Origin of the sequence: Actinomadura opuntiae, from assembly GCF_030283205.1 — a bacterium.
GTDB lineage: Bacteria > Actinomycetota > Actinomycetes > Streptosporangiales > Streptosporangiaceae > Spirillospora.
This window is the reverse complement of the sequence record NZ_JASNWF010000011.1, coordinates 1-112995: the sequence shown is the minus strand read 5'-3', so window position 1 is coordinate 112995 and position 112995 is coordinate 1. Positions and strand designations below refer to the sequence as shown.

Here is a 112995-nt window from a genome sequence, read left to right as displayed (position 1 = left end):
TCATCACCGACCCAGCAAAACTGGGACTCACCGTGCTCTGGCACGGCCCCGTGCCCTCCACCGTGACCGGAGCAGCCGCCACCGATCACCGAGTTAAGGTCACCTTCACTCAGGCCCGTTACACCCGCCGGCAACTACTCGAAGCCAGTGACGCTTTGATGAGCGCGACCCGCAACGGCCTGGCCCCGCACGTATCCGGCGCCGGCCCGGCCGGCGACGGCAACGGCCTGGACGTGGAGGTCCTGGCCAAGAAGACCCTGTCACCACAAGCGATGGCGAAAACGTCAGATGACCTGGCGGCCCTTGACGGCGGAGTGCCAGTAGTCGTCCACACCACCAGCGTGCTGATGTCTCTGGACGACCGCGCCAACGAGAACATGTACGGCGGTGCCCGCTGGGACGGACCTGTGAAGGAGTGCAGCGAGGGATTCTCTGTCGCCGCGACGTGGGGCTGGAACTACGACCTCACCGCAGCGCACTGCGCGAACATGGAGGAAGGTGCCGACAGTCCCACCACGGGCCGCGGTTTCGCTCATGTCGCGCAGCAAAGGCAGGATCGCGACACCGAACTGCTGATGCCGGCCGACACCGATCCGCGATTCTTCCAGCCGCGCATCTGGTGGGGCAACTCCACCGGTGAATGGAGAGCGCCGGTCAAGGGCTTCGCGGCGGTCTACCGCAACAACTCCCTGTGTTCCTCAGGCTCCTTCTCCGGCAGCATCTGCGACATCCTGGTCCAGAACACAGACTCATGGCGGTACTCCGATTCCGGTGTCTACATTACGCGGCTGGTCGAGGTCGTAGCGTTCTACGGCTACAACCCCATCTGGGGGCACGGTGACAGCGGCGGGCCAGTGGTGGCCGTCGACTGGAGCGACGGCGACATGTACGCCGCAGGAATCATCTCCGGAGGACAATCGATCGGCACAGATCCACCGTGCCAGGGAATTCAGGGCCGGACCTGCGTCAATCATGGCTGGTTCGCGCCGATCTCGGTGTTCCTCGAAGAAACCCCAGGATTCAGCCTAATGACAGCGAGCTAACCCGACGTTCAGGGGTGTTGCTCAAACTCATCGACAAACGTTGCCGCTAGACGCGGACGAACTCGGGACGCGGTTCCGCCTGGGGTGCGGCCCATCCCGCCTATGCCGTGCTCACCGCCGCCCCTGGTCACCGGCGTCGAGCCCCACAGGGCTCCGAGCACCTGCCTGCGGCTGTGGACGCCCGAGGACGAATGGCAGGTCGCCGCATGGCTGCAGGGCGGCACCACCCCCGCCGGCGCTTTGGCCGCCGAGTTGTGCGTGGGCGTGCCTGGTGGCCGCTGGCCGTGGGGCATCTGCGGAGGCTGCAGGCTGGAAGCCGCATGACCCGGCCAGCATCCGGCTTGCCACCTACCCCGACTACAGCGCTGCGGAGAACGCCGAGCGCTATCACGGCGACACCGAACAGCGCACCTACGCACAGCTCTACCACCCCGACCACGCTGCTGAGCGAGCCCACACCGCCGCTGGGGCCGCAGCCGAGCGTGCGCGGCCCGGTGGGCCGACCCAGGGCCCGGCCAGTGCGGCCAGGTCCGGCTGCTGGTGTGGTCATGGGGTTTGTGCGCTGAGTGCTATGGCCGCTCGCAGTTCGACCCGCCCGTACGCGAGTTCCTCGACTTGGACGACCTCGAGCACGAGACCGACCCGCCCGCGCTGGCCGAGTTGGAAGCCGCGGCACAACAGGACGCGAGATACGGCGAGTAACCAGCCATCCAGCCCCGTCCTGCTTCCTCTCGGTCAGGGCAGCAGGAGAAGTACGGCGCCGATATAGAGCGACGTGCCGAAGGTGGTGGCCAGGGCCTCCCATCGCCGCAGGCTTGTATGCCAGCCGCTTGGAGAATGAAATGTGCGGTTCGCACCCAGTGCGGTCATCGCAGCGGCGAGGCCGAGGCCAGCTCCAGTCAGCCAGTTCACCCGGTCAGATGTCAGCGCGATGTTCGCGAAAAATCGCAGCGTTAATGCCCCCGCGATGAGAAGAACATTGAGGGTTGCGATCCGCCATGTGGCGAGGAGGGCTGCCCGCTCGCTTTGCAGCCACTGCTTCTCTCGCCAGAGAGAGCGGATGGTCCGGTCCTCCGGCTCGACCGCCCAACTGTCGCCTATTGCGAGTGCGATGAAGTACACACCGAAGATCCCCCCGATGGCGGCGATGACGACGAATAGGTTCTTGGCATCAGGAAAGTACAGACTCGCGAGTACCTGAAAAGCGGCAAGGGTGTTGACCAAGGCCACAACGACCCCTACACCGACCAGCATGGTTGCCGGAACCAGATTTGGTGTCTCATTGCTCTCCGCACCTATTCCCGCCAACGCGAATGCAGCGGCCAAGCTCGCAAGCATGGCAACGACCAGCAGTGCCACCGCCATAAGGATCCGGAGCTTGGTGTGGTCCAGGGTCCCGAGCGTGGCGTTCTGCTCGGCAGTCGAGAACAGCACGATGATCGCTGGGACGGTGAGGGCACCGAACGCTGCGACGACCGGGGCGTATCCCGTAGCTCCACGCCGTACGTCATAGTGCCCGGTGAAAGGCTTGATTTCGGGCTTGGGTTGTGGTTCGGGTTGCAGTGTCGCCGCAGGTTCCGTAGTCGCTGTTGGAGTCTGCGCCTTTCGCCGAGCGATCACGGCGGCCACAGTGGTCATGGCGGCAAAGGCGACCGCAGCTAGCGCACCGATCCCACCGAGCTTCTTGCTTCGCCTGACCATGGCAACCCTCTCGGAGCGCTATGAGCCCTTCCTCCCCGGGCGTGAGGAACGCGGCCTCACCAGTCTGGCCATGTAGGTGATCCCTGGCAGCCTTTGTCGGTCAGCGTTGGGAGCGGTGGCTGGCCAGGTGAGGCCATGTTGCTGTCCTCCGGGAGATCTCCGACGTCGCCGAGGAGTTGTGGCACGCCTGTTCAAGGACACTGCCGTCTCCGGAGAGCGCTCAAACCACTTCGAGTTCCCATGGAGTGGCGCACTCCTCGCAGCAGCCAAGGCCGGTGCGCAGGACGTACCCACGGTCTTGACCACATCGAGGACAGAGGCGGCGTGCCTTGAGGGCCTTGGCGAGGGCCTCGAGCTGAGCCGGCGAAGGCCTGCGTTTGGGCAGCGCGCGGGCGACGTCGTACAAGTAGGCGACCCGGACGCCGCCGGTGCGGCGCGCCCAGGAGGACTTCCACATCACCTGAGCTTGGACGCCCTGGCCGCCGGGACGCAGCCCGGCTTCCGCGAGCTGGCGGTAGGTCCGCAGGTGCGACGGCGCCATCTGCCAGGGATAGGTGGGGATGCCGTACCGCTTGCCGTAGGGGTCGAAGAACTTCGCTCGGATCCGGCTCATCGAGGAGAACCAGACGTTGGCCGGGAGGCCGCCTGGCCGGTTCTGGCGGAGGGCCGCGGTGTGACACCGCACGGGGGCAGCAGCGCGAGGCACCTCCTTGCCGTTTGATCTGGCGTTCGTGGCTGCGGCCGCCGGGCCATGTGCGGGCCAGGGTCCAGGTGATGCCCGCCGCGTGGACGACCTACAGGAGGCGAGCGCCGCGGCCGGCAGCGTGCTCGGCGAGGCGTGCGTCCAAGTCCGATGTCCAGCCGGTGTAGTGCTTGGCGTGTTTGTAGGGCCGTGTGAAATGCAGGAGGTAGACGATGCCGTCCAGCACCGTGCTGGCGTCGTCAGGCGGCTGGGTCATCCTCACCGTCCAGAAGGTGAGCGGAATATGGGAGGGGCCACCCTGGGATCCGGGGTGGCGGGATGCAGCAATGCGTGGGCGTCTTGTGTCAGCGACGGTCAGAAGGGCGGGTCGCCGCCTGTAGCCCTGGTGTCGCCGGTCGGCGCGCTCTGCTGGCCCGCGCCAAAGCCGCCGCCCTGGCCGCCGCCGAAGCTGCCGCCGCTCTGCCGCTGGGTCTTGTTGACCTTGGCGGTGGCGTTGCGCAGCGACGGGCCGACCTCGTCGACCTCGATCTCGAAGACGGTGCGCTTCTCACCCTCGCGGGTCTCGTACGAGCGCTGCTTGAGCCGGCCCTGCACGATCACCCGCATGCCGCGCTGCAGGGTCTCGGCGCAGTTCTCGGCGGCCTGCCGCCAGATGTTGCAGGTCAGGAAGAGTACCTCGCCGTCCTTCCAGTCGTTCGACTGGCGGTCGAAGAACCGCGGCGTCGAGGCGATGCGGAAGTTCGAGACTGCTTGTCCGGTTGTCCCAACTCCCGCGGGTTGCCGTTCTTGAGATCGCTGCTGGCCAGGTTGATGGCCAGGCCAGCTTGGGTTTGCGGGGTCTCCAGCGGATTTCGTCGTTTCGTCGAGATTCCCGACAGACTGCTGATATTTATCTGTGGTGGTCGGGATTGGTGAGCCTGTGGGGGCTCTTGATGGAATGAGGCGTTCGTGGCGCTGGCGGTGGTGCGGTCGTTGGGGACTGCGCAGCGGCTTCGGTCGGCCCAGGAGTTGGAGGACTTCGAGCAGGAGTTGGTCGATCAGTTCGCGCTGGCTTCGGCAGGGGCTGGGATCACCGATCGGCATATCGCGGAGGAACGGTCGGTGATCTTCCAGTTCCTGCGGTTCTCTGGCCGATCGGTCTGGGAGGCGACCCCGGATGTCGCGGACCGGTTCCTGACGCATCAGCGTAAGGAGCTGGGGCTGGCCCGCACGACGTTGGTGCGTAAGGCGCAGACCCTCGCGCAGTTCTACGACTTCCTGATCTTCCGCTATCAGGGTGATGTCCACGCGCTTACCGGGCACGTGCTGGTGCAGCCGATCGATGAGTACAACCGGCCGGCTGATCCCAGCGCACAGGTCATCCGTGTGCCGCCGCGCGAGGACGAGATCGATCTGCTGTTCGCCCACTGGCGCGAGGCGCTGCCGCAGGCACGCAAGTTTCTGCCCGCGGCACGCGACTACATGGCCGCGTCGCTGTGGCGGCGGGTCGGGCTGCGGATCAGCGAGACGGTGCACCTGGACATCCGTAACTGGCGCCCGGACCTGGGCGAGTACGGCAAGCTGCACGTCCGCTTCGGCAAGGGCAGCCGCGGCAAGGGCCCCAAGACCCGGCTGGTCCCGGCGATCGAGTCCATCGATGCTCTGATGGAATGGTGGCTGACCGACATCCGGCACCAGTTCGGCGAACGACTGGGACGACCCCGACGCGCCGCTGCTGCCCAGCGAACGCCGCGATCGTATGACCAGCCGCTGCTCGCGGGCCGGCGATGACGCGCTCCGTTCGGAGCTGAAGACCGTGGTCGGCGAGTACCTCCCCGCCTGGCGCGGGCGTCTCACCCCACACGTGCTCCGGCATTTCTGTGCCTCCTCTCTCTACTCACGCGGAATGGACTTGAAGGCGATTCAGGAATTGCTTGGCCATTCCTGGCTTTCGACCACGACCCGTTACATCCACGTCCACGACGACCACATCGAGAACGCGTGGGCGCAGGCCAACGACCGCATGGCCGCCCGGCTGGCCACCGAGGGAAGGTGGACTGATGCGCTGGAACCTGCGGATGAAAGCGGCCGACGAGGTATCTGGAAATCGACCGAGATGCGTCGGCGGCTTGCCGATGCCGGGCTGGAGATCAGCGCCGGGAAGATGTCGGCCCTGTGGACCGGGACGCCGACCACGATTCGGCTGGACGACCTGGACGTGATCTGCTTCGTGCTGGAGTGCGCGCCCACCGACCTGCTCATCTGCGAGCCGGAGCAGGTTAAGGCCCGCAAGCCACGCAAGGCCGAGGACTCATCGACCGGCACGACCGGTGCTTCGATCACCCCGCGGCTGGGCCGCAATCGGACGCTGCCGCCAGCGTGACCGCTCCCCGCCCCTGCTCGCCGTGTTGCGCCAAACCGGTCGCCACCCCCCGGCATGCCCACTGCTACGACTGCCTTCCCGGAGGCCCCCGTGTCCCTCCGCCGTGCCGCAGATGCGGTTCGGATCGCGACTACTACTCCGCCGGTCTGTGCCGCCGCTGCCACCGCTTCGCCCCGCAGGTCGTGGACTCCTGCACCGACTGCCTGGGCTGGGGCGCCACCCCTCACACCCGATGGCTGTGTGAGGCCTGCCGTGCCTGGCGCCGCAAAGTCTCCCGCGGCGACGGCTGTCGGTGAGGAACCGCAGCGTTAGGTCGATGCCTTCGACCTCCCCGATCCACCCCTCGGCGCTCGCTCGCTTCTTGCGTTCGTGAAGGTCGGCCTCCAGCTCGTCCAGGCGGGACAGCATCTTGCGATTGATGTGCAGCATCGGGCAGTGGATGCAGGCGTGTTCGTGCTGGCAGGGCGTGCCATAGGGGCTTCCGCAGGATCCAAGTTCGACCTTGCGCTTGTCGAAGTGCTCCTCGAACTCGGTCATCTCCTCTTCGGTGGCCGGCCGGTATTCTTCGGTCGGTCGCAGGTCTCGGCGGCGGGCCAGGAACTCCTGGTAGTGGCGGGTGACGTCCTCTTCGAAGACCGCGACGTAGCCGCGGGTGGTCTGCAGGTTGAGGTGGCCGAGCAGCGCGGCCCCGATGTGGATCGGCAACCCGTTGTTCATCAACTCGGTGGCGAACAGCCGGCGGAAGCCGTGCGGGGTGAAGTGCAGTCCGCGGAACCGGGGGTCGGTCTCGGCGATGAGTTCGCAGCGGCGGCGCAGGATGTTCAGGGCGGTGCCGGTGCTCATCACGCGGCGAACCGACCCGATCTGCCGCTGGAACAGGTAGGGCATCGGGGCGGTCCAGGTCCGTTCGTGTCCGTCATAGCGGGGCAGCAGCGGGATCGGCCCGTGGACGGTGTGGCGCCGGATGATCGTGGCGATCACGTGGAACAGCTCGGCCGACATCGGGATGACGCGTTCGCGGTTGCTCTTGGAGGGCGCGATCACCAGCAGCGCGATCACCTCACCGCTCGGCCGCTGATACTGCCGAACACTGAGATGGGTGAGCTCCACCAGTTCCTCGACGCGGATGCCGGTGTGCCGCAGAACCGACATCGGCGCACGATGGGGCTTGCGGGATCCCGTCGTCTTCAATCGAGCGTTCAAAGCAGCGTACGGGGTTCCTCCGGGCGAGCATCGTCGGCGGTGCTCGCCGACACGACCAGGGCCATGACTCCCGGAGGTGCGGCTCTCTCCAGCCCGGCGCCCGCTCCCGAACGCGACGTCCCACCGCGGCGTTGTTGCCGCTATCGGTTTCTTCGTCGCGTGGCGATCCCATGGCTGATGACCAGGACGATGCCGAGGCTGCCGAGCACCACCCCGGTGTAGCCGATGACTACCTCGCGGGCTTCTCTCTTCTTTTCCTCCTCGTAGGTGCGGTCTTCGCCGCCGCCAAAGCTCCCGCACAGCTGACCGGGTCTCATCTGGCTTCGGCCGCATTTGACGGCGTCGCCGTTCACGACCGCCTCTCTGGTGTTGATGAACAGGACCAGACCGATGATGACCAGAGCACAGGCCAGGATCCTGATCCATGGATTTGCCATTGCACCACCTCAGGCAGGCGCATACCGTTTGCCGCCAACCGTAGCGTTCTTGGTTGTTTGGCGGCGGGCGGCGGGCGGCGGGCGGCGGTTTCCTCTCCGAATTTGACCTACTCCAGGCTGAGCCAGGGGTGGTGTGGCCACCACCTGACGGCCCAGTTCCGGCGGTGGCAGACGCCACCTGGGCCGAGATCGCCGCCCTCTCTGCCGGACTCCTGCGAGACATGGGACGAACGAGTCCTTTTAATGCCAAGCAGGGCGTGACAGGGCGATCGAGACAGTGACGATGACCCTCGCCGACCAGGCCGCCATGACCGAGCGGAAAGATGGTCGGGTGACCGATGAGCAGCCGGGCGGAGCGGCCGGCCAGGCCCAAACGCCGGGTGTTCAGCGCGGCCTACAAGACCCGGATCCTGGCCGCCTACGACGCCCTGCCCGAAGGCAGCGCCGAACGTGGCGCGCTGATGCGCAAGGAACGGCTCCTGGACGCCAGCGCCGAATCACCGCCCGCCACTACCGTTCCTGAGCGTTCTCGACCGGTCATCCCGAGCGCAAGATCAGCGGTTGTTCAAAGCCCACTAATGGACCGCGCGGAGCTGGAGGATGATCTCGGCTCCGGTCGGGCTCCGCTGACTAGCGGGACGTCTCCACGAAGGACCGAATGGCTGGTGAGACCTTGCGGTGGTCGATGCCCTGGGGCAGGGTCTTCGGCACGACCGCATTGACGGTGAGAGCGTTCGGGCAACCGCCCGTCCCCGCAACCTCGAACCGCGTCAGTAGCCGGGCGGTCCTGGCCTCGTAGAGCTGGTACGAGTAGGTGGACTTGGTCAGCGTCGCCGTGCCCGTGATTCCTTGATCGCTTCGGTAGGAGCACTTGCCCACCGGTGTCCCTTCGGCCAGCCGTCGGCACAGGACCAACTGGGCGTCGCGGGACTGGTCATCGGCCTGCCAGTCACCTGGCAGGTCCGGCGCCGACTGAATCGCATTGGCCTCCCGTGCGCCGGTGGCGTCGGGGAGGCTGACCGCAATCAGTTGGATTGGGTGCGGGGGCGGCCCGGTGTAGACCGGCGCCTTCGTGTACTCCGACGGGCTGCGGACCTGTTGCCCGGACGGGTCGATGGGGCAGGGGTTGTCGGCGACCTGTTGCGGCGCCGATGGCCCGTCGCTCATCGCGGCCAGCACCCCGCCTAGCAGGGCGAGACTCACGGCGGCGGCGATGATGGCGATCGATATCCGTGCCCGCATGAGTTCTCTTCCCCCATCGTTCTTATGCAGCTAGACCTTGTCCGTGGGGCACCAAAGGTCTTAACGACGGCTATGTTCGCATCGGATGCAATACGGCAGCACCCTCGATCAGCACAGAGCAAGATGAAAAACAGGCACTCAATCAATGGCGACGACGACGAGTTGTTCCTCACCCTCATCGGTGACATAAGCGCGGCGACCGTCGGGTGAAACGGCCATTCCGGTCGTCTCCCTGCCCACCGTAGTGCTCGCGATCGCCTTGCCGGAGGTGGTGTCGACGACCTGGAGAATGCCCGATTCATTGAGCACATAGATACGGCGTCCATCAGGCGCCAAGGCCAGGCCGGTACTCCGGCCCTGGACGGAAACCGTACCGGTCACGGAACCGGCGGCCGGGTCGATCACCGACACGATGTTCGGAACGCCCTGCTCCTGCGGGAAATGGCTCGCGTAAATGCGGCGCCCGTCGGGTGCCATCTCAAGACCGGATATACCGCCGTGGTCCACCGGAATCTTCGCGGTGACGCGCTTGCGGGCCAGGTCGACCGCGAGGATGTCGACTTTGGCCGGATCAACGTCGGCTCTCAGGGAGGAGCTCGTGACGTAGGCGGTACGTTCGTTCCGGGACAGGGCAAGCGCATTGTGATTGCCCGTCGGGAGCTGCACTCGGCCCGCCAACCTTCCCCGCTGAGCGTCGATGCGTGCCAGACCGCCTCCCGTGTTCACCGTGTAGAGGCTCCGGCCATCAGCCGATACGACCAGGTCACTGAGAGGCCCCCCTTCGACACCGATGTTGGCGGACACGGTTCGCGCGGCGGTGTCCACGACCGTCACCAGACCGCCTTCCAGGTCGGTGTTCCCCGCGACATGAGCCTGGCGCCCGTCCGGACTGAACCTGACGAGCGCGGGATTGCCGGAGAACGAAACGGTGTCGGTCACCTTGTTGTGAGTCAGGTCAACCACGGACACGTCCTGCTGACCGGCCGTGTAGGCATACCGGCCGTCCGGTGTGATCGCCGCGGATACCGGGCCCTTGCCGACGTCGACCTTGGCGATCACCTTAAGCTGCGGTGCCGTGTGGCCCTTGCCATGCTCACTACCACCCGACCCGCAACCCGTCGAAGCAAGGGAAAGCGCTCCGGCTAAGGCGCAGGAAAAGAGAAGCCGCTTCCGTCCGGCACGGCTATCGACTCCGCTCCCATGACATCCTTTGCTCCGCCTGGACACCATCATGATCGGGGATCTCCCTCACGTCGGCTGCCGGGGCCCATCATGCCTGACTCCCCGGGGGTCGGGTCCCGACGACACCCAGCCCCCCGTGCCGGCGGCCGGCGCGGACCCGTTCGAGTGAAGCGGTCCCCCCACCCAGGCCCAGGACAGACCGGGGCCGGCTACCTGGACCGGATCCGGCCCGACGCCGAACTCGCCATCGAGGTGTCGTCTGCGGCGGTGCGGACCAGCAGCGGCACGACCACGCTGGCCACTGCCCCACCCATCACCAGCTCATAGATCGTGTTCGGGGTGACGTTCGCCGCGGTGTAGGCATCCAGCAGCCGCGTCCCCAGCCCGAGCACGCGACCAGAACCATCGTGCGAACGAACCCCCGGTGACCCTCGGACACCATGGTGGTGATCGCCATCGCCCGCCCGGTCCGCATCAAGGGCGCCTCTGCCGTCACGAGGACGCTCCTGACAGGGTGGCGCCGGCGGCGCGCTCCAGCACGCGGTACACCGTTGCTCGGCCGACGGAGAAGACCTCCATCAGCTCGGTGCCAGCAGCAGGTTCGGCATCCGCTGTTTGGCCGGCCAGGCCAGTAGCTTCTCCAGCCAGCGAGCAGCGCCAGCAGATGCTCGAGCTGTTCGCCGGCGGGGCCGAGCTGAGCGTCGGGACCGTCGCCGAATGCCTGGGCATCGGCCAGTCGGGCGCCTCGGAGCAGCTGGCGCTACTGCGCCGCGGCGGCCTGCTCACCTCCCGCAAGGACGGCAAACAGGTCCGCTACCGCGTCGACACCCTGGCGGTCGAGCGGTCCCTCACCGAGCTGCGCAACTACCTGCGGACCTGCTGCCCGCCCGGCGACACCGGCGGCGGCTGACCTCGACCTCCATCAGCCGGCCCAGGTTCAAAACAGGGTGTCGCGGATGCGCAGGGGCCGGTACCCGGTGGGGCCGAGCTGGGCGAGCTCGCCCTCGATGTCGACGTCGATCGCGCCGAAGAAGTTGATGTTCTTGCTGTGCGCCGGGGAGATGTGGGCCAGGACCTGGTCGTCGATCCGGCGGCCGGCCGCGCGCATCGAGGCGACCCCCAGCCCGTAATACTCGGTTGTCCAGGTCACCACGGCGTTGGTGACCAGCGTCAGGCACCAGGCCTGCTCGGTCTGCTGCTCCAGGGGCCGGGCGCGCACCGCGCCCTCGTGGGGGTACAGCAGGTCCCGCTTGAGCGCGTGCAGCGACTCGCCCTTGTTGGGGTGCCGGTAAGAACCGTGTCATGAGACCCAAACGGCGTTGATCTTGTTGTGATTTGGCTGCGCTTCTACCGGCTCGACACGCACCTCTACTCTGCCGTTCAACTCAAGCTCTACCGCGCCGCCATGCACGCGCGGACCGATCCGGGCGAGGCCGGAAGGGAAGCCGTGAGCGTGATCGATGCGGTTGCGGTGGAGCGGCGCATCAAGCGGGTCACGCTCACCGCCCGCCGGGTCCTTGGGGCGATGCGGGGGCGGGCGCGCTCGCTTCTGGCTGCACGGGAACTCCAGGCGCTGACGGTTGGGGTGTGACCTCGGCGTCCAGGGCCACTGGATCTTGTTCGCAGTCGTCGGGATCGCGGGTGGCGTCAAGGGTCATCGACGGGAGCCGAAAAATTTCGGGTGGGGATGTCGAGATCCTGAGGGCGGCTTCGTCCCTGGTGTGAACGCGGCCAGAATGGGTCGCACCAGCACTGAGGAGAATCACAATGGCCAAGTATTTGCTGCTCAAGCATTACCGCGGTGCTCCGGCGGCGGTCAACGACGTGCCCATGGACCAGTGGACGCCCGAGGAGATCTCGGCGCATCTGCGGTACATGAACGATTTTGCGGCCCGGTTGGAGGAGACCGGTGAGTTCGTCGAGGGTCAGGCGCTCGCCCCTGAGGGGAGGTGGGTCCGGTACGACGGTGCGGGGCGCCCGCCGGTGACCGATGGCCCGTTCGCCGAGACCAAGGACCTCATCGCGGGCTGGATGGTGATCGACGTCGACGGCTACGAGCGTGCCGTCGAGTTGGCCGGGGAGCTGTCGGCCGCGCCCGGGGCGGGCGGGAGGCCGATCCACGAGTGGCTGGAGCTGCGCCCGTTCCTGACCGAGTCGCCCACCGTCACCGAGTGACCTCTGCGATCGAGGAGGCGCTGCTCCGGAGCCTCACGCCGAGCGTGCTGGGGATCCTCGTCCGCCGCGGAGCCGACTTCGCGGCGGGCGAGGACGCCGTGCAGGACGCGCTGGTCGAGGCCGTCCGGGTCTGGCCGGAGGACCCGCCGCGCGATCCCAAGGGGTGGCTGGTCACCGTGGCCTGGCGCAAGTTCCTCGACGCGACCCGGGCCGACGCCGCCCGCCGTCGGCGTGAGGACCTTCTGGAGGAGGAGCCGCCGCCCGGGCCCGCGCCCGAGGTGGACGACACCCTCCAGCTCTACTTCCTGTGCGCCCACCCGTCGCTGACGCCGGCGTCGGCGGTCGCGCTCACGCTGCGCGCCGTCGGCGGCCTGAGCACCCGCCAGATCGCCCAGGCCTACCTGGTGCCCGAGGCGACCATGGCGCAGCGCATCAGCCGGGCCAAGCGCACCGTCTCCGGCGTGCGGTTCGACCAGCCCGGCGACGTCGCCACCGTGCTGCGCGTGCTGTATCTGGTCTTCAACGAGGGCTACTGCGGGGACGTCGACCTGGCCGCCGAGGCGATCCGGCTCACCCGGCGGCTCGCGGCCGCGATCGACCACCCCGAGGTGGCGGGGCTGCTGGCGCTCATGCTGCTGCACCACGCCCGCCGCGCCACCCGGACCGGGCCCGACGGCAGCCTCATCCCGCTGGCCGAGCAGGACCGCACCCGGTGGGACACCGCCTCGATAGCCGAGGGTGTGCAGATCCTGCAGGCGGCCCTCGCCCGCGACCGGCTCGGCGAGTTCCAGGCCCAGGCCGCCATCGCGGCGCTCCACGCCGACGCGCCCACCGCCGAGGAGACCGACTGGGTGCAGATCGTCGAGTGGTACGACGAGCTCGCGCGCCTGACCGACAGCCCGCTGGTCCGGCTCAACCGCGCGGTGGCCGTCGGCGAGGCCGACGGACCGCGCGCCGGGCTGGCGGCGCTCGCGGCGCTGGACGACTCACTGCCCCGGTACGCCGCGGTGGCGGCCTACCTGCACGAGCGCGATGGCGACCTGGCCACGGCCGCACGGCTGTACGCCGAAGCGGCCCAGAAGGCGCCCAACCTCGCCGAGGTCGTCCACCTGACGCGCCAGGCCGCCCGCCTCAACGCCCGCCGGGGCCCCTGATTCCGGTCAGGCCGTGGTCGCCTCAGGTGAAGGGGCGGCCGGTGATGCGTTCGTAAGCTTCGACGTACTTGGCTCGGGTGCGTTCGCGCATCTGCCGGATGTGCGGGTAGGGGTGCCGGCAAGACTGGTGACACCAGGTACACGCGATTGAGTTCGCCCAGCTCAGCGAAGCCAAATCACAACAAGATCAACGCCGTTTGGGTCTCATGACACGGTTCTTACCGGCACCCCTTGTCGAGGCCCCGGCGGAACACCCTCGCTCAAACGGGCGATTCGAGGCGACCCAGCGTAGGTCCGTCGCAGCGGGCAGCGCTGTTGATCGCACCGTCATGACGGCACCCTGGCGGGCGAGAGGTTTGGAAGTCCTACGTTGGGCCAGTTTCCGGGGTCCACACGGGCAACGAGCCGCCACCGTCGGTCGTGACGTCTTCGGCATGCGGCCACTGCCCGCCTGGAAGCAGCAGGCCGACTTCGTGTTCGCCCAGGTCAGCTACAGCCTCGACGGCCCGCGAGGAGGCTGGGTGCAGGATTTAGCGGTAGGAAGCTGATCTTCGTTTCGGTTCGGTGACGGGCCGGGTCTGCCCTGGTGAGGGCCCGTACGTTCCGGGGCCATGCCCTTCGAATTTCTCTCTGATGAGCAGGTCGCCCGCTATGGCCGGTTCCCGCAGGAGCCGTCGGTGGCCGAGCTGGAGCAGTTCTTCCGGTTGGACCGGGTCGCGCTGGAGCAGGTGGACAAGCGGCGGCGGCCGTCGACGAGGCTGGGCTGGGCGGTGCAGTGGGGCACGGTGCGGATGCTCGGGGTGTTCCTGATCGAGAAGCCCACGGCGGTTCCTGCCGGGGCGGTGGGGTTCGTCGCTGAGCAGGTCGGCGTCGATCCGGCCGAGTTCGCCGAGTACGGGCGGCGTGCGCAGACGGTGTACGAGCACGCGTGGGAGATCCGCGAGCTGCTGGGTTACCGAGACTTCGCCGACGGGGAGGCCGAGCTGCGTCGCTTTGTGGCGGCGCGGGTGTGGTCGACGACCGAGGGCCCGCGGGCGCTGTTCGACCGGGCGGTGGTGCACCTGGTGAGGGAGCGGGTGTTGCTGCCGGGCATCACGGTGCTGACGCGGCTGGTAGGGGAGGTGCGGCGGGCCGAGAATGCTCGGCTGTACGGGCTGCTGGCCGAGCGGACGCCGGCCGAGACCGCCGCGGTGCTGCGGGGTCTGCTGGTGGTGCAGGAGGATCGGCGGGTGTCGGAGCTGGAGCGGTTGCGGACCTCGCCGGTGAAGGCGTCGGGGCGGGTGCTGGTGCGGGAGCTGGACCGGGTCTCAGAGATCGCCGGGTTCGGGGCGGGGCGGGTGCAGGTCGAGTCGGTGCCGGCGGTGAAGCTGGCGTCGCTGGCCCGGTACGGGATGGCGTCCAAGGCCCCGACGCTGCGGGATCTGGAGGAGCGGCGGCAGACCGCGACGCTGCTGGCCACGGTCCGGCACCTGGAGACCGCGTCGATCGACGACGCGCTGGACGTGCTGGACCTGCTGATCACCTCGAACCTGCTGGCCAAGGCGGAACGGGCGGGCAAGGCCGAGCAGTTGCGGACCCTGCCCAAGCTGCGCAGCGCCGCCCGGCATGTCGCCTCAGCGATGGAGATCTTGATGAGCGCTCCGCAGGCGACCGAGGACCGGCTGGTGTCGCTGGCGGAGGTGTGGAACGAGATCGAGCGGGTGGTGCCGCGCGAGAAGCTGTCGGCGGCGGTCGAGGTGATCGCGGCGTTCGTGCCCGCCACCGATGATGACGCGGCGGCGGCGTGGCGGGCCGAGCTGGTCAAGCGGTACCGGACAGTGCAGCAGTTCATCGAGCTGCTGCTGGAGACGATCGAGTTCCGGGCGGTGGAGGCCGGGCAGCCGGTGCTGGCGATGGTGGCCGCGGCCGCCGCGATGGCCAAGGCCCGCCGCCGCTACGACCGCGCGGACGTCGCCGCGCACGAGGACCTGGTGACGGGGTCGTGGCGGCCGCTGGTGTTCGCCAACCCCGAGCTGCCCGCGGGTCAGGTCGACAAGGCCGCGTTCACGCTGTGCGCGCTGATGCACCTGCACGCCGCGTTGCGGCGCCGGGACGTGTTCGCCGTCGGCGCCGACCGGTGGAGCGCCCCGCGCGCCCGGCTGCTGGAAGGTGCTGGCTGGGAGGCGGCGCGGCCGCGGGTGCTGGCGGCGTTGGAGCTGGAGGACGAGCCGGCGGGGCATCTGGCCGAGCTCGCCGGCTCCTTCGCCATCATGGGCCCCCGCATGCCGGGCGGTGCTTCCTCCGGCTCTGCGCGGGTCGGCGCGACGGGGGTGTGGGCCTCAGTCCTTGAAGGGGTTGAGGGCTCTGCCCAGGGTGTAGGCGAGGCGGGTGGGGAGGGGTTTCATCGCGGCGGCGGAGATCTTGTTGACGGTGCCGGGGACGCAGACCGGTTTGCCTCTGGTGACGGCGGTCCAGCCTTCGGTGACGACGTGCTCGGGCCGCTGCCAAAGGATCTTGGGGAGGCGGTCGGCCTGGCCGCGGGTGCCCATGACGTCGTGGAACTCGCTGTGGGTGAAGCCGGGGCACAGTGCGGTGACGTGGATGCCGTGGGGTTTGAGTTCCATGTCGAGGGCTTGTGAGGTGTTGAGGAGGTAGCTCTTGATGCCGGTGTAGAGGAGGCTGGCGGCGGGGGGCGCGAAGGCGGCCAGGGATGACAGGTTGACGATGCGTCCCCAGCCGGTGTCCTTCATGCCGGGCACGACGCGGTGGATCAGCTCGGTGGGCGTGCTCACCATCAGCTGGATCTGTGCGGCGAGGTCCTGCCAGGCGGTGTCGGCGAAGGCGCCGTGGCCCGACAGGCCGGCGTTGTTGATGAGCACGTCGATGCTCAGGCCCCGGGTGGTGGCGTGGTCGATGACGGCGGCCGGTGCCGTCGGGTCGGTGAGGTCGGCGGCGAACACCTCGCAGCGCACCCCGTGGCGGCCGGTGAGATCGGCGGCCAGCTTCTCCAGCCTCTCGGCTCGGCGCGCCACCAGCAGCAGCCCATAGCCGCGCTTGGCCAGCAGGCGGGCGAACGACGCACCGATTCCCGCCGACGCTCCGGTGACCAGCGCGGTGCGCGGCCCGGACCGGGCCGGGGAGGACTCTCTCATCGAGGATCCGTTTCTGTTCGAAGGAGGTCAGGCGTGGTGGCGGGGTAGTTCTCGCAGGCCCGGGACGAAGCCGGCGCGCGGCCTGCCGACGTCCTGGCGGTAGGGGGCGGTGGGACCGGTCAGCAGGAAGGGCCGGGGCACGCGGCGCTGCCGGTCGGTGAACCCCCAAGTACCCATGCCCAGGTAGACGCCAGGTGCCGCGCGCCGCACCTCGTCCACCATGTGGAGCGTCCCGCACGCGGAGTGGAACGCGCGGTAGATCAGGGTGTAGGCGGGGCGGCCGTCGTAGCGGGACGGGGCGACGAGCGTGCGCATCGGATAGCGGCCGCGCAGCCGGCCCAGACCGGAGAAGGCGTTGTAGCCGCGCCCACTGTCCCCGTCCACCGGCCGGAATCCCTTGCACGCCCAGCGCATCAGCGGATTCGACACGCATCCGTGCCCGGTCAGCACCGCGAACGCGTTCGGCTGCGCCAGGAGCCTGGCGGCGTACTCACCGTCCATCTCCTGCACCGCCGGGGCGTCCATGCCGGTGAACGCCTCCAGCAGTCCCGCGGTAGTGAGCCGGCCGAGCGCCTGCTCGGTGAAGTCCTCGGCCATGTCGGCCCCCTCCATCTTGAATGGCCCTCAAGAAGGTAGCCGGTTCTTGAGGGGCGTTCAAGATAGGGTGGGTGGATGCCGCGGAACCGACGCCCCCAGGACCGGGAGGCCAAGCGCGAACAGATCGTCGCCGCCGCCGCACAGCGGTTCACCGACGACGGCTATGAGGCCACGTCCATGGGGCAGATCGCCAGGGACGCCGACATCACCGTCAACACCGTCTACTGGTACTTCGCCGACAAGGACGCGCTGCTCGTCGCCGTCCTCGACCAGCTCCTCGCCGGGGCGCTGCAGGAGTACGCCGCCATCGCCGAACGGCCCGCGGCCGAACGCCTGCTGTGGGCCGTGGAACGCCTGCGGCGCCTGCACCGCCTCGTCAACACCGTGCACACCCGCGCCGCCGCCTCCCCGGCGATCGACACCTGGCACACCGGCTTCCACCGCCTCGCCGACAGCCTGTTCGCCGACGAACTCGCCGCGACCGGAACCGGCGGAGCCGACCTCACCGCCATGACCGCCATCGCGACCTTCGTCATCGAAGGACTCCTCACCCACCCCACCACCGACGCCGACACCCGCTCCATCATCGACACTCTGGCCCGCAGCCTCACCGCCCCCCCGGCCCCCGTACCGGAAGCGACCGCCTGACCGGGCGCAGCCGAATACGCGCTCAGCTGAGGTCCTGGCCGTGGACGATGCGGTGGATGGTGGAGCGGCCGACGCTGTATTCGGTGGCGAGGTCGGCGAGGGAGACCTCGCCCTCGGCGTAGCGGCGGCGGATCGAGCGCCGGGCGGGCGCAGGGAGTTTGGGCTGCTTGCCCTTGAGCTTGCCGTTCTTCTTCGCCAGCGCCATCCCCTCGCGGGTCCGCTGGTGCCCGATGTTCGCCTCGAACTCCGCGACCATGGCGAGGGTCTGGAGGAACAGCCGGCCGAACGGGTCGTTCCAGTCATAGACGGACGCGCCGAGGCCGAACAGGACGCCGCGGCCGGACAGGCCGGTGAGGATGTCGTTGGCTTCGGCCATGTTGCGGGCGAACCGGTCGAACTTGGTGACGGTGAACACCGACCCGTCCCAGACGGCGGCGAGGGCCTGGTCGAGTCCGTTCCGGTTGCGGCGGGTGTTGCCGGAGAAGCCGCGGTCGATGTAAATGCGTTCTTCGGGCACGCCGAGGGCGAGGAGCTGCTCGGTCTGGATGATCACGTCTTGTTCGTCGGTGGAGCAGCGCGCGTAGCCGACCCGGGTTCCGTTCACGCCCCCAAGTGTTCCGGATAGGGGGCCTTCACCGGAACAGCTCATGGAACACCTATACGGAACACCCCGACCTGGCGGGTGTTCCGGTGGAGGATCCCCTAACGGAACACCCACACCAAGATCAATCTCGGCGCTCGGCGCCGTCCGCAGAGCGACCGGCCCCTCAACCCGCCGATCAGTCCAAGAACCTCGACTCAACGCCTACCGCTAATTCCTGCACTCAGCCTCCTCGCGGGCCCGACGACCTGCTGCGCTAGCGCGAGACCATCACCATCAACGCACCCGTCTACGCCGGAGTGATGGTCCTGGCCAGCGCGACCATGGCCCGCAACCTCGCCGCCACCATCCCCGACATCACCATCCCCGACGCACTCGTCCAAGCCGTGGAAGCCGACCCCGACGCCGGCATCGCCGCCGCCTGCGACCACGTCCTGGCGATCCGCGACAGCGGCGCCTTCGACGGCGTCCACCTCGTCCCCGTCAGCCGATACCGCCAGACCGCCGCCCGCCTCGAACCCCTCCTCCACAAGCCTCCCAGGAATCCCCGATGACCTTCCAGGCCCGGATGGGCTTCACGACGGGGTGTCGGGATTGGAAGGTTTCCCGACACCCCGCCGAGCCGCCGCCCAACCCCCTGAAAAAACGGACACCGAGTGATGGAACACCGCTCAAGGTGACCGATTCTGAGTGCTGATTGACGACAGGATTTCCCGCCAGATAGAAGGGTCCTCCACCCCTCTTTCCGCGGGAGCCGCCGGTGCGGATCGTCTACTCGCGCGTGTCCACCGCGACCCAGTCGCTGCTGCGCCAGCGCCACATCCTCACCGAGGCCGGCCTCCTCGTGCGCACCGAGGGTGTCGCCGAAGGGTTCCGCCCCGCCGCCGGGGTGCTGCTGTTCGAGGACCCCGCGACGACCTCCAAGATTCCCGCGCTGGAGCGGCCCGCGTTCGCCAAAATCGCCGCCGCAGCGCACCCGGGCGACGTGCTGACGGTCTCCGAGCTGTTCCGGCTCTGCCGCGACCTGATCGACATCCACAGCGTCCGCGACTGGTGCACCGCGCGCGGCGTCGCCCTGCGCGTCCTGTCCGGGCCGCTGTCGAACTTCCACGACCTCGCCGTGAACGACCCCACCACAGCCCTGCTCATCAACGTCATCACCGCAGTCGGACAGTTCCAGCGCGACCTGCAGAACGAACTCACCGGCGAGGGCATCGCCGCGGCCGAGGCCCAAGGCCGCTACCGAGGCCGGCCACCCGCACTCAACGGCGCCCGCCGCGACGAAGTACGGACCGCGTTCCGCGATAACGGAAGCGCCATCGCGGCCCTCGCCCGCATCCACGGGGTAAGCCGAGCCGCCGTCCGGACCGCGCTGACCGACCTGCTGCCCGACCAACCCACCTGACCAGGCCCGTCACCGAACCGGCACCACGATCCTCAGCTCGTCGCTACCGACCCGCTCCGATCCTTCGCGGGCCTGCTCCGTGCTGGCTCCGCTCAGCTATATCCGCCCGAACTTTCCCGAGTACTACTGCGACCCCTGACTCAGGAGCGCTGTCCTAGGTCCAAGGGCTGAGGCGGCGACCGATCCGCTCCGGCCAGCTCGCATGCCACGCTTCGTTCATGAACGAGAGAATCGACGTGGGAGCCTGGGTCGACCGCTACCGCCGAGCCTGGGCGACCAAGGACGACGAGGGCATCGTCGACCTGTTCACACCCGATGCCGTCTACCGGTCGAACCCGCTCGCCGAGCCCCATGTCGGCCGCGCGGCCATTGCCGCGTACTGGCGGAAGGCGACCCGGACGCAGCAGGACCTCGACCTTCGGTTCGGCGCACCCGTCGTAGAGGGCGATCGCGCGACGGTGGAGTGGTGGGCGACCATGCGCGACGACGACTGGTACCCGGCCAAGGACCCGTCAGAAGGCGTGACCCTGCCGGGCTGCCTGGTCCTGACCTTCGCGCCCGACGGCCGGTGCGCCGAACTGCGCGAGTACTACAACGCGGCCTTCGGCCCGCTCAAGACCGCACCGGACGGCTGGGGCCTCTGAGTCGCTGGATCGGATCGCGGTGGAATTACCGCCGCCGCGCAGCCTCCAAAACCACCACCCGCCCCCTTCGAACCGGCGGACTCGGCCGCCCCCCCCGCGCGTCTGCGCCTCGGCCGCGGTCGGATCCATGAAACAGCCGTACGTCACCGGCTTGGTTGGGGGCGCACTCGCGAGGGCGTGGCGGTGGTCGGGTTCAGACGTTATGTCGCCCCGGACGCTGACGGCGGCAAGCACTCCGGACTGGTCAGCGGTGATTCTGGGAGGCGCGGCGACGCCTCAGCCACAAACGCAGTTCGGTGAGGGGCACGATCGCGATCATCCCGCCGACAGCGGCGCCCAGGTTGTCGGTCCACCCCCGGTCCCGGACTACCAGCATGTCCAGCCCCCACATGGTCACGAACATCAACGCATACACCCCGGCCCGGCCCCACCAGCGAAGACCAGTGAGCATCTCGCCTCCCGTCATCACCACTCGGCAGGGTGCCGCTGACATCTGCCCCGCCGACAGCGCTGACAATTCCTTTGTCAGCGGTTCGCGCGGACTTTCTGTCAGTGGTTTCCGTGTCCATCGGACTGCTTGGTCATCGGCGTGTCGAGCGTGTGGTGGTCGCAAACCTGAACACCGGCTCACTCACGAAGGTCGCGGCCGTGCTGCCCACCCAATGGGCAACCAACCATCGGAGGGAGGGGCCCCGGCAGGCTCTGGTAGGAAGCAGGCATGAAACTGCGCCGTCCGTTTCGGCAGCGTCAGCCTCCGGCACCGCCGCAACGCCCGGATCCGCGCTGCACGACCCGTCCGAGCGGCGAGCGCGAGCTGCACGGACACAGCTCGACCGCGTACCGTCTGACCACCGTGCCGACCGCCGACGGCGTGCTGCTGGCCAGCGGCGACACCAACGGTGGTGTGCTGCTGTGGGACGGCGAGACCGGCGAACCCGTTGCCGGCCCGATCACCGTCGCGCGCACCGTGGCGGACCTGGCCGCGGTGAAGCTGCGCGCAGACGACTGGGCGTTGGCGTGCTGCAGTGCCAGCTCAGTCACACTGTGGGAACCCGGACGCATCGGCCAGCAGGATTATGGGCCGCGGCGGCTCCTCGAGACCGGGGGGTCGGCGATGGCGGTCGTTCCGAGCGAGCCGCAGCTGATCGTGCTCGCGGACGCCAAGGCCGTCCGGGTGATCGACCCGGCGAGCGGGCGACAGGTGTTCGGCTTCGACCAGCCGCCGCATCGCAAGGGCCACATCGGTGACCAGGTCTTCCGGCTGGTCGGCGTCCGCTTCGACGACGAGAAGGCCGGCTTCGCCGCCGTCCGGTACGGCGGCACGCTCGAGCTGTGGGAACCTGTCGCCGACGCCTGGCGCCGACGGCATCCCCCGCTCGGCATGCTCGGCAGCGGCGTGCTGACGGCGTTCGGCACCCAGCTCGCCATCACGGCCCGCCGCGGCATCGAGGTATGGGACCTACAAACCGGTGAGCGCACCGCTCGCGGCCAGCTGGACACGCCGTTCGCGGAGCTGGCACCGGTGTCGCTCGGGCAGCAGACGGTCATCGCCGCGACGTTCCGCCAGTGGCACGAGTGCGGCGTGCAACTCTGGGACCCGCAGCGGCCGACCGCGCTCAGTGCACCGTTCAACCAGCACGGGCCGGCCTTCGGCGATCCGAGGTTCGGCAGCGCGACGATCAACGCCGTCACCGGCATAACCCACCCCGACCGACCGCCCCGAGTGGCCAGCGCGGCCAACGACGGCTACGTGCTCATCTCGGCGCCGCTCTCCGAACAGGACCTGGTCGCCGGGCAGCGTCCCGGACCGGCCCCGTCACAGCGCAGCGACGGCAACTTCGCCATGGTGCGCACGCCCCATGGCGAGATCGTCGGGCTCTGGTTCGCCAGCACTCGGGAGGTCCGCGACCACAAGTTGATTCAAACCGTCCTGTTCGCCCAGGACCTCAAGCACCTTCTCGGCGTCGAACACCGGATAGTGCCGAACACCTATGACGACCGCGGCGGTGCGTTCGTCATGTTCGGCCACCACCGTGCTCCCGGGGAGCGGGATCACACATAGCGTCGCATGAGGTGCAGTACCTCAACGACAGCGAGCTCAACCCGGACGGCACCGTCACAGGCAGCGCCGAATACTGACATCAATTGTTGAGCGCGGAGAGAATGTCAGATGTTCCGGCGGATCATTTGTCTGTACTGAACGACCCCGTAGGGGCTCCCCCGGGAGGGAGAGGCCCCCGAGAGTGTCCGGCTGTCCGGGGGCCTTGAGAGGCGAACAAGGGCTACTGCTCTTTTGGGGCAGCGTCGGCGCGCAGCGTCTCCTCCACGATCTGCCGCGCGATGGCTTCGCTGTGCTCATCGCCGACCGCGGCGAAGATCTCCACAGCCTCTCGCCCTGCAGCGAGTGCCTCCTCGAACCGCCGCACCTGCTGCAGCGCGCTCCCCAGGTTGTTCAGCGCGGTGCCTTCGCGGTGTCGGTCGCCGGTCTCGCGGTAGATTGCGGCGGCGTCTTGGTGGGCGGTGATGGCGTCATCGAACCGCCGCACCTGCTGCAGCGCGCTCCCCAGGTTGTTCAGCGCGGTGCCTTCGCGGTGTCGGTCGCCGGCCGCGCGGAAGATCGCGGCGGCGTCCTGGTGGGCGGTGATGGCCTCGTCGAACCGCCGCACCTCCTGCAGGGTGATCCCCCATGACAACACCACCCGCCATCCCGCGCGGCCGCGTACGCGGCGTCGCCCAACAGGGGGTGCGTGGTGAAGGGGTTGACCGCGGCGGAGATCCGTTCGCTGCCCGCCACCATCGACCTGGTCACCGCGGGACGGATCGTCGGAGTCGGACGCACCAAGGCCTACCAGCTCGCCCGCTCAGGACGATTTCCCTGCCGGGTGCTGCGGATCGGGCGCAACTACAGGGTGTGCGCCGCCGACCTGATCGCCGTCCTCGGCCTCGCCTGCGACAACAGCGACGACCAGCACTCATGCGGGCAGCAGGCCCCACGAGAAGAGGCTGAATGACCGCCAAAGGAAGCACCTTCAAGACCTGCGGCTGCCGTGATGAGCACGGCAAGAAGTACGGCAAGGACTGCCCGAAACTACGGCGCAGCAACGGGCGCTGGAGCAGCACCCACGGCTCCTGGAAGTACCAGCTCGAGCTCCCGCCCACAGCCGCGGGGACGCGGCGCGCTCCGCTGCGCCGCGCGGGCTTCGCCAGCCAGGACGCCGCCCAGGACCAGATGGACAAGGCCAAGGAACTGCTGGCCATCGCCGGGGACGATCTGCTGGTCCAGATCCAGATCGCCGACCTGATCGTCGCCACGCTCCAAAAGACCCGAGTGCTCCCTGAGCCCGAACAGGTCCGCAAGAAGATCCGCACCGGTCAGGACCTGGGCCGCTCCATCACCGTAGGGGAGTACCTGGAGGAATGGCTGGCCGGACGCAAGGGCCTGCGCGAGGGAACCCGACGCAGCTACGCCAGCCACATCCGCCTCTACCTGGCGCCCATCCTGGGACCGATCATGCTGGACCGGCTCCGCGTCGGCCACGTCGACGCGGCGTTCGAGGCGATCGACGAACTGAACGAACGCATCGCCCAGGCGCGCGAGTCCGGCGACCTGAAGTTGCGCGCCATGGTCAAGGGGCGGCGGGTGGTCGGCCCGGCGACCAAGCAACGCATCCGCGCGACGCTGCGGTCCGCACTCAACAAGGCGATCCAGCAGCGCCTCATCGAGGTCAACGTCGCCGCCTTGGTCGAACTCCCGTCCGGCAAACCGCCCAAGGCGCTGGTGTGGACCGACGAACGCATCACCGCCTGGGAGAACGACTTCGCCACCCACATCGAGAAGATGAACGCCCGCCGCAAACACATGTCCAAGCTCGAGCCGCACAAGCGGATCGGGGAGAAGATCAACCGGCTGGACGCCTACGTCGGCGCCCCGCGCCCGTCCCCGGTCATGGTGTGGACCCCGGCACTCACCAAGAGACTCCTCGCTCGGGCACGCGGGCACCGGCTCTACGCCCAGTACCACCTGATCGCCTTCCGCGGTCTGCGCCGGGGCGAGTCCTGCGGCCTGCGGTGGGTCGACCTCGACCTGAACAACGCAACCGCCGCGATCCGGTGGCAGATCACCCAGATCGGAGCCGAGACCTTCGAGGGCAAACCCAAGACCGATGCCGGAGAGGCCACCATCAGCCTCGACACCGCCACCATCAAGGAACTACGCGCCCACCGTGCCCGGCAGAACGCCGAACGCCTCGCAGCCGGCGACGCCTGGACCGAAACCGGCTTCGTGTTCACCACACCGACCGGGGAACCGGTCAACCCGGCCGACGTCACCGAGCAGTTCGAGCAACTGGCCATGGAAGCCGGACTACCGCCGATCCGGCTGCACGACCTGCGGCACGGCGCCGCGACCTTCCTGCTCGCCGCTGGATACGACATGAAGGTCGTCCAAGAGACACTGCGCCTGTCGTCGATCACCATCGCCGCCGACACCTACACCAGCCTGCTCCCGCAACTGGCCCGGCAATCAGCAGAGGACGCCGCCGCCGTCATCCTGAGCGCCGACCACCCCAAACGAGGCCGCAAGACGGTCACCGCCATGCCCGGCCACACACGCCCAGCCGCCGAGCCCAGTAGAAAGGGCGCCAGCGCACTCGGAGACCGCCATCGGAACACCGTCACCAGTGGTGGAAGCTAGGGTCGGTCACCAGGGAGCCTCGGTCATCCGAAGTAGCACTTCAACACCGTGGCGCAAGCCGCCTGGCGAGTGCCGTCGCGCGGGAACCGGCGACGGCACTCGCCATTGATCCACATCGGCGGCAAGCGCGCCCTCCGACGCTTCCGGGACCTACAAGCAGGCCTGGGAGCGCCCGAGTCCTCGCGACGCCCCCTAGTCCCCGGTCGTGGTGTTCACCCGAGTGCGGTTGCCACGCCGGGATCTTCCGCGTCCGATGGCCATCTCCGGACCCGGCTCAGCAGATCATGGCAGCCTCTGCAAGCCGCTGACCTCGTGCACGCCCCACTGGCTTCTGGAAGAGGCGCTCATTCAGCGTCGTTGGGAACTCGGCCGGCCATTGCTGACTGAGCGCAATTCGTCACCCACTGTAACTGTCGATGATTGTGTCGACGCCTCGATCGGACGCGCTGTCTCTCTCAGTTGGCACGCTGCCCGAGGCTCCGATTCTAGCCCCGCGGCAGATTGCAGGTGGCGGTCGCGCTTCCCAAATCCTCGTGGATCTAAGAAACAGGCACCTCGCCTCCGAAATGTCACCGTCCGGCAGTTCTTCGGTGAGTGAACGAAGGCGATGTCCGCTAACGTCCCTCCGATACCCTTGACGGCAGGGTTATTGGAGAAAAGAAAAGAACATGACTATCTTGTCAAGTGTCATGTCCGATTTCGGTCAGTGGCGTCCAATGGCGGTCGTATCAGTCAAGGATGAGAGGTTAGTCTCGGAGACTGCGGATCTCCGCTTCCGTTGGATGGGGAACATGGACCCGGTACTTCTGATGGGGACGCCGTTCTTGACGGCTGCCTTTGAATTTCTGTTTCGGCGTGGCGAGAAGCTCATTGATCGACGGGGTCCACAGGATGATGAGCTCACGCTTGACCCTGGCGATCTGACTGCAATTAAGGGCCAGCTTCGGCCGTTGAGAGTTGATGAGGCCGAACTGATAGCGGTGCGGCCTGATCTGGAAAGGATCGTTGGAGCTCTGTCATCATTCCAACGCAATCCCTCACGCATCGACAGTGAAGGGGAGCAGCTTCAGTATCTGCTCGGAGAATTACGCGAAAGCCTTGAGTGGATTTACGGGCAGCGCATCACGTTCGAAGGCGAGCAACGCGAGGCCTCGGGCGCTCTTGTGCGGGGGCGCTTCGGCACGGTGGCCGGAGAAGTGACAGGAATTTCCGCCAAGCGAGTTCGGGGAAATCCACGTGTCGACTACGACGTCGAAGAAGTCACTAGAGACGGGAAGGTCACCGGGATTCGGACAGAGGACCTGCGCTAATGCAGCACAATCCATCGCCAGGGCACCAACAGACACCTCAGCCTACCGGGGCGCCTCGTCTTGGAAGCGGTCCCATCGGAGATGAGGGATCGTCTGCCGGTGTTCCTGCCTTCAGTGAGGCACTTCCGGCTGCAGATCCGCCGACCGGAGCGTCGGCTGACTGGGTGCATGACCCCAGCCCCACCGAGACTGAGGAGGTCGGGACTCAGCGTGTTGAGTCTTATTACTCCCCTCCAAATAATCAGGTGCCGGCTTCTGCGGAGTCGTTGAGCCCAACGCGCTCAGCAATGTCGCCTCCGGCGATGTCCGCAGACAATGGTCGGCCAGCGCCTCCGCCGGGTGAGCCGGTCACGGCGCCCGCGTCGGCTCTGGCGGCCGATGTCGTTGGTAGTGACAACTCCATCGGCGACGCGGCTTCTCAGGGAATCGACGATGATTATCTCGCTCCTGCCGGAAGCGACGTCTCCGAGTCGGACCGGCCCGAGGACGCTGAGCCTGCCCGGTCGGCGCGGCCCGAGGTGATGCTGCGCGTCGGGACCAACCATGGGATAGCGGTCGGCTTTCAGCTCGCGATCTATAAGGAAGTAATCGCCCCGCATCTGCTGCATCCTGACCAAGTGCGGAATGATGCGCGAGCATATGTGGCATCGCCCGAGATCGAAGAGATGGCGGCGGCGTTGCAGCAGGGACGAAAAAATCTCGCCGTGATCGTGGCGGACGAGGATCACGGCCGGCATCTGGCCGCGATGTACCTGCTGAACCATCTGCCCAGGCGCAAACTACATGAATACAACGGGCCGCTGGACGACAGCTTCCTCGTCCAAGAGCTGGCATCGTCCGAGCCGACCGCCTGGCTGCTGGACTGTACCGGCGACGATGCCAGCCTGCCGCCGAGTTTTGGCCGCGCGCTGGTCGGGCTGTCGGAACAACTCGCAGCAAGCCAGTCTGCGGTCATCGTGATCTTGGGTGTGGCAACTGCCGGCCGCGTGCTGGGCACCATCGAAGGGGTCAAGGTTCAGCTTCCCTCGCCGGATCCGCAGGAGATACTGGCCCGTCGGCTGAGTATCCATGCTCAACGGGACTGGTGCCTTCGAGCCGCCACCTGGACGACCCGAGTAAGCGAGGAAAACCTGCTCGCCGGTTCCAAGCCATCCGATGCCGTGGACCTGGCAGGCAAGATCGCCGACACAGAGGAACTGTGGAGCAGGGCTGATGATAACGCCCGTTTGCAACAGATCAACACTTACCGACAACAGCATGTGATGCCATCGAATGGCGCGTCGAACACGCGCGCGCTTTCTGCCGGGTCGCCGACCCACCAGAAAGCTCCTGCCGCGGTAGGCTCCCTCGTCGAGGTGTCCTCGGAACTGGTCGAGGAACTTCTGGTCTGGACAGTCTCCGGAGCACACAAGAACTGGGAGTTCTTTCTACAGCAGTGGCAGGTCGCTCACCCTGATGTTGATGAGCGAGTGTTCCAGCTCGTCACCGCGGCACTGAACGGAGGTCCTCCGGACCGAATTTTTGAGGCTTGCGCCAAGTTGGCTGATATGCTTGGCAACAAGAATTCCATCGCCAAAGGCGTGGGTGGTAAGGGCGTCTTTGAGCTCATCAAGGCCGTGGAAGCTGAATACGACAAAGACGGCACCATTTACTTCGTTCGGCCGGGGTTTGCCGACGCAGTGCTCGACTTTTTCTGGCACGATCGGCCGCATCTGCAGGGCCAACTCCTCGACTGGCTGAATGATCTGGTGCGATCCTCTGATTCCGCCGATCCACTGACCCCCGTGGTGATCAACCGTATCGCCCGGTACGTTATGCGCTGGACAAGAAGAAAGGGCAATTTCACAGTAGCGGCGCACGTCTTGCGTGGTTGGGCCAAGGAAAAAGGCTTGGAGCCCTTTGCTGATCAGCTTCTCACGACCATGGCCTTGGACCCGGGACTGGCCAAATCCACGCACAGGCTCATGCGTGAGTGGTCAAAGGGCGGGACTCGCAAGGGTGTTAACGAAGCGCCCGCTGAACTGCAGCACGTTGTCGCACGCGTCTGCGGAGGGCAGTTCGGGCACTATCATCCCGGTCTGGCCGTGAGGCGTCTTATGTATCTCGTGGATTCAGGCACCGTTAATTACCAGGTGATCGTCCAGGCGATTGAGCAACTCTGGAACAGTTCCAAGACCAGGGCCGAGCTGCTGCATATCTTTTCTTCCTGGGCAAAAGACAGCCGGGCGGATCGAAGGCGCCTCAGTGCCGGGACCTTCATCGCCGTCGCCGCGTTGCGCACCGGCTCCACCAATTTGGCCGCGGTCCTCGAGGACGCGCGTGACGACCGCCAACATGACATCGTCGACCAGCTGATCACGTGCTGGTCCGTGGTGCTCGACTGCGCTCCCGACGACGGTTCGGTCGATGCTCGCACCATCGAGGCCATAGACGCTTGGGTCGTCTCCGCCGCTCACGATGCCGACATTCGCCGGATCGTGGTTCATGTGCTGGTCAGTGCCGTCGCCACGATGACGACCGACGCCGGCTCGGGCTCGAGTAGGGCGGCAATGTCGCTCAACCGGCCGCGGCTTGTACGCATGAGCCTTTTGCTGGGGGCCTGGGCGGCGCAGGCTCCTGCTGGCCCCTGGTCATCCGATATGCGGTCAGTCCACAAGGAGTTGCTTGACAGCCTTAGATCATCCGATCCCTGGGATGACACACATGCTGGCCTCGGCGGACACCACTTGAGTCCCGTAGAACCGGCTGGTGCAGAAGGTTCCCATGAGCCGTGGAGTGATCGCTGACTGAACGCAGCAGTCGAGATGGTGAGTTGTGATCGCTGACAGACTCCGGCGACGGGTGCCACATCATGGCGAGTACTCTTGGCAGTTGGCCAGCAAGTTGCCTGGGCTCTTTTTTGCTACAAAAGTGACGCTTGCGTGGCGCGCGCGAGTGCATGTTTCCCCGGAGGCCAGTGGCCTGCTGGCTCTGGCGCGCGCTCACGATGCGGCCGAGACGATATCGCGGCGCTTCTCTCTCTCGCAATTCCAGGATGCGCAGAACTGTATCAATGCCGATCTGCTCACCCTCACCGGGACAACCGCCAACGGCGTGCGTATCGATGAGGCCTCCGTCCGGATTGAACTGGACGAACGTATCCAGCGCACCGCTCGGATCCGTGAAACACAGGTCCACGCGCCTGGTGTCGCGGACCAGCAGTCGAGCATGACAGTCGAGGCGATCATAGAGTTTCGCGACGAGGTCCTCGCCGACCCGGCCACTGCATTGACGTTCTGGTTCCTGCATCACCATGACAAACTCGCGCCGAAGACGACGGACCTGGCTGACTTCGTGGAACATCTTGCCGAGTTTGACAGCAGGTCCGCATGGATCACCGTCGCTCGGCTAATCCAAACCTTCGTCGAGGATCTCCCTCACGATCTGAGAGTCGACCTCCTGAAGAACATTCACAAGATCATGACATCCTATGATCGCACTGACCTAGCGCGTCAGGTCGTTTTCCCTGACAGCCAGAATTCGGCCCATACGCCCGGCCGAACGCAGGCGAACGGTGCCAGCGAGGTCCCCTAGAGGGCCGATTCAGCCACCCGGCGGACCTCACGCACGCGGCTGGTATGCCGGCGGGACCTGTACGGTTGCGGCTGGGTTATCCGAGAGCCCGGCAAGGTCATCGCGCAGGTCGTCATGGGCGAGGATCGTGACCTACCCACGCGCGCACCTGGTCGTGCTGGTCGACGGCGCCCAGCTCCAACTCGACCTCATCCTCGCCGAAGCGCCATCGAAGGCGAGCATCCACATCGTCATGAGCCTCATCCACGTCCTGGCAAGGTCTAGGCTGAGGGGCGGGAGTTGTGTCAGCCCGGCGACCCCGCCGCAGAGGGTTGGGTCGCCGCTTGTGCCCTGACCCTACTGGCAGGACATACCGACCAGGTCATCGCCACCCTCAGTGCCGAGGCCGCGGGCTTCCCGCACGTCCACCGTGGACAGTTGGACACGACCGTCCGCTACCTCAGTGGCCGCGCCACGTTCATACATGACGACCGGGTCCTGCAGGTCAGGCTGTCGATCGCCTTCGGCGTCATCGAAGGCGCCGTCCACCACCGTGGCCGACGGGCTCGACATCAGTGGCCTGCTGGGCTTGGCGGGAACCTGGGCTGCTATGACGGTCAGGGGGCGGGTAGATGTTCGCCCCCCGAACCTGCGGGAGCGCGGGCCCGGATCGAGCCGCCGAGCAGCCATCGAGCAGCCACGGGGACGAAGTGGGGCAGGCCGGGCGGGGGACATACAGGGGCGTTCTCGCGTTTTCCCTGGTCAGGGGTGGTGGGTCGCGTGGGACTCGAACCCACAACCTACGGATCAAAAGTCCGGAGCTCCGCCCGTCCTGGTCACGTCAGCGGCGTTCGCCGGCTTCAGGACGGTGCGGGGACAGGTGGGACGAGGCCTGGACTCCACGAGCTAATTATCAACGGCCCCCGCGCCCACATGCGGAGGCTGGCACTGCCCCAGCTGAACTTCTGCCCGTGTGACCTGGGAGCCAGTTTCGGGAGCCAACGCCGTCAAGGTTCTTCCGACTCACCGCGACTTAGCCAGGTCGTTTCTGCAGGTCAGAGGCTCCCAGTTCGGCTTCGTCGGCATCTCCGGTTAGTCCCTCGACCAGTCCGCACGCCTCGTCGAGGGCACCGGCGTGGTCGGGTCCTCTTCCTGTCAGCGTCGGGTGGGGATCCAGTTGCCGTGGAATCCGTAGGGGACGCGGTAGGGGAGATGGACGGATGCGACGGTTTCGAGGGTGGCCGCGTCCAGCAGGGTCAGGTCGCTGGTGTCGCGGTCCTCGTCGTGGGTGAAGCCGATGAGGACACCGTCGTCCTCGGCGGAGTCGTCGCTGTTGGGCACGAAGCTGAACTCGCCGCAGCGGACCCGCGGTCCGAGGATCCGCTCGCTGGTGGTGCCGGTACGGAAGTCGCGGCGGATGACGGCGTCGTGGTCGCGGGCGGGGTCGAGGAGGTTGTTGACGGTATACGCGTAGCGGTAGTGGCGGCCGAGCCGTCGGTCGTCGGTCCTGGGGAGCTCCTGGGACAGGTCGTCGAGGTCGGTTTCGGTGACACCGCCGGTCATGAGGTCGAAGGTCCAGCGGCACACGGTGTGCGGGGGCCGGGTGCCGGAGACGTCGGGATTGCCCGCATAGCCGGTGGTGGCGTGCCGGACGACGTCGCAGACCACGGTGTTGACGTCGTCGTAGGCGTTGATGGTGTGGAACACGTAGCAGGGGTCGACCTCGAACCAGCGCACCGTGCCGTTGTCGCCGTCGCGGGGCATGATGCCGACGCGGGCCGGGTGATCGGCGTCCCATCGATAAGCCGCGGGGAAGTACTCCCGCGGGTTGCGGGGCGCCATCAGGGCGGTCAGCGGATGGGGCAGGCGGACGCGGCCGAGCGCCACGGAGAGCGCCAGCCGGGCGGGCCAGGGCACCCAGCCCGGTACGACGTGGTCGACCACGGCCCTGGTGTCGACCACCGCCGGCAGGTCGTAGATCAGTACGTGCCGGGCGGTGAGCCCCATGTCGTGGATCAGCGGATGGCCGTTGACCCTGACGGGTACGATCCGTCGCGCCCGGCCGTCGGTGCCGATCACCGAGTAGAGCACCGTGCTGCCTCCGGTGAGGTGCCAGGACACCGCGTGCATCTCTCCGGTGACCGGGTCGATCTTGGGATGTCCGGTGTAGCCGCCGCCGAGCGTGCCGCCGAAGTCGCAGGGGCCGACGGCGTCGAGTTCGTCGGTGACTTCGTAGGCCGCGAATCCGCCTTCCATCAGCGCCAGCGTGCGGTCGGCGTGCCCGAACACGTGGGTGTTGGCCGCCACCATCGTGAACCCGGCGTTGTAGCGGGGCGGGTGCGGCCGCTCCCCGAGCGCGCCGGCAATGGCGGGCGTGCGGATCCACCGGTTGCGGTACCACTCCGCGCGGCCGTCGCGCAGCCGGACGCCGTGCACCATGCCGTCCCCGTTGATCCACGAATAGGTCGCGGGGTCGATCTCGGCGACCGGGTTGGTGCCGTTGCGGACGTAGCGCCCGTCGAGGTGGGCAGGGATCCGGCCGGTCACCGGCAGGGTGGTCAGCGTCCGCTCATCGCGCACCGGCCGGTAGTTCCCCAGCGCGAACGGCGTCTGTGGCGTGGTCGTCATGACGTCCTCTACCTCGTTTCCGATCGGCCGCGCGCCAGGAGTACGACCGGGATGGGCCGTCTGGTCAGCTGCTGATAGCGCGAGTAGCGTCCCTTGTTGATGGCGTCGCAGCGGGCGAGCAACGCGCTGTAGGCGCCCGTTCCCGGCCGCACGACCTGCGCGGTGGCACTGAGACGGCACCGCCCGATCCGGACGCCGACCTGCGGGTCGGCGGTGAGGTTGAGCAGCCAGGCAGGCGCCGCGTCCCGTCCGCCGTTGGAGCCGACGACGGCGAGTTCGTCGCCCACCCGCGCGTAGATCAGCGCGCGGGTGCGCCGCCGTCCGGTACGCCGCCCCGTGGTCGTCAGCAGCAGCGTCGGCACCCCGAGCAGGCGATGGCCGACCCACCCTCGGCTGAGTCGGTAGAGCGACTGGTGGACGCGCAGCACCAGTTGGTAAAGCGTCATCCCGCACCCTTCGTTCGTGAGCCGACGTCCGGATCCTCAATGTAGACAACGTCTACAAAGTAGTCAATGTCTACATTGCCGTCCGTCGGCTAGGCTAGGCCCGCCATGAGCCAGCCCCGTCAGCGCTACCATCACGGCGACCTGCGCGCGGCCGTGCTCTGCCGGGCGGAGGAGATCCTGCGGGAGCACGGCGCCGACCAGCTGTCGCTGCGCCAGATCGCACGCGACGTCGGCGTCAGCCACGGCGCGCCCAGCCGCCACTTCCGCGACAAGCAGGCGCTTCTGGACGCGCTGGCCGTCACCGGATTCGACCGGCTCGCGGCGGAGTTCCAGCACGCCGTCACCGCCGAAACGGCATTTGATGCCCGGCTGCACGCACTCGCGCACGCGTACCTGCGGTTCGCCATGGAGAACCCGGCGCTGCTCGCGCTGATGTTCACCCGCAAGCACGGTTCGGCCTCGGGCGCGGAGATCACCGAGGCCGTGCTCCGAGCGTTCGAAGTCCCGCACGCCGTGATCGTCCAGGCTCAGCAGCGCGGGGAGCTCGTCGCCGGCGACCCCCAGCGCATCGGAATGGCCGTTATCGCGTCACTCCAGGGACTGGCCGGCCTCGTCGGCGCCGGCTTCGCGGCCTCCGAGACTGCCGACGGCCTCCTCGACGAAACGATCCACCACCTGCTCCACGGCCTCCGCCCGCGCCCCTAACTCGAAGCGCGCACACCCGGCGGCCACCACCCGGCTGACCAAGCCCCGATCGCCACCACGACGGGCAAATAGAGCGCTTCCATAACACGCGTCGCCGTGAGCTCTTGGACGGGCACGGCCCGTTCGCCTCGCTCGCCGCGCAGTCGAGGTCCCGACGGATTCATCGTGGTTTGGCGGGCTGGAGCGCGGGTCTGACCGTGACGGGAAGGGAGCGGAGTCCGCGTAGTACGGGGCTGCCGGTGCGGTCCGGGGCACCGGCGGGGGCCAGGTGGGGCAGGCGCCGGGCGAGGGTTTCCAAGGCGATACGGGTTTCCAGGGCGGGCGAGTGCATGACCGATGCAGAAGTGGATGCCCGAGCCGAAGGCGACGTGGTCGCCCGCGGTGCGGTCCAGCCGGAAGGCGTCGGGGTCGCCCCAGTGGCGCGGGTCTCGGTTGGCCGAGCCGACCAGCGGTAGGACACGTGAGCCTTCGGGGACCGCGGTCTCGCCGATGACGACGTCGGTGGTGGCGACGCGCAGCAGCCCCTGGGCCGGCCCGTCATAGCGCAGGGCCTCCTCCACCGCGGCCCGGGCCAACTGCGGGTCGTCGCCGATCTGCCGCCACAGGTCGGGGCGGTCGAACAGGGCGAGCATCGCGTTGGAGATCAGGTTGGTGGTGGTCTCGTTCCCCGCGACCAGCAGCAGAACGCAAAAGTTGATCAATTCGGCGAGGGTGAGGGCGTCGCCGTCCTCGTCCCGGGTGATCAGGAGACTGATCAGGTCGTCGCCCGGCCGGTGCCGCCTGGCTCGCACGGTCCGCAGGAAGAACCAGGAGATCTCGATCGCGCTCCTGGCCATCCTGATCCTGCTGCCGCCGGTGAGCAGCCCGTTGACCAGATCGTCCGACCAGCGCTTGAAGTCGTCGTGCCGGTCGGCGGGGATGGCCATCATCTCGGCGATGACGATGGTCGGCAGCGGCGAGGCCAGATCGCGTACGAGGTCGCCGTCGAGGTCGTCCACGAGCCGTTCGGTGATCTGCCTGACACGCGGTTCCAATGCGGCGATCCGGCGCGGGGTGAATGCCTTGGCCACCTTGCGGCGCAGCTGCGTGTGCTGCGGGCGGGTCGCTGGTCAGCACCGTCCGTACCGGCGGAAGCGACTCCAGCAGCCGCGCCAGCGGACCCGACGGCTTCATCGCCGGGTTGAACGGGTTGTCCTCGAAGCTCGCGGAGTTGCCGAGGTCGGAGGAGAAGCGTTTCGTGTCGCGCAGCACGGCCACGACGTTGTCGTGCCGGCTGACCAACCACAGATCGGGAGCGGACAGGTGGTGGACCGGCGCCACGTCGCGAAGCCAGGCGTAGGCGGGGTAGGGGTTGGCGATGAAGTCGGGGCCGTTCAGGTCCAGGGGCGTCATGGCGATGCTCCGATCGCGGTCATCAGCGTGGAAACCCATTGCCTTACGTAGCGGTCGTCGTCCATCCCGAAGGGCCGGTGGCCGTGGAGGTTGGTGACGACCCAGTAGTTCTCGATCGCGCCGAGCCAGATCGTGGTGATGGCCTCGAAGTCAGGGCCCTCCTGGGGCGCCTTGCCCGCCAGCCATTCGGCGAGGAACTCGTGCGAGCGGGCGAACAGGCGCTTGCGGGCCTCCACCATCACCGCGGGGAACTGCTCGCTCTCTTTCCCCATCACCCGGATGAGGTCCCGCCAGCTGTTCATCAGCAGCAGCGAGCCGCGGGCGACCAGCGTCAGCTCGGCCTCCAGGTTGCCCAGGGGCAGCATCGGCGCGAGCGCGAAACCCCTCTCGGCGGCCTCGATCGCGCGCTCGACCGCGGCGGCCATCACCTGCTCTTTGGAACCGAAATGCGTGTACAGGGAACCCGAGTGCGGTGACAGCCCGGCCGCCTCCTCGATCGCGGCTATGGACGTCCCGGCATACCCCCGCTCCGCGAACAGCCGCAGCGCCTCGTCCAGGATCCGGGTCCGCGTCCCATCGGCCACCGGCTTCTCCAATCAATCACTTGGATAAGCCGAACCTACGCTTGCCATCGAAAAGACACAAGTGTCTCCTTGTGCCATGAACCCTCGTCACTGTCTGGACTGAAAGCACCCCGGGGTCATCACCGTCCGCGACCGGCTCGTCGGCCTGGACGGCCGCCCTGGACGGCGACGTCACGCTGACTCGCTGAGCGCGGTTCTGGCACTCGACCGACCGCCGATCAACGTCAGGCATTGCTCGTCCAGGCCCGGCAAGCCGTCCGCCGTCCGGACGGTGAGCATCCGGCCGACCGGCATCTCGACAACGGTCGGCGCTGGGTCAGACGGTGAGAACCAGCTTTCCGGTGACCCGGCCGCTCTCTCCGCGTTGATGTGCTTTGGCCGCGTCCGCCAGCGGAAACACCGATTCGATCACGGCGTGCAGCCGGTCCGAGCCGGCCAGCTCCGCGACGTGTTCCATCGACGCGTGATCGGCCTCGACGAGCATCTCCTCGGCCCGGACCCCGTACCGTTCGACGTCCAGATCCCGGACATGATTGACGATCGAGACCAGCACGCCGCCCCTGCGCAGGCAGGGTAGCGACCGTGGTCCGTACTCGCCGCCGACGCCGTCCAGGACGACGTCCACGTTCCGCACCGTTGTAGCGAAGTCAACGGTCGTGTAATCGATCATCTCGTCGGCTCCCAGCTCGTGGAGGAGGGCGTGCTTGGGAGCGCTGGCGGTACCGATGACGTACGCGCCACGTGCCTTGGCGATCTGCACGGCCAGATGACCGACCCCGCCTGCGGCCGCATGGATGAGCACCCGCTGCCCTGGCAGCAGGCCCGCGGTGTCCACGAGCGCCTGCCAGGCGGTGAGCGCACCCAGGGGAAGGGCCGCGGCCTGAACGTGGTCGATGTTGGGGGGCTTGGGCACCAGGTGGCGGGCCGCCGACACCACGTACTCGGCATGCGCGCCGTTCCCGTACGGGTACTTCAGCATGCCGAACACCTCGTCCCCCCGGCGGTGGATCGTGACCCCGAGCCCGACTGCCTCCACCACGCCCGACAGTTCCCAGCCCAGGACGAACGGCGGCCGGCCCAGGATCAGACCGGTGGCGCGGTGGATCCAGTCGGTCGGATTGACACCTGCCGCGTGCACCTTGACCAGTACCTCGCTCGGGCCGGGCGCCGGCCGTTCCATCTCGACCTCCTTCAGCACCGCGGGGCCGCCCAGGGTGTCCTGGCTGATGGCTCGCATGTCACTCCTTCCCGGCGACGCCGACCTCGCGGCGCCCTTCGGTTGCCCGACCAGTGATCGGCCGGTGGTCGAGTTCGATCCGGATGTGGGGTGACAGCGCCCGCAGGAAGTTCCGCGCATCGAAAATCTTTCCTGCCGAAGCGACCCCGACAGCCCGGGTCCTTCCGGTGAGCATCCGGTGGACGGCTTCGACGGCGAGCGGTGCGCTGACGGCGTAGATGTCCTGGCCGTAGGCCACAGCACACCGTTCCGCGGCCCCCGCACGGACGACGACGTCGACGATGAACAACTGTGCGGACCGCCCCCGCACGTCGACCGGGGCCGGTGTGTCCGCGGAGGACAGGTCGGTGGCCGCCTCGACGGTCATGTACGTGCGCACCTCGGGGATGTTCAAGTGGCTGGGGACGGTCACGACATCGGCCATCGTGAACTCCGCGACGACGTCGCGAGCGCCCAGCGGTTCGGGGAAGAACCACTTCTGGGTAGGCGGCTCGTCGTCCCGGTACTCCAGCCGGCCACCGGCATAGCGGACGCGCCGGCCGTTTCGCCGCTGCCGGGAGATCCCGCCCGCGGCGCGGGTCCCGGGGGTGGGGTGCCAGCTGTCCAGCCCGTAGGCGACGCGCACCTCGTCCGCCTCGGTCCAGTCGCTCATCGCGGCCGTGACCAGCAGGTCGCCGAGCCCGCCGTAGAAGGCCATCGCGGGCACGACCAGGGCCCCGGCGGCACGAGCGCCCTCGGCGAACAGCCGGAACGTGTCGACGTTCGCCTCGATCTCGGCCGCGACGTCGGCGTAGGGGATTCCGGCGCGCAATGCGGCCCTGATCACCGGGGCGGCGGTGGCGGCGAAGGGTCCGGCGCAGTTGATCACCGCGTCGGCGCCGTCCAGAGCGCCGTCCAGCGCCGTCGGGTCGTCGACCGGCGCGTGCCGGACGTCCAGGCCCGGGGTCGATGCCGCCAGGACACGCAGCTTGCCGAGGTCTCGACCTGCCAGCACGGGGACGAATCCGCGATCCAGCAGTTCCGCCACGACGAAGCGGCCCGTGTGGCCGTACGCGCCATAGACCGTCACGATAGGGCCCGTCACCATCCGCTCTCTCCTTGCCGAAAGATCCACCCCGCGGCCACGCTTCGTCGGCACTTCAACCGCACCGTCGGCGTGCCCCCCGACGCCTACCGCCGTAGCTTCCGCAGTCAGCGCGCCGGTGCGCGCCGTGGGTGATCCGGGCTGGGGGTGGGTCGTAGCCGCGGTCGGCCGGCAGCCGCCGTGTTCTTCGGCGGGGGCGTGCGACCCGGCTTCGGGCGGTTCCGGGCCGTCCTGATCAGGTGACTAGCTGCCGGCGTTGAGCCGGATGAGCGGCTGCAGGTGAGCCTGCAGCAGCTTCAGCAATGTTGCCAGCGCCATTGCGGCGCCGTCCGCCTCGACGTGTCCAGCTTGCAGAGCCTCGGTGAGGTCGAGGCGACCTGCGGCGATGGCGGCGAGAGTCGATGAGCCCGAACGGATGGTGACGTCGGCCCGCCCGTCCGCCGCTCCCGGGACGATGTGCACCCGGCCGTCCTGGATGCGCAGGTGGGCCGTGCTGTCGTCGATGTGGAACTCGTAGACGGCTTCAATGTCGCGTATCGCCTCGGCCGGAAGGAGATGGGCGAGGGGCGCCAGTGTCCATTCGGCTCGGTAGGCGTCCGCGGGTGCGCGGCCGTCGCCGGTGTGGTGGCGTGCGCCCCACAGGGCGAGCGGCATGATCGCCTGCGCGAGCTCGGTCCCGATCGCCGTGAGTTCGTACACGGTGGACGCGATCGGCGGCGGTAGACGGCGCCGCGTGACGACGCGGTCGGCTTCGAGTTGCCTGACCCGGGAGGCCAGCAGGCTGGTCCCGATGCCCTCGAGTGCGGCGGCCAGGTCGGAGTAGCGCTTGGGCCCCGACATGAGCTCGCGGACGATCAGCAGCGTCCAGCGTTCCCCGACGACGTCGAGTGCGCGGGCGAGCCCGCAGAACTGGTCATAGGTGCGCCGAGCCATATCCCGCACCCTACGCCCTCGGAAACGTATTCAAAGCATCCACTTCTAATACTTATTTACTTGCTTCAAAAACTTATGTACGGTCCTGGCCATGGACGAACGACGGTCTCGTGCTCCCAGGCCTCGCCTGCTGACCCGAAGAGTCGGGCGCGTGCTGGTGGTGCGCTTCGACAATCCGCCCCATCACTTCCTCGACGAACCGATGAGCGTCGAACTGGACCAGCTCACCCGGCGGCTGGTCCGTGACGGCTCGGTGGGCGCGGTGGTCTTCGCCGGGGAGGGCTCGGCCTACCCGCATCTGTACGTGCCCGACGTTCTGGATGCGGTACGGCTCGTCCCGGGTCGGGTCCCCTATCCGGTCGCGCTCGCGGTCCTGCGGGTCGGGAGCCTTCTGACCCGGTCACGGCTGGTGGACCGGATCGTGCGGGCCACTCCGCTGCGCGGTGTGCTGCTGGCGCCGCGGCTGTATGCGACGTTCCGCCGCATGAACCGCATGGACAAGGCCTTCGTCGCCGCGATCAACGGCACGGCGGTCGCGATGGGATGGGTCTTCGCACTGGCCTGCGACATCCGCGTCGCCGCCGACGAGACGTACGCGATCGGTCTGCCGGAGAGCACCGTCGGTGTCCTGGCCGGGGCGGGCGGCGCCCGCCGCATGCTGGACGCGATCGGCACGTCCCAAGCTCTGGAACTCCTGCTCGAAGGGCGCATGCTCACCCCGCGACAGGCGACGGACCTCGGCCTTGTGCACCACCTCGCCCCCCGCGGTGACCTGGAGGCGCAGGCGGTCTCGATCGCTGAACGCCTGGCGTCCCGCCCGCCCCGGGTGACCCGCGAGCTCAAACGGGTCGCCTACGAAGGTCCGGGGGCACGCCGCACGGCTGCGGCGTTCCGCGCGGAGGGCGCCGCGCTGCTCGTCACGATGACCGACCGGCGCGCGGTCCGCGCGATCACCGCATTCCACCGGCGTCTGTCCGCACCCGCCCCGACCACCGCACACGCACTGGAGACGGCATGGCTTCGGGCACCCGGCGAACCGAACCCGAGGAGCGACCGATGACCGGCACCACCCCTCTGGCCCGCCGGACAGACGGCACCCTCGACGCGGCAGCGTTCGCCGCCGAAGCCGAACGGATGACCAATCAGGCCCTGCTGGAGGAGTGGCTGGCCCTCTACCACCCCGACGCCGTCGCCGACTGGGTCGTCGACGGGGCCGCCCAGCGTTACGCGGGCATCGACGCGATCCGTCCCGCGGCCACCGTCCTGGCCGAGGTCTGGCGGGCCTGCCGGCTGCGCGTCCGCAAGATCCCGCAATGCGCCGACGCCACCACCGTCGTGCTCACCTGGGAGGGCGGATTCCGCGGCCGCGCCAACCAGCTCGGCACCGAGATCTGGACCTTCCGCGGCGACCGCGTCGCTCGGCATCAGATGTACGGCTACCTCGACGTACGACCCCGCAGTTCACTCTGGGCGCGCACCCGTGTGCTGCTGACCGATCCGCGCACCGCGGTCGGCGTGCTGACGCGGGAGGCACGGCGATGAAGGCTCTGATCGTCGGCGCCGGCGGCTACAACGGCGGGAACGTCGCCCGGCTCCTCGCAGCGCGGGGCCATACCGTCCGCGGCCTCGTCCGCGACTCCGCCCGCGCGGCCTCCGCCCTCAAGGAGGCGGGCATCGATGACGTCGTCCAGGGCGACGCCATCACCGGAGCCGGTCTGCATCAGGCCCTGACCGGCGTCGACACCGCGTTCTACTTCGTGCACGCCCTCGACGCGCCGGACCGCAGGACCGACGAACGCGACCTGCGCGCCGCCCGTCAGTTCGTCCGGGCAGCCCAGACCGCCGGGCTGCGACAAGGCGTCTTCTTCACCACCCTTGCGCCGCCCCGCGGCGCACGCCCGCCCATCTACCAGCACAACCGGCTGCGGGTGGAGGAAATCCTGCTGGACGGCATCCCCGGCATGAGCGCCGTACGCGCCGGCATGGTGCTGGGCGCCCGCTCCCGCGGCCTGCTGCCCTACGTGAAACTCGTCCAGCGGGCGCCCATCGTCCCGCTAGGCCCTTGGTGCGCCAACCGCATCGCCGTCATCGACCCCGCCACGGTGACGGAGGCCATCGTCGCCGCCGGGACCGACGCGGCACTGGCGGGCCGGTCGCTGGACGCGCCGGTCTGCGCACAGCCCACCCACCAGGAGCTCGTCCGCGCCATCGCCACCACGCTGGGTCTGCGGCGGCTCATCGTCCGCTCCCCGATTGCCACGCCACGGCTCGACGCCGCCCTCATCGCGGCGGTGACCGGTGAGCCCTACGGTTTCTGCCGATACTTGTCCAGCGGCAACGAACACGACTACGTCATCGACCCCGCTCGGTCAGAGCCCTTCGGCGGCTTGAATCCTCCCTCGTTGAGGGAGGCGCTGCGCCACGCCCTGCGAGGTCCACGCCCGCACCCCGTGCGGGAGCCGAATCGGGGGCCGGGCGGGCGGCGATGAGAGCGCGCCGCGCACGGGCGGTCATCCCGTCGACCAGCGTGCCCCGGCATCCCACCGGATAGCGGGCGATGTCTCGTCGGGCGCGTCCCGGCAGAAGCGCGCCCTCGATGGTGGCGAGGATGAAGATGGCCAGCTCATGCGCCGTGGCGTCGGGATTCCCCCTGGTGAAGGTGTGCGGCGAGCAGATCGGTGATGGCGTGCGCGGCGTCGCGGCCTTGGCCGGAGCGGTGTTGATGGCCTCGCCCCGTTGCCGCGCGGCCTGGGTGGTGGTTTCCGCGGCAGCGTCAAGGATGCGTTCCCTGGTCTGACGGCGGGGCGCCATTGCTACTGCCCGTCGCTCCACGCAGCGTGCCCGACATCGCCTGAGGGTCCCGCCAAACGCGTCAGCGGCTGCGCGCCTTGCGCGCGGTCGAGTTCGTCGGGGTCGTGGGCGCAGATGATGTCCACCTTTCCTGTGGCGGCGAGTTCGTTGAGCCGGTGCAGATTGTGCAGGCGACTGGTGCGATCAGCTTGCACGAAGGTCTGAAAGGCCCGGCTGATGGGCGGGCAGGACGGGCGCGGCGCGACCTGCGCGTGGTGAAAGTAGGCGTCACCGGCGTGCAGGAGCCAGCGTGGGGCTCCAGGCTCGCTTCGGCCGGTGTCGATGGCGACGCCGGCATGCCCTCGGGTGTGTCCGGCCAGGGGCACGAGCAAGATCTGTGGGGGAAGTTTCGGCAGGTCGCGTACGGCGGAGAAGCCGAACCACGGCTCGCCCGCGCTGGAGTGCGGTACCCAATCGGGGTCGTGCGCCCAGTGGGCGGCGTGGTAGCGAAAGCGCTCCAAAGCGGTGAGCGGTTTCAGCGCGGCCTCGAGTTCGGCCGCGTAGAGGTGCACCTTGGCGTGGGGGAAATCGCCGAGGCCGCCCGCGTGGTCAACGTCCAGATGGGTGAGCACGATGTGCTGTACATCGCTGAGCTGAAAGCCGAGCCGGAGCACCTGCTGGGCGGCGGTCTCCGCTTCGTCCAGCACGGGCCGGACCAGGAACCGGAACCGGGGGCTCAGCCTGGCGGGGTCGCGTACGTCGCCGAGCCCCAGCCCGGTGTCGATCAGGACCAGGCCCTGGTCGGTCTCGACCAGGAGGCAGTGGCAGACGTTCCGGGCGAAGGTCAGCGGGTGTCCCGTGCCGCTGACCAGCCGTCCGCCGAGGGGCCGCATGGTGCCACAGTTCAGGTGATGGATGCGCATCCCTGGAATATATCGACTGGTCTAGTAATTTTCTAGGCCGATTCCGGGGCGCCGGCGCAACCGCCGAGGTCTAGCAGACAGTCATGTCTACATGGCGTGATCGCCGTGCGTCGACGTTGGCCAAGGGGGTTGACGGTCGTGTCCGACAGACGCGGCTACTCGCTGTCCGGTCGCTATCGCGTGTGCGAGTTGCTTGGTCAGGGCCCGAGTGGACGTGTGTGGCGGGCGCGCGGTGAGGGGGCGAACCGGCAGGTCGCGGAACGTTCTTGTCGGCTTTCGGCGAGTGACGTGCGCTCGCGGCGAGGAAGGGCGCTACATGGTGCCACCCGCGTCTCCGGAATCCGATAAGACGACCCGCACTTCGCCGCCGGCTATGACGGCAATCTCGCCTACGCCCAGTCCAAGACCGTCAACGTGCTGTTCGCCGTCGAGCTGGACCGCCGCTGGGTGCAGGACGGGATCCGGGGCTTACGCCGCGCACCCGGGCATCATCGTCGGCACGAACCTCGGCGGCTCGATGCCCCAGCAGGGTGCCGCCACCATCGTGTTCGGGGCCACCAGCCCCCTGCTCGCCGACACCGGCATCTCGCCGCTGGACGACGCCGCCGATCCCACCGCCCAGGGCGCCGAACCTGATCCGCTCCCAGAACGTCGTCCCGCACTCCATCGACGCCCAGTCCGTTCAGCGCCTATGGACGATGACCGAGCAGCTCATCGAAGTGCGGCCGCTTACCCGGGGTGACGAGGTATCAGATCGGTCCTTAGGCGTTGTGGAGGTCGGTGGCTTGGTCCTTTAGTGCCGTGATCATTGCCTGTGCTTGCGCGGACGGGTGTGGTCGGGTCACGGCGAGGGTGGCGCGGCCGGTCCATTGGCTGTCGGTGACGGCTACGGCGCGTACGCCGACCGGTAGGGCCGGTCGGGCTTGGACGGGGATGACGGTGATGCCGAGGCCGGCTGCGACCAGGCCGAGGCGTGTCGACCAGTTGCGCGAGGTGTGGACGATGTGCGGGTCGGTCAGGGTGGGCCAGGCTCCGAATTGCGGCTCGCCGGCCGCGCCGTCCCCGGTGATCCAGTGTTCTTGGGCCAAGTCCAGCACCGTGACGGCGTTGTGGGTGGCGAACCGGTGGGTGTCGGGGACGACGACCAGGAGGTCGCCTTGGAGCACGGCGGTCTGGCGTAGTTCGCTCAGGTCGTAGTCGGGCAGACCGTGGCCGACGCCGATGACCGCCACGTCAAGGCGGCCGGCTCGGAGTCGGCGGAGCAGGGTGGGTGTTGCGGCCTCGTCCAGGACCACGGCGAGCCCCGGGTGGCCGGATGTCACCTGCGCGATCGCACGGGGTACCAGTGCCATGGCGGCAGTGGGGTAGGCGCCGATCGTCAGGCGGCCGGCGAGCCGGTCGCGCAGGCCGGCCAGTTCCAGTTCGGTCGCCGCCAGGTCGGCAAGGATCTGGGCCGCGCGGCGGAGGAGTACCTGGCCTGCCGGCGTGAGCGCGACGCCGCGGCGGCTGCGGTCGAACAGCGGCGTCTGGGCTGCGGCCTCCATCGCCGCGATCTGGCGGGAGACGGCCGACTGGGTGTAGCCGAGGATTTCGGCGGCCCGGGTGAAGGAGCCGGTGGTGGCGACCTGGTGAACGATGCGCAGACCGGTGAGGGTGAACTCGGCCATGCCCGGAACCTACCATGCGTTCAGCTCATTGAATCGGTGCGGAATCATCGTTGGACGGCATGCCTGGAAGGAGGCAGGCTGGAGTCATGACAAAGCAATTCACGCGGGACGAACTGGTGGCGCGCCTGGTCCGCGCCGGCGAGCTGGAGGTGTCGGGCGAGGACCCGGCCGAGGCCGCGACCTACTTCGACACCGACAACTTCCGCTTCCACGGCCCCGACGGCTTCGAATCCGATTTCGCCGGGCTCAATTCCTATTTCGCGGCGGTGCGTGAGGCCTTCGATGATCGGTTGATCCGGCGCGGCATCGTCGTCGCCGAGGGCGACCACATGGCCTGCCAGACCTGGATCGAGGGCACCTTCGTCCGCGAGTTCACCCAGTCACCGGCCGGTCCGCTGCCGCCCAACGGCGAACGCGTCGTCTTCGACCTGATCAACATCTTCCGCTTCGACGACCAAGGCCGCCTCATCGAGGAATGGGTACGCACCGACAACCGCGCTGTCCTGCGCCAGTTGGGCGCCGAAGGAAAGTAGCCGAACGGTAAGGGCGACGGCTGGGCCGTGCAGCAGGCACGGGAACCCGACCACCGGCAACGCGAGCGTGATGCCGGCGAGCGTCAGGGCCAACCTGAATACCGCTTCCGATCGGGGCCGGTGCCCGGAGGAACCGGGAGGAGCCAGGTCACGAAGCGCTGCCCGCTCTACGTTGACCAAGGGGCTCCGGGGCAAGTACATCGTGGCCACCAAGCTGGTCAGCGAGCTGGTCGAGGCCGCCGACGAACTGGTGCCGTCCAAGACCATCGCCCGCTACGGACGCGTCGACCCTCTCTGCATCGATGAGGTCGGCTACATGGGGCTGGACCGCCTCACCTGCAACGGCGTGATTATCGAAACCGGCACCGACTCTTACCGGTTCGCCGAAACGCGCGCCTGAGCCGACACAACGCCAGTTGACCCCTGACTGAAGGTGCTGATGTTGGCCTGCCGGAGCGGCCGCCGCCTGCGGACAGTAGGTCGGTCAGCGGGTCGCCTGCCCGAGTGCTAGGAGGTTTCCCTCGCTGTCGCGGAAGAACGCGCCACGCTCGCCGTGACCCTTGCTGGGATAGTTGTTCGGGACGGTCACGATGTCGCCCTCGACTTTGAAGCCGGGAACATCGACCGCCTCGAATCGCAGTCCGCGCGCCCGTAGGTCGGCCATGACCTGGTCGAGGTCGTCCACCTCAAAGCCGATTTGCGTTGAGGTGCCCGAGGCGGCCCCAGAGGAGAGGAACAGATGGAACTCCGTTGTCCCGCAGACGTAGCGCAGTCCGCCCTCGCGCTCCTCGACGGCCTCTAGGCCAAGCCAGTCACGGTAGAACCGCCGCGCTCGTTCCAGGTCCTGGCAGGGGAGCTTGGTGATGGCATGCGCGGAGTCCAGCGGCCCAGCCATAGCGTGCCTCCTCACAGCGGCCACCGATGAGCAATGCCAGTGATCATAGCCGGGCCGGGCGATTGGACCAGATAGATCGCGCCGACGATCTACTCGGGCGTGAATATCGGAATGCCGCTGGTTCTCCTCTGGGAGTTCGGCGTTGCGGAGCGGCGGGTGTGGCGTGGTGAACGCCGTGTTCGGGCATTCCGGGCAGCCCCAGACCGCCACCAGGCCGCCCCCGTGTTCATCGCGAACGCTGAGACGGAGAAGCCCCTGCAGGGGGACCAGCCAGACGTGCTGCTCGCCCGACAGCGCCGCCGCCCCCGCGGGCTCCAACGCCTGCCAAACGTCGCCCATCGTCAACGATCACAAGTTCTAGCCGCGTCCGCGGGGTGGCGCGGCGAGACTGTTTGGTCGGGGCGAAGTTCCGAGGGGCTGGTGTGAGCAACCCGGGGGCGTGTCGATCGTGTAAGTGGTGTGGACATAGAGATGGCGGATGCCGTGGACGGCCGGACGGCGGAGGGCGCCGCGGCGTTGGCGGAGCTGTTCCGCCGGCACCATGTCGCGCTGGTGCACCTCGCCGTGCTGATGGTGAACGACCAGGCCACGGCCGAGGACGTGGTGCAGGACGCCTTCGCCGACGTGTACCGCAAGGCCGGCACGATCACCGACCATGATCGGGCCCTGCCCTACATCCGGACCGCCGTGGTCAACCGGTGCCGGACGGTGCTGCGGCGCCGCCGGCTGACGTGGCGGGTGGCGGCGACCTACGATCCGCCCGCGTCGTCGGCCGAGTCGGCGGTGCTGCTGGCCGAGGAGCACCGCGCGGTCCTCTCCGCACTCGACCGGCTGCCGCCGCGCCAGCGCGAGGCGCTCGTCCTGCGCTACTACCTGGGCTTGGACGAGGCGGGGACGGCCGAGGTCATGGGGGTCGGCCGCGGAACGGTGAAGTCCACCACGTCCCGGGCGCTCGCCGCGCTCGGCGGAGCACTGGGAGAGCCCTCATGAACACCGAAGACCAGCTGCGCGCGGCCTTGGACGCCCGCCTCCGCGCCGTCGACCCCGGCACGATCGCGCCCCTGGTCGTTCCCAGCCGCAGGCGCAGGGCCGTGTGGGCGGTGCCCGTCGCCGCGTCCGTCGTCGCACTGGTGGTGGTGGCCGCCGCCGTACTGGGAGGAATCATGAACGGATCGGGCTCGCAGGATGCGCTGTCGGGGGGCGCTCCCGGATATCTGGTGTCCGTCCAGGACGACGGGACTGCGGCGGTGCGGGACCCGTCGAACGGCCGGCGCATCAGCTCTGTTCCCGGCGGGAACTACGTCGCGGTCGCCGCAGGTGGTCACGACACCTTCTACCTGGCTGCACGCGACGGCGACTGCCGCGTCCGCCTCTATGAGACGTCCGTCCGGCAGGAGGCGATCGCGGCCGAGCCCACGCCGCTTCCCGGGGGTCCCTACGCGATCAGCCCAGACGACGTGGGGCTGAGCGCCGCCCCGGACGGAGCCCGCCTGGCGGTCTCGGGAACCTGCGAGACGACCTACAAGGTGGCCATCGTCGACACCGATACCGGTGCCACGCATCAGTGGACCGGTTACAGCACGGCTTCCGCCCGGTACCTCCCGTCGTGGACGGCGGACGGCCGAGCGCTGGGCGTGCTCTGGTGGGACGTCCGCCGCGACATCGCCAAGGCGCCCCTGCTGATGCTCGACCCGAACCGGTCCGGCGACCTGGCCGACGCCCGCGTCCTGCGGACGATGCGCATCCAGGACGGCCCGCTCAAGGGAGCGCGGATCGAGAGCATCGCCTTCGCCCCCGGCGGACGGTCGCTGACCGCGCTAGTGAGCGGCCCCCCGGCCGTCGCCGTGCTGTCCGCGACCACCGGACGGCCCACCGGCCAGGTCGTCCGGCTGCCGGAGGACGGCGCCGGGATGCTCCGCCTCGACCGCTCCGGACGGCACATCCTGCTGATCGGGTCCGGCCGGATCGGCACGCTCCAGGGCAGCCATATCACCTGGCACACCGACCCGCACGAGTACCGCGACGCGGCCTGGTGAGCCTTCCCCGGCACAGCCAGAGGAGCAGGGCCGCCACCTGGCGCCCGATTCCCACTGCCGTCCCACGCTCATCACCCGGTCCGCCCGGCGACCGCACCCGACGGCGCCGAGCTTCGAGTGTCCGGCGGGTGCGGACGACGCTGCTGCCCTATGAACGCCGCCACGGCCTGGACCACTTCGTCGAGGAGCACCCATGGATCTTGCATTGGTACACACGCTGCGGATTTCCAGGCCCTGGCCGCAACCGCCGGCCTAACCGAGAGCGCGGTCTCTCACACGGCAACAAATAGCAGCACTTCCTCAATCATGGCGAAAGTCCGTACGAATGAGGCGCGCTAAAGAGGGTCCTGCCAGAACTGGATCAGATACCGTTCCTCGCCCGGCGCCGTCTCCAGCATGTGGGTCCAGTCGCGGCCCTGGGCTCGGCAACGCACGCGGTGAGTCCCCGGCGACGGTGGCCAGAAGGCGGCCCAGGACGTGTGATCCGGATCGGTCGGAGCGGCGATAAGGATCTGGTCGCCATCGAGGTCGATGGTGGTGGTCACGTCCTGCTGGCAGGTGTCCCAGTTCGGAGGGTCGGCGTCGGGCGTGGCGTCCCAGAACTGCACGGTCATCCGGACGTCCACCTCGCCCTCGCTGACGGTGTTGATGAAGACGTACCGGTTCGGTCCCGGGAACTGGAACACCACATCCCGGTCGCCGGTCACCTGGCTGTAGTCCGGACCGCCGGTGCTCTCGGGCGCGATGACCAGGTGGGCGCTATCGGGAGCGATCAGGATTTCCAGGTGCGCGATTCGCATGGGGGATGATAACGCCGGAGATCGTCATCGCGGGGCCGCCTCCAGGTAGAGCCGGGCCAGCTCGGCTCGGGACGCGATTCCGAGCTTGGGGAACGCCTTGTAGAGGTGATAGCTGACCGTGCGGTGGCTCAGGAACAGCTGGGCACCGATGTCACGGTTGCTGAGCCCGCTCGCGGCCAACTGCACGACCTGCCGTTCCTGCGGGGTCAGGACGGCGAGCGCATCGCCCGGCGCGTCGGGTACGGCCGCGGTCTCGCCGCTGGCGCGCAGTTCGGTCCGGGCCCGCCCGGACCATCCATGCGCGTCGATCCGTTCGAAGGTCTCCAGCGCGGACCGCAGCAGGCGGCGGGCTTCGGCACGCCGGCGGGACCGGCGGAGCCACTCGCCGTAGAGGAGCTCGGTCCGGGCGCGTTCCAATGGCCGCTCAGCGTCGCGCGGCACCCGCACCGCTTCGGCAAAGTACCTCTCGGCCTGGTCCGGTGCGGTCAGGGCCTTGCAACGGAGGGCGGTGGACCGAGCCCAGGCACTGCGGCTGTGCTCGGCGAACGTGGCGAAGCGGGCCGCGGAGTCGCCGACGAGTTCCGGCCTGCCGGCCCGGACCGCGGCCTCGACATGGTCGGGCAGCGCGAAGGTGGCGGCGAGCGAATACCGGGCCGGACCATGGACGACCGGGTCCAAGTGATCGAGCGCCGACTCGTAGCGCCGATGCCCCAGGTCCAGGAGCCCCAGCGCGGCACCGGCCCAGGCCTCGATGGGCGGGCTGCTTCGACCGGCCGCTCGGAACAGTTCGGCGGTCAACGCATGCGTCGTCTCGTCATCGCCCTCGCACGCCGCCACGCGGGCCAGCACTCCGACGAAGAGACCGTTCCAATGGCCCTGCCCGGAGTCATGGGCGAGGCTCATGGCCTCGGTGGCCAGCGCGCGCGCACGCCCGTACCGGCCGAGGAACGCCTCAATCTGAGCAGTGACCTGGAGCGCCTGAGGCAGCAGGTCGAGTGCGCCGAGGGCGCGGCATTCGGCCACCACGTTCTCCGCCAGCTCGCAGGCGGGCGCATCAGCGCCGGCGGTGTGCAGCGCGAACGCCACCAGCAGCCGCACCTGCGGCGGGTCGGACCACCGGCCGTCGGCGAGGTCGCGCAGGACCGGCACGCCCTCGGCCAGGTCGCCCGCCATGATCGCAGCGGTCGCGCGGGTCCAGCCCGACAGCCGGGCGGGGACCCGCGCGAGTGCCGCCAACCGGTCGGCGGCCTCGGCGACGATGGACCGGTCGGCGCCGAACCATCCGTGCCGTGCGGCTTCCACCAGGAGTGGGGCGGCGACCTCCGGATCGGCCACGGTCGCGGCGGCCGCGAGCAGGCCGCGCCCGGCCGCCCGCGGCGAACCCCTGCGCAGCTCGGCCGCCGCGCGGATCGGAGCCAGCCGCGCCTTGGCCGGACCGTCGGGAAGCAGCCGCCCGGCCCGTTCGGCCAGCATGGCGGCCCGGTCGTGTTCGCCTGCGGTCGCGGCGCTGTGCGCGGCCGCGGCCAACCGGCGTCCGCGGCCGTCGGCGGACGCCGTGAGCTGGGCGGCCCTCTCGTGGGCGGCGGCCGCGGCGCTGTGCCCGCCTCGCCGCCCGGCGTGCTCGGCGGCACGGTCGAGTTCGGCGGCGATCTCGTCGTCGTGGCCGGATGCGCCGGCGGCCAGATGCCATGCCCGGCGGTCGTCGTCACCGAGTTCGCCGAAGATCTGGGCCAGCTCCAGGTGCGCCGCCAGCCGCGCCGCCAGCGGCGCGGTCTGGTAGGCGGCCGCCCTGATCAGCGGGTGTCGGAAGGCGATCGACCGCTCGGTGAGCCGGACCAGCCCGGCCTGCTCGGCGAACGCCAGATCCGGCAGGGCGCCGCCGATCGTCGCGCCGGCCCGCAGCAGCACCGCCAGGTCGCCGGTGTCCTCGGCGGCGGCGATGGTCAGCAGGGCCCGCACCGGTGCGGGAAGCCGCCGCAGCTGCTCTCCGAACGCCTCCCGCACCCGGCCCTCCACCGGAACGGTGCTGATGGCGAATGACGGCCGGGACGGCTCCAGTTGCAGGTCGGGCAGCTCGATCAGGGCCAGGGGATTTCCCGCGGCGTCATCCAGGACGCGGTTCATCACCTCCGGCGCCGCCCCCGTCACCCGTGCGGCCAGCAGCTCGGCGGCCGCACCGCGATCCAGCCCGGTCAGCGTGCGCTCCGGCAGCCCCGCGGCCGGGAACCCGCGGCCATCGCCTCGCGCCGCGAAGACCATCCCGATCTTGTCGGCGCCGAGTCGGCGGGCGGCGAACAGCAACGCCTCGGCCGAAGCGCGGTCGAGCCATTGGGCGTCGTCGACCAGGCACAACACCGGCGCGTCCTCAGCCAGCTCGGCCAGCAACGACAACACCGCGAGCCCGATCAAGAACCGGTCACGGCCATCAGCCGAAGCAAGACCCAGCGCCCCACGCAACGCCGCCGCCTGCGGCGCGGGCAACGCCCCCACCCGACCCAGCTCACCACGCAACAACAAATGCAACGCCGAGAACGGCAACTCCGCCTCGGACTCCACACCCACCCCGCGCAAGACACGCAAACCGTCCGCACACGCCGCGGCATAGTCCAGCAAGGCCGACTTGCCGATACCCGCCTCACCCCGCACCACCAGCGCAGCGCTCACGCCCGCGCGGACGCCCTCGATCAGCCGGTCCAGCTCCGCCTGCTCCACTGACCTGCCGAAAAGCACCGCCACATTCGGGGACGATAGCGGACAGGTTCCGGCAGACCGGCACCACCGGCCGGTCATCGTTCGGGGCGGTACGCGTCGCCGCCGGTGCCCGACGCCTTTGCCGGGCACCGGAATGGACGATCGGGCACCGGAATGGACGATGGGGAGGCACGGCACCCCTCGTCGGCGCGGTCAGGTGTGCAGCAGATGGGCGGTCAGCGGATTGAGCTCGATGGGGTCGTCCTCGCCGATCACGACGGTGCCGCCGAGGTTGACCGCCTTGCCGCCGACCACCGCGTTGGGTTCGAAGGAGAACGACATGCCGGGTGTCAGCGGGAGTTCCCCGCCGATGGTCGGCAGGTCGAACAGCCGGCCGTACTCCCTGGCCTCCGGCACCTGACGCAGTCCCGGCCCGAACCCGCAAACCGGGCCGTACGGATTGAGGGTGTGGACCAGCGGATGGATGTTCCACGAGCCGGCCGCCTGAAGGGGCGCCATCATCGCCTCGGCCAGCTCACCGAACGTGTTGCCCGGGCGGGCCACCTTCAGGCCCGCCTCGTAGGCGGAGCGAGCGATAGCCGCGGCCGCTTCGATGTCGGGGTGCGGATCGCCGACGGCGATGGCGACCTGGTGCTGGGTCTCCTTCATGCCGAACCGGCAGAAGACCTCGGCGAGCACGACGTCGCCGTCGTCGAGCCTGCGGGGTTCCTGCGGCCGGTAGGACCAGGCCGGCGGGCCCCAAGCGATGAAGCCGGGGCCCGACCACAGCAGCATGTCCGGCGCCGCGCAACCGAGCCGGAACCCGGCGGCCATTCCGGCGGCATAGAGTTCGGCTTCACTGACGCCCGTCCCGGCCGTCTCCAGCATCGCCTCGGCCATCGCGTCACCCGCCGCCGCCGAGTAGCGCAGCACCGCCAGTTCCTCGTCGGACAGGCAGATCGTCGCGAGCATGAACTCGGCCCCCACCGGCTTGAACGTCACGTCCGGCAGCTCGCTGAGCACCTCGCGCCACAACAGGTAGGGGATGACCGGATTCAGATGGAAGGGTGGGTAGATGTCGAGCCCGAGCACGCCGACCGCAGAGTGCTCGAGCTTGTGTTCACGGAGGACTTCCACGATGCCGGCGGCGTTCTTGCCGGGCTGGATGACCGACCCGGCCCGAATGTTCCGCGGCTCGATCCACAGCTCGTCGCCGCGCTTGCGCGCCTCGATGTTGTCCTGGATCGACATGTTCGACCAGACCAGCTGTACCGGGTCGGCGTCCCGGCAGAAGATGACGAACGAGCCGGGCCGGTCGTTGCTGAAATAGGCGTCCGGCGCGAACGGCGCGAGGTCGGCGCACTCGTGCTCGCCGTAGGCGATGAGCGCGTCGAGGCCCTGTGCGTCCATCAGGTTCCTGGCCAGGGTCCAGCGCCGGTCCCGCTCGGCGAGCGAGTAGGTGGGGATGCTCATTTCGAGTCGCCTTCCTTGATCGGGGCTTACGGCACCGACGCTAGGAAGGGCGGCACCGATGCCGAATCCGTCAAGTGACCTGGTCTCGCCTCCTGACTCGACGCGGACGGTCGGGCTCGGGGCGGCACGAAGAGACCGGCCCGCGACGCAAGATCGTTATCTGAGGGGGCCGGATTCGTGATCAGCGGCTTCGTGTGGACGGTCATCCTACGGAACCGTGAAAATCACTCTTCGAAGCGCGGCGATCGCCGCCAACGCGACATGCCTGGCCATGGCCCTGACGGCGTGCGGATCGGGCTCCGACAACGGCGGCTCCGGCTCCGGCACTCCCTCCGACACGGTGTCCAGCCCGGCGTCCGGCGCCACGCCGAGCGCCTCCGGAGGCGCACCGAACGCGCATCCCGGCAGCGAGAAGCCCGTGCCGGGCGGCGGCTCGGGTTCGGCGGTCAAGCTCCAGGTGACGGCGGCCCTGCGCCGGGCGCTCGCCGATGCCTACTTCGCCAAGGTCTCCGATCGCTATCCCGGGGAGACCCGGGCCAAGGTCTCGGTTCCGGCGAACCTCTACTACGGCAAGGTCGGCGGCAAGTACTACGCCATCGGTGACATCGGCTTCGGCGACAACCCGGTGTCGCGCCAGGGCGGCCCGCACGTGTGGGACCGCGGGGCGACGGACTGGGAGTATGAGGGCGACACCGGCGGGGCCGTCTGCAGCAAGGTGCCGGCCCGGCTGGTTCATGTCTGGGGCGCTTCCTGCGGCTGATCGTGCGAGACGCCCGGCACATCGTCGTGCCGGGCGGTCCCTGACGTGGAGGCCGCCCGGCCCGCCCGTGTGTCGCAGGTCACAACGATCTCATGTCACGCGGGAGCGGGCTGCTTGCATCTCGAGGTCGTCCGTACGACGAGGAAGAGGCGCGACGATGAGTGCACAGCGCGAAGGCGGCACGGCGGTCACACCGCATCGGGTTCTGGTCCTGGGGGCCGGGTATGCGGGCATGGCGGCGGCGGTGCAGCTCGGGGCCCGGCTCAAGGGGCGCGAGGACGTGCAGGTCACGCTGGTGAATCCCCAGGAACGATTCGTTGAGCGGCTGCGGCTGCCGATGACGGCGACCGGGCAGCAGGTCGAGGAGATGCACATCACCGAGTTGCTGGAGGGCACGGCCGCCCGGTTTGTGCGCGGCTGGGTGACGGCGGTGGACGCGGACGCCAGGCTCGTGCGGATCGACGACGATCGGGAGCTGCACTACGACACGCTGGTGTACGGACTGGGCAGCGTGGCCGACACGGCCGCGGTCCCCGGCGCCGAAGACCACGCGCACACGCTCGACAACGTCCAGGACGTCGAGGTGCTGGCCGACCGGCTGGCCCGGCTGGACCGCGGCACGGTGGTGGTCGGCGGCAGCGGATTGACCGGCGTCGAGTCGGCGGCCGAGATCGCCGAGCGGTACCCGCGGCTGACCGTGGTCCTGCTGGGCCGGCAGGAGCCGGGGGCGGCCATGGCCGCCAAGCCCAGGGCGTACCTGCGGGCCGCACTCGAGCGGCTGGGGGTCGAGGCGCGCGTCGGGGTCGCGGTCAAGGTGCTGCCGGACGGGGTCGAGCTGGCCGACGGGGAGCTGGTCGCCGCGGATGTCGTCCTGTGGACGAGCGGCACGCGGATGTCGCCGCTGGCCGCGGCCGCGGGCTTGGCCGTGGACGAACGCGGCCGGATCCTCACCGACGCCGCGCTGCGGTCGGTGTCGCACCCGCAGGTGTACGCCGTGGGCGACGCCGCCGCGATCCGCCAGGGCTACGGCGTCATGCACGGCACCTGCCAGAGCGGCATGCCGACCGGGGTGCACGCCGCACTGTCGATCGTTCGCGAATTGAACGGCAAACAGCCCAAGCCGTTCCGCTTCGGCTACTACCACACGCCGGTCAGCCTGGGACGGCGCGACGGGGTCGTCCAGTTCACCCACCCCGACGACAGCCCCCGGCGTGTGCATCTGACCGGCCGCATGGCGGCACGGTACAAGGAGACGGTGACCGCCTCGCCCTGGCCGACCTACCGCCGCATGAAGAAGATGCCCGTATCCGGCGCGTTCTGGCCCCGCGGGGGGCGCTTCACCCGCAGCGGGAGCGCCCTGTGACCCACCCATCCCCGCACCGCGACCAGCAGGTGTTCAACCAGTACCGGGACCTGCTGTTCTCGGTGGCCTACCGCGTCCTCGGCACCGCGGCCGACGCCGAGGACGCGGTCCAGGACGCCTGGATCAAGTGGTCCGCCGCCGACCGCTCTCAGGTGGCCGACCCCAAGGCGTATCTGGCGCGGATCGTGTCGAATCTGGCGCTGGCCAGGCTGCGTTCCACCCGGCACCAGCGCGAGACCTATGTGGGCCCGTGGCTGCCCGAACCCATCCTGACCAGCGGCGACACCGCGGACGACATCACGGCCGCCGAGTCGGTGTCGATGGCGATGCTGGTGGTGCTGGAGACGCTGAGCCCGATCGAGCGCGCGGTGTTCGTGCTGAAGGAGGTGTTCGACTTCAGCCATGCCGAGATCGCCGCGGTGGTCGAGCGCTCCGAAGCCGCGGTACGGCAGGCCGCACACCGCGCGCGCGATCACGTGCAGGCCCGGCGGCCACGCTTCACCGTGGACAGGGTGCGCCAGCGCGAGATCACCGAGCGGTTCCTCGCCGCGGCGGTCGGCGGTGACATCAACTCCCTCATGGACCTGCTGTCCCCGGACGTCACGCTGTGGACCGACGGTGGCGGCAAGGTCCGCCAGGCCCTGCGTCCGGTGGAGGGTGCGACGACCGTGTCCACCTGGTTCGCGGGCATCGGCCAGGTCACCTACCAGGGCGTCGAGCCCGCGGACATGAAGGCCGAACTCGTAGAGATCAACTGCGGCCCCGGCATGGTGTTCAGCGGCCCGGACCGAGTGATCGCCACTGTCACCTTCGACTTCGATGCCGACGGCCGCATCACCGCCATCCACAACGTCGCCAACCCCGACAAACTCCATGCCATCGCTGACGGGACCACCCGTCACCTCGGCACGGAGACGGGGGAATGACGGCCCCGTGACGACGATGTTCGGCAGGGCCTCCGAACGGGCGGAGCTGGACCGGATCCTCGCCGGAGTGCGTACGGGCGTGAGCGCTGCGCTGGTGGTGCGGGGTGAGGCGGGTATCGGCAAGTCGGCCTTGCTGGACTATGCCGCGGCGTGTGCGGACGGTTTGCGTGTCTTGCGCGGGGTGGGTGTGGAGTCCGAGGCGGAGTTGCCGTTCTCGGCGTTGCATTTGTTGTTGCGTGGTGAGCTGGGTCGGGTGGGGGCGTTGCCCGCGCCGCAGGCGGCGGCGTTGCGTGGGGCGCTGGGTCTTGCTTCGGCTGATGGCCGTGACCGGTTCTTGATCGGGCTCGCGGTGTTGTCGTTGCTGGCCGAGCTGGCTGAGGACGCGCCGGTGTTGTGCCTGGTCGACGACGCCCAATGGCTCGACCGCGCTTCGGCCGAGGCGTTGCTGTTCGCCGCCCGCCGACTCGGCGCCGACAAAATCGGGATGGTGCTCGCGGCCCGCGCGGAGTCGGGCTGGCAGGCCGCGGGACTGCCCGAACTCTGGATGGCCCCGCTGCCCGCTGAGGACGCGGCCGACATGATCGCGGCGCTGCCCGGCGCGGCGCGGCTGCCGCTTCCGGTACGGGACCAGGTGCTGGACCAGGCCCAGGGCAATCCGCTCGCCTTGATCGAGCTGGCCCGTGCGCTGGGAGCGCGCGGGCATGCCGTCCCCGTCTCCGCCATGGATCCCGGCCCGGTCGCAGGCCGGGTGCTCGCCGCGTTCCAGGACCGGATCGGCCTCCTGCCGGAGGCCGCCAGGACCGGGCTGTCGGTCGTCGCCGCCGACGACACCGGAGACCTCGGGACCGTGCTGGCGGCCGCCGGTTCGCTCGGCGCCGGGCTGGACGACCTGCGGCCCGCCGAAGACGCGGGGCTGATCGAGCTCGGCGCGGGCACGGTCCGGTTCCGGCATCCGCTCGTCCGCGCCGCCGCGTACCAGGGTGCGCCGGTGACCGTACGGTTCGCCGCGCACCGGGTGCTCTCGGCGGTGTTCGGCGCGGCGGGGGACGTCGATCGGCGGGCCTGGCATCTTGCCGCGGGCGCGATCGGGCTGGATGAGGAGACGGCGGCCGGGCTCGCCGCGGTCGCCGCCGGTGCCCGAGCGCGCGGCGGGCAGGCCGCGGCGGCGACCGCCTACGAACGGTCCGCCCAGCTCAGCCCCGACGCCGGGGCACGCGGACGCCGGCTGGCGGCGGCGGCGCAGGCCGCGGTGGACGCCGGGTTGTTGGATCGTGCCGGGGAACTCGCCGACCAGGCCCGGTCGCTGATCGACGATCCGGGCACGCTCGCGGAGCTGGCGCAGGTTCGGGCGGCGGTGGAGTTCGAGCGGGGCTCCCCGCGGCGGGCCGCGAGGATACGGTTCGAGGGCGCCGCCCACGCACCGGACCGGGAGGCCGAGGCGGCCATGTTGGTCGAGGCCGTCCGCGAGGCCTGGTACGGCCGGGACGAGGAGACCGCCGGGAGCGCGGCCGCCCGGCTCGCCGAACTCGCGCCGGCCGTCGGCGCCGAACTGCGGCCGCTGGTCGACTGCGCCATCGGGCTGGCCGCCTTGCTCGCGGGCGACGGCGCCCGCGGCTGGTCGGCCATCAGCGCCGCGCTGCGGGAGGTGCGCTCGGGTACGTACGCGCCGCCTTCGCGGATGCGGCTGGCCGAGGGGGCGCTGGTGATGGGCGACGATGAGGCGGTCGGTGAGCTGGCCTCCTCGGTGGTGGCGGCGTGCCGCGACCGGGGCGTCATCGCGGTGCTGCCGCTCGCACTGCTGACCTATGCCTCGGCCTTGCAGTTCCTCGACCGGCACGACGAGGCGCAGATCGCCTGCGCCGAGGCGCTGAGCCTCTCGTCGCACACCGGCCAGCCGCACAGGGCCTGGCACCTGCACGGGATCCTGGCCCGCATCGCCGCCGTGGCGGGCGACGAGGAACGGTGCCGCGAACATGCCGCGGCCGCCTGCACGGCGCAGGACAGCTCGCCGCCCGTGGCGTGGGCGCGATGCTCGCTCGGTCTGCTGGAGCTGGGCCTGGGCCGAATGGAGAACGCATTCGCCCACCTCGAGTCGGCGATGGCGGCGGGGAGCGGGCACACCGTCATCTCCGGTTTCGCCATCCCGGATCACGTCGAGGCGGCCGTGGCGACGGGCCGCGTGGACGCGGCGCGTCGGTCGCTCCCGCGCTTCGCGGACTTCGCGGCGCACTGCGGGCAGCCGTGGGCGGCGGCGGTGATGCTCCGGTGCCGTGCCCTGCTCGCCTCGCCGGACACCGCCGAGGAGTACTTCGCGGCGGCCGTGCGGCGGCACCGCGAGGGCGGCCGACCGCTGGAGCGGGCGCGTACGGAACTGCTGTACGGGGAGTGGCTGCGCCGGGAAAGGCGGCGGGCCGAGGCGCTGACCCTGCTGCGTTCCGCGTCGCAGATCTTCGAGCGGGTCGGCGCGGCCGGCTGGGCGGCGCGGGCCCGCGAGCAGCTGCGGGGCGCGGGGGAGGGCGATCCGGCACGGGAGCTCCCGGCCGATCCGCTCGCGGCGCTGACACCCCAGGAACGACAGGTCGTCAGGCTGGCCGCCACTGGGCTGACCAACCGTGAGGTGGCCGCACAGCTGTTTCTGAGCCATCGCACTGTCGGTTTCCATCTCAACAACGCCTTCCCCAAGCTGGGCATCGCGTCCCGTACCGAGCTGACCCGCCTGGCCCTCGAACAATGAAGATCCATGGTCAGCACGAGCAGGGCGCACTCGTAGACAGGGAGACGGCGTCCCTGTATTGAGGGAAAACGCCGGAATGCCGACCTCCCGAGGGCACCAGCCGGGGAGGTCGGCATTGGCGGTCTTGCCGCGCCGTGCAGTGCCCGGCACCGCTTTTGCTGCGGCGACCGGCGGCTCTGCTCGGTCCTACTCGGTCCGCAGCGCGGTGGCGGTCCGGGTCCGTGCCGCCCAGTTGGCTGGCAGCAGTGCCCCGAGCAGGGCGATCACGATCCCGCCGGCCAGCAGGGGGATGAGCAGCCCGGCGGTGTAGACGTGGGACACGCTCGGCGGCAGGTGCCGGCCGATCGCGTCCCCCATCGGGGTCAGCGTCGCCTTCTCCACCGCGACCCCGAGCGGCACCCCGATCAGCCCGGCGACCAGGCCGGTGAGCGTCACCGAGGCCAGAACCATCGCGATGGTCTGCTTGGGCGTCATCCCGAGGGCCTTGAAGATCCCCAGATCATGAACCCGCTCCCGGGTGTCCTGCACGACCATGCTCAGTACCCCGAGCGCGGCCACCGCGATCAGCATCAGCGTGAGCGTGGCCACCAGGGCGCCCATGGTGATCACCACGATGTTCTCGCCCCCGTCCGAGTTCGGCTGGACCGAGGCGTTCAGCGGGGTCAGCGCGGCGGCGGCCGAGGTGGACCAGTCCGATCCGTTGACGTTCGAGGCCAGCTCGACGTTGAACTGGTCGATGTGCGGGGTCAGTCCGGCGGCGGTGAAGGTGGCCGCATCCGTCATGGCCGTGTAGTCGCCCATGTTGGTGTTGAAGTTGATGCCGACGACCTTCAGTGACAGTCGCCTGTTCTGCTGCACCACGGTGACGTTGTCACCGACGTGGATTCCCACCGCCGTGGCCAGCTTGTCGCCGACCACGGCCTCGCCGGGCGCCGAGTACCAGCGGCCGGACAGCAGCTCCAGGTGCGTCCAGGAGAAGTCGCCGGTGACCGTGAACACCGTCGTCGGTTCGCCGCCGGGCGGGCCGCCGACCATGGTCGCGCCGCTGTCGCCCCAGCCGAAGGCGGCCTTCGTACCCGGGGTCTTGGCGAGCGCGGCGGCCACCTTGGCGGCATCCAGGTGATGGTGGCGCGGGTCGTTGGGGCCGTAGAGACCCCACGGCGCGCCTACGTCGGCCGTGGGTATCACGATCTTCGACGCTTCGCTGAAGCCTGAGGTGCTGGTGTCCAGGTACTCGTTGAACCCGGACTCCAGCCCCACCGCGAACGTGGCACTCACCACGCCGAACAGCACCGCCGCACCGACCAGTACGGCCCGGGCCGGCCGGGCGATCGGCTGGGCCAGCCCCAACGACATGGCCCGGGGCAGCGGCAGCCGCGAGGCCAGACGCTGCGCCGTCCGACCGTCCCCGGCCTTGGGGGCGCGGCCGACCACCAGAGCCCGCACCGTCGGCATCCGGCCGGCTCTCAGTGCCGGGATCAAAGCCGTGGTGCCGACGATCAGCAGGGTGCCCAGCGGCACCACGGCGCTGACCCACAACGGAATCGTGGCACTGGCCGCGCCGAGCTGCTGGGTGGCCCCGTCCAGGATCGGCACCGCCAGGAGGTTGCCGAAGACCGTGCCGAGCACCAGGCCGAGCGTCGCCGGGATCATGGCCTGCGCGGTGTAGGCGCGGGCCACCTGCGAAGGGGTGAAGCCCAACGACTTCAGAATCCCGATGCGCCGGATTCCCGAGGCCACGGCCCCGCTGACCACGATCGAGATGATCAGCACCGACAGGAACAGCCCGAGGATCCCGAAGGCGACCAGGAACGGCACGTAGGCCTTGGCGTTCCCGGTCGCCTGCTGCTCCGCGGTCAGGTACGACTGTCCGGCCTCGACCGCGCCGGCCGGCGCGGCGGCGGCCACCGCCCGCTTGTCGGTGGCGATGTCGGCGTCGGTCCCGGCCTTGGCGAACCGGTAGAGCATCTGTACGTCCGACTTGGCGCCGGCAGCGGTGAGCCGCGCGAAACCGTCGGTGGTGGCGAAGGCGGTCGCGCTGTTGGTCACCGAGTCGGCGAAGCCGACGACCTTGAACGACGGCTTGCCCGGCAGGGAGGAGAACACCACCGAACCGCCGAAGCAGCCGGCGGCATAGTGATCCCGCGGCAGGGCGATCTCGCCCGGGCTCGTCGGCCAGCGCCCCTGGGTCAGCGCCAGCTGGTCCATCCCGGAGGTGCCACCCAGGTCGGGCCGGGTGGTGACGGTGATCGGACCGTTGTCGTGACCGGCGAGATCCTTCTTGGGGCAGTCCGTGCCGACGGTCGTGTCCAAGGCGGCGGCAATCGGGTACGGTCCGGCCGCCTCGGTGACGCCGGCGGCATGAGCGGTGGCGGTGGCCTGCGCCGCCGTGACCTTCGAACCGTCGAACTGGACCGCCAGGTGCGCCCCGTTCCGAGCACTGAAAGCGTGCTCGAACGGGGCCTGCACGACAGCCAGCAGGCCGAGGGAGAGTACTGAGGACGTCACCGCGGCGAACGTCGTCAGGGCCATGACGAGGGACTGGACCCGGCGCCGGCCCACGCCGGAGCGTACGACCTTGCCCAAGGCGCTCACCGGCTCACCGCCGGCAGCAGGCGGGCCATGGCATGGAATCCGACCTCGAAGAGGCGCCGGGGCATCGGCGGCTCGCGCAGTGTCATCCGACCGCTCCCGCCGGACGGGTCAGCGGCGTGCGGGCGGCCGGGCCGGCACCGCTGCCGCCGTTGATGACGTCCCGCTCGACCGCGCCGTCCACCAGCTCGATCGTGCGGCGCGCGGTGCTCACGGCCAGCTGCGCATCGTGGGTCACCAGCAAGATGGTCTGGCCCTCGCTGTTCAGATCCAGCAGCAGCCGGCGCACGCCCTCGGCCGAGTTCGAGTCCAGCGCGCCGGTGGGCTCGTCGGCCAGCAGCAGCGCGGGCTTGTTCATCAGGGCCCTGGCCACCGCCACCCGCTGCCGTTGCCCGCCGGACAACCGCTGCGGGTAGGCGCCCGCATGCCGGTCGATGCCCAGCGAGCCGAGCAGTTCGATGGCCCGCCGCCGGGCCTCATCCTTGCCCATCCCGGCCAGCTGCGCCGGAACCATGACGTTGTCCAGCACGGTCAGGTCGTCGAGCAGATTGAAGAACTGGAAGATCATGCCGATCGAGGCCCGGCGGTACTTCGCCGAACCGGTCTCACCGAGCTGATCGACGCGGGTGCCGTTGACGGTCACTGTGCCGCTGGAGGGCCTGTCCAGGCCGGCGATCAGATTCAGCAGCGTGGACTTCCCGCTGCCGGAATGGCCGAGGATCGCCACGCACTCACCGGACGCTACGGACAAGGTCACACCGGCCAGCGCGGGCGGGCCGTCGTCGTATTTCTTCGTCGTGTCGCGAAGATCGATCAGCGGTGCATTCGTCATGTCCACGAACCTAGGAACGGAACGCCATCCGTCGCGTCGGCCGGTGGGTGTCACCGTATCCCCAGGCCATCGGCCCGGCGGTGTACCGGCGTACATCCCCGGGGCGACGCGAAGAGCCGACTCCGCTGAATACGATCTCCGCATGGAAGAGCTTCTCCAGCGACTCTCGACGTCGAAGTGCGTGACCTGGCTGACGGCTCAGGCCGTGGTGCTGGCCACCGCCTGCTTCTACGCGCTGATGCTCGCCTGGACGATGCCGGCCTCTCGGACCGGGCTCTTCTTCGTGCTCGCCCTTCCGGTCCTGCTCGTGCGCCGTCTGCCTGCGGTGGTCTTCGCGGCGGTCCTGGGCGAAGCAGTGCTCGGCGACATCTTCGGCGCGCGGCCCTCGATCGTGTTCGTCCTGCTCGTCGCCTTGGGCGGGTACCTCGCTGTCCGGCGGCCGAAGGCCGCCGCCGTCGGTTCCGTCGCGGCCGTCGCGGCCGCGTTCGTCAACGTCACCCACATCCCCGGGGAGACCGTCAGCGACGCGGCCCAGTTCGCCGGGGGCCTCGCGTTGTGTTTCGCGGTCGCGTGGGTCTTCGGAGGGGTGTATCGCAAACGCCGTGAATACCTCGAAGCCCTGGACGAGCAGGCGGCGGTCCGCGCCGTCCTGACCGAGCGGCTGCGGATCGCCCGCGAACTGCACGACAGCGTCGCGCACAGCATCGGGATCATCACGGTGCTGTCGGGAGCGGCGTCACGGGTCGTTCAGACCAAGCCCGAGCAGACGCGGCAGGCGCTGACCGGCATCGAGACCACCAGCCGGGAGACGCTGCTCGAGCTGCAGCGCATGCTCGGGGCGCTACGCCGCGCCGAGCCCGACGACGCCATGCCGCAGGACGCTCCGCTGGCGCCGGCCGGCAGCCTGGCCGACGTCCCGCAGCTCGCCGAACGCACGGCCGACGCCGGGGTGCGGGTCCACGTGACCTGGCGGGGCGAGCGGCGTCCGCTGCCGCCGGAGATCGAACTGTCGGCGTTCCGGATCATCCAGGAGTCGGTGACGAACGTGGTGCGGCATTCCGGGGCGCGGACGTGCCGGGTCGCGGTCGGTTACGAGCCGGAAGGAGTGACGATCGAGGTGGTGGACGACGGGGACGACGATCTCGGCGGGCCGGGCGGTCGGAGGCTCACCGCGGCCGGCGGGAGCGGCTTCGGCCTGCTCGGCATGCGCGAGCGAGTGACGTTGCTGTCCGGCCAGTTCAGCGCCGGCCGGCGTCCGGAGGGCGGGTTCCGGGTGACGGCGAGGCTCCCGGCATGAGCGTGCGGGTGCTGCTGGTCGATGACCAGCCGCTGCTGCTGGTCGGGCTCGCGATCCTGATCGGCGACACCGACGACCTGGAGGTGGTCGGCGAGGCCGGCGACGGCCGCGAGGCGGTGCGCCTGGTGCGTGAGCTGCGTCCGGACGTCGTGGTGATGGACATCCGGATGCCGGGCATGGACGGGATCGAGGCGACCCGGCAGGCGACCGCCGAGCCGGACCCGCCCAAGGTGCTGGTGCTGACGACCTTCGACGACGACGAGTACGTCTACGGCGCGCTGCGCGCCGGGGCCAGCGGATTCCTGCTCAAGAGCATGGCTTTGGACGCGATCCTGGACGCGATCCGCGTGGTGGCGGCCGGCGACGCGCTGATCGCGCCGAGCGTGACCCGACGGCTGATCGCGGACTTCGCCGGAGCGTCCGACCGTCCGGCTCCCGAACCGGACGCCGAGCCCGCCGCGGACTCGCGTCTCATCGCGGAGATCACCGACCGGGAGCGCGAGGTGCTGGCACTGGTCGGACAGGGACTGTCGAACACTGAGATAGCCGAGCGGCTGGTGATCAGCGCGGCGACGGCGAAGACTCATGTCGCGCGCCTGTTCGCCAAGCTCGAGGCCCGGGACCGCGTCCACCTGGCGATCATCGCCTTCGAGGCCGGACTCGCACCACGTGGACGGTAGGGCGGGATCAGAAGAACGATCGCCGACCACGGGTCCGCCGCGTTCGGAGACGCGCCAACTCATCCACCTGGCCGCAGCCATCTTCTTCGTGCTCGGCGGCGCGGCGGGGTCGGCAGGCTGGCGCGCCCCGTATGGCTCTACGCGGTGGGGTTGCTGATCGCACCGGCTGCTCATGTCCCGCCGCACGGCCTTGGTATCCGCCTCTCTGGAATGAGGCGGCGACGCCGCCGGCGAACTCGGAGACTCGCCGGCGGCTTCAGTTGAGGTGATCGAGGTCGGGTTCAGCCTCGTAGTGGGTGACGGCCGGAGCGGACGCGAAGAACTCGCCCACGGCGCCGCGCCATTCCTGGAACAGCGGTGATTCCCGGAAGCCGACGGTGTGGGATTCGAGCGTTTCCCAGCCGACGAGAAGAAGGTAGGTCCCGGGGTTCTCGATCTGGCGGACGAGCCGGGCCCAGTGGTAGCCGTCGGCCTGGGCGATGGCACGGTGGCCGCGCGTGAAGGCTTCCTCGAACTCCTTCTCGCGTCCGGGGACGATGCTGAGCTCGGCGTGTTCGACGACCATGGGTTCCTCCAGGTGATCAGTGAGCCTCAGTGAATCGCGGCCGGCGTTTCTCGGTGAAGGCGGCCACCCCTTCGGCGTGTTCGGGGCTGCGGGCGGCGGTGCCCTGGGCGTCGGCTTCGGCGGCGAGGACTTCGGCGGCGGGGGAGTGGGCGGCCAGGTGGAAGACGCGCTTGGTCAGCGCGAACGCTGTTGCGGGCCCGTCGGCCAGGGTTTCGGCGCGGGCCTGGGCCTCGGTGGCGAGATCGCCGGCGGGGACGACCGCGTTGATCAGACCGAGGCCGAGAGCCTCGCGCGCGTCCAGGGGACGTCCGGAGGTGGCGAGTTCGTAGGCGCGGGCGTGGCCGAGCGCGCGGACCAGCACGCTGGACAGCCCGGTGTCGGGGACCAGGCCGACGTTGCCGAAGGCGCAGGTGAAGCGGGCTTCCTCGGCCGCGAGGATCAGGTCGCAGACCAGGGCGAGGCCCATCCCGGCGCCGACGGCGAGGCCGTTGACCGCCGCGATCACCGGCTTGCCCATGCCCGTGATCGCGGTGACCAGCGGGTTGTAGGTATCGCGGACGGTCGCGCCGGCGTCGTCCAGTTCGTGCCGGGCGGCGAGGTCCTGTCCGGCGCAGAAGGCGCGTCCGGTCCCGGTGAGGACGACGCACCGGACGGCCGGGTCGTCACCGGCCCGGTTCAGGGCCTCCAGGAGGGCGCGGCGGGTGGGCTCGTCCAGGGCGTTGAGCCGGTCGGGCCGGTTGATGACGACCCATTCGACCATGCCCTTCCGTTCGATGGTCACGCTGTTCACGGGGCGGTCTCCTCGGCGGGCGTGTGGACGGCGCTGTGCTCGGCGCCGTGACAGGAATAGCCGCGCTCGGCGTAGGGGAAGCCGTCGAGTTCGGTGTCGCGGTCGTCGTGCTGGCGGTAGTAGGAGCGGATCTCGCTGATGCGGCCGTCCGGGGCGAAGGCGAACCATTCGGCGCCTCGGGTCGCCACCCGCCGGCCGGAGCGGGGCGGCGTCCAGAACATCGTCCATTCGATGACGGCCTCGCCGGTGCCGTCGAGGAGGTGGTCGACGATCCAGACGGCATCGATGAGGCGGTGCACCTTGCGCCAGTACCGGGCCAGGTGCTCGCCGCCGTGCACCGCTGCGGAACCGGGGTTCGGAGCGAGGAACCAGTGGACGACGTCGTCGGCGAGCGTGGCGCGCATCAGCCCGGCGTCCCCGGTGCTGCAGCCGTTGTAGTAGCGGGCGATGGTGTCCAGGTGACCGGTCATCGCTGGATCGCCTTGGTCTCGACGAACTCGTCGATGCCGTGGCGCCCGAACTCGCGGCCGATGCCCGACTTCTTGTAGCCGCCGAACGGCGCGGCGGGGTTGAAGGCGGCGCCGTTGACGTCGACCTGCCCGGTGCGGATGCGGCGGGCGACCGCCAGGGCGTGCTCCTCGTCGGCGCTCCACACGCCTCCGGCCAAACCGTAGGGGCTGTCGTTGGCGATGGCGACGGCCTCGTCCTCGGAGCCGAACGGGATGATCGTCAGGACGGGACCGAAGATCTCCTCCTGGGCGATGCGGGAGGCGTTGTCGACGTCCGCGAAGATCGTCGGCCGTACGTAGAAGCCGTCGGTGAGCCCGTCGGGCGGGGTGTCGCCGCCGAGGACGAGCTTGCCGCCCTCACTCTGGCCGAGCCGGATGTAGTCCCGGACGGTGGCCTGCTGCCGGGCGGAGGCCAGGGGGCCGAGCCGGGTGGACGGGTCGAGCGGGTGGCCGACGGTGAGCCGCTCGGCGGCGGCGCGGGCGAGGTCGACGGCCTCGTCATGGAGTTCGCGGGGGACGAGCATGCGGGTCCACGCCGAGCAGGTCTGCCCGGAGTTGAGGAACGCGTTGCCGACACCGGTCTTCACGGCGCGGCCCAGGTCGGCATCGGGCAGGACGATGTTAGCGGACTTGCCGCCGAGTTCCAGGGAGACGCGGGTGATGTTCGCCGCGGCGGCCCGCATGATCTTGGTGCCGACCGCGGTGGAGCCGGTGAAGGAGACCGCGTCCACGCCCGGGTGCCCCGCCAGCGCCTCGCCGACCCGTGAGCCCGGCCCCGGCACGAGGTTGAACAGTCCGGCCGGCAGCCCGAGGCGGCCCGCGACCTCGGCGAACGCGTCGGCGAACGCGAACGCGGCGAGCGGTGCGACTTCGGCTGGCTTGGCCACCACGGCGCATCCGGCCGCGAGCGCGCCGCCGACCTTGGCCACGAGCTGGTGCAGCGGGTAGTTCCACGGCGTGATCGAGGCGACGACGCCCACCGGCTCGCGGACGAGCAGGGAGTTGCCCGTCTCGTCCTCCCACGCATAGGCCGGGACAGTGTCGGCGAAGGCGTTCAGCACCGACACCGGCAGCCCGACCTGGATGCGCTGGGAGATCTTCAGCGGCGTGCCCACCTCCAGGCTGATGACCCGCGCGATGGCGTCCTGGCGCTCGGCGAGCGCGGTGGCCAGAGCGCGCAGCACCTGCGCCCGGTCGGCCGGGCTGCTCCCCGCCCACGCGTCGGCGGCCGAGCGGGCGGCGGCGACCGCGGCGTCGACATCGCCGGGTGCGGCCTCCGGAACGTGCCCGAGCACACCGCCGGACGCCGAGTCGATCACTTCCCTGGTGGCACCGCCCGCCTCGCGCCAGGTGCCTCCCACGTAGATGGAGTCGCGTTCGGTGAGGGCTGCGTCGGGAGCCGGGAAGTCGCTCATGTCGTGCTCCTTGTCGTGGGCGTGTGGTCGTGGAAGCCGCGTCCGCTCTTGCGGCCGAGGTGCCCTTCGGCGGCGAGGCGCAGCAGCCCGTCCGCCGGGCGCAGCCGCGGTTCTCCGAAGGCTTCGTGCAGCGATGTCTGCGCGGCGGCGGTGACGTCGGTGCCGATGAGATCGATCAGCTCGAACGGGCCCATCGGGTGGCCCAGCGCCTCGCGCATGAGCGCGTCGGCCTCGGCGGCGGTGAACGCGCCCGCGTCGAGCAGGCGCACGGCGTCGTTGAGATAGGGGATCAGCAGCCGGTTGACGATGAATCCGCGCTGGTCGCCGCACCGCACCGGAACCTTGCCGATCCGGTGCACCCAGGCGCGGGCCGTGCTGACGGCGGCCTCGTCCTCGCCGACCACTTCGACGAGCTTCATGGCCCTCGCCGGGTTGAAGAAGTGCAGCGCGATCACGATGCGGCGGGCGGGAAGCCCGGCGCGAAGCTCACCGACGGTGAGGGACGAGGTGTTGGTGGCCAGTACGGCCGTCTTCGGCAGGACTGCGTCCAGGCGGCGCAGCAGTTCCCGCTTCGCATCGGCCTGTTCCGTGACGGCCTCGATGACGTGACCGCAGCCGGTCAGGTCTCCGGGCTCGGTGGTGACGGTCAATGCGTCCAGCGCGCGGCGGTGCTCCTCCTCGGCGAGCCGTCCTTTGGCGACTGCCGTCTCCAGGCTCGCCGAGACCGCTGCCCGCAACCGTTCGACGGAGGACTGCGAGCGTCCGAGCACCGTGGTCGGCACTCCGGCCCGCACCAGCGCCTCGGCGATACCGGTCGCCATCGTCCCTGTTCCGGCGATGCCGACCGGGTGGTCGGGTGCGTCCCGCCCGGCGTCCTCGGCCACCGGTGCGGAGCCCGGGCCGGGAGGTTCGGGAAGGCCCACGCGGTCGCGGAGTTCGGGGCCGAGTTCGCGGAGCAGTGCGAGGGGGCCGACGGGGTGGCCGGCGCCCAGGCGCATCGCGGTGTCGATGTCGTCTGGCGCGGCGAACCCCGACCCGGCCATGGCGACCGCGTCCCGCAGCAGCCCTGCGGCCAGGGACAGGGCGGCGAGCCGGGTGCCGTCCGCATCGGCCGGATCGGCCGGGATGAAATCCTGTGACATGTTATCTACCTTCCGGACGGTAGGTAACGTAAGGTGACGAGCGGCACCGTGTCAAAGCCGCATCGAAAGGACGAAGATGGCCATCGACCTGGCACCCGGCGCAGAGCCGGGCGTCTCCGACCTGAGCAAGGTCGTCCCCGATCCACGACGCTCGGTGGCCGACATTCCCGACGGCGCCGTCCTGGCCGTCGGGGGATTCGGTTCCTGCGGCATCCCGAGCCTGCTCATCGACGCTCTCCGCCGCGCGGGACGGCGCGGGCTCCACGTGGTGTCCAACAACTGCGGCATCGACGGCTGGGGCCTCGGCATCCTCCTCGAAGCCGGGCAGATCGACCGGGTCACCGCCTCCTACGTCGGTGACAACAAGGAGTTCGCCCGCCGCTACCTGTCCGGCGAGCTGGAGGTGGAACTCGTCCCGCAGGGCACCCTCGCGGAGCGGCTGCGGGCCGGAGGCGCGGGCATCCCCGCCTTCTTCACTCCCGCCGGCGTCGGCACGCAGATCGCCGAGGGCGGCCTGCCCTGGCGGTACGGCGCGGACGGCACGGTCGCCGCCGCGTCGCCGCCGCGCCGCACGGAGGTCTTCAATGGCCGGGAGTACGTGCTGGAGCACGCCGTCCGCGCCGACTTCGGGCTGGTGCGCGCATGGAAGGGCGACACGCTCGGCAACCTGGTGTTCCGCCGCGCGGCCCGCAACTTCAACCCGCTGTGCGCGATGTCCGGCCGCATCACGATCGCCGAGGTCGAGGAACTGTACGAGCCGGGCGAGATCGACCCCGACGAGGTCCACCTGCCCGGCGTGTTCGTCCAGCGGGTCGTGCCGGTCCCGCCGGACGGCCCCGGAGCCGAGAAGCGCATCGAGAAGCTGACCGAACGCCGGACCGCGCCCTCCACCCGGGAGTCCCGATGAGCCTGACCCGCGAGCAGATCGCCCGCCGCGCCGCGCTGGAGCTGCACACCGGCCAGTACGTCAATCTCGGCATCGGCCTGCCCACCCTCATCCCGGGCGTGCTCCCGCCCGGGGTCCGCGTTCACCTGCACAGCGAGAACGGCATCCTCGGCACCGGCGACTTCCCCGAGCCCGGCGAGGCCGACCCGGACCTGATCAATGCGGGCAAGGAGACCGTCACCGTGCTGCCGGGTGCGGCGTTCTTCGACTCGGCGCTGTCCTTCTCCATGATCCGTGGTGGCCACATCGACGTCGCCGTGCTCGGCGCCATGCAGGTCTCCGCGTGCGGCGACCTGGCCAGCTGGGCGATCCCCGGTGCGATGGTCAAGGGGATGGGCGGCGCGATGGACCTCGTGCACGGCGCGCGCCGCGTGATCGTCACGATGGAGCACCTCACGCGCAACGGCGACCCGAAACTCCTCGAGCACTGCGCGCTTCCGCTCACCGGGGCGCGCGTGGTGCATCGCGTCATCACCGATCTGGCGGTACTCGACGTCACCGCGGACGGGCTCGTCCTGCGCGAAACGGCACCAGGCGTCACCATCGACACCGTCCGTTCGGCCACCGCCTGCCCGCTGACCGTGGCCTCCGACGTCCGGACGATGAACCTGTACGCGGCGCCGCCCGCACCCCGCAAGGGCGAGGACGCGGAGGTGGCTCGGTGAGCGGAAGGCTGCCCGCGCTCGTTCCGGACGACCTTGAGGTCGAGCGGCTCCTGGACCCCTACCGGCTGCCGGACGGCCGTCCGCTGCCGATCTTCCAAGCACTGGCCCACAGCCGCGCCGCGCTGGACGACCTGCGGCGCGCGACGGCGGCCTGCATGAAGGGAACCGCGCTCGACGCGCGCACTCGGGAACTGGCGGTCCTGCGGGTCTGCGCTCGGGTCGGTGCGGAGTCCGAGTGGGCCGTACACGTGGAGATGTTCGCTCGGGAGGCGGGTCTGTCCGATGCCGAGGTCCGAGCGACCACCGCCCCGCCGCACAGCGCGCCCTGGTCGCCGCGCGACCAGCTCGTCCTGGCCGTCGCGGACGAGATCACCGCGACCTCGACGCTCTCCGATGAGCTCTGGGGACGGGTGGCGGCGGCGTTCCCACCCCGGGAGATCGTCGAGCTGCTGCTGGTCGTGACGCAGTACCAGAAGGTCGCGTGCCTGACGAACGCCCTGGGACTGAAGACGCCCCGCGGACTGCCGCGCCTTCCCGACCAGGCGGACACGGCATCATAGAGGGAACGCAGGGGCGGCCCGGGAACGGAGAGCGATCGGTGGCGGACGGACACAAGCGGGGCCCCCGGTTGTCCGGCCCCCTCCGCAAGGCGCAGATCATGCAGGTCGCCGCCGAGCTGTTCGACACCCGCGGCTACCACGAGACGTCCATGGAGGCCATCGCGGAGAAGGTCGGGATCCGCAAGCCGTCGCTGTACTACTACTTCCCCGGCAAGGACGCGCTCCTGGTGCAGATGCACCAGGAGATGATCGACCTGATCATCTCCGCGCAGCAGACCCGTCTGGACGAGGGGGAGCTGGATCCGCGCGGGCTGCTGCTGGCGATGATGACCGACCTGGTGTCGCTCATGGAGACCCACCCCGGCCATTTGCGGATCTTCTTCGAGCACTACCGGGAGCTGCCCGAACCGGTCCGGGAGGAGATCGCCGGAAAGCGCGACCTCTACCAGCGCATGCTGGTGGACGTCCTGGAACGCGGCGTCGAGGACGGCTCCTTCCGCATCGAGAACCCGCGCCTGACCGCGCTGGCGGTCCTGGGCATGTGCAACTGGGCCTACCAGTGGTTCCGGCCCGGTGGCGGACGGACGGCGGCAGAGGTGGCGCGCTACTTCCACGACACCCTGCTCGGCGGGATCGGCACCGGCCCTGCCTGACCGGCCGTCGCAGGGTCGCGCGGACCGGCGGGGCCGCCGCGCCTTCCGCTCGTGAGGGAGCACCGATGAACCTTTCCCGTTACGACCTCAATCTGCTCGTGGCCCTGCGAGCCCTGCTCGAAGAACGGAACGTGACGCGCGCGGGGGAGCGGCTCGGGCTCAGCCAGCCGGCCGCGAGCAACGCGCTGGCCCGCCTGCGCCGCCAGTTCGGCGACGAGTTGCTCGTCCGCTCGGGGCAGTCCATGGAGCTGACGCCGCTCGCGCGGGCGCTGCTGGGCATGGTCACGGCGACGCTCACCATGGCGGAGCGCACCTATGAGATGACCAGCGAGTTCGATCCGGTCGCCAGCACCCGGCGGTTCACGGTCGTCGGGTCCGACTATGGCCTGTCGCTGCTGGCCGCCCCGCTGCGCGAGCTGGACGTCCTCGCTCCGGGCGTGCGCGTCCGGCTCGACATGCTGCGCGCCGAGCATCTGCGCGATCCCGAGGGGCTGCTGCGGCGCGCGGATCTCATGGTCGCTCCCCGCGCGTGGTTGCACGGGTTGCCGGCGGCGCATCTGTCCACGGACGAATGGGTCGGCGTCGTCGATCGCGGCAACCGCGCCGTCCGGGACCGTCTCACCATGGACGAGCTGCGGACGCTCAGGCTGGTCGGCCTGTTCGACGAGCCGCCGGGCGGCGCCCACATCGGCCGGCAGTTGGAAGTGCTCGGCATCGAGTCGAACGGCCGCATCAGCGTGGAGTCGTTCCTGGAGGTGCCGTTCCTCGTCGAGCACACCGAGCGCCTCGGCCTGCTGCCGCGCCGGTTGGCGGAGCGGTCGGCGCGGTCCGCGCACATCCGCCTGGTGGCCCTCCCCTTCGAGGCGGCAGAGCTGGTGGAGATGCTGTGCTGGCATCCCCGCGCCGACCCCGACCCCGGTCACCGCTGGTTCCGCAGCCTCCTGAGCGCCGCGGCCGCCCCTGGCCGGGCATCCGGATCCTGAATTCCCGGCATCACCACAATTGATTTCACTTCAGGGTGGCCTCGGTCTACCTTTCTTCTACCCGAAGTAATGGGGGAACCCGCCGCGGTGCCCGCAATTGTCTTCCCCGACTTCTTCGGATCCCGCGACGCTCGAGCGATCGCCCTGAAGCGATCCCCGTCGCTCCCGCTCCCTCCCGACGGCGCGCCACGACGGCGCGCCGTTCCGCCCCACCTCATCACCCCCTGGGAGGCCATCCATGGAACCGACGACGAGCGAGGGGCGCCCACCGGATCGTCCGCCCGGCGCTGTGGCGCTCAGCGTCCAGCGCGCCGGCGTCTCGTTCCGAGGCCTGCGGGCCCTGGACGCTGTGACCTTCGACGTCCCCGTGGGCGGCGTCAGCGCGGTGATCGGCCCCAACGGAGCCGGGAAGACCACGCTGTTCAACTGCATCAGCGGGCTCTACCGGCATGACGGCCGGATCTCGCTGTACGGCGACGACATCACGAGCCTCGATCCCCACGCCCGCGCATCGCGGGGCATCGCCCGGACGTTCCAGACACCGGTGCTGCTCGACGAGCTTCCCGTCCTGGACAACGTGATGCTCGGCGGCCACGCGCGGACCCGGTCCGGCGTCCTGTCCACGCTGGTGGCGGCGGGCCGTCACCGCGCCGAGGAGCGGCGGCTCCGCGAGGACGCCGAAAGGCTGCTGGACGCCTTCGGCATCGCCCACCTCGCGGACGTGCCGGCGGGCACGCTGCCGCACGGCGACCGGCGCAGGACCGAGGTGGCCCGGGCCGTCATGTCCCGGCCCCGGCTGCTCCTGCTGGACGAACCGGCCGCCGGCCTCGGCGCCGACGAGTCCCGCGAGTTGCTGGAGGTCGCGCTCGCCGCCTGCGAGGACGCCGGTGAGGGGCCCGCGACGGCTCTGCTCGTCGAGCACGACATGGACCTGGTCATGTCGGTCGCGCGGTTCGTCGTCGTGCTCGACGCCGGCCGGCTGCTGACCTCCGGCACGCCCCGCAAGGTCGCGGCCGACCCGCGGGTCGTCGCCGCCTACCTCGGCGCCGACGCCGAGGAAGCCGCCGAGGGCACCGATGGCGGGGAGGCGGCGCGATGAGCGAGGACACGCTCCTGCGAGCACGAGACCTGACCGCCCGCTACGGCGCTGTCCAGGTCCTGCACGGCGTCTCCGTCGACGTCGGCGAGGGCGAGATGGTCGCGCTGCTCGGCGCCAACGGCGCAGGGAAGACGACCCTGCTCCGAGCGGTGTCGCGCGGCGTCGTCACGACCGGAACGGTCGCCTTCGACGGGCGCGACATCACCCGACTCGACGCCATCGGCGCGGCGCGGGCGCGGATCGGGCACGTCCCCCAAGGACGCGGCACCTTCGCTGAGCTGAGCGTGGAGGAGAACCTGCGGCTCGGCCTCATGGGGCGCCCCGCGTCGCTGCGCGCGGACTCCGACCGGGACCTGGAGCGCGTGCACACCATGTTCCCCGTCCTGCGGGACATGCGGAACCGGCCGGCCGGAGCGCTGTCCGGCGGGCAGCAGCAGATGCTGGCGCTCGGCCGCGCCCTGCTGGCCCGGCCGCGGTTGCTGCTGGTGGACGAGCCGTCCCTCGGCCTCGCCCCGCGCACCACCGCCGAGCTGTTCGAGGCGCTCGCCGGCATCCGCGCCGCGTGGTCCACCGCCGTTCTGCTCGCCGAGCAGAACGCCCGGCTGTCGCTGCGCGTCGCCGACCGCGCGATCGTCCTCGCCCGCGGGCGGGTCGTCCGTTCCTGCGCGGCGGCCGATCTCGCCGACGACGCCGAACTTCGCGCGGCCTACCTCGGAACCGTCCCGGATCAACAGAAGGCGGACCGATGATCGAACTGATCCAGCAGATACTCGCCGGCCTCGCCACCGGCGTGATCTACGCCGGTCTGGCACTCGCCCTGGGCGTGGTGTTCCAGGGGACCGGCATGCTCAACCTGGCGCAGGGCGAACTGGCGACGCTGTCGGCGTTCGCCGCCTGGAGCCTCATCGACGCCGGGCTGCCGTTCTGGGGCGCGTTCCCGCTGGCCGTGCTGCTGTCGGCGGTGCTCGGCGCGGCGATCGAACGGGTGCTGGTGCGGCCGGTCGAGGGATCGGGACCGATGGTCCTGCTCGCCGCCGGCGCCGCGATGCTCCTCGGGGTCAACGCGCTCATGGCGCTCGGCTGGGGCACCGACCCCAGGACCTTCGCCTCGCCGTTCGGGGCGTCCTCGGTCGGTTTCGGGGACGTGCGGCTGACCAGCCAGCAGGTCGGCGCGGCCGTGCTCGTCCTGGTGACGATGGGGGTGATCGCCGGGCTGTTCCGGTTCACGCCGGTCGGGCTGAAGCTGCGGGCGGTGGCGACGAACCCGGCGTCGGCCCGGCTGCTCGGCATCCGCACCGGCCGCATCCTCGCGCTCGGCTGGGCCCTGGCGGGCGCGGTCGGCGGCGTCGCCGGCATCGCGGCCGCGCCCGTCGTCGGGCTGTCGCCGGACATGATGTCCGGGCCACTGCTGCTGGCGCTGGCCGCCGCCACCCTCGGCGGGATGACCAGCCGCGCCGGCGCGGTCGTCGGCGGCCTGGTCATCGGTGTCGCGGGCAGCCTCGCGAGCCGCTACGTCCCGGGCCTCGGCGGCGACCTGCAACTCGTCGTCCCGTTCGGGATCATCTTCGCGGTGCTGCTGCTGCGTCCCCAGGGCCTGTTCGGCCGGGCTGCGACGGTGCGGGCATGAGCGCCGCGACCACGGGCACCGCGAAGGAGGCCGCCGAGAGCACCCGGATCGCGAGGCCGGGGGCCGACCGCTCCCGCATCCTGTTGACCGTCGCCCTCCTGTGGGCGCTGGCCGTGCCGTTCCTATTCAGCGACTACGACCTGCTGCAACTGTCACGCGTGTGGTCGGTCGCGCTGGCCGTCGCGTCCCTCAACCTGCTCAGCGGCTACGCGGGCCAGGTCAGCGCCGGCCACGGCGCGCTGTTCGGGCTGGGCGCCTACACCGGCGTCCTGCTGGTCGGCAAGGGCGGGCTGGCATGGCCGGTCGCGCTGCTCGGAGCCCTGGCGGTCTGCCTGGCCGCCGGCGCGCTGCTCGGCCTGCCCGCACTGCGGGTCGGCGGGCTCAGCCTGGGCCTGCTCACCATCGCCATCGCGGCACTGTTCCCGCTGGTGGTGACCCGGTTCGACGGTCTGACGGGCGGCGCGGTCGGGCTGCAGCTCGACGCGCCGCCGCTGGCCGCCCCCGGCTGGACGGGCCTCGCCGACGCCCAGTTCGGGTACCTGGTCGTGCTCGTCCTCTGCGGGATCGTCGCGATCGGGCTGCGCAACCTCACCCGCGGCCGGTTCGGCCGGTCGATGGAGGCGCTGCGCACCAGCCCCCTCATGGCCGTGTCGACCGGCGTGGACACCCGGCGGCTGACCCTGACGGTGTTCGCGCTGAGCGCGGGCGTCGCCGGATTCGCCGGTGCCCTGAACGCCATGGTCCTGACCCTCGTCACCCCGGACGGCTTCTCGCTCGCCTTCTCCCTGACGCTGCTGGCCGCGAGCGTCGTCGGCGGTACCCGGTCCTGGGCCGGCGCGATCGTCGGCGGCGCGTTCGTCACCTATCTGCCGCAGTACATGAGCGACCACATGGACGGCGGGAGCGCCGGGCAATGGGCACAGGTCGCCTACGCCGCAGCGCTTCTGCTCGTCCTGTACTTCGCGCCCCGCGGCATCGTCCACCTCGTACGCACGGGCCTCGCCCGCCTGGGCGCACGCCGAACCGAAGGGAGGCCCGCATGAGGCACCCGCGACGGCTCCGGACGTCCCTGCTGCGCCCGGTCGCCCTGCTGTGCGCCGCCGCGACCGCGCTCAGCGGCTGCACGTTCCGCTGGAACGCGCAGGCCGGCGCGGGGCGCGGCGACATCGTGATCGGCGCCAGCCTCGCCCTGTCCGGGCCCTTGGCCGTCACCGGCGTCGTCGGCTCCGGTGCGCAGGCCTACTTCTCACGCGTCAACGCCGAGGGCGGCGTGAACGGCAGGAAGATCGACTTCCAGGTCCTCGACGACGCCTACGACGCCTCGCGGCTGACCGCCAACATGCGCCGGCTCGTCGAGCAGGAGCACGCGGCGCTCGTGCTGTCGTTCGGTGGCGCGGCGATCTCCACGCGCCCCTACCTCGGCGAACGCAAGGTCCCGCTGATCGCACTGGCCGGGCAGACGCCGTTCAGCGACGTCCGGAGCTTTCCCTACGCCCGCGCCTGGTGGCCGGACATCGCCGTCGAGGGCAAGATCGCCGGCACGTTCCTGAAGAACCGGTTCCCCGGAGCGAAGGCCGGACTGCTCGGACTCAACAACGACCTGACCCCCAGCCAGGCGAACGGGCTGCGCGCGGCCGGCCTGGCGCTCACCAAGACGATCAAGGTCGCGCCGAGCGTCGTCGACCTCGGCCCGCAGGTCAACGAGCTGCGCGGCGCGGGCGTCGACGTGCTGTTCCTGTCGGTCGGCGGCGCGGCGCAGAGCGCGGTGCTGCGGCTGATGGACCAGGTCGGCTACCACCCGAAGATCATGCTCTACAGCGCGCAGAGCGAGTACACCGGCACCCTCACGCCCGCCGGGCCGGCCGCCAAGGGCGTCTACACGGCGCAGTGGGCCAAGGACCCGTCCGACCCGCGCTGGGCGGCCGACCCGGCCGTCCGGCAGTTCAAGACGGACATGGCCAGGTACGGGCACGCCGCCGACAGCGGCAAGCTCCTCGCGCTCAACGGATACGGTGCGGCGGCCGCCGTAGTCGCCGCGCTGCGCAAGGCTCCTGCCCTCGACGGCAAGGGCTTCCTCAAGGGCTGGGACGGACTGCACGGCACCGCCGATCCCGCGCTGCTGCCCGGGATGTCCCTGGACGGCGGCTCGGACGGTCGGCTCGTCCGGAGCTACCGCGTCCAGCAGTTCGACGGCCGCACGTGGCATTTCGAGGACGCGTCCTGACAGGAGCGTGATCGGGGCCGGGGCCGCGACGAGGCGGCCCCGGCCCTTTCACGACTCCGCCCGGCCGCTGGAGCCGTCCGGCGAGCCTTGCAGGGCGTGGCCCTGTTCGATGAGCAGGTCGACGAACCAGCGGTGGCCGGGGTCCAGCTGGCGGACGGGATGCCACCACGCCGTCTCGGTGACCGGCTGGAGCGCGGCGGGAAGCTCCACTTCGCGCAACTGGTGATCCGGGTGCTGCCGGATCAGCCGCTCGTGGCACAGGACGAGCAGCTCGGTGCCCACCACGAGCCGTCCCAGGACGGCGAAGTTCTCGACCCGGACGGCGCAGTGCCGGTCGATGCCGAGAGCCGCCAGGCCGGCGTCGGCGGGCGACGCCATGAGCGGTTGCCGGAAGGGCATCACCCATCGGGCGCGTGCGGCGTCCTCGCGGGTGAGCCGGTCCGTGACCGAGTGGTTGTCGCGCCAGGTCACGCAGATCCAGCGGTCGCTGTACAGTTCGGCGCTCAACGCCTCCGGCACCGAGAACAGGCCGCGCGGCGCGATGAGGACGTCGATGTCACGCAGCGCGGTGAGCGGATCGTTCACCACGGCCTGGTTCACGCCCCGGAAGTCCAGGCTGACTCCCGGGGCCGCCTGCGCGACGGCGGCGACCAGCCGGGGCCCGAGCACGGTGAGCACGGCGTCGGAGCACTGGACCACGAACCGCCGCTCGGCCGTCGCGGCATCGAATCGCGGCTGGGCGGCCAGCAGCCGCTGCAGATCGTCGAGCATCCGCCCAAGCTGGTCGTAGAGCCCCTGGGCCAGCGGCGTCAGGACGTACTGGCCGCCTTCCCGTTCCAACAGCGGGTCGTTGAAGTGCCGCCGCAGCCGGCCCAGCGCCGCGCTCGTCCCCGGCTGGCTCATGCCGAGCCGTTCGCCCGCGCGGGTCACGTTGCGCTCTTCGAGCAGGGCGTGCAGGACCACGATCAGGTTCAGATCGAGGCTGGGCAGGTGCACCGTCGGTCCTCCGAGTCGTGCGCGAACGGCCGGCGGGCTGCCGGCCGTTCGCGTCAATCATCCTCGGGTGGACGCCGGAGCCGGCGCATTTCAGTACGGCTCGGCCAGCCGGGCGTGCGCCGCCGGAATGGGGAGTTCCAGCAGCTTCAGGTCCTCCGGGGACGCCTTGCCCTGCTCCTGTCGCATGAGTGCGGCGGAGTAGTCCTGGACGAGTCCGGCGCGCGGAATCCGGCGCCGCCACCAGGCGCCGAGGGCCTCGGGCACGGACGTGGCGCGTTCCAGCTCTTCGGCCAGAACGACGGCGTCCTCGGCGGCCATTGCCGCGCCCTGCGCCATGTGCGGGCTGGTGGCGTGCGCGGCGTCGCCGGCGATGAGAACGCGGCCGCGATACCACGGCTCGTCCAGGGTGACCTGCTCGATGGGCCCGTACGCGGCTGAGTTCTCCTGCGAGATGTGCTTGGCGAGCCCGCCGATCCAGCCTCCGAACTCCTGCAGCATGGCGTGCATCTGCGCGGCGATGTGCGGTGGCGTCATCCCCTGCTGGACGGTCTCCTCGGGCGCCACCAGAGCGATGTAGCTGTCGTCCGAGCCGAGCGGTATCAGCGTGGCCTTGACCTTGCCGGCGAAGGCGTAGACGACCCCGTCCAGTTCAGGGGGACGGGGCAAGCTGATGCGCCAGACCGAGAAGCCGGTGAGTCGAGGTTCGTACCGATCGCCGAACAGCTGCCGGCGGGTGGCCGAGCGTATGCCGTCGAAACCGGCGACGAGGTCGTAACGGCCCGGAACGGGCGCATCGTGACCGGTGAAGGTGACCTCGACGCCGTCACCGTCCGCCGAGACGGTCGCGGTGGTCGCGTCGTGATGCAGCCGGGCGCCCGCCTTTGCGGCCGCGTCCAGCAGGACGCGGCAGAGTTCGCGCCGCTGGATCCCGTTGTTGCGCGCGGGCAGGCCTGGGGCAGGAGGAGGCGGGATCTCGGCCAGCACCGTCCCGTCCGCGCCGATCATGCGCAGGTCGTCCCACTGGCAGCCGGCGGCGAGGCAATCGTCCAGGACACCGATCTCGTCCATCACCCGCAGGGCGTTGGACGGCTGGTTGAGCCCGACGCCGAGCACCGATCCGGCGGGCCGGCGTTCGACGACGTCGACCTCGACACCGCGCCGGGCGAGGGCGGTGGCGGCGACGAGGCCGCCGATGCCGCCGCCCTGCACAAGGACACGATTGACGATCACGTCCGTACTCCTGGAGCGATACGCCGCCGGGCCGGCGGGACGGGGACGGGCACCCGGCCGGGGACGAGCCGGTTCTCGACGTGCCCGAGTTCTTCGACGTCGATCCGGACGACGTCGCCGGGCGCCAGCCAGGCGGGCGCGGCGTCGCCCCGGGTGCGTTTGAGTTCGGCGATGCAGCCGGTGCCGCAGGTCCCCGAGCCGAGGACGTCACCGGGCCGGACGACGGTGCCGCGCGAGGCATACGCCACCAGATCGGCGAACGACCACGACATGTTGGCCGTGCTGTCGCCGCCGGTGCGCACCCCGTTGAGATGCACCTCCGTCCGCAACGCGAGCCGCCCGTCCTCGACCCGATCGGCCAGCTCGTCGGTGGTGACGAGCCAGGGGCCGAGGGTGGTCGCCGAGTCCTTCGACTTCGACGGCCCCATCGGCTGCTTGAACTCCCGTTCCTGCAGGTCCCGCGCCGACCAGTCGTTCATGATCGTGTAGCCGAGGATGTGGCCGGCGGCGTTCTCCGGGGACAGGTCGGAGCCGGCACGGCCGATGACCGCGGCCACCTCCAGTTCGTAATCGAGCCGCCGGGCTCCGGGCGGAATGGCGACGGTCCCGTAGGGAGCGACGATCGCCGCGGGATTCGAGAAATAGAACAGCGGCTCTTCGTACCATTCCTCGGGCACCCCGCCCGCCAGGGCGTCGATGTGCTTTTCATAGGTGAGAAAGTCACGCACGCTCGGCGGCTGCAGCAGCGGCCCGAAGGACGCCTCTTCGATCGGGACGGCGTCGCCGGTGCGGACGCGGCGCGCCACGTCGTCCAGCGCCTCCGTCCCGCCCTGGATGACGTCCAGCAGCGTCGTGCCGGGGGCGAGCAGGCGGACGACGTCGCCGTCCAGCACGCCGACCTGGGCGCCTTCGCCGGTGAGCAGGGTGGTCAGTCGCATGGTGGTCTCCTCACTTCACCGCGACGGGGTTGACCGGCGAGCCGACCGCGCGGGTGAACGGCAGCGGCTGCGCGGCGAGGAAGAACTCGTGGACACCGTCGGCGGCGCAGTCGGCGGCCAGCGCGTCCAGGTCCCACATCTCGCCGACCAGCAGGCCGATGTGGGGGAGCGCCACCTGGTGGAGCGGCTGGAACGAGTCCGGGAACTCGTTGGGCCGCACCTCGAAGCCCCAGGTGTCGGTGGCGATCGCGGCGATCTGCGTGCCGTGCAACCAGCCGGCCGTCTCGAACGACAGGCCGGGAGCCGGGCCGCCCGCGTATCCGGCCCATCCGTGGCCGCGCCGGACCCGCGACAGCTGGCCCGTTCGCACCAGGACGATGTCACCGCGTCCCACCTGCGAGGTCTCGCCCTGCCGCCGGATCACCTCCGCCAGATCGGCGCTGGTGATCGGGCACCCGTCGGGCAGCTCGCCGTCCTCGCCCAGAACGCGCCCGACGTCGAGCAGGACGCCGCGCCCGATCACCGGCGCGGCGATCCTCTCGATGCCGGTGGCGAAGTCGCCCTCGCTTGTCACGACCTCGGCGCCTTTGCGGCCGTTCCATGCGATGCCGTGGTCGAAGACGTGCCCGAGACCGTCCCATTGGGTGCTGCATTGCAGCGGCATGAAGACGGCGTCGTCGGCCGCCGTCAGGCCATGGGGCAGGCCCAGCTGCTCCGCGGTGTCCTGGCCGGTCGACATCATCGTGTGCACCGGGTTGACCCGGCGCCGCCAGCCGTTCTGCGGACCGTTCTCGTCGAACGGCAAGGACAGGCTGAACGACTCGCCGCGACGGACCAGCCGGGCCGCCTCCGCGCGCTTGTCCGCATCGATGAAGTTGACGGTGCCGATCCCGTCGTCCGGACCCCAGCGGTTCCAGTTCCCGTACCGCTTCGCCGCCGCCGCGATCGCCGCCTCGGCGTCGGTCCCGAACTCGGCGGTGGCGTCGTAGCCGCGCATCAGACCGGAGGAGCGACGAAGATGCCGCGGTCGACGTCGTTGAAGCTCTCTTTGGCCACCAGCTCGCCGAACGGGTTGGCGGTGCCCCACTGGTCCTGGTTCTCCGGCTGGGACACGTCGTAGACGCTGGGGTGCCAGGCGTCCTCGTCCAGCACCTCCAGCTCGGTCGTGTACTCGACGGTGTTGCCGTGGGGGTCGAGGAAGTAGCTGAAGGTGTTGTCTCCGGCCATGTGACGGCCCGGCCCCCAGACCTTGCGGACGCCCGCGCGCAGGAGGCGTCCGGTGCCGCGCATGTACTCGTCCAGCCCACGCATTTCGAACGACACGTGATGCAGCGACGTGTGCGGACCCTGGGCGATCGCCAGGCTGTGGTGCTGCGGATTGCACCGCATGAACTTCATCAGGTCGCCCATGTGCGGATGCGTCAGCGAGTCGGTCAGTGCGAAACCGAGATGCTGCTCGTAGAACGCCTGGGTCCGGGCGACGTCAGGGGAGTTGACGACCACGTGCGACAACCGGACCGGGATCGACTCCCGCTCCTCGATCTTGCGGTGCACGCGGTCCTGCACCTCGGCGGACACCTCGATGGTGCGCCCATCGACGTCGAAGAACCGGAAGCCGTAGCCGCCGCCGGCGGTCTTCAGCGCGTCCGGCTCGCTGATCAACTGCACGCCGGCCCCGCCGAGCCGCTGGGCGATGGCGTCGACGTCCTCGCGCGACGCGGCGCCGTAGGCGATCAGGTCCAGCCGCTTGTCGGCGTCCTTGCGCAGCCGGACGATGTACTGCTCCGGCGATCCCTCGGCGGCGAGGAACACGATGTCCTCGTCCTCGGCGACCGGGGTGAGGCCCCAGAGGGCGGTGAAGAACTCGCGCTGGGCGGCGTAGTCGGGCACGGCGAGATCGACGTGCCGCAAATGGGTGATCAAACGATCGCTCATGAACGTGCTCCAATCGGTTCCGGCAGGTCGCCGAGAAGGCGGACGGCGTTGCCGCCCCGAACGGCGTCGGTGGTGGCCTGGTCGAAGCCGGCCGCGAGAAGCCGTTCGACCGGGTCCTCGACGCCCATGTCGAAGGGGTAGTCGCTGCCGAGCGTCACCTGCCCGGCCCCCATTGAGGCGACGAGATGGCGCAATTGCTCGGGCGTGTAGACGAGAGAGTCGACGAAGGTGCGGCGTAGCAGAGCGCTGGGCGGCTGCTCGGTGGTCCGGGCGTCACCGCGTATCTCCCACGCGTGGTCGGCCCGGACCATGTAACTGGCCAGATAGCCGCCCCCGTGAGCCGACCAGATGCGCAGCCTCGGGTGCCTTTCCAGCAGCCCGGAGAAGGCGATCCTGGACAGGGCCAGCGCCGTCTCGGTCGGGTTCCCGACGCTGTTGAACAAGTAGTAGGCGTTCAGCCGTTCGCCGAGGGTGCAGCCCCAGGGATGGATGAGCACGGCGGCGTCGAGTTCCTCGGCGGCGGCCCAGAAGCCGACCAGAGCGGGATCGTCCAACTCCATGCCCGGGCCGGCAGCGGTGGAGATCTGCACACCGCGCATGCCCATCTCCCTGACCGCGGTCTCCAACTGCTCGACCGCCAGATCGGGGTGCTGCAACGCGACCGTGCCCACAGGCACCAGGCGAGACGGCTCCCGGGCGCAGAAAGCAGCCACGCCCTCGTTGCTCGCGGCAACGATCCGGGCTGCCAGCTCTTTGTCGGCCCAGGCGTGGGGCAGCGGCGTCGCGGTGACGACCTGCACGTCAACCCGCGCACGCTCCATCGCGGCCAGCCGCAGATCCAGGTCGGTCAGCTTCGGCGCCAGCTCGGCGATGTGCCGCATGTTGTACGCCATCGACTCCGGCCCGAGCGACGCCGCGTCGACCTGCCGCTGCCGCGCCAGCCCCGGCTCGTTCTCGATCAACGCATCCACCGCCGGGACGGCGACGTGCGCATGGACGTCGACGGTGCGGACGGCGGCGCTCATCGCTCGGCCACGCATACGTTGCGCTGGGCGCCGAGGCCCGTGATCGTCGAATCCATGACGTCACCGAGTCGCAGCAGTCGGCCGTGCGCCATGCCGTTGCCGGCCGGGCTGCCGGTGAGCACCAGGTCGCCGGGCATCAGCGCGGCGACCGTCGAGCAGTGCGCGACGATCCGCGCCACGTCGAAGATCATGTCTTTCGTCGACTCGTCCTGCATGACCTCGCCGTTGAGCCGCAGCGTGATCCGCAGTTCCGAGGGGTCGGGGATCTCCCGGCGCGGCACCAGCACCGGCCCGGCCGGCAGGAACGTCGGCGCGTTCTTCGCGGCCAGCCAGTCGGCGCCCAGCTCCGGCATGTCCCGGCGGAAGATCCGCTCGCGTAGCGTGAGGTCGTTGACGATCACCCAGCCGGCGACGGCGTCCAGCGCCTGATCAGGGGAGACCCGGCGTGCCGGCCGCCCGATCACCGCGGCCAGCTCCAGCTCCCAGTCCGGCTTTTCCCCGTCGTACGGGAGGACGACGTCGTCGTACGGCCCGCAGATCGCGCTGGGCATTCCGGTAAAGACGTATGGAGGGAACTTCAGCCGGTCGTCCATCTGAGCGGCGGCGTCCGCTCGCACCTGCTCGACGGTGCGGCCATCGGAACCGTCATGGTGGGCGGCTGCGATATCGATGACGTGCGTCCGGTAGTTCGCTCCCGCCTGGAAGACCTGCCGTGGCTCCACTGGGCTGTGCACGCGGAGGCCAGCGAGCGTCCGCCATTCCGAACGGCTCGCGCTTGCGGCGAGGGCGTCAAGGGCGGGCAGGACCTCACCCCAACGGTCGAGCAGCTCGAGCGTCCCGCGAGGGCGCCCGACCTCGTCACGAGCCGACAGGTCCAGCACACGCTCGTGAGCGACACAAGAGCAGGGAACACGCGTCCCGCCTCCTCCAGGCGACCCAGCGCCCAAGCGCCCGCGTGCTCGATCGAAGTCACATCCGTGAACGGCAAGTGCGATTCACCCCTCCGCAACACCGGCGACATCCAGTCGCCGTACGCCCAGCATCGAGCAAAGGCGCCGTCGAGGGGAAATAGTTGCTGCGTATGCTCAGCCATCCACCAGACTTATGGTGGATGCCGAAGTAACGAAGAGAACGGTAGATCGGTGCCGAAGTCGTTTCCGCTTCGAAATGTCCGGACGTTGAGGCTGAATGACGCCAGAGGCCTGAGACGAGACGTTGCGGAGCGCCCGAATCGCCGACGTAGCCGCCGTCTGGTGCGCAAGCTGCGGAATTCGCATTCGCGCGGCACTCGAGATCTCCCCTCCACGCATCGCTCCGCTACTGGGTCCGGGCCACCCGACCGGGCGCCCCGTTGGTTAGCCGACGACGGTGCTCATGAGCAGGACGCCGCCCAGGCCCAAGACGGCGAGGGCCGAGGTGTAGGCGGTGCGGATTTTGATGGTGTCCAGTACGGAGAGGTTCAGGTATTGCTTGAACAGCCAGAAGCCGGGGTCGTTGACGTGGCTGGCGGCGATGCTGCCGCAGGTGACGGCGAGCACCATCAGTTCGGGGGCGGTGCTGGAGTTGTGGAGCAGGGGCAGGACGATGCCTGCGGCGGTGACGACGGCGACGGAGGCGGAGCCGACCGCGATGCGCACTAGGGCCGCGATGCCCCAGGCCAGGATGAGCGGGGAGATGTTCCAGCCGTGGGTGAGATCGGCGATGTAGTCGGCGATCCCGGATTTGACGAGCACCTCCTTGAAGGCGCCGCCGGCCCCGATGACCATGATGATCATGGCGATCGGTTTGACGGCCTCGTTGCACGACTCCATCGCAGCCGACAGCCAGCCATGGGGCGCGGGCGCCGTGCCGGTCGCAGGGGCGGGAGCGGTCGCCGTGGCCGCTCCGCCGCCCCCGTCGGGGGGCGCCGTGGCGCCGCCATCGGAAGCGTCGGCCGCGACGGCTGTGTCGTCTTGGTCGGCTTTGGCGGCGGCCCGGCCGATCTTGGGTCCGAGGAGGACGACCGCTAGCAGCAGTGCGATGAGCAGTGCGACCGGAGCCTCACCGAAGAAGCCGATGTAGTCCATGGCCTTGCTGTCGGAACTCATGCTGAGATCGGCGACCGCCGAGACCGCCATCAGCACGACCGGGATGACGACGATGAACAGGCACGTGCTGAACCGGGGCAGGTCGGCCTCGTCGAACTTGCGCTCGGTGATGAGCGCGACCGGCAGGCGCGGGTTGATCCGCTTGACGTAGGCAAGCCGCGGCCAGACGTAGCACACGATCGTGGCGGAGACGACGGCGATGGGGAGACCGTAGAGCAGGGTGATGCCCTGGCTGGCGTGGAAGGTCTCGGTCACGGCGGCCGGCCCGGGGTGCGGCGGCAGGAAGCTGTGCATCGTCGACAGGGTCATCGACATGGGCAGCCCGACCCACAGCAGCGGCAGCCTGTACTCGCGGACGATCGTGAACACCAGCGGGATGAGGAGCACGAAGCCGACCTCGTAGAACATCGTGATGCCGATCGCTGTCGAGGTCAGCACCATGGCGAGTTGGACGCGGCCGATGCCGAAGGCGTCGACCATGGAGGTGGCGATCCGCTGCGCGGCGCCGCTGTCGGCGAGGACCTTGCCGAGCATGGCGCCGAAGCCGAGGATGAGGATCAGCTCGTCGAGCTGATCACCGACGCCGGAGACGATCGCGTCGTAGATCTTGGGCAGCGCCATACCGCGGGCCAGGCCCACGAACAGGGCGGCGATGAACAGCGCGATGAAACCGTTGATCTTGAATTTGGTCATCATCACGAGCAGCAGCACTACGGCTAGCGCCACGATGAGCAGGGGCATGGCGATCAGCTCTTTCCGCGGATCCGCTGGGGTGGTCGGCGGTCTGGGTCCTGTGTGGCGGGGGCCACCGGGGCCTGCTACCGCGGCAGCGTAGGAGCGCTTTCCATGCGTGTCCAAACCCGATATGACATCAATTGATACCTTCTCGGCATCATTTTTCCTTCGAGGAACTCAGCGGCTTCGTCGCCGTGGCCGAGAAGCTCCACTAAGGGCTGGAACTGGTTACGGTGTTCGGCGGCGGGACGGTGTCGTCCTCTGATGGGCAACTCTTCCCGGTGCGGCAAGCCGCGACTGCGGCGGATCGGGCGCTTGCGGCGGCACTGCTGCACCGGTCGCCTCGCGTGGTGTTGCGGCGGACGCGGTTGGTGGTGTGCGGCCGGACACGGTCTTGCGCTGGCACCGCGACCTGCTCGCTGGACGGTACGCCGCCCGCTCGAAACCCAAGCGTCCGGACCGCCCACCGACCGTCCGCTCCATCCGGCTGCCGGCGCTTCGCATGGTGCGGGAGAACCCGAGCTGGGGTCACCGGCGGGTGCATGCACGCCGCTAGCAGGTCACCCAACTGAGGATCGGTCTCATGGGCAGAATCGTTCCGCTCATCGTCGCCTTCGCCCCACACGCAGCGTCCTGCCGCCGGTAGCTTTGCACGTTTGCTCGTACTCGGTTCTGTACCGCGAGGAGTACGCGGACACCCACGAGAGGCAGCGGGTGGCGGGTGCCTTGTAGTGGCTCCGGAGGTCACCGGTCAGTATCTGCCACCGGAAACTGTCGCAGAGGCCAACGACCTGGCTCAGGCGGGTGAATTCGTCCTCGATCTGCTTTCTGATCTGGTTCGCCCCCCTTTCGCCGCTGTTGCTTTATCCGCTCGTGTAGGGCGAGTGGCCTGGTCGGGGTGTGCCGGCGTCAGTGCGCGTTCGGGCGGAGGAAGTCGGTGAGTATGGGGGCGAGGTTTTCTGGGCGGCGGAGGATGGTGTGGTCTTCGCCTGGGATGGAGATGTGCCGGGCGCCGGGGACGGCAGTGGCGACGGCCTTGGCCGCGACCGTCAGCCAGGGCTGGGTTTGGTCTCCGCTGACCGCCAGGGTCGGGATCGTGATGTCGTGCAGGTCGTCGGGAAGGGCGAGGTCTGGTCCGCAGACCGCGAGGTCGTAAGGCAGGGAGTGGGCCAGCGCGGTCATCGCAGCCCAGGCGGGGCTGTCGCGCATCTCCGAGACGACCTGCGCCGGGACAGCGGCCTGTTCCTGCAGGAAGAGCGTGGCCGCGCCGTCGCGGTCGTCGTTGGCCGCGAGCGCCTCGATCCGGGCGGAGACGCCACTGGCCGGGATCGGCCGGGCGCCGTCGACGGCGTACGGGGGTTCGGACACCAGGAGGGTGGTCACGGGCAGGTCGTGCAGGGTGGCGGCGATGGCGAGCACCCCGCCGGAGGAGTGCCCGAACAGGCTCGCCCGGCCGCCGACCGCCTCGATCAGCGCGGTGAGATCCTCGATCTCGCGGGCCGGGTCGAAGCGGCCGGCGTTGTCGGTGCTGTCACCGCGTCCGCGCCGGTCGTAGGCGATGGCCCGGTGGCCGCCGGCGGCGAGCGCGTGCGCCAGGCCGGCGAGGGCGGCGCGATCGTTGAACGCTCCGCCGATCAGGATGACGACGGATCCCGTCCCGACCGACTCGTAGGCGATCCTGCTTCCGTCCGCCGAGATGGCGATGTCCATGCGTGTCCTTTCGAACGAGGCGCCGAGAAACTGTCACGACGGGCGGAAACTACTGGTCAGGCGAGCCGTGGCCTGCGGTTGCTTTGATGCTGACCTGCCCAGAACTTCGGACCGGCCTGGTCCACGCGAGACGGCGGAGGAGGTCATGGCCGAGCCCCGGCGGTCGCGCGCTCGACCATGGGTGTGAGCACGTGTTCGGCGAACAGGCGCAGCTGGACGTCGTCGGTCACGTCGGGGTCGGCGGGCGGGACGCCCAGATAGGTGATGAACAGGCGGGCGAAGGTGTCGGCGACCCATCTGACTTCACGACTCGGGGCGCCGGGCCGGTCCCCGTGCATCTCGCGGGCGATGAATGCCGCTCCCATGGAGAGCACCTCGGCGTCGTTGGCGGCCACGGCTTCCAGGGGGAAGCCGGGGGCGGTGAAGGCGAGGCGTTGCAGGAGAGGGTGACGGCGGGCGAAGGTGACGGCGGCGACGAACGCCTCGGCGACGCCCGCTCGGCCGTTGGGCGCTCGGTCGATGCCCGCGGCGACCGCGGCCAGGAAGCGCTGGATCTCCCGGACGGCGAGCGCCTTGACCAGGTCGTCGCGGCGGGGAAAGCGTCGGTAGACCGTCATACGGCCCAGGCGGCTGCGGCGGACCACGTCTTCGACGGTCATCCGGTTGACGCCCACGGCGGCCGCTTCGGCGAGGGCCGCGTCCAAAATGTGTTCGCGGGTGTCATCGGCCTCGCCCGGGGGAGTGAGGGCGGCTTCGTTCAGGAGCGCGGCCCATTGCGGATCACCGATCATGTCTGCGTCCCGGCGGTCCGGGCGCGGGCCATGGCCAGGTAGGGCGGTTCCTGGAACGCCCAGCGGATCAGCCGGGCGTGCGCCCGCAGGTAGGAGTCGTCCAGTAGCCGCGCGGCCCCTACCGGGTGGTCGAGTCCGGTCAGGCGTCGTGCCCAGGGCGGCGCCAGGCTCATCCCGGCACGCACATAGAACCGTTGCAGTGGGGCGTCGAAAGGGCCCTGATGCGGCAGTTGCGGTGTCATCAGGAATTCCAGGAAATCTCGGGTCTGCTCGGTCACCGCCAGTTCGGGCCGCACACAGGAGACGAAGTCGGCCAGCTCGTCCATGGTCTGCGGAACCGCATCGGCCCCGGCCATCCGGCCGATGACCGCCTGCTCGGCCAGGTAGCGGTCGCGTGTTCGGGGGGTGAGGGGACGGTTGAACCGTTCGTACGCGGTCATGATCATCCAGGGGATGCAGGTGTGCACCCAGGCGATCAGGGCCGGGTCGAGTGCGCGGTAACCGGTTCCGTCCGGTCGGGTTCCGCTCACCTGCCCGTGGATCTTCTTCACTCCCTCGATCAGCCGCGTCGCGGCCTGGGTGCTGCCGAACGTGGTGCCGAGCACGTACCCCATCGTGGTCCGGCCGCGCCGGAACGGGGCCTGGCGATAGGCGGAATGGTCCTGCACTCCGGCGATCACCGACGGATGCAAGATCTCCAGCGTGATCGCAGCGGCCCCGGCCATGGCCACCGCTCCGAGATCGCCGTTCACCACCCATGACACGCTGCCGGGACCGCACAGTCCCGGATCCCCCGCCGGACCGGCGTACACGCTCGGCTGGTCGTGCCTGCCACTGAGGGTCTGGACTGCTTCGACCACCTGACCACGAAGATTCATCGCGACCTCCCAAGCAGATGGTACGGCAGAGATATCATTCGTACCAGGTAGCCATGCGTGTCCGCGCAGGTTGGCTTGGGCGGCGTTGCAGAATGGGCCACGGCTCGGTGTGGCCCATCCCGCGTGGGCGCGTTAGCGCCGCTGCAGTTTTGCGAGCATCAGGGTGGGGTCGTTTCCGGCGAGGTTGGCGCCGTTGGTCACATAGACGCGGTTTCCTCGGACGATGACGGCCGTGGTCCCCTGCATGCCGTCGTCGGCGTCCAGCAGGGTCTCGTGTGCGCCGTCGGCGTCCACGCGCACGAGCTTGCTGCTCTGGTTGATCGCGGCGAGGATCTCGGTGCCCCGCCCGGTGAAGTCGAAGTCGTCGATGCCCTCCAGGCCCCTGGCCCGGACCTCGGCGCGGCCGGAGCCGCCGTTCTCGGTCACCGGGAGGCGGACGATGGTGCCGTGGTCGGAGTTGGTCGCCCACACGGCACCGTCGTGGATCTTCATACCGTTGGCGCCGAAGAAGCCGGCAGGCGCCAGGGCAGGGTCCGCCGACCACACGGTGGCCTTGCCGCCGCTCAGCGGGGCCTGCCAGATGCGCCCGCCGGCGGAGTCGGTGACCAGGAAGCGGTGCCGCTCACCGTCGATGACCAGTGCGTTGGGGAAGGTGTCGGCGGGCAGCGGCACGACGAGCCGGGGCTCACCGGAGCGACGGAGCTGCCAGATTCCGGTCATGCCGCCCTGCCCGGAGGAGTAGAGGAAGTACACGGCGCCGCGGTCGGACCGGGCGACTCCGGTGACATCGGGAGCCCCGACGACCGGGGTGGTGGTGCCGCCGTCCGGAGGCAGCGGCATGGTGGCGAGTACCTGGAGGGCCCTGTCCCGCGCGACCCGCACCACCTGGCGAGCGGAGATCATGCCGATGACCACGCTGCCGCCGGGCTCCACGGCGATGCTCTCGGCGACCTGGCCCGCGGCCCGGTCGAAATGGGCGAGGACGCCCACGTCGCTCAAGCCGGTGCCGGCGGTGCGGTCAGGGCGTGCCGGGGCGGTGGCCGAGACCGCGTCCGGGTTCGGGGCGGCGAGGGCCGCCGGGGCCGTAGCGAGCGCGCTGAGCAGGGCGGCGAGGCCCAGCGTGGTGGCGCGTCGCCGTAGCCCGGAGGGCCGGGAGAGGGACATGGTCTTCCTTTCGGTCGTGCGGGACGGAGAGGGACGGCGATGGCGCTGACCGTGATCGCGGACGCGACGCCGCCGGCGCCGGGCAGCCCGCGTAGGTGGGGAATGACAGACGCGCGTCCGCCACTTTGTACCGTCCAGTACAGAAAGTTCCGAGGCAGACTGTACCAGCCAATACAGAGAACGCTGTACTGTGAGGTACAGGACATGGAGGAGGCCGCATGGGACGCACACCGACCACCGCGCGGGGTCGCGCGACCCGGAAGCGCATCCTCGAGTCGGCGGCGGACCTCATCGAGCAGCGGGGTGTCGCGGCGGTGACGCTGGAGGACGTCGAACGCGCCGCGGGGGTCGGCCGCAGCCAGCTCTACCACTACTTCGACGACCGCGACGACCTCGTCCGCTCCGTGATCCACTGCACCGTGGACAAGGTGCTGGCCGCACAGGAACCGCTGCTCTTGCAGGTCGACTCGCCGGCCGGCATCGACCGCTGGTTCGACGCGATCGTGGCCAACGGAACGCGGCAGGACGCGGTCGGCGGCTGCGCGATCGGCTCGTTGGCCAGCCAGCTCAGCGGCCACGACGACCTCACCCGGCAGGCGTTCGTGGACGCCTTCGCACGCTGGGAGGCCCCCCTCATCGCGGGCCTGCGCAGGATGCAGGAATCGGGCGAGCTGCGCCCGGACGTGGACGTGACCGAGCTGGCCGACCTCACCATGGCCGCAATCCAGGGCGGCCTCCTGCTGGCCCAGGTCCGCCGCACACCCGACCAGCTCCGCCTCGCACTGCGCGGCGCGCGAGCCGCGCTGGAGGACGCGCTCAGCCCCCTGGCGTGAGGTGCCGGAACGTTACGGTCCGCGGAATCGGGTCTACGACTGCGGCGCTATCCAACCCCCCTCACGGTGGGCGACACACCGCAAGCCCCAAGGCGTTGCCGAAACCCATCAACACAGCAACCTGACAATCAGGGTGTTGCCCAAACTCATCGACAAGCGCGGCATCGGTTTCCGGCCCTACACCAGGCGCTCGACACCACCACCCGGTCGTCCATGTGTTCGCCGCGCTGGTCGAATTCATCCGCGAGCTGACCGTGCGTCATCGTGCTGCTGCTTCGGCCGCTGCCTGTAGTAGTTCGTCGTGACGGGTGGTGAGGGGGCCGACGAGGTCGCCGTGGGTGATGATGTAGCGCTCGCCGTCGAGGAGCCTTCGGATGACGTTGCGCGCGGCCTCCTGAGGGGGGAGGACTGTCTGGATCATGCCGGGGTTGCTGGCGACCATTGCTTCATAGTCATCCTGCTCGCCGATGCTTCGGCGCAGATGGTCCGGCTGCGCGGCGGCGCTGGTCTCCAGGTGGCGCGAGGCCATTCCGGAGGGGAAGACGCAGGTGACGGCGATGCCTTCGTCGCGCAGTTCCAGGCGGAGGGTCTCGGCCAGGCCCATCACCGCGAACTTGCTGGCCTGGTAGGCGGCCATCCGGGCGGCGGGGTCCAGGACCGAAGAGGACAGGGTGAAGGCCAGCCGCCCGGCCGGGGCCTCACGCAGCGCCGGCAGGCACGCTCGGGCGGTCCGGGCCGCGCCGATGACGTTGGCGTCCAAGACCCAGCGCCATTCGTCGTCGGTGAGACGCTCGACGGCGCCGAACAGCTGGACGCCCACGTTGGACACGACGACGTCGACGCGCCCGAACCGGCTCAGCACCGCGTCCGCCGCCGCTTGGACGTCGCTGGGCTCGGTGACGTCGACGGCGAGTCCGGCGGCCTGGACTCCGTGGGCGCGGGCCAGGGAGGCGGCTTCGGCCTCGGCGCGTTCACCGTCCCGGTCCAGCAGCGCCGTCCGCAGCCCGCGCTCGGCGCATCGCTCGGCGAGCGCCAGACCGAATCCGGAGGCGCCGCCCGTGATCACAGCGACCTGTGCTCCGTCGGTCACGCGGACTCCCCGGGGTGCGAGGTGGCCGGTTCGGTGAGGTCCATGCGCAGGCGGGTCAGGGTCGAGGTCCTGATCCGCCAGACGCCGCCGGTCTTGTCGTAGGTCTCGTGGTAGTGGCCGAATCCGATGAGTTCCCGGCCGTCGGCCCAGCGGAGGCGGTCCTCCATGGCCCAGATTCCGGCGGCGGTTGAGGGGGACGTGAGAGTGATCTCGGGCGTGTGGCAGTGGTGCACGCTCACGACGTCGGCCAGGGCCTCCCGGAGAAAGGTCATGAACTCCTCGGCGCCGGTGACCGTTCCGCCGCCCGAGGCGGTGGTGTCGATCACCGCGTCGTCGGCGAAGACCTGCCGCATGGCGTCCCAGTCCTTGGTGTCCATGGTGCGGCAGTAGCGGGCCTTGAGCTGTTTGATGGCTTCCAGGTCGTTCACGGGTCTCCCGTTCAGAGGCGGGCGGCGTGGAGGGATGCCTGGGTGGGCAGGTCGGCGTAGGTGACGATGCCCGGACGCGCGGCGACGACGGCGGGAATGGCGTTGACCACGGGCATCGCCGTGATGACCGAGCCGATGGCGAGCATGTCCTCCAGGCTCATCGAGGTCATGTCCTGCGGCAGCACCTCCACCCGGAGGTTGACCTGCGGGTGGCCGTGGACCTCGATGAGGTAGGCCATCGCGATCTCCCATGCCGGGTCGAGATCGGCGGTCACCGTCCAGCGCACGTGCGCCTCGGCGACGTCCGCGCCGCCGGAGGAGCCGATCCATCTGACGTCCAGCCCGGCGACGGTTCCCGCCTTGACCGGGCGCCCGGGGAGGTCCAGGTCCTTGGTGGCGTGGGCGAAGCCGACCTCGCAGCGGATGTCGTCGACGGTGGCCTCGAGCAGCTCGGCCATCGCCTCCACGGCGTCGCCGAAGGGGGCGGTGGCCTTCTCGACGTCCGCGGCGTGCCCGGGGTCGCCGGCCGGGCGGCCCCAGCCCAGGTCGTCCTGGTTGGCGTCCCCGGCCCACATGCCGATGTCGAAGGACTCGAAGACCTCGATGCGGTCGACCTTGCGGCAGACGCCCGAGGCGACCGCGGCCAGCTGGTCGGCGTAGCCGGGGTTGACGCCGCTGCCGAACAGGCTGGCCTTTCCCGCCAGCGCGGCCTCCTCCAGGGTCGCCCGCGCTGCCTCGCCGTAGGCGCGGCCGGTGATGAAGGACGCGGTCGTGAGGACGTTGATGCCCGCCCGTAGCAGCCGCGTCAGGTGCTCCATGTCGGGATGCAGCGGCATGTACAGGACGCAGTCGGGCGCCAGGGCGATGATCTCCTCGATGTCGTCGGTCGCGGCGACGCCGAGCGTGCGGCCGAGCCCGGCGAGCTCGCCGGCGTCCCGGCCCGCCTTGTCCCTGCTGTGGGCGTACACGCCGACGAGTTCCAGGTCGCGGCGCTCCGCGACGGCGGCGAGCGACTGGCGCGCGACGTTCCCGGTCGTCCACTGCGCGACGCGGATGGGCCGTTCGGACGCGGACTCCACTGTGCCTCCCTGGCGAAGGATCACCCGGGCCGTCAGCCCTGGTTCCGCCGAGCCTAAGCTTCAAAATTGACCGTGGTCAACATTTTCCCATCTTGAGATATCGATAGCATCTGAGCCATGAGCGCGAGCAGGGCGAAGAAGAGCGGCGGTAGAGATGCTGACCAGGGTCAACGACGAGCGAGCTTGGCGCAGGCGCGCTCTCGCGAGACCAAGCACGCACTCCTGCAGGCGGCCATCGCGCTGTGGCGCACCAAAGGGTTCGTCGACACCACGGTCGCCGACATCTGCCAGGCTGCCGGGGTCTCCAAGGCGCTGTTCTACTTCTACTTCCCGCGCAAGGAGGACGCCCTCCTGGAAGCCGGATTCCTGTCCACCAGAGACGCCCGCCACAAGTGGCGCGAACTGGTCGCCGACCCCTACGACCTACCAGAGGTGATCTTCCAAGTACTGGAGACGCTGGAACGCACCATGCGCCGCAACCCACCCGAGCTGCTCATCCACATCACCCTGGAGGGGCACCGTGCAGAGCAACGAGCCCTGGCCGAACAGCAGTCCGATGAGCACCACACGACCAGGTTCTTTTTCCTCGGCCTGCTGCAACGCGCCCAAGCCGACGGCAAGCTCCCCACCGGCCTGGACGTACTGCACCTTGCCCGCGTCGTCCAAACGCTCCTGGAGACCGGCACCCGGCACTGGGCCGCAGGCGAGTACGGCGAACACGGCTTCGCCGAAGTCGTCGGGCACGACATCAACGCCTTCATCACCGGCTACATCCAGACTCGAGAAACGGCCCCCGCACCGGTTCGCCGTCCAGGCTCCTAACGGAACGCTCACCGGATGATGGGAAGTGCCCGAGACCTGATCTCACGAACAGCCCGGCCGTCGCCATCCTGCGCTGCCGACCCTCGGACTCCCTGCGGCTCCCCGCAACCGGAAGGGACCGCCTGCTACCTGGATGGACGCGGATGCCGACGGGCGGCTCCCAGTAGCTCGACACCCTGCAGATCAAGACAGTTCCAGGACGCCGCCGCGCGTTCGTTCCGTGGTCGCCTGGTTCACCTGGCGCATGGCGCCCATGAACGCCGGCCCCTGCCCGATCCCGGCGACGACGCAGCAGATCAGGACGAGCGCGGTCGAGTGCAGCGCGCCGGCCGGCACAGTTCGATGCTCACCGACAATTTCAGCCAGACGATCAGCTTGTCGGACATCTCCGTCCTGTTACGGCTGGAACTCGGCGACACTATCGACTGGAAGACGATTTTGGGCCCCGATTTCGGACGCGGCGATCCCGCCCGTGAACTTGCCTCCGACATCGACGCCGCGAGCGCTGAAAACACGCAGAGGTACTGCGTCCTCGACGCCGCCGGCCTCGTGATCCCCGACTACTGGCGCCATCTCGATCCGGGATCGCGCGCCGCATTCGCCCGATGGCGCCCCGGCCCGCCACTGGTGCGAACGACCTGCCGTCTCGCTCATCGGACCGCGGACCTGCGGCGTCGATTTCTATACCAATTCGATCAAGGCCATCATGCGGAATGCCGGGGGCATGGCGCGTTCAGTCGCAGCCGACGCCGCACTGCGACGTCCATTGACGGTAGGCTCCTCAAAGCAATGAGCCAGATGCAAGTGAACCAGACAGGCAACGGAAAAGGAGAAGCAATGGAGCTCACACAAGAACGCATTTATGAGATGGCCCCATACGCCAAGACCCTCGGCATCGAGTTCACCGAGCTCACGCCCGAGAGCGTCCGGGCCCTACTCGTGGTCAGGCCGGAGCTGTCCACGCTCGGCGGGGGACTGCACGGCGGAGCGGTGATGAGTCTCAGCGACCTCGCCGGTGCCGTCTGCCTCGGGCTCAACATCGAAGAGGGAACGGGGTGGACCACAGTCGAATCCACCACGTACTTCCTGCGGCCCGTCCGCAAGGACGAGATCGCCGCCGCCGTCGCCAAGCCCGTCAAACTCGGACGCGTTCTGGTCAACGTCGAGATCGACCTGTTCGACAGCGCGGACAAGCACTGTGCACGGACCAGCCAGGTGCTGCAGATCCTGGGCGCCTCCTGACCGCGCAGCCGTGACCGCCACCACTCCCACCCGGATCCCGGCTCGCGGCTAGTTCCTCGCGTCGCGTTCACCCTGCTCGTCTCCCTCGTCGGGGCGAATATGCCCAGCCCGCTGTACGCCGGCTACGAGCAAAGGTTCGGCTTCTCGCCCGTTTTGCTGACACTGGTGTTCGCGACCTACGTCGGCATCCTCGTTCCCGCCCTGTGTCTGGCCGCTCCTCGCCGACACTCTCGGCTACCGTCTCCCGCTCGTCCTGTCGCTCGTTCTCGCGGCGGGCGCGATGGCGTTGTTCGCCGCCGCCACGGGTCTCGGCTGGCTCTTCGCCGCTCGGGCCGTGCAGGGTGTCGCGGTGGGCATGGGGTCGGGCATCGCTGCGAACGCCTTGGTCGCCACCGCCCCGGAGAACGATCGCGACCGCGCCTCCCTGCTGGCGTCCCTGGTCACCACCGCGGGCAACGGCATCGGGCCGGTCCTGACCGGCCTCATCGCCTTCTACCTGCATCTGCCCACGCGGTCGTACTACCTCGTGGAGATCGCCCTGTGCGTGGCGGCGGTCGCCGTGGCATCGACGTTGCCGTCCGGGCTCGGCGCCCTCGGCCGCCCTTGGCGCCCCCGCGTCCCCACGGAAGTCCGCGCGCAGTTCCGTGCGGTCGCCACCGTCATGCATAGATTCGTCGCGTTCAAGTATTTGAGGCGGTGGGGACGGTAGGGACCTTGGGCAGGGGGCGGAATCGTGACACCGCGTGGATCGGGGCGCGGTGGCCGTGGGCGCGCAACAGGAGGATCACGTCGATGGCGCTCAGGCTCGTACCGATGACGCTGACCGGCTCGTCCGGCGGAATCTCCAGAATGCGCTGGTAGTCCCAGGAGTCGGGCACATAGTGCGGATCTCCGGTGAGGTGATCGTCGTCCTCTAGCAGTGCCCCAGGTGCGTGCGGGGCGAGCAGTACGCTCCGGGGCCGCGTACGCCGTTGCGTCGGCGTGCGCGGCCCTTGCGTCAGGTCAGGTGTCCGAGGTGAGGGTCTCGGTCGTGCCGTGGATCTTGAGCGGACGGTGGCCTGGTAGCTGCACGGTGGCGGTTGTGCCAGATGGCGCCTTGACGGTGAGTTCGTGCCTGGCTCCGCGGCGGGTCCAGGTAACGGTGATCGGTCCGTAGGGGGTCGGGACCACTCCGTTGGCCCAGTTCAGCGTGCCGAAGTGCGGTGAGACGGTGAAGGTCCGGTAGCCGGGGTCGACCGGTTGGACGCCCAGTGCGTAGCCGGTCAATGCCGGCGTGGGGCCGGCGGACCAGCCGTGGGAGGCGCTGATCGAGCCGTCCTGAAGGGTGCCGTCGGGGAGATAGTTCTCCCAGAAGGTGCCGGTGTAGTTCGGGTTCTTGGGGTCGATCATCTGGTTCCAGGTGAGTGCCAGCAGCTTTTCGGCGTCGGTGGCGTAGCCGGCCTTGTAGAGGGCTTCGACTTCGAGGCCGGTGATGAAGGGACTGTGCGTGGTACTGAGGTCGGCGTCGGCGGAGAACGGACGTGAGCCGTGGGCGTCCCATAGGGTCTTCAGTGCGCGCACTATGCCGGGCACCTTGTCCTGTGGGGCGATGCCGAACAGTATGGCCAGGGAGTTGGCGTCCTGGGCGATAGTGCCGCGGGCGGTTTCGCCGAGACCGTAGGCGCCGGTCGCGGGGTTGAACAGGCGAGCGTTGATCGCCTTTTTGATGCGGGTGGCGGTGGCCAGATATTCGGTGGCCTTTCTGCCGTTGCCGAGTTGGGTCTCAAGGTAAGCGGCGTCGGTGAGGACGCGGTAGTAGAGCATGTTGGTGGCGGCGACCACGCCTGCCTTCGGGCCGTCGTAGATGTCCCAGTCCAGGCCGCTGTTGGGGCCACCGAAGACGTTGGCGGTGACGAGCAGGCCGTCGGCGTCGGTCAAGGTCGAGTCGTAGGTGATCTGACCTTCGACGTAGGGCAAGATCTGCCGGGCCATGTCGGTGTCGGCGGTGGCCCGGAAGTAGCCGACCGCGTCGTCCGCGGTCCATGAGGAGTAGGTGTTGGAATAGGCCGGGTCGAGGCCGTTGCTGCCGCCGGACGGAACGCCGAAGCCGGCCAGACCGGATCCGGGTTTGGAGAGTTTGAGCAGCGCGAGCAGCGATTTCTTGACGTACGGGGCGCCGTTGGAGCCGAGCGAGGCGAGAATGGCCGGGCCCTCGATGGCCAGATCCCCGGACCAGATCTTCCGGTCGCGTTTCGCTCCGTCGAGCACCGAGGGAGCGAGAGCGTCTTGGACGCCCTTGGCGGCCATGTCGGTCTGGACGGTGTACGCGCCGCCGAACCACATCCGGTTCAGCGCGTCCGAACTCGACAGGAAATGGCCCTGGTATTGGGCGGGAGTGGCGCGGTAGGCCTCGAAGGCGATGCCGGCCGCCCGCAAAACCACGGTGCCGGGCGTGGACAGGGTGATGGTCTCGTAGCGGAAGCCGCCCTCGAAGGTGCCGGAGACGCGGGAGTGCGCGGTGGGCGTGATCGATTGTTGGCGCTCGTAGCCGCCGGTGCCCACGCCGTCGCCGGTCGGCCGCCCGTCCGCGTCGAACAGGTACTTGCGCGTCTCACTGAAAGCCAGTTGCAGGGGTGGCGCGGCCGCGGCGGACACCACGTCGATGTACGGGGTGCCGACCATTTCCTTGCCGTAATCGAGCAGCACCGTTGCGGGCGGGCCGCCGGGCGTCACCGTCAGGGTGGTCGGCTCGGCTCCCCGGCCGGTGAGGCCCGGAGCATGCGTCACGTTGCCGGACAGCACCGCGGCGGTTACCGGACGCACGTTGCCCGTCGCCGGTCCCTGCACATACCTGCGCCAGTCCGGCGGTGAGGCATCTGCCGCCGAAACCGGCAGTGCGCTCCCCGCTGCGGCGCACACCACACCGGCCGCCAGCAGGGCGACTCGACTTCTTCTTCGCCTCATCGATCTCGTTCTCCTCGAAAATGGCGTGGGACGTCACGAATGACCCGGCTCGTGCCGCGCCGGTGTCAGCCTCGGGTGACGGTGACGTGGTAGCCGCCGCCCGGGACGTTGAGGGCGACGTAGCCGTCGGCGGCCCGGGCGTCGTACGCTTCGCTCTTTCCGCGGTTCCAGGCGGTCTTGCCGTTGACGGTGACGACGGACTTCTCGTCCGCCGGCACGGAGATCGTGCCGTGAGTACCGGAGGGCGTGCGGGCGTTCAGGTCGAAGTAGGAGGTGCCCGGGTTGGACGTCCAGCCGGCCGTGATGGTCCCGTTCTTGGTCGGCACGGCACCCTTGGACCACTTCAACGTTCCCGGTCGCGGCTTGATGCTCCAGGACGCGTAACCGGGATCGGCCGGTGCGATGCCGAGGACCTGTTCGGTGAGCTGCACGGTCGGGGAGGCCGCCCACCCGTGGGCGAGGCTGGCGGTGGTGCGGTTGACCCCGCCGGAGTTGTTCTTGAACTCCCACAGCCCGCCGGTGTAGAGCGGGTCGCGCTCATCGACCATCTGCCCCCAGGTGCGCCGCATGAGATCGAAGGCTCCGGCGGTGTCGCCGGCGGCGAACCGGCCGGCGGTCTCCATGCCGTTGCCGTAGGGCTCGATGGTGTGCCCGGTCGGGTCGGCAAGCCCCGGGCCGAGGATGGTGCCGTAGGGGGTCCACAGCTTCTTCAGCGCGGCCAGGACGCTGGCGCGGCGGTCTTCCGGGACGATGCCGTACTGCAGTGCGGCCGCGTTGGCGTCCTCGACGAGCCGGCCAGGGTTGTCGCTGCTCTGACCGTAGGCGCCGAGGTCGGGGTTCCACAGCCGGGTGTTGATGGCGGTCTTGACGGCCTCGGCGCGCGAGTCGTCGTCGGCCGCCGCGTCGGCGGAGCCGACCTTGCGCTCGACCCACGCCATCTCCCGCAGGAGCGCGTAGTAGTCGACGCTGTACTTGGTGACCTCGCCCGTCTGTGTCGCCTGCCAGTAATCCCGGTCGTTGGACACCACGAGGTCGTTGCCGTTGACGAACGTTGCGTTGTAGGCCAGCTCCCGGCGCAGCGCGGGGAGAGCGGCGCGGATGTAGGCCTCGTCTCCGGTGTAGCGGTAGTAGTCGATGAACGCGCGCGAGCCGTACTCGGAGTAGTTGTTGGAGTAGAACAGCGGCGAGCCCGCGGGGTTGCGGCCCTTGGCGAAGTCGGGTGATCCGGGGAACGCGCCGTCGGCCCGCTGGCTGGCGAGCAGCACGTCCAGCGACGACTTCACGTAGGGGGCTCCGGCGTCTCCGAGCGTGCTCAGGACGGTCGGTTCCTGGACGATCAGGTCACCGGTCCAGATGCTCCGGTCGCGCTTGGCGCCGTCGTAGATGCGGGCGTCGGGCAGGCCGTTGAGCCCAGGCGCCTTCATGTTCAGCTGCACGGTGTAGGCGCCCGAATACCACATCTTGTTCAGCTGGCGATCGCTGGACAGGAACCAGCCGGCATAGTCGCGCGGGGTCGCGCGGAACGCCTGGAAGTCCACACCGGCACCCGAGATCGACACGGTGCCCGGGGTGGTGAGGGTGAGCAGGACGAAGCGGAAGCCGCCATGGAACTTGGCCGTCACCCGTCCCTTGCCACCGGGCGTGAGGGTGTCGAGACCACCGACGCCGGCCAGCCCGGGGGACTCGTCCGACGCGGGCGCTCCGAGCGCGGTCGACACGGCCGTCCCCACCGGCAGCGCGTCCGTCAGGGCCGGAGTGAACGAGACGGTGCCCGTGGCGGCGTCGAACGCGGTGATGGTCCTGGCCTGCGCGCCCGCTCCCGTACCGAAGGTGATCTTGTCGCCGGTCTCGAGGCCGTTCGTGGAGGCCAGCTTGACCTGGGTCGCCCCGGCTGAGGCCTCGGCCGCGACGGTGGTCGCGGCCGGCTTGCGCAGGAATCCTCGCGCCTCACCGGTGACCAGCGAAAGCGAGGGCGCGCCCGACACCGCCGCGACGTCGATGTACGGCGTGCCGCCGACGTCCTTACCGAAGTCGAGTAGGACGGACGCCGGGGCCTGTCCCGCCACCGTGGTCAACTTCGTGGCCTGGCCCTTCCCCGTCACGAGCGTGTTCGGGTGGGAGACCTTGCCGCGGGCGTCCACGTGGACCGGCTTCACCTGCGCCGCCGAGGGTCCCAGCACGTAGGAGTGCCAGTCCGGGGAATCCGCTCTGGCGATCGCGGGCTGAACTCCGACGGACATTACGGTGGCGGCCAAGGCGGCCATCACGATCGTGAGGCATCGCCTTTCGGTCGACCGTCGCTTCAGACTCCGCGTGGAACCGTCCATCTGCGCTCCCTTCTCCATGCCGGGGGCCGGGGTGAGGCCCCTGCGGCGCGGCGGAACGACCAGCAATTAAAACGTTTTAATTACTGGCGTCTTCAGGAGCGTAAATGTGATCCAGAACGCACGTCAAGACCCGCCATGAGGCCGCCATGGCGATCAGAGCGCGCTACTGCTGGGCTGAGGATCTCGGCCGACTCCAGAGGGCCTTGACGGGCGGGAGGCGGCGGTTTATGTTCCTCAGAACGTTTTAACTGACGATCACATTCGGTAACCGCGGCCGGGCTCGCCGAGTGACCGGATGGCCGTTCGACGCCGTCAATGAGCCGGTCGATGTGGACGGATTTCGTGGCCGAGCCCGACGCCCACGCCCATGAGGGGCGACGGCAGGGACCCCTCGTCTCGGTACAGCCGCGGCGTGCGAGTACGAGGTGAGACGGCAGCGGGCCAGACGGCGAGGCCCGCATGTGCGCAGGAGAGCAAGACCCGGTCCGGTCCGCTCATGCCGACGACCGGGCGTTCGATCCTCGATCATCTTGTGGCTCCGCCTGGCGACCTGCGTCGAGGTACCGACACCGCAGGCGGCAGTTGCGGCGCTGGCGGCAGCGGCGAGGGCGCTGGTGAGGCTTGGAACGCTTGGATCATGAGTGCGGCGAAGCGCCGGGAGGCCGCGATTCCGGCTGACGGAGTGCTCGCGCGGATGCCGCTGTTGGCCATGATCATGAGGATGAGATCGTCCAGAGCGGCGTCGGGGCGCAGGCGGCCGGTGTCCTTGGCACGGCGGATCAGTTCGGCTGCTGAGGTCAGCGAGGAAGAGCGATTCGCGGCGAAATCCATCGCGCGCGGAAAGGCGGACTTGAACGCCGCGATAAAGCCGCGGTCGCGTGCTTGCAGCTCACACAGCTTCTCAATCGTCACGCAGAAGCCGTGCCAGGGATCGGGGTCGGCGAGCCCTTCGTCCAGGACGGATCGCCATGCCAGCATCTGGTCGGTGAACGCCTCGGCGACCAGCATCTCCTTGGTCGGGAAATGGCGGTAGACGGTCGCGGGCCCGACTTCGGCGCGTCGGGCGATCTCGCGGATCGGCACGTCCAAGCCGTCGGTGACGAACGCCGAGCGGGTCGCGTTGAGGATGCGGTCGCGGTTGTCCCGGGCGTCGGAACGCAGGTTGCGAGGCAAACGAGCAGTCACCGCTATCACTTTCGTTAGACGGATGGGGGCGTCCAACTATGGTCGGCTGATCAGTCCTGATCGAGCAGATCATGCCACCACGGGACCCAGTCCCGGGAAAGGCAGAGCATGAATTCCACCAGGTATGACGGAGACTCCTGGGACCTGGCCTCCAGCGTCGGCGCGACCGCGACCCTGGCCGCCCTAACACGGGCGATTGCGACCCGTACGGATCACGCGCTCATCGACGACGCGTTCGCCGAACCGCTCGTCCGGGCGGTCGGCATCGGCCTCCTCACCCGGCTGGCGACCGGCGAGGTGGCCCCCGACGACTTGGTCGGGCACGCAACGATCGACGGAGCCAAGGTACGGACCAAGTTCTACGACGAGTTCTTCCTCGACGCGACGAACGCGGGCATCACACAGGTCGTGATCCTCGCATCGGGGTTGGACTCCCGCGCGTACCGACTGCCCTGGCCGGCTGGAACCGTGGTGTACGAGGTCGACCAGCCGCAGGTCATCGAGTTCAAGACCCGAGCCCTGGCCGAGTTGGGCGCAGCGCCCGCCGCCGACCGGCGAGTGGTCGCGGTCGATCTGCGCGACGACTGGTCCGCCGCACTGCTCGCCGCCGGATTCGACCCGGCCCGGCCGACCGCGTGGAGTGCCGAGGGCCTGCTGGGCTACCTGCCGTCCGATGCCCAGGACGCCTTGCTGGACTCCATCACCGAACTCAGCGCGCCGGGAAGCCGGGTGGCCACCGAAAGCAGGCCCAACCCGCGACCGGACGACGAGGACCAGACCAAGGAAGGCCTTCACCGCATCTCCGAACGCTGGCGCGCGCACGGTTTCGATCTCGACCATGCGCGCCTGCGCCATTTCGGTGAGCGCAACGAAGCGGCTTCCTACCTGACCGACCTCGGCTGGACACTGAACACCATCACCATCCGAGACCTGCTCGCCGCCAACGACCTTCCGCCCATCAAGGACGACGACCTGCACATGGCGGACGTACGTTACGTCAGCGGTGTCCTCAACTTGACGACTGCCTGAGCGGGAAATGGGGTGCCGCGCCGAACAGGGCCGGCTTGGCTATCAGCGCCAGCCGAGTTCGGGTGCCACGTGAGCCAGGATGTTCTCTAGGACGTGCGCGTTGTAGTCCACGCCGAGCTGGTTGGGGACCGTGAGCAGCAGCGTGTCCGCGGCCTGAATGGCCTCGTCGCCGGCGAGCTGCTTGACCAGCACGTCCGGCTCGGCTGCGTACGAGCGCCCGAAGACCGCTCTGGTCTTCTCGTCGATCATTCCGATGTGATCGCCCGAGTCGGCGTTCCGGCCGAAGTAGGCGCGGTCCACATCGCTGGTCAGCGGGAAGATGCTGCGGCTGACCGATACACGCGGCTCGCGTTGGTGTCCGGCGCTCTTCCACGCCTGCCGGTAGGCCTCGATCTGCTTGCGCTGCTGGACGTGCAGCGGCTCACCGGTCTCATCATTCTTGAGCGTGGAACTTTGCAGGTTCATGCCCAGCTCGGCCGCCCACACGCCGGTGGCATTGGAGCTCGAGCCCCACCAGATGCGGTCGCGCAGCCCTGCGGAGTGCGGCTCGATGCGCAGCAGCCCGGGTGGATTGGGGAACATCGGTCGCGGATTCGGCTCTGCGAAGCCTCTGCCCTGCAGCACCGTGAGCAGTATCTCGGTGTGCTTGCGTGCCATGTCGGCATCGGTGTCGCCCTCGGACGGCTCGTACCCGAAGTACCGCCACCCCTCGATGACCTGCTCCGGTGACCCGCGGCTGATGCCGAGCTGCAGCCGTCCGCCGGAGATCAGGTCGGCGGCTCCGGCGTCTTCGGCGAAGTACATCGGGTTCTCGTACCGCATGTCGATCACGCCTGTACCGATCTCGATGCGCGAGGTCTTCGCGCCGATCGCGGCGAGCAGCGGGAAGGGAGAAGCCAGCTGCCTGGCGAAATGGTGCACCCGAAAATAGGCGCCGTCGGCGCCGAGTTCCTCGGCCGCCACGGCGAGATCGATCGACTGCAGCAGTGCGTCCGCCGCCGACCGCGTCCGCGAGCCCGCGCCGTCGCTCCAGTGACCGAACGAGAGAAAACCGATCTTCTTCACACCGGCATCAACCATCTCAGCGCCCGCGGGATTCCAGAGCGACTGAAGGCCAAGGCATCCAGACCTCGAGCGGGGAAGACGGGTGGCCACGGAAGCATCAACCCCCGTTCTGAGGCCGCGGCCGACCCGTCGGGTGTTAACGCCGTTGGACCTTCCACGAGGCCGCCGTCTGACTGGGGCGCGTCGACTTGTGGCGAGTCGTTGTTGTGAGCGCGGCGATGTCACGTGGCTCTTGCAGCTCAACGGGCGAAGGTGCGGCGGTAGGTGCGGGGCGGGACGCCGCGGCGCAGGATGAACTGCTCGCGCAGGACGGCCGCGTCGCGGTAACCGACCCGGCGCGCGATCTCCTCCACCGGCAGGTCGGTGGTCTCCAGCAGCTCCTCGGCCAGGTCGAGCCGCTGCGTGCGCAGCCACGCGTGCGGGGTGGCGCCCGTCGCCGCCTTGAAGCGGCGCGCGAACGAGCGGCGGCTCATCAGCGCGCGGGCGGCCAACTCGTCCACCGTGAGGCGCTGGTCGAGGCGGTCGCGCGCCCAGGCGAGCACGTCGGCCAGGCGTTGGTCGTCACCGCCGGACGGGACGGGCGCCTCGATGTACTGGGTCTGGCCCCCGTCCCGGTGCGGGGGCGTCACCAGGTCGCGGGCGACCCGGTTGGCGGTCGCCGCGCCGTGGTCGCGGCGCAGCAGGTGCAGGCACAGGTCGAGGCCCGCGGCGGCCCCGGCGCCCGTCGCCACCGTCCCGTGGTCGATGTAGAGGGCGCCGGGGCGCACCGCCACCCGCGGATACGCCGCCTCCAGCTCGGCGGCGTACCGCCAGTGGGTCGTGACGTCCAGGCCGTCGGCGAGCCCGGTCGCCGCGAGCAGGAACGTCCCGACGCAGTGCGCCGCCACGGTCGCGCCCCGCGCGTGCGCGCGGCGGAGGGCGCCCACGACGTCTGGTTCCGCGTCGCGGAACGCGGTGCCGGGCAGCAGCAGGACGAGGTCGGCGTCGGCGAGCCGGTCGGCGCCGTGCTCGATGCGGGTCGTCAGGCCCGTCTCGGTGCGCAGCGGGCCCGGCCGCACGGCGCAGAACTCCAGCTCGAACGGCGGGACGCCGTCGCGGGGCGCGAACACCGCGCCGACGATGCCGAGGCTGAGGGCGGTCACGCCCTCCGGGGCGAACGCGGCGATGCGCCGGAACGGTGCCATGCCCCGAGCATGGCACGGAAACTGCGATCAGTGGCAGATGGGCCACTGGCGGGGCGGTCCGGCGGCGGCGAGGCTGCCGTCATGACCGGCAACGACCGCCGCGAGCGCGGCGACAAGATCATTCTGGTGACGGGGGCGACCGGGAAGCAAGGCGGCGCCGCCGTCCGGCACCTGCTGCGCGACGGATGGCGGGTGCGCGCCCTCACCCGGGACGTGAGGGGCCCGGCCGCCCGCGCCCTGGCCGCCGCTGGCGCCGAGGTGACCGGCGGCGACCTGGACGACCGCGCCTCCCTCGACGCCGCCGCCGACGATGCGCACGGCGTGTTCAGCGTGCAGACCGGCGCGCTGGGCGTCCCGCCCGTCCCGTTCGAGGTGGAGGTGCGGCGCGGCATCGCCGTCGCGGAGGCCGCCGGACGCGCCGCGCACCTGGTCTACACGTCCGTCGCCGGAGCGCAGGACGCAGCCGGCGTGCCCGCGTTCGAGGCGAAGCTGCGGATCGAGGAGCACATCCGCCGGGCCGGGCTTCCGGCGACCGTGCTGCGCCCGGTGTCGTTCATGGAGAACTACCTCGGGGCGGATGCGATCGCCACCCCGTTCGCCCCCGGCGTGCCCGAGCAGCTGATCGCGGTGGACGACATCGGCGCCTTCGCCGCGCTCGCGTTCGCCGACCCCGCCGCCCACCTCGGCGAGACTCACTCCATCGCGGGCGACGCGCTCACGCCGCCGGACATCGCGGCCGCCTTCACCCGGGCGTCCGGACGCGACGTCCCCTATGTCCCGGTCCCGCTGGACGCGCTGCCTGCGGACACGGCGGCCGCCGTCGCCCACCTCAATGCGCGAGGCGGCTACGGCGCCGACGTCGCGGCCACGCGGGCGCTTCGCCCGCAGACCATGGACCTGGCCGCCTGGCTCGCCGCCATCGCCGTCGCCGCCGGGTAGTCAGCGGCCGACGGAGCCGTCCAGTCGTTCGCGCAGGATGTCGGCGTGGCCCGCGTGCCGGGCGGTGTGGGTCCAGCAGCCAGTGGCCGTCTCGCCCGCGAGCGGCGGCCCGGGTCCTCACCGCCGCCACCGCGAGGAGAGCTTGCGCGGTCTACCGGCTGCCTGGGCGCGGCCTCGGCGAGCAACCTCTCCGGCGCGGCCTTCGCCCCAGGGGAGACGAGAAGCGCCGCGGCCGCGGTCGCCCGGTCCTCAACGCGCAGCCGCTCGTACTGGGCCAGGTTCGTCACCAGCCGGCAAGACGCGGTCTGCACGTCCCAACGTCGGATCCGCAACCAGTCCTCGTTCAATTCCAGGCAGCGCGTGAGGACCAAGACGGCCGGTCGCGGCCGAGTCAGCGGCTCGCGTGTGCCCGCTCGATGGGCGGGTTCAGCAGGTAGCCCGCCGCGATCTGGATGAGCTGGTCGGTGAACACGTCGTCGGTGGTCGCGGGCGCGGTGAAGCCCGGCCCGTAGGCGACGCGCAGGACGAGCGTGGAAAAGAGCATGGTGAAGCAGGCGTGCACTGCGGTGGTCGGGTCCGGGTGGGCGATGCGGTCGGCGGCGCGCAGCAGGACGGCGGTGAACTCCTCGCCCAGCCGACGCGAGTAGGCCGAGCCGCGGCGCTTGACTTCCGGATGGGCGCCGGAGATCAGGACCACGGCCCGTAGAAAGCGCACGTGGCGGGTGAACAGTCCGGCGAGTTCGGTCACCGCTTCGCTTACCAGGCGCTCGGGCGCCAGGCCGTCCCACCGGCGGTGATCGCTGAAGACCACTTGGTCGGCGTTGAGCTGGGCGACGCCGTGCTCGTAGACGGCGAGGAACAGGGCGTCCTTGGTGTCGACGCGGGCGTAGACCGTCGGCGGCGCGACCTCGGCGCGCTCGCAGACCGCGGCGATGGTGAACGCCTCGTACCCGCCCTCCTCGATGATCTCCACGCCGGCGTCCAGGATTCGTGCCCACACCTGGCGGCTGCGTTCCTGGCGCGGTGGGCGGATCCGCAGGTCGGCGTCACCGGTGGCGCTCTCGGACGTCATGGCGGTCATTGTCGCGTACCGGCGGTCTCCGGTGAGGCCGTCGGGTTGACAGGCATGCGACGCGGGATACATCATCCCAAAACATTAGTGCACGCTAAAGTTTTGGAGGAGACGCATGTTGATCGTGATCGGGACAGGCCGACCGCTGCCCGAGCGGCGCGAGGAGTTTCTGCGCGCGGCGCAGGCCATGGCCGAGGCGACGCGCGGCGACGCGGGCTGCCTGTCCTACGGCTTCCTTGGCTCGATCGACGACGACACGGTCGTGAGCCTGGAGGTCTGGACCGACCGCGCCGCCCTGGACGCCCACCTAGAGCACCCGCACACCCGTGACTTCCTGTCCCATGCCGCCCGCCTCACCGACGGCACGTCGGACCTGGCCGTCTACGACGCGCACCGTACGGACCACCCCGCACAGAGCGCCGACGCAGGCTGACCGGCGCTCTTCACCCTGATCGGCCAGGCCGCTGCTCCACCTGCCGCTTTCGCACCACATCCGAGGAGGAACTCATGGCATCCACTGCGCGTGGACGGGTCGCCGTGATCGGCGCCGGGCCCGCCGGCATGGCCACCGCCCTGTCGGTCCACCAGACCGGCCACGAGGTCGTTCTGCTGGAGCGCTATCCGCAGGCCCGCCCGGCGGGCAACATCCTCAACCTGTGGCCGCCGCCCATCAAGGCGCTCGGGCTGATGGGCGTCGACATCGACGACCTCGGCTCCCCGTGCCACACCGAGTTCCGCAACATCGCCGGACGCCGCCGGGTCGCAGTCCACCTCCCCGACGACGTCGTCCGCGACTACGGCGGCGGGTTCATCGGGCTGCTGCGACCCGCCCTGTACGAGCGGCTGCTGGCCGCGCTCCCGCCAGGCGTCCTGCAGGTCAACCGGCGCGTCGAGCGGCTGGAGCAGGACGAGGGCGGGGTGCGCCTGCACCTGGCCGACGGCGAGATCCACGAGTGCGAGGTGGTGGTGGGCGCCGACGGCATCGACTCCCTGGTGCGCCGCACCCTGTGGGGCGATGCTCCCAAACGCGAGCACAACCTGCACATCTTCGGCGGGTTCGTCCTGGACGCCGACGTCCCCGCCGAGCCCGGGCGGTGCATCCTCACCCACAGCCGCACCGTTCAGGGCGCTTGGACCTCCATCCGCCACAAGGGTCGCGACGGTTTCCAATGGTGGGTGCTGACCGCCTACGACGCCAGCCGCGAGTTCACCGGCGACCTGCACGCCACCGCGGGCGGCCTGGCCCGCGGGTTCCCCTCGCCGCTGCCCGAGCTGATCGCCGCGACCGATCCCGGCGATGTGCAGCGCTGGCTGTTGCGCGACCGCAAACCCCTCAAGCAGTGGTCCAGGGGCCGCGCGACCATCGTCGGGGACGCCGCCCACCCGACCTCGCCCTACGCCGCCTACGGCGCCGGAATGGCCACCGAGGACGGCTACTTCCTCGGCCGCCACCTGGCCGGGATAGATCTGCGCGACTACGCGGCGGTCCGCAGCGCGCTGCAGGCATTCGAGACTCCGCGCAAGCCCCACACCGCCCGCCAGTCGCAGCAGGCGTTCGTGCTCGGCAAGATCTTCCACCACGCCCCGCCGCCGCTGCGGATCGTCCGGGACCTCGTCCTCGACCACACCCCGCTGCTGCAGAAGGCCGTCGGCGAGGCCTCACCCGCAGAGATCGTCAAGCAGATCGCCGAGATCGACGCCGCCGAACGCGCCTTCCAGAGCACCCTGGGACACACGGCTCAATGACAACGTGCCCAACCGACATGCCGGACGGCACCTCACGACCGCACCGACACCCGCGCTTTGCTCGGTGTCGCCGCCATGTCTCATCCGCCGCCCAGACCCCAACGGACCTGGAAGCCGTCGGAGACGGCGAGGACCTCACGACAGCTCGCCTTGGCGCCACCGGTCCCGGGCATCCCGCCGATCTGCGCACATCGCGGGCCACACTGTCGCCGGCCCGGCAAGCTGCACGCTGACAAGAGGTACGACGACGCCGACCTGCGGCGACGGTTGCCGCAGCGGGCGGCACCCCGCGCATCGCACGCCGTGGCAACGAGCGCTCGGATCGGCTGGGCCGACACCTCTGGGTGGTGGAACGACCGGTGTCGTGGTTCAACCGTCTGCGCCGCGGCCCTGGACGGCCGCCCGGCACCCCGAAGAGAGGCGAAGGCCAGGAAATGCTCCGTTTGCGGTCGTAGCGGGGCAACAGAGGGAGTTCGCCCTCATGGTCCACCCAGGTAGCCCGATGGGTCAGCCGCGGATGGAGCCGGCCCCATGCTACGAGACGGCCTTGCCGTAGTTCGCCGTGGCCGTGCGGGTGGTGACCGCCGGTTCGGGCCACGTCTGCGGCCTGGCGAAGCAGAACCTTGGCCCGTGCTTCGGCGGCGCCGACCGCGCTTCGGGTCATAGGTGCGGGGCGGCTTCGGCAGCCGCATCACACGGTCGCTGCGGACGCGGCCGACGAGCCCGACAGGCAGGTCCCGCAGGAGGCAGGCCAGGCGGGTGATGTCGTAACCGGCGTCAGGCCGATGGTGACGTCCGGCTCGCCCGGCGCCCACTGGCCCGCCGCGACGAGCCGTTCGACGACGTCGCGCAGCTGGGCGGCGGTGACCGCGGTGGCACCGTCGGCTGGACCAGGCCTGACTGCGTCCAGGATCTGTGTCCAGGACGTGGCGCTCATCTCCACCGCCGAGCGCACCGCACCGCGTCCGCCAGCTCGAACAGCTCATCTCCCCGCACGGGCCGGCACGCGTACAACGCGTCCCGGAAGCGTGACGCTTCCCCCACAGCAGCATCAAGCAGCAGACACTCCCTTGGGCCTTCGTCGTGGTCACATGCACCTTGGTCGGAGCACATGATCAGACGAAGGCCGCTCCAGCGTCCGGCGGATGCCAGCTGGGCTACCCGGTTCGATACGCCGTTCGAAATCAGTCAGGCAGCGCCACGGTGAGATCCACCTCGACGAGCTGTCCGCGAAAGCCCAGCTGGGCAACGCCCAAGAGCGTGCTGGCGGTGGTGAACGCCGGACCCAGGGCAGACTCGGTGAGCCGATGCCATACGGCTCCGAGGTCGTCCCTTTCGTCGCTCCGTACATAGATCACCGACCGCACCACGTGTGGCGGCTGGGCACCCGCCGCTGCCAGGGCAGCGAGCGCGTTAGCGACCACTTGGTCGACCTGCATCTCCAGGGAACCGGCACCGACGAGGTCACCGTTGCGATCAAGCGGGCACTGTCCCGCCAGGTAGGCCGTACGCCCTGCCTCTACCACCGTGACGTGGTGGTAGCCGGGTGTCTCATGCAGCGGCTCGGGATTGATGCGGGTGATCTTCTCAGTCATGTCGGCAAGTCTGACCAGCGCGGTGGCAGCACGCACCGCAATTTCCCCTCCGGCAAGTACTCCTCAACAACCTGAGGTCAAAGAACAAGCTGAGGGTGTCTTCAGATCCTGAGCGCAAGATCGCGAATCGGCCCTGATGAGGGGGCAGCGCCGGAGACGCCGCTCCCTGCACCTCCGCGGCTCGGCATGGTCGTGCATCACCGACGCGGCGCCGGGTGTCCCGAGGCCGGCCGTGCCCGCACCATTCCGCCAGGCCGCCTGCATCCCGGAAGGGCATCGGTTGCGGCGCTGCCTGCTCCGACCAGCCCGCCGCGACCGCGGTGGTGTGGAGGGCTCGGCGTTGGCCGGCACTTCCAGACCGCTGACCACCGACGCCCCCAGGGCCACAGCGCATAACGCGAAAACGAGCACGCATCTTCACACCCCTGTGCGAGACGCCCGCCGGGGCACCCGGAACACCGGTTAGATCCTGCCGAACGACTTGCGCGCATGACATCGCTGGGGGCTTCGCAGCCGCCTTGGAGGAGACAATTTAGGGGGCACGGCGAAGCCTGCGCCGTGAGGCGGCGACAAGGGCCATCGCGAGCATGAGCACGTTGACGACAGCAGCGAGGCTTCGCTGCCTGTTGGGACCCCGCGTGGAGAGCGACGACTGACCTCATGGCGCGATGTGGGACGTGGACCTATAAAGACATGGCCAAGGGCCGCGTCCCCGTGCGAGTTCCGACCGCTTCTGAGGGTGCAAATATCAGCGCGATCGGACCGATGAAGTCAGGGGACCAGCGGCCGGGCCAGCACGCCCAACGCCGCCTCACGGTCCCCATCCCAGGTCACCGATCCAGTATCCCGAGGCTTGCGGCCCCACAACATCAGCAGCAGGTCTTCGGCGGTTCCCGAGACCTCCGCGATCGGCTCCCCGGTCCCGTAAGTCCAGGAGCGGCCAGAGTCGGTGGCGGTGATCCGTACGGCCTGCTCGGGATAGGTGGCGGCCCCCCTTGGAGATCATGCGGGGCGCCATGGTGTCGAAGACCTCGGCGACACCGTCGGTGGCGAGCAACGCGTCCATCGGCTTTGTCGAGCCGAGCGCGTGCTCGGCGTCCCACCGGTGCATTAGTGTCTCCTGGCTGCGGCGCCGACGCCAGGACCCCACCGTGTGTGGCGGTGAGAACGTCCACGCCTCGGTCGCGGCATCGACCGACAGGGCTTGCACGAGAGCTTCCGCCGTCTTGGCATACCAAGCCTTGAGACCTGCCCGGTCACGGGGCGCGGCACCTTCGTCATAGCCATCGCCATGCCCGTCCCGCACAGCCGCGACGACCCAGAGGTTCCCTGCTCCCATGTGCACGGCCAGATCCATCAACCTCCAACCGCCGCAATGCTCGATCGGAGCCGACAAATCACCATCCAGCACTGCACCGAAGGCATCCAGTTCACGCCGGAGTTCAACCAGATAATCCACGGCGCCAAGATACTGCCCGCCGGTACGCGGGATTCGCCGCACGGCACGGGGCGAACGTTGCGTGACGCCGCCGAGGGCAGGCACGTGGTGCGTCGGCGGACCCGCCGCTACCGCGAGTCGGCCACTGCTCAGTTGGGGAACGAGGTCGAGGGGGACATCGCACCGCCCGACTGGCGGGCGGCCGCCTGGGTGCTGGAACGCCCCCGCCTCGACGGTTCACCTGGCCCTCGCAGCGGCAGGTGTCCGGCCTTGGGGAGATCGATCAAACGCCCGGCCTGGCCGTCCTTGCCGAGCACGTGACCGAGAGCCTCGACGAGTATCGGGCTGAACTGGAGGGCCTGCACAACGCCTCACCCTCGACACCACACCTGCCATCAGCAGTTAGAGCGTGTCTCATGTGGGCTGTTTGGCGAGCTTCTTGTAGCAGGTGATGGCGGCGGCCAGGACGAGGAAGGCGTTGAACAGGTGGCCGTGGCGTTCGTAGCGGATGGTCAGGCGCCGGTAGC

The 112995-nt window shown here is 69.7% G+C and carries 108 protein-coding genes and 8 pseudogenes (1 of these 116 only partly in view); 54 read left to right on the top strand and 62 right to left on the bottom strand.

Features of this window, described 5'->3' with window-relative positions:
* From QP089_RS24215 to QP089_RS24205, 3 genes are all read left to right on the top strand, one after another.
* Positions 1–1043: the 3' portion of a chymotrypsin family serine protease gene (locus QP089_RS24215; RefSeq protein ID WP_285914201.1), read on the top strand. It extends 244 nt beyond the left edge of the window; the window shows 1043 of its 1287 coding nt (coding positions 245–1287); the start codon falls outside the window, past its left edge; its stop codon occupies positions 1041–1043.
* 102 nt (positions 1044–1145) lie between these two features.
* A complete protein-coding gene (locus QP089_RS24210) occupies positions 1146–1367 on the top strand; it encodes a hypothetical protein (RefSeq protein WP_285914200.1) in 222 nt (73 codons plus the stop codon).
* Positions 1368–1598: 231 nt separating this feature from the next.
* Positions 1599–1745 carry a hypothetical protein gene (locus QP089_RS24205; protein WP_285914199.1) on the top strand — a complete coding sequence of 49 codons (147 nt, stop codon included), beginning with the start codon at positions 1599–1601 and terminating at the stop codon, positions 1743–1745.
* Positions 1746–1778: 33 nt separating this feature from the next.
* On the opposite strand, the gene QP089_RS24200 is transcribed toward QP089_RS24205, so the two are convergent.
* The 4 genes and pseudogenes from QP089_RS24200 to QP089_RS24185 form a co-directional block, all read right to left on the bottom strand.
* The gene (locus QP089_RS24200; protein ID WP_285914198.1) at positions 1779–2744 is read right to left on the bottom strand and encodes a hypothetical protein; all 966 of its coding nucleotides are present in this window, start codon (positions 2742–2744) and stop codon (positions 1779–1781) included.
* Between the two features lie 220 nt (positions 2745–2964).
* On the bottom strand, positions 2965–3357 hold the full coding sequence (locus tag QP089_RS24195; protein ID WP_285914197.1) for an RRQRL motif-containing zinc-binding protein: 393 nt from the start codon (positions 3355–3357) through the stop codon (positions 2965–2967).
* Between the two features lie 181 nt (positions 3358–3538).
* Positions 3539–3703, bottom strand: coding sequence for a GIY-YIG nuclease family protein (locus tag QP089_RS24190; protein WP_285914196.1), 165 nt, complete (start codon positions 3701–3703; stop codon positions 3539–3541).
* A gap of 98 nt (positions 3704–3801) precedes the next feature.
* A pseudogene (locus tag QP089_RS24185) lies at positions 3802–4206 on the bottom strand (single-stranded DNA-binding protein); the annotation flags it as partial.
* A gap of 189 nt (positions 4207–4395) precedes the next feature.
* On the opposite strand from QP089_RS24185, the gene QP089_RS24180 reads away from it, so the two are divergent.
* Together QP089_RS24180 and QP089_RS24175 are read left to right on the top strand one after the other, a co-directional pair.
* Positions 4396–5217, top strand: coding sequence for a site-specific integrase (locus QP089_RS24180; RefSeq protein WP_285914529.1), 822 nt, complete (start codon positions 4396–4398; stop codon positions 5215–5217).
* A complete protein-coding gene (locus QP089_RS24175; protein WP_285914195.1) occupies positions 5186–5809 on the top strand; it encodes a helix-turn-helix domain-containing protein in 624 nt (207 codons plus the stop codon). The genes QP089_RS24180 and QP089_RS24175 overlap by 32 nt, the downstream gene beginning before the upstream one ends.
* Here QP089_RS24175 and QP089_RS24170 read toward each other — a convergent pair.
* From QP089_RS24170 to QP089_RS24150, 5 genes are all read right to left on the bottom strand, one after another.
* Positions 5738–7000, bottom strand: coding sequence for a tyrosine-type recombinase/integrase (locus QP089_RS24170; RefSeq protein ID WP_285914194.1), 1263 nt, complete (start codon positions 6998–7000; stop codon positions 5738–5740). The genes QP089_RS24175 and QP089_RS24170 overlap by 72 nt on opposite strands.
* A gap of 152 nt (positions 7001–7152) precedes the next feature.
* Positions 7153–7449: a hypothetical protein gene (locus QP089_RS24165; RefSeq protein ID WP_285914193.1), complete on the bottom strand. Its 297-nt coding sequence runs from the start codon at positions 7447–7449 to the stop codon at positions 7153–7155.
* 630 nt (positions 7450–8079) lie between these two features.
* Positions 8080–8691 (bottom strand): hypothetical protein, encoded by a 612-nt coding sequence (locus QP089_RS24160; RefSeq protein ID WP_285914192.1) that lies wholly within the window; start codon positions 8689–8691, stop codon positions 8080–8082.
* Positions 8692–8829: 138 nt separating this feature from the next.
* On the bottom strand, positions 8830–9750 hold the full coding sequence (locus QP089_RS24155; RefSeq protein WP_285914191.1) for a YncE family protein: 921 nt from the start codon (positions 9748–9750) through the stop codon (positions 8830–8832).
* Between the two features lie 332 nt (positions 9751–10082).
* Entirely contained in the window at positions 10083–10265 is a 183-nt protein-coding gene (locus QP089_RS24150) for a hypothetical protein (protein ID WP_285914190.1), read from the bottom strand.
* A gap of 272 nt (positions 10266–10537) precedes the next feature.
* On the opposite strand from QP089_RS24150, the gene QP089_RS49045 reads away from it, so the two are divergent.
* Positions 10538–10783: a helix-turn-helix domain-containing protein gene (locus tag QP089_RS49045; RefSeq protein ID WP_446474080.1), complete on the top strand. Its 246-nt coding sequence runs from the start codon at positions 10538–10540 to the stop codon at positions 10781–10783.
* A 27-nt stretch (positions 10784–10810) separates the two neighbouring features.
* Here QP089_RS49045 and QP089_RS24140 read toward each other — a convergent pair.
* Positions 10811–11143 (bottom strand): annotated as a pseudogene (locus QP089_RS24140) (Tn3 family transposase); the annotation flags it as partial.
* Between the two features lie 60 nt (positions 11144–11203).
* On the opposite strand from QP089_RS24140, the gene QP089_RS24135 reads away from it, so the two are divergent.
* The 4 genes and pseudogenes from QP089_RS24135 to QP089_RS24120 form a co-directional block, all read left to right on the top strand.
* Positions 11204–11464: a hypothetical protein gene (locus QP089_RS24135; protein WP_285914188.1), complete on the top strand. Its 261-nt coding sequence runs from the start codon at positions 11204–11206 to the stop codon at positions 11462–11464.
* Positions 11465–11640: 176 nt separating this feature from the next.
* On the top strand, positions 11641–12048 hold the full coding sequence (locus QP089_RS24130; RefSeq protein WP_285914187.1) for a YciI family protein: 408 nt from the start codon (positions 11641–11643) through the stop codon (positions 12046–12048).
* 8 nt (positions 12049–12056) lie between these two features.
* Positions 12057–13202 carry an RNA polymerase sigma factor gene (locus QP089_RS24125; protein ID WP_285914516.1) on the top strand — a complete coding sequence of 382 codons (1146 nt, stop codon included), beginning with the start codon at positions 12057–12059 and terminating at the stop codon, positions 13200–13202.
* A gap of 611 nt (positions 13203–13813) precedes the next feature.
* Positions 13814–14314, top strand: a pseudogene (locus tag QP089_RS24120) (DUF4158 domain-containing protein); the annotation flags it as partial.
* A 1206-nt stretch (positions 14315–15520) separates the two neighbouring features.
* Here QP089_RS24120 and QP089_RS24115 read toward each other — a convergent pair.
* The gene (locus QP089_RS24115; protein ID WP_285914186.1) at positions 15521–16333 is read right to left on the bottom strand and encodes an SDR family NAD(P)-dependent oxidoreductase; all 813 of its coding nucleotides are present in this window, start codon (positions 16331–16333) and stop codon (positions 15521–15523) included.
* 27 nt (positions 16334–16360) lie between these two features.
* A complete protein-coding gene (locus QP089_RS24110; RefSeq protein WP_285914184.1) occupies positions 16361–16930 on the bottom strand; it encodes a hypothetical protein in 570 nt (189 codons plus the stop codon).
* 75 nt (positions 16931–17005) lie between these two features.
* Between QP089_RS24110 and QP089_RS24105 the strand changes: the two genes are divergently transcribed.
* The gene (locus QP089_RS24105) at positions 17006–17578 is read left to right on the top strand and encodes a TetR/AcrR family transcriptional regulator (RefSeq protein ID WP_285914183.1); all 573 of its coding nucleotides are present in this window, start codon (positions 17006–17008) and stop codon (positions 17576–17578) included.
* Positions 17579–17600: 22 nt separating this feature from the next.
* Here the strand turns inward: QP089_RS24105 and QP089_RS24100 are convergent, their stop codons facing one another.
* Positions 17601–18182 carry a recombinase family protein gene (locus tag QP089_RS24100; protein ID WP_285914182.1) on the bottom strand — a complete coding sequence of 194 codons (582 nt, stop codon included), beginning with the start codon at positions 18180–18182 and terminating at the stop codon, positions 17601–17603.
* Between the two features lie 299 nt (positions 18183–18481).
* Here QP089_RS24100 and QP089_RS24095 point away from each other — a divergent pair, with 299 nt between their 5' ends.
* The 3 genes from QP089_RS24095 (at position 18482) to QP089_RS24085 (ending at position 20228) form a co-directional block, all read left to right on the top strand.
* Entirely contained in the window at positions 18482–18733 is a 252-nt protein-coding gene (locus tag QP089_RS24095; RefSeq protein ID WP_285914181.1) for a hypothetical protein, read from the top strand.
* Between the two features lie 206 nt (positions 18734–18939).
* Positions 18940–19584 carry a recombinase family protein gene (locus QP089_RS24090; RefSeq protein WP_285914180.1) on the top strand — a complete coding sequence of 215 codons (645 nt, stop codon included), beginning with the start codon at positions 18940–18942 and terminating at the stop codon, positions 19582–19584.
* A gap of 218 nt (positions 19585–19802) precedes the next feature.
* Positions 19803–20228 (top strand): nuclear transport factor 2 family protein, encoded by a 426-nt coding sequence (locus QP089_RS24085; RefSeq protein WP_285914179.1) that lies wholly within the window; start codon positions 19803–19805, stop codon positions 20226–20228.
* A gap of 244 nt (positions 20229–20472) precedes the next feature.
* On the opposite strand, the gene QP089_RS24080 is transcribed toward QP089_RS24085, so the two are convergent.
* Entirely contained in the window at positions 20473–20679 is a 207-nt protein-coding gene (locus tag QP089_RS24080; protein ID WP_285914178.1) for a hypothetical protein, read from the bottom strand.
* Between the two features lie 402 nt (positions 20680–21081).
* On the opposite strand from QP089_RS24080, the gene QP089_RS24075 reads away from it, so the two are divergent.
* Positions 21082–22290 (top strand): WD40 repeat domain-containing protein, encoded by a 1209-nt coding sequence (locus QP089_RS24075; protein WP_285914177.1) that lies wholly within the window; start codon positions 21082–21084, stop codon positions 22288–22290.
* Between the two features lie 220 nt (positions 22291–22510).
* On the opposite strand, the gene QP089_RS24070 is transcribed toward QP089_RS24075, so the two are convergent.
* Complete coding sequence (locus tag QP089_RS24070; protein ID WP_285914176.1) at positions 22511–22927, bottom strand: tetratricopeptide repeat protein; 417 nt, start codon at positions 22925–22927, stop codon at positions 22511–22513.
* 51 nt (positions 22928–22978) lie between these two features.
* On the opposite strand from QP089_RS24070, the gene QP089_RS24065 reads away from it, so the two are divergent.
* The 5 genes from QP089_RS24065 to QP089_RS24045 all read left to right on the top strand — a co-directional run bounded on the left by QP089_RS24065 (position 22979) and on the right by QP089_RS24045 (position 29804).
* The gene (locus tag QP089_RS24065) at positions 22979–23239 is read left to right on the top strand and encodes a helix-turn-helix domain-containing protein (protein ID WP_285914175.1); all 261 of its coding nucleotides are present in this window, start codon (positions 22979–22981) and stop codon (positions 23237–23239) included.
* Positions 23236–24921: a tyrosine-type recombinase/integrase gene (locus QP089_RS24060; RefSeq protein WP_285914174.1), complete on the top strand. Its 1686-nt coding sequence runs from the start codon at positions 23236–23238 to the stop codon at positions 24919–24921. Before QP089_RS24065 ends, QP089_RS24060 begins: the two co-directional genes overlap by 4 nt.
* A 791-nt stretch (positions 24922–25712) precedes the next feature.
* Positions 25713–26231 carry a hypothetical protein gene (locus QP089_RS24055; protein ID WP_285914173.1) on the top strand — a complete coding sequence of 173 codons (519 nt, stop codon included), beginning with the start codon at positions 25713–25715 and terminating at the stop codon, positions 26229–26231.
* 302 nt (positions 26232–26533) lie between these two features.
* Complete coding sequence (locus tag QP089_RS24050) at positions 26534–29017, top strand: hypothetical protein (RefSeq protein ID WP_285914172.1); 2484 nt, start codon at positions 26534–26536, stop codon at positions 29015–29017.
* Positions 29018–29102: 85 nt separating this feature from the next.
* The gene (locus tag QP089_RS24045) at positions 29103–29804 is read left to right on the top strand and encodes a hypothetical protein (RefSeq protein WP_285914171.1); all 702 of its coding nucleotides are present in this window, start codon (positions 29103–29105) and stop codon (positions 29802–29804) included.
* Between the two features lie 1134 nt (positions 29805–30938).
* Here the strand turns inward: QP089_RS24045 and QP089_RS24040 are convergent.
* Together QP089_RS24040 and QP089_RS24035 are read right to left on the bottom strand one after the other, a co-directional pair.
* Positions 30939–32411 (bottom strand): carotenoid oxygenase family protein, encoded by a 1473-nt coding sequence (locus QP089_RS24040; protein WP_285914170.1) that lies wholly within the window; start codon positions 32409–32411, stop codon positions 30939–30941.
* Between the two features lie 8 nt (positions 32412–32419).
* Entirely contained in the window at positions 32420–32857 is a 438-nt protein-coding gene (locus tag QP089_RS24035; protein ID WP_285914169.1) for a nitroreductase/quinone reductase family protein, read from the bottom strand.
* 105 nt (positions 32858–32962) lie between these two features.
* Between QP089_RS24035 and QP089_RS24030 the strand changes: the two genes are divergently transcribed.
* Positions 32963–33562, top strand: a complete 600-nt coding sequence (locus QP089_RS24030; RefSeq protein ID WP_285914168.1) for a TetR/AcrR family transcriptional regulator — start codon at positions 32963–32965, stop codon at positions 33560–33562.
* Between the two features lie 329 nt (positions 33563–33891).
* Here the strand turns inward: QP089_RS24030 and QP089_RS24025 are convergent.
* From QP089_RS24025 to QP089_RS24005, 5 genes and pseudogenes are all read right to left on the bottom strand, one after another.
* Positions 33892–34398: pseudogene (locus QP089_RS24025) on the bottom strand (cytochrome P450); the annotation flags it as partial.
* 552 nt (positions 34399–34950) lie between these two features.
* Entirely contained in the window at positions 34951–35538 is a 588-nt protein-coding gene (locus QP089_RS24020) for a TetR/AcrR family transcriptional regulator (protein ID WP_285914167.1), read from the bottom strand.
* Between the two features lie 316 nt (positions 35539–35854).
* The gene (locus QP089_RS24015; RefSeq protein WP_285914166.1) at positions 35855–36775 is read right to left on the bottom strand and encodes an NADP-dependent oxidoreductase; all 921 of its coding nucleotides are present in this window, start codon (positions 36773–36775) and stop codon (positions 35855–35857) included.
* A gap of 1 nt (position 36776) precedes the next feature.
* A complete protein-coding gene (locus QP089_RS24010; RefSeq protein WP_285914165.1) occupies positions 36777–37862 on the bottom strand; it encodes a saccharopine dehydrogenase family protein in 1086 nt (361 codons plus the stop codon).
* A gap of 240 nt (positions 37863–38102) precedes the next feature.
* Positions 38103–38792 (bottom strand): winged helix-turn-helix transcriptional regulator, encoded by a 690-nt coding sequence (locus QP089_RS24005; RefSeq protein WP_285914164.1) that lies wholly within the window; start codon positions 38790–38792, stop codon positions 38103–38105.
* A gap of 151 nt (positions 38793–38943) precedes the next feature.
* Here QP089_RS24005 and QP089_RS24000 point away from each other — a divergent pair, with 151 nt between their 5' ends.
* From QP089_RS24000 to QP089_RS23985, 4 genes are all read left to right on the top strand, one after another.
* Complete coding sequence (locus tag QP089_RS24000; RefSeq protein WP_285914163.1) at positions 38944–39852, top strand: enoyl-CoA hydratase/isomerase family protein; 909 nt, start codon at positions 38944–38946, stop codon at positions 39850–39852.
* Positions 39849–40334: a nuclear transport factor 2 family protein gene (locus tag QP089_RS23995; protein ID WP_285914162.1), complete on the top strand. Its 486-nt coding sequence runs from the start codon at positions 39849–39851 to the stop codon at positions 40332–40334. Before QP089_RS24000 ends, QP089_RS23995 begins: the two co-directional genes overlap by 4 nt.
* On the top strand, positions 40331–41281 hold the full coding sequence (locus tag QP089_RS23990; RefSeq protein WP_285914161.1) for an NmrA family NAD(P)-binding protein: 951 nt from the start codon (positions 40331–40333) through the stop codon (positions 41279–41281). Before QP089_RS23995 ends, QP089_RS23990 begins: the two co-directional genes overlap by 4 nt.
* Before the next feature lie 119 nt (positions 41282–41400).
* A complete protein-coding gene (locus tag QP089_RS23985) occupies positions 41401–41589 on the top strand; it encodes a hypothetical protein (protein WP_285914160.1) in 189 nt (62 codons plus the stop codon).
* Between the two features lie 16 nt (positions 41590–41605).
* Here the strand turns inward: QP089_RS23985 and QP089_RS23980 are convergent, their stop codons facing one another.
* Both QP089_RS23980 and QP089_RS23975 read right to left on the bottom strand, forming a co-directional pair.
* On the bottom strand, positions 41606–42505 hold the full coding sequence (locus QP089_RS23980; protein ID WP_285914159.1) for an MBL fold metallo-hydrolase: 900 nt from the start codon (positions 42503–42505) through the stop codon (positions 41606–41608).
* Positions 42506–43266: 761 nt separating this feature from the next.
* Positions 43267–44172, bottom strand: a complete 906-nt coding sequence (locus QP089_RS23975) for a LysR family transcriptional regulator (RefSeq protein ID WP_285914158.1) — start codon at positions 44170–44172, stop codon at positions 43267–43269.
* Between the two features lie 116 nt (positions 44173–44288).
* Between QP089_RS23975 and QP089_RS23970 the strand changes: the two genes are divergently transcribed.
* Positions 44289–44705 carry an ester cyclase gene (locus tag QP089_RS23970; protein WP_285914157.1) on the top strand — a complete coding sequence of 139 codons (417 nt, stop codon included), beginning with the start codon at positions 44289–44291 and terminating at the stop codon, positions 44703–44705.
* Positions 44706–44877: 172 nt separating this feature from the next.
* Positions 44878–45105 carry an ATP-binding protein gene (locus QP089_RS23965; protein WP_285914156.1) on the top strand — a complete coding sequence of 76 codons (228 nt, stop codon included), beginning with the start codon at positions 44878–44880 and terminating at the stop codon, positions 45103–45105.
* An 84-nt stretch (positions 45106–45189) separates the two neighbouring features.
* On the opposite strand, the gene QP089_RS23960 is transcribed toward QP089_RS23965, so the two are convergent.
* On the bottom strand, positions 45190–45939 hold the full coding sequence (locus QP089_RS23960; RefSeq protein WP_285914515.1) for a VOC family protein: 750 nt from the start codon (positions 45937–45939) through the stop codon (positions 45190–45192).
* Positions 45940–46071: 132 nt separating this feature from the next.
* Here QP089_RS23960 and QP089_RS23955 point away from each other — a divergent pair, with 132 nt between their 5' ends.
* Positions 46072–46590 (top strand): SigE family RNA polymerase sigma factor, encoded by a 519-nt coding sequence (locus QP089_RS23955; RefSeq protein WP_285914155.1) that lies wholly within the window; start codon positions 46072–46074, stop codon positions 46588–46590.
* Positions 46587–47636 carry a WD40 repeat domain-containing protein gene (locus tag QP089_RS23950; protein WP_285914154.1) on the top strand — a complete coding sequence of 350 codons (1050 nt, stop codon included), beginning with the start codon at positions 46587–46589 and terminating at the stop codon, positions 47634–47636. The genes QP089_RS23955 and QP089_RS23950 overlap by 4 nt, the downstream gene beginning before the upstream one ends.
* A gap of 335 nt (positions 47637–47971) precedes the next feature.
* Here QP089_RS23950 and QP089_RS23945 read toward each other — a convergent pair whose 3' ends face one another.
* The 3 genes from QP089_RS23945 to QP089_RS23935 all read right to left on the bottom strand — a co-directional run bounded on the left by QP089_RS23945 (position 47972) and on the right by QP089_RS23935 (position 52600).
* A complete protein-coding gene (locus tag QP089_RS23945; protein WP_285914153.1) occupies positions 47972–48436 on the bottom strand; it encodes a hypothetical protein in 465 nt (154 codons plus the stop codon).
* 24 nt (positions 48437–48460) lie between these two features.
* Positions 48461–51172, bottom strand: coding sequence for an ATP-binding protein (locus tag QP089_RS23940; protein WP_285914152.1), 2712 nt, complete (start codon positions 51170–51172; stop codon positions 48461–48463).
* Positions 51173–51340: 168 nt separating this feature from the next.
* The gene (locus QP089_RS23935) at positions 51341–52600 is read right to left on the bottom strand and encodes a M24 family metallopeptidase (RefSeq protein WP_285914151.1); all 1260 of its coding nucleotides are present in this window, start codon (positions 52598–52600) and stop codon (positions 51341–51343) included.
* A gap of 217 nt (positions 52601–52817) precedes the next feature.
* Between QP089_RS23935 and QP089_RS23930 the strand changes: the two genes are divergently transcribed.
* The 4 genes from QP089_RS23930 (at position 52818) to QP089_RS23915 (ending at position 58383) form a co-directional block, all read left to right on the top strand.
* Positions 52818–53360 (top strand): hypothetical protein, encoded by a 543-nt coding sequence (locus QP089_RS23930; RefSeq protein ID WP_285914150.1) that lies wholly within the window; start codon positions 52818–52820, stop codon positions 53358–53360.
* Positions 53361–53517: 157 nt separating this feature from the next.
* The gene (locus QP089_RS23925; RefSeq protein WP_285914149.1) at positions 53518–54723 is read left to right on the top strand and encodes an NAD(P)/FAD-dependent oxidoreductase; all 1206 of its coding nucleotides are present in this window, start codon (positions 53518–53520) and stop codon (positions 54721–54723) included.
* Entirely contained in the window at positions 54720–55649 is a 930-nt protein-coding gene (locus QP089_RS23920) for an RNA polymerase sigma-70 factor (protein ID WP_285914147.1), read from the top strand. Before QP089_RS23925 ends, QP089_RS23920 begins: the two co-directional genes overlap by 4 nt.
* Positions 55543–58383, top strand: coding sequence for an ATP-binding protein (locus QP089_RS23915; protein WP_446474079.1), 2841 nt, complete (start codon positions 55543–55545; stop codon positions 58381–58383). The genes QP089_RS23920 and QP089_RS23915 overlap by 107 nt, the downstream gene beginning before the upstream one ends.
* A 186-nt stretch (positions 58384–58569) precedes the next feature.
* Here the strand turns inward: QP089_RS23915 and QP089_RS23910 are convergent, their stop codons facing one another.
* Entirely contained in the window at positions 58570–60915 is a 2346-nt protein-coding gene (locus QP089_RS23910) for an ABC transporter permease (RefSeq protein WP_285914146.1), read from the bottom strand.
* Positions 60916–61060: 145 nt separating this feature from the next.
* Positions 61061–61807, bottom strand: a complete 747-nt coding sequence (locus tag QP089_RS23905) for an ABC transporter ATP-binding protein (RefSeq protein WP_285914145.1) — start codon at positions 61805–61807, stop codon at positions 61061–61063.
* Positions 61808–61949: 142 nt separating this feature from the next.
* On the opposite strand from QP089_RS23905, the gene QP089_RS23900 reads away from it, so the two are divergent.
* Together QP089_RS23900 and QP089_RS23895 are read left to right on the top strand one after the other, a co-directional pair.
* Entirely contained in the window at positions 61950–63104 is a 1155-nt protein-coding gene (locus QP089_RS23900) for a sensor histidine kinase (RefSeq protein WP_285914144.1), read from the top strand.
* Positions 63101–63784, top strand: a complete 684-nt coding sequence (locus tag QP089_RS23895; protein WP_285914142.1) for a response regulator — start codon at positions 63101–63103, stop codon at positions 63782–63784. Before QP089_RS23900 ends, QP089_RS23895 begins: the two co-directional genes overlap by 4 nt.
* A 256-nt stretch (positions 63785–64040) precedes the next feature.
* Here QP089_RS23895 and QP089_RS23890 read toward each other — a convergent pair whose 3' ends face one another.
* The 5 genes from QP089_RS23890 to QP089_RS23870 are packed head-to-tail and all read right to left on the bottom strand — an operon-like array spanning position 64041 to position 68205.
* Positions 64041–64349: an antibiotic biosynthesis monooxygenase family protein gene (locus QP089_RS23890; RefSeq protein WP_285914140.1), complete on the bottom strand. Its 309-nt coding sequence runs from the start codon at positions 64347–64349 to the stop codon at positions 64041–64043.
* 16 nt (positions 64350–64365) lie between these two features.
* On the bottom strand, positions 64366–65139 hold the full coding sequence (locus QP089_RS23885) for an enoyl-CoA hydratase/isomerase family protein (protein ID WP_285914139.1): 774 nt from the start codon (positions 65137–65139) through the stop codon (positions 64366–64368).
* Complete coding sequence (locus QP089_RS23880) at positions 65136–65609, bottom strand: nuclear transport factor 2 family protein (protein WP_285914137.1); 474 nt, start codon at positions 65607–65609, stop codon at positions 65136–65138. Before QP089_RS23880 ends, QP089_RS23885 begins: the two co-directional genes overlap by 4 nt.
* Positions 65606–67063, bottom strand: a complete 1458-nt coding sequence (locus QP089_RS23875; RefSeq protein ID WP_285914136.1) for an aldehyde dehydrogenase family protein — start codon at positions 67061–67063, stop codon at positions 65606–65608. The genes QP089_RS23880 and QP089_RS23875 overlap by 4 nt, the downstream gene beginning before the upstream one ends.
* A complete protein-coding gene (locus QP089_RS23870; RefSeq protein ID WP_285914135.1) occupies positions 67060–68205 on the bottom strand; it encodes a 3-hydroxyacyl-CoA dehydrogenase family protein in 1146 nt (381 codons plus the stop codon). Before QP089_RS23870 ends, QP089_RS23875 begins: the two co-directional genes overlap by 4 nt.
* Before the next feature lie 76 nt (positions 68206–68281).
* Between QP089_RS23870 and QP089_RS23865 the strand changes: the two genes are divergently transcribed.
* The 10 genes from QP089_RS23865 (at position 68282) to QP089_RS23820 (ending at position 76962) form a co-directional block, all read left to right on the top strand.
* On the top strand, positions 68282–69112 hold the full coding sequence (locus QP089_RS23865) for a CoA transferase subunit A (RefSeq protein WP_285914134.1): 831 nt from the start codon (positions 68282–68284) through the stop codon (positions 69110–69112).
* Positions 69109–69816 (top strand): CoA transferase subunit B, encoded by a 708-nt coding sequence (locus QP089_RS23860; RefSeq protein WP_285914133.1) that lies wholly within the window; start codon positions 69109–69111, stop codon positions 69814–69816. The genes QP089_RS23865 and QP089_RS23860 overlap by 4 nt, the downstream gene beginning before the upstream one ends.
* Positions 69813–70376, top strand: coding sequence for a carboxymuconolactone decarboxylase family protein (locus QP089_RS23855; protein WP_285914132.1), 564 nt, complete (start codon positions 69813–69815; stop codon positions 70374–70376). The genes QP089_RS23860 and QP089_RS23855 overlap by 4 nt, the downstream gene beginning before the upstream one ends.
* A 38-nt stretch (positions 70377–70414) precedes the next feature.
* The gene (locus QP089_RS23850) at positions 70415–71029 is read left to right on the top strand and encodes a TetR/AcrR family transcriptional regulator (RefSeq protein ID WP_285914131.1); all 615 of its coding nucleotides are present in this window, start codon (positions 70415–70417) and stop codon (positions 71027–71029) included.
* A gap of 65 nt (positions 71030–71094) precedes the next feature.
* A complete protein-coding gene (locus QP089_RS23845; protein ID WP_285914130.1) occupies positions 71095–72012 on the top strand; it encodes a LysR family transcriptional regulator in 918 nt (305 codons plus the stop codon).
* Positions 72013–72250: 238 nt separating this feature from the next.
* Positions 72251–73111, top strand: a complete 861-nt coding sequence (locus QP089_RS23840; protein ID WP_285914129.1) for an ABC transporter ATP-binding protein — start codon at positions 72251–72253, stop codon at positions 73109–73111.
* Positions 73108–73860 carry an ABC transporter ATP-binding protein gene (locus tag QP089_RS23835; protein ID WP_285914127.1) on the top strand — a complete coding sequence of 251 codons (753 nt, stop codon included), beginning with the start codon at positions 73108–73110 and terminating at the stop codon, positions 73858–73860. The genes QP089_RS23840 and QP089_RS23835 overlap by 4 nt, the downstream gene beginning before the upstream one ends.
* A complete protein-coding gene (locus tag QP089_RS23830) occupies positions 73857–74738 on the top strand; it encodes a branched-chain amino acid ABC transporter permease (protein ID WP_285914125.1) in 882 nt (293 codons plus the stop codon). Before QP089_RS23835 ends, QP089_RS23830 begins: the two co-directional genes overlap by 4 nt.
* Entirely contained in the window at positions 74735–75781 is a 1047-nt protein-coding gene (locus QP089_RS23825) for a branched-chain amino acid ABC transporter permease (protein WP_285914124.1), read from the top strand. Before QP089_RS23830 ends, QP089_RS23825 begins: the two co-directional genes overlap by 4 nt.
* Positions 75778–76962 carry an ABC transporter substrate-binding protein gene (locus QP089_RS23820; protein WP_285914123.1) on the top strand — a complete coding sequence of 395 codons (1185 nt, stop codon included), beginning with the start codon at positions 75778–75780 and terminating at the stop codon, positions 76960–76962. Before QP089_RS23825 ends, QP089_RS23820 begins: the two co-directional genes overlap by 4 nt.
* 48 nt (positions 76963–77010) lie before the next feature.
* Here QP089_RS23820 and QP089_RS23815 read toward each other — a convergent pair whose 3' ends face one another.
* The 12 genes from QP089_RS23815 to QP089_RS23760 all read right to left on the bottom strand — a co-directional run bounded on the left by QP089_RS23815 (position 77011) and on the right by QP089_RS23760 (position 90451).
* Positions 77011–77958, bottom strand: a complete 948-nt coding sequence (locus QP089_RS23815) for a LysR family transcriptional regulator (RefSeq protein WP_285914122.1) — start codon at positions 77956–77958, stop codon at positions 77011–77013.
* 90 nt (positions 77959–78048) lie between these two features.
* Positions 78049–79188 carry an FAD-dependent monooxygenase gene (locus QP089_RS23810; RefSeq protein WP_285914121.1) on the bottom strand — a complete coding sequence of 380 codons (1140 nt, stop codon included), beginning with the start codon at positions 79186–79188 and terminating at the stop codon, positions 78049–78051.
* Positions 79185–80126, bottom strand: a complete 942-nt coding sequence (locus tag QP089_RS23805) for a fumarylacetoacetate hydrolase family protein (RefSeq protein ID WP_285914119.1) — start codon at positions 80124–80126, stop codon at positions 79185–79187. The genes QP089_RS23810 and QP089_RS23805 overlap by 4 nt, the downstream gene beginning before the upstream one ends.
* 10 nt (positions 80127–80136) lie before the next feature.
* Entirely contained in the window at positions 80137–81123 is a 987-nt protein-coding gene (locus QP089_RS23800; RefSeq protein WP_285914117.1) for a cyclase family protein, read from the bottom strand.
* Positions 81123–82061, bottom strand: coding sequence for a VOC family protein (locus tag QP089_RS23795; protein ID WP_285914116.1), 939 nt, complete (start codon positions 82059–82061; stop codon positions 81123–81125). Before QP089_RS23795 ends, QP089_RS23800 begins: the two co-directional genes overlap by 1 nt.
* On the bottom strand, positions 82058–83086 hold the full coding sequence (locus QP089_RS23790) for an amidohydrolase family protein (protein WP_285914115.1): 1029 nt from the start codon (positions 83084–83086) through the stop codon (positions 82058–82060). The genes QP089_RS23795 and QP089_RS23790 overlap by 4 nt, the downstream gene beginning before the upstream one ends.
* Positions 83083–83967, bottom strand: coding sequence for a fumarylacetoacetate hydrolase family protein (locus tag QP089_RS23785; protein WP_285914114.1), 885 nt, complete (start codon positions 83965–83967; stop codon positions 83083–83085). The genes QP089_RS23790 and QP089_RS23785 overlap by 4 nt, the downstream gene beginning before the upstream one ends.
* A 474-nt stretch (positions 83968–84441) precedes the next feature.
* Positions 84442–85914, bottom strand: coding sequence for a GntT/GntP/DsdX family permease (locus QP089_RS23780; RefSeq protein ID WP_285914113.1), 1473 nt, complete (start codon positions 85912–85914; stop codon positions 84442–84444).
* 903 nt (positions 85915–86817) lie between these two features.
* A complete protein-coding gene (locus tag QP089_RS23775) occupies positions 86818–87618 on the bottom strand; it encodes an alpha/beta fold hydrolase (protein WP_285914112.1) in 801 nt (266 codons plus the stop codon).
* A 143-nt stretch (positions 87619–87761) separates the two neighbouring features.
* The gene (locus QP089_RS23770; RefSeq protein ID WP_285914111.1) at positions 87762–88409 is read right to left on the bottom strand and encodes a TetR/AcrR family transcriptional regulator; all 648 of its coding nucleotides are present in this window, start codon (positions 88407–88409) and stop codon (positions 87762–87764) included.
* Positions 88406–89287, bottom strand: a complete 882-nt coding sequence (locus QP089_RS23765) for an oxygenase MpaB family protein (protein ID WP_285914110.1) — start codon at positions 89285–89287, stop codon at positions 88406–88408. The genes QP089_RS23770 and QP089_RS23765 overlap by 4 nt, the downstream gene beginning before the upstream one ends.
* 132 nt (positions 89288–89419) lie before the next feature.
* A complete protein-coding gene (locus QP089_RS23760; RefSeq protein WP_285914108.1) occupies positions 89420–90451 on the bottom strand; it encodes an SMP-30/gluconolactonase/LRE family protein in 1032 nt (343 codons plus the stop codon).
* A 218-nt stretch (positions 90452–90669) separates the two neighbouring features.
* On the opposite strand from QP089_RS23760, the gene QP089_RS23755 reads away from it, so the two are divergent.
* Positions 90670–91284, top strand: a complete 615-nt coding sequence (locus QP089_RS23755; RefSeq protein ID WP_285914106.1) for a TetR/AcrR family transcriptional regulator — start codon at positions 90670–90672, stop codon at positions 91282–91284.
* Between the two features lie 259 nt (positions 91285–91543).
* Here the strand turns inward: QP089_RS23755 and QP089_RS23750 are convergent, their stop codons facing one another.
* Genes QP089_RS23750 through QP089_RS23740 form a run of 3 tightly spaced genes read right to left on the bottom strand, consistent with a single transcriptional unit; the run spans position 91544 to position 93881 of the window.
* Positions 91544–92374 carry an SDR family oxidoreductase gene (locus tag QP089_RS23750; protein WP_285914104.1) on the bottom strand — a complete coding sequence of 277 codons (831 nt, stop codon included), beginning with the start codon at positions 92372–92374 and terminating at the stop codon, positions 91544–91546.
* Positions 92371–92802, bottom strand: a complete 432-nt coding sequence (locus QP089_RS23745) for a nuclear transport factor 2 family protein (RefSeq protein WP_285914102.1) — start codon at positions 92800–92802, stop codon at positions 92371–92373. The genes QP089_RS23750 and QP089_RS23745 overlap by 4 nt, the downstream gene beginning before the upstream one ends.
* Positions 92803–92813: 11 nt before the next feature.
* Entirely contained in the window at positions 92814–93881 is a 1068-nt protein-coding gene (locus tag QP089_RS23740; protein WP_285914100.1) for an NAD(P)H-dependent amine dehydrogenase family protein, read from the bottom strand.
* A gap of 117 nt (positions 93882–93998) precedes the next feature.
* Between QP089_RS23740 and QP089_RS23735 the strand changes: the two genes are divergently transcribed.
* Positions 93999–94703, top strand: coding sequence for a TetR/AcrR family transcriptional regulator (locus QP089_RS23735; protein ID WP_285914097.1), 705 nt, complete (start codon positions 93999–94001; stop codon positions 94701–94703).
* 183 nt (positions 94704–94886) lie between these two features.
* Here the strand turns inward: QP089_RS23735 and QP089_RS23730 are convergent, their stop codons facing one another.
* The gene (locus QP089_RS23730; RefSeq protein ID WP_285914093.1) at positions 94887–95039 is read right to left on the bottom strand and encodes a hypothetical protein; all 153 of its coding nucleotides are present in this window, start codon (positions 95037–95039) and stop codon (positions 94887–94889) included.
* A gap of 6 nt (positions 95040–95045) precedes the next feature.
* Between QP089_RS23730 and QP089_RS23725 the strand changes: the two genes are divergently transcribed.
* Positions 95046–95945 carry a PaaI family thioesterase gene (locus tag QP089_RS23725; RefSeq protein ID WP_285914090.1) on the top strand — a complete coding sequence of 300 codons (900 nt, stop codon included), beginning with the start codon at positions 95046–95048 and terminating at the stop codon, positions 95943–95945.
* A 217-nt stretch (positions 95946–96162) separates the two neighbouring features.
* A pseudogene (locus tag QP089_RS23720) lies at positions 96163–96654 on the top strand (MFS transporter); the annotation flags it as partial.
* Between the two features lie 293 nt (positions 96655–96947).
* Here QP089_RS23720 and QP089_RS23715 read toward each other — a convergent pair.
* From QP089_RS23715 to QP089_RS23705, 3 genes are all read right to left on the bottom strand, one after another.
* Positions 96948–98888, bottom strand: a complete 1941-nt coding sequence (locus QP089_RS23715; protein ID WP_285914087.1) for an alpha-L-rhamnosidase C-terminal domain-containing protein — start codon at positions 98886–98888, stop codon at positions 96948–96950.
* 65 nt (positions 98889–98953) lie between these two features.
* Positions 98954–101143: an alpha-L-rhamnosidase-related protein gene (locus tag QP089_RS23710; RefSeq protein ID WP_285914085.1), complete on the bottom strand. Its 2190-nt coding sequence runs from the start codon at positions 101141–101143 to the stop codon at positions 98954–98956.
* A 597-nt stretch (positions 101144–101740) separates the two neighbouring features.
* On the bottom strand, positions 101741–102400 hold the full coding sequence (locus QP089_RS23705) for a TetR/AcrR family transcriptional regulator (protein WP_353070612.1): 660 nt from the start codon (positions 102398–102400) through the stop codon (positions 101741–101743).
* 108 nt (positions 102401–102508) lie between these two features.
* Between QP089_RS23705 and QP089_RS23700 the strand changes: the two genes are divergently transcribed.
* A complete protein-coding gene (locus QP089_RS23700; RefSeq protein ID WP_285914084.1) occupies positions 102509–103429 on the top strand; it encodes an SAM-dependent methyltransferase in 921 nt (306 codons plus the stop codon).
* Positions 103430–103471: 42 nt separating this feature from the next.
* Here QP089_RS23700 and QP089_RS23695 read toward each other — a convergent pair whose 3' ends face one another.
* Together QP089_RS23695 and QP089_RS23690 are read right to left on the bottom strand one after the other, a co-directional pair.
* Positions 103472–104494 (bottom strand): LLM class flavin-dependent oxidoreductase, encoded by a 1023-nt coding sequence (locus QP089_RS23695; RefSeq protein ID WP_285914082.1) that lies wholly within the window; start codon positions 104492–104494, stop codon positions 103472–103474.
* 239 nt (positions 104495–104733) lie between these two features.
* Positions 104734–105678 carry a GlxA family transcriptional regulator gene (locus QP089_RS23690; RefSeq protein WP_285914080.1) on the bottom strand — a complete coding sequence of 315 codons (945 nt, stop codon included), beginning with the start codon at positions 105676–105678 and terminating at the stop codon, positions 104734–104736.
* Positions 105679–105759: 81 nt separating this feature from the next.
* On the opposite strand from QP089_RS23690, the gene QP089_RS23685 reads away from it, so the two are divergent.
* Positions 105760–106617 carry an NmrA family NAD(P)-binding protein gene (locus QP089_RS23685; RefSeq protein ID WP_285914078.1) on the top strand — a complete coding sequence of 286 codons (858 nt, stop codon included), beginning with the start codon at positions 105760–105762 and terminating at the stop codon, positions 106615–106617.
* Here the strand turns inward: QP089_RS23685 and QP089_RS48850 are convergent.
* A pseudogene (locus tag QP089_RS48850) lies at positions 106618–106689 on the bottom strand (mycothiol transferase); the annotation flags it as partial. It lies immediately after the preceding gene.
* 319 nt (positions 106690–107008) lie between these two features.
* Positions 107009–107689, bottom strand: coding sequence for a TetR/AcrR family transcriptional regulator (locus QP089_RS23680; RefSeq protein ID WP_285914076.1), 681 nt, complete (start codon positions 107687–107689; stop codon positions 107009–107011).
* A gap of 115 nt (positions 107690–107804) precedes the next feature.
* Here QP089_RS23680 and QP089_RS23675 point away from each other — a divergent pair, with 115 nt between their 5' ends.
* The 3 genes and pseudogenes from QP089_RS23675 to QP089_RS23665 form a co-directional block, all read left to right on the top strand.
* Positions 107805–108122 (top strand): putative quinol monooxygenase, encoded by a 318-nt coding sequence (locus tag QP089_RS23675; protein WP_285914074.1) that lies wholly within the window; start codon positions 107805–107807, stop codon positions 108120–108122.
* A 74-nt stretch (positions 108123–108196) separates the two neighbouring features.
* Complete coding sequence (locus QP089_RS23670) at positions 108197–109435, top strand: FAD-dependent oxidoreductase (protein WP_285914071.1); 1239 nt, start codon at positions 108197–108199, stop codon at positions 109433–109435.
* A gap of 201 nt (positions 109436–109636) precedes the next feature.
* Positions 109637–109821: pseudogene (locus QP089_RS23665) on the top strand (IS5/IS1182 family transposase); the annotation flags it as partial.
* A gap of 305 nt (positions 109822–110126) precedes the next feature.
* Here QP089_RS23665 and QP089_RS23660 read toward each other — a convergent pair.
* From QP089_RS23660 to QP089_RS23650, 4 genes and pseudogenes are all read right to left on the bottom strand, one after another.
* The gene (locus tag QP089_RS23660; RefSeq protein ID WP_285914069.1) at positions 110127–110372 is read right to left on the bottom strand and encodes a hypothetical protein; all 246 of its coding nucleotides are present in this window, start codon (positions 110370–110372) and stop codon (positions 110127–110129) included.
* Positions 110373–110619: 247 nt separating this feature from the next.
* The gene (locus QP089_RS23655; RefSeq protein WP_285914067.1) at positions 110620–111030 is read right to left on the bottom strand and encodes a RidA family protein; all 411 of its coding nucleotides are present in this window, start codon (positions 111028–111030) and stop codon (positions 110620–110622) included.
* Between the two features lie 771 nt (positions 111031–111801).
* On the bottom strand, positions 111802–111990 hold the full coding sequence (locus QP089_RS48845) for a hypothetical protein (RefSeq protein WP_353070616.1): 189 nt from the start codon (positions 111988–111990) through the stop codon (positions 111802–111804).
* Positions 111983–112489 (bottom strand): annotated as a pseudogene (locus tag QP089_RS23650) (maleylpyruvate isomerase family mycothiol-dependent enzyme); the annotation flags it as partial. The pseudogene QP089_RS23650 and the gene QP089_RS48845, both read right to left, overlap by 8 nt.
* Positions 112490–112995 lie beyond the last annotated feature (506 nt).

Coding starts and splice junctions, on each gene's coding strand:
- QP089_RS24210 (WP_285914200.1), top strand. CDS start 1,146: ATGCCGTGCTCACCGCCGCCCCTGGTCACCGGCGTCGAGCCCCACAGG.
- QP089_RS24200 (WP_285914198.1), bottom strand. CDS start 2,744: ATGGTCAGGCGAAGCAAGAAGCTCGGTGGGATCGGTGCGCTAGCTGCG.
- QP089_RS24195 (WP_285914197.1), bottom strand. CDS start 3,357: ATGAGCCGGATCCGAGCGAAGTTCTTCGACCCCTACGGCAAGCGGTAC.
- QP089_RS24190 (WP_285914196.1), bottom strand. CDS start 3,703: ATGACCCAGCCGCCTGACGACGCCAGCACGGTGCTGGACGGCATCGTC.
- QP089_RS24175 (WP_285914195.1), top strand. CDS start 5,186: ATGACCAGCCGCTGCTCGCGGGCCGGCGATGACGCGCTCCGTTCGGAG.
- QP089_RS24165 (WP_285914193.1), bottom strand. CDS start 7,449: ATGGCAAATCCATGGATCAGGATCCTGGCCTGTGCTCTGGTCATCATC.
- QP089_RS24160 (WP_285914192.1), bottom strand. CDS start 8,691: ATGCGGGCACGGATATCGATCGCCATCATCGCCGCCGCCGTGAGTCTC.
- QP089_RS49045 (WP_446474080.1), top strand. CDS start 10,538: ATGCTCGAGCTGTTCGCCGGCGGGGCCGAGCTGAGCGTCGGGACCGTC.
- QP089_RS24130 (WP_285914187.1), top strand. CDS start 11,641: ATGGCCAAGTATTTGCTGCTCAAGCATTACCGCGGTGCTCCGGCGGCG.
- QP089_RS24115 (WP_285914186.1), bottom strand. CDS start 16,333: ATGAGAGAGTCCTCCCCGGCCCGGTCCGGGCCGCGCACCGCGCTGGTC.
- QP089_RS24110 (WP_285914184.1), bottom strand. CDS start 16,930: ATGGCCGAGGACTTCACCGAGCAGGCGCTCGGCCGGCTCACTACCGCG.
- QP089_RS24105 (WP_285914183.1), top strand. CDS start 17,006: ATGCCGCGGAACCGACGCCCCCAGGACCGGGAGGCCAAGCGCGAACAG.
- QP089_RS24095 (WP_285914181.1), top strand. CDS start 18,482: ATGGTCCTGGCCAGCGCGACCATGGCCCGCAACCTCGCCGCCACCATC.
- QP089_RS24085 (WP_285914179.1), top strand. CDS start 19,803: ATGAACGAGAGAATCGACGTGGGAGCCTGGGTCGACCGCTACCGCCGA.
- QP089_RS24080 (WP_285914178.1), bottom strand. CDS start 20,679: ATGCTCACTGGTCTTCGCTGGTGGGGCCGGGCCGGGGTGTATGCGTTG.
- QP089_RS24060 (WP_285914174.1), top strand. CDS start 23,236: ATGACCGCCAAAGGAAGCACCTTCAAGACCTGCGGCTGCCGTGATGAG.
- QP089_RS24055 (WP_285914173.1), top strand. CDS start 25,713: ATGGACCCGGTACTTCTGATGGGGACGCCGTTCTTGACGGCTGCCTTT.
- QP089_RS24050 (WP_285914172.1), top strand. CDS start 26,534: ATGTCCGCAGACAATGGTCGGCCAGCGCCTCCGCCGGGTGAGCCGGTC.
- QP089_RS24040 (WP_285914170.1), bottom strand. CDS start 32,411: ATGACGACCACGCCACAGACGCCGTTCGCGCTGGGGAACTACCGGCCG.
- QP089_RS24035 (WP_285914169.1), bottom strand. CDS start 32,857: ATGACGCTTTACCAACTGGTGCTGCGCGTCCACCAGTCGCTCTACCGA.
- QP089_RS24030 (WP_285914168.1), top strand. CDS start 32,963: ATGAGCCAGCCCCGTCAGCGCTACCATCACGGCGACCTGCGCGCGGCC.
- QP089_RS24015 (WP_285914166.1), bottom strand. CDS start 36,775: ATGCGAGCCATCAGCCAGGACACCCTGGGCGGCCCCGCGGTGCTGAAG.
- QP089_RS24010 (WP_285914165.1), bottom strand. CDS start 37,862: ATGGTGACGGGCCCTATCGTGACGGTCTATGGCGCGTACGGCCACACG.
- QP089_RS24005 (WP_285914164.1), bottom strand. CDS start 38,792: ATGGCTCGGCGCACCTATGACCAGTTCTGCGGGCTCGCCCGCGCACTC.
- QP089_RS23995 (WP_285914162.1), top strand. CDS start 39,849: ATGACCGGCACCACCCCTCTGGCCCGCCGGACAGACGGCACCCTCGAC.
- QP089_RS23990 (WP_285914161.1), top strand. CDS start 40,331: ATGAAGGCTCTGATCGTCGGCGCCGGCGGCTACAACGGCGGGAACGTC.
- QP089_RS23985 (WP_285914160.1), top strand. CDS start 41,401: ATGAAGATGGCCAGCTCATGCGCCGTGGCGTCGGGATTCCCCCTGGTG.
- QP089_RS23980 (WP_285914159.1), bottom strand. CDS start 42,505: ATGCGCATCCATCACCTGAACTGTGGCACCATGCGGCCCCTCGGCGGA.
- QP089_RS23975 (WP_285914158.1), bottom strand. CDS start 44,172: ATGGCCGAGTTCACCCTCACCGGTCTGCGCATCGTTCACCAGGTCGCC.
- QP089_RS23960 (WP_285914515.1), bottom strand. CDS start 45,939: ATGGGCGACGTTTGGCAGGCGTTGGAGCCCGCGGGGGCGGCGGCGCTG.
- QP089_RS23955 (WP_285914155.1), top strand. CDS start 46,072: ATGGCGGATGCCGTGGACGGCCGGACGGCGGAGGGCGCCGCGGCGTTG.
- QP089_RS23950 (WP_285914154.1), top strand. CDS start 46,587: ATGAACACCGAAGACCAGCTGCGCGCGGCCTTGGACGCCCGCCTCCGC.
- QP089_RS23945 (WP_285914153.1), bottom strand. CDS start 48,436: ATGCGAATCGCGCACCTGGAAATCCTGATCGCTCCCGATAGCGCCCAC.
- QP089_RS23935 (WP_285914151.1), bottom strand. CDS start 52,600: ATGAGCATCCCCACCTACTCGCTCGCCGAGCGGGACCGGCGCTGGACC.
- QP089_RS23925 (WP_285914149.1), top strand. CDS start 53,518: ATGAGTGCACAGCGCGAAGGCGGCACGGCGGTCACACCGCATCGGGTT.
- QP089_RS23915 (WP_446474079.1), top strand. CDS start 55,543: ATGCCGACGGCCGCATCACCGCCATCCACAACGTCGCCAACCCCGACA.
- QP089_RS23910 (WP_285914146.1), bottom strand. CDS start 60,915: ATGGCCCTGACGACGTTCGCCGCGGTGACGTCCTCAGTACTCTCCCTC.
- QP089_RS23905 (WP_285914145.1), bottom strand. CDS start 61,807: ATGACGAATGCACCGCTGATCGATCTTCGCGACACGACGAAGAAATAC.
- QP089_RS23900 (WP_285914144.1), top strand. CDS start 61,950: ATGGAAGAGCTTCTCCAGCGACTCTCGACGTCGAAGTGCGTGACCTGG.
- QP089_RS23895 (WP_285914142.1), top strand. CDS start 63,101: ATGAGCGTGCGGGTGCTGCTGGTCGATGACCAGCCGCTGCTGCTGGTC.
- QP089_RS23890 (WP_285914140.1), bottom strand. CDS start 64,349: ATGGTCGTCGAACACGCCGAGCTCAGCATCGTCCCCGGACGCGAGAAG.
- QP089_RS23880 (WP_285914137.1), bottom strand. CDS start 65,609: ATGACCGGTCACCTGGACACCATCGCCCGCTACTACAACGGCTGCAGC.
- QP089_RS23875 (WP_285914136.1), bottom strand. CDS start 67,063: ATGAGCGACTTCCCGGCTCCCGACGCAGCCCTCACCGAACGCGACTCC.
- QP089_RS23870 (WP_285914135.1), bottom strand. CDS start 68,205: ATGTCACAGGATTTCATCCCGGCCGATCCGGCCGATGCGGACGGCACC.
- QP089_RS23865 (WP_285914134.1), top strand. CDS start 68,282: ATGGCCATCGACCTGGCACCCGGCGCAGAGCCGGGCGTCTCCGACCTG.
- QP089_RS23860 (WP_285914133.1), top strand. CDS start 69,109: ATGAGCCTGACCCGCGAGCAGATCGCCCGCCGCGCCGCGCTGGAGCTG.
- QP089_RS23845 (WP_285914130.1), top strand. CDS start 71,095: ATGAACCTTTCCCGTTACGACCTCAATCTGCTCGTGGCCCTGCGAGCC.
- QP089_RS23840 (WP_285914129.1), top strand. CDS start 72,251: ATGGAACCGACGACGAGCGAGGGGCGCCCACCGGATCGTCCGCCCGGC.
- QP089_RS23835 (WP_285914127.1), top strand. CDS start 73,108: ATGAGCGAGGACACGCTCCTGCGAGCACGAGACCTGACCGCCCGCTAC.
- QP089_RS23830 (WP_285914125.1), top strand. CDS start 73,857: ATGATCGAACTGATCCAGCAGATACTCGCCGGCCTCGCCACCGGCGTG.
- QP089_RS23825 (WP_285914124.1), top strand. CDS start 74,735: ATGAGCGCCGCGACCACGGGCACCGCGAAGGAGGCCGCCGAGAGCACC.
- QP089_RS23820 (WP_285914123.1), top strand. CDS start 75,778: ATGAGGCACCCGCGACGGCTCCGGACGTCCCTGCTGCGCCCGGTCGCC.
- QP089_RS23805 (WP_285914119.1), bottom strand. CDS start 80,126: ATGCGACTGACCACCCTGCTCACCGGCGAAGGCGCCCAGGTCGGCGTG.
- QP089_RS23800 (WP_285914117.1), bottom strand. CDS start 81,123: ATGCGCGGCTACGACGCCACCGCCGAGTTCGGGACCGACGCCGAGGCG.
- QP089_RS23795 (WP_285914116.1), bottom strand. CDS start 82,061: ATGAGCGATCGTTTGATCACCCATTTGCGGCACGTCGATCTCGCCGTG.
- QP089_RS23790 (WP_285914115.1), bottom strand. CDS start 83,086: ATGAGCGCCGCCGTCCGCACCGTCGACGTCCATGCGCACGTCGCCGTC.
- QP089_RS23780 (WP_285914113.1), bottom strand. CDS start 85,914: ATGCCCCTGCTCATCGTGGCGCTAGCCGTAGTGCTGCTGCTCGTGATG.
- QP089_RS23775 (WP_285914112.1), bottom strand. CDS start 87,618: ATGGACATCGCCATCTCGGCGGACGGAAGCAGGATCGCCTACGAGTCG.
- QP089_RS23770 (WP_285914111.1), bottom strand. CDS start 88,409: ATGATCGGTGATCCGCAATGGGCCGCGCTCCTGAACGAAGCCGCCCTC.
- QP089_RS23765 (WP_285914110.1), bottom strand. CDS start 89,287: ATGAATCTTCGTGGTCAGGTGGTCGAAGCAGTCCAGACCCTCAGTGGC.
- QP089_RS23760 (WP_285914108.1), bottom strand. CDS start 90,451: ATGTCCCTCTCCCGGCCCTCCGGGCTACGGCGACGCGCCACCACGCTG.
- QP089_RS23755 (WP_285914106.1), top strand. CDS start 90,670: ATGGGACGCACACCGACCACCGCGCGGGGTCGCGCGACCCGGAAGCGC.
- QP089_RS23735 (WP_285914097.1), top strand. CDS start 93,999: ATGAGCGCGAGCAGGGCGAAGAAGAGCGGCGGTAGAGATGCTGACCAG.
- QP089_RS23725 (WP_285914090.1), top strand. CDS start 95,046: ATGCTCACCGACAATTTCAGCCAGACGATCAGCTTGTCGGACATCTCC.
- QP089_RS23715 (WP_285914087.1), bottom strand. CDS start 98,888: ATGAGGCGAAGAAGAAGTCGAGTCGCCCTGCTGGCGGCCGGTGTGGTG.
- QP089_RS23700 (WP_285914084.1), top strand. CDS start 102,509: ATGAATTCCACCAGGTATGACGGAGACTCCTGGGACCTGGCCTCCAGC.
- QP089_RS23690 (WP_285914080.1), bottom strand. CDS start 105,678: ATGGCACCGTTCCGGCGCATCGCCGCGTTCGCCCCGGAGGGCGTGACC.
- QP089_RS23685 (WP_285914078.1), top strand. CDS start 105,760: ATGACCGGCAACGACCGCCGCGAGCGCGGCGACAAGATCATTCTGGTG.
- QP089_RS23680 (WP_285914076.1), bottom strand. CDS start 107,689: ATGACGTCCGAGAGCGCCACCGGTGACGCCGACCTGCGGATCCGCCCA.
- QP089_RS23675 (WP_285914074.1), top strand. CDS start 107,805: ATGTTGATCGTGATCGGGACAGGCCGACCGCTGCCCGAGCGGCGCGAG.
- QP089_RS23670 (WP_285914071.1), top strand. CDS start 108,197: ATGGCATCCACTGCGCGTGGACGGGTCGCCGTGATCGGCGCCGGGCCC.
- QP089_RS23660 (WP_285914069.1), bottom strand. CDS start 110,372: ATGAGCGCCACGTCCTGGACACAGATCCTGGACGCAGTCAGGCCTGGT.
- QP089_RS23655 (WP_285914067.1), bottom strand. CDS start 111,030: ATGACTGAGAAGATCACCCGCATCAATCCCGAGCCGCTGCATGAGACA.